The organism is Nonomuraea sp. NPDC059194 (assembly GCF_042754765.1).
Lineage (GTDB): Bacteria > Actinomycetota > Actinomycetes > Streptosporangiales > Streptosporangiaceae > Nonomuraea.
Genome location: NZ_JBHZBH010000002.1, coordinates 466,350 through 561,272 on the forward strand (window position 1 = coordinate 466,350; position 94,923 = coordinate 561,272).

Annotated in this window: 76 protein-coding genes; 43 read left to right on the forward strand and 33 right to left on the reverse strand. The window is 69.8% G+C overall.

Features of this window, described 5'->3' with window-relative positions; genetic code table 11:
• Positions 1 to 73: 73 nt before the first annotated feature.
• The gene (locus ACFXJ8_RS04950) at positions 74 to 385 is read right to left on the reverse strand and encodes a zinc ribbon domain-containing protein (RefSeq protein ID WP_379642471.1); all 312 of its coding nucleotides are present in this window, start codon (positions 383 to 385) and stop codon (positions 74 to 76) included.
• Between the two features lie 398 nt (positions 386 to 783).
• Here ACFXJ8_RS04950 and ACFXJ8_RS04955 point away from each other — a divergent pair, with 398 nt between their 5' ends.
• Complete coding sequence (locus tag ACFXJ8_RS04955; RefSeq protein WP_379642472.1) at positions 784 to 1,806, forward strand: LLM class flavin-dependent oxidoreductase; 1,023 nt, start codon at positions 784 to 786, stop codon at positions 1,804 to 1,806.
• A 115-nt stretch (positions 1,807 to 1,921) separates the two neighbouring features.
• On the opposite strand, the gene ACFXJ8_RS04960 is transcribed toward ACFXJ8_RS04955, so the two are convergent.
• The 5 genes from ACFXJ8_RS04960 to ACFXJ8_RS04980 are packed head-to-tail and all read right to left on the reverse strand — an operon-like array spanning position 1,922 to position 9,172.
• Entirely contained in the window at positions 1,922 to 4,705 is a 2,784-nt protein-coding gene (locus tag ACFXJ8_RS04960) for a sugar-binding protein (protein WP_379642473.1), read from the reverse strand.
• A 14-nt stretch (positions 4,706 to 4,719) separates the two neighbouring features.
• The gene (locus tag ACFXJ8_RS04965) at positions 4,720 to 5,547 is read right to left on the reverse strand and encodes a carbohydrate ABC transporter permease (protein WP_379642474.1); all 828 of its coding nucleotides are present in this window, start codon (positions 5,545 to 5,547) and stop codon (positions 4,720 to 4,722) included.
• The gene (locus ACFXJ8_RS04970) at positions 5,544 to 6,434 is read right to left on the reverse strand and encodes a carbohydrate ABC transporter permease (protein WP_379642475.1); all 891 of its coding nucleotides are present in this window, start codon (positions 6,432 to 6,434) and stop codon (positions 5,544 to 5,546) included. The genes ACFXJ8_RS04965 and ACFXJ8_RS04970 overlap by 4 nt, the downstream gene beginning before the upstream one ends.
• 52 nt (positions 6,435 to 6,486) lie before the next feature.
• Positions 6,487 to 7,869 carry an extracellular solute-binding protein gene (locus tag ACFXJ8_RS04975; RefSeq protein WP_379642476.1) on the reverse strand — a complete coding sequence of 461 codons (1,383 nt, stop codon included), beginning with the start codon at positions 7,867 to 7,869 and terminating at the stop codon, positions 6,487 to 6,489.
• A 4-nt stretch (positions 7,870 to 7,873) separates the two neighbouring features.
• On the reverse strand, positions 7,874 to 9,172 hold the full coding sequence (locus tag ACFXJ8_RS04980; RefSeq protein WP_379642477.1) for a PfkB family carbohydrate kinase: 1,299 nt from the start codon (positions 9,170 to 9,172) through the stop codon (positions 7,874 to 7,876).
• Between the two features lie 132 nt (positions 9,173 to 9,304).
• On the opposite strand from ACFXJ8_RS04980, the gene ACFXJ8_RS04985 reads away from it, so the two are divergent.
• From ACFXJ8_RS04985 to ACFXJ8_RS05000, 4 genes are all read left to right on the forward strand, one after another.
• Positions 9,305 to 10,063 (forward strand): DeoR/GlpR family DNA-binding transcription regulator, encoded by a 759-nt coding sequence (locus tag ACFXJ8_RS04985; RefSeq protein WP_379642478.1) that lies wholly within the window; start codon positions 9,305 to 9,307, stop codon positions 10,061 to 10,063.
• Between the two features lie 55 nt (positions 10,064 to 10,118).
• Positions 10,119 to 11,483 (forward strand): 6-phospho-beta-glucosidase, encoded by a 1,365-nt coding sequence (locus ACFXJ8_RS04990; RefSeq protein WP_379642479.1) that lies wholly within the window; start codon positions 10,119 to 10,121, stop codon positions 11,481 to 11,483.
• Positions 11,484 to 11,627: 144 nt separating this feature from the next.
• A complete protein-coding gene (locus ACFXJ8_RS04995) occupies positions 11,628 to 11,822 on the forward strand; it encodes a DUF5999 family protein (protein WP_379642480.1) in 195 nt (64 codons plus the stop codon).
• Positions 11,819 to 12,376: a hypothetical protein gene (locus ACFXJ8_RS05000; protein WP_379642481.1), complete on the forward strand. Its 558-nt coding sequence runs from the start codon at positions 11,819 to 11,821 to the stop codon at positions 12,374 to 12,376. Before ACFXJ8_RS04995 ends, ACFXJ8_RS05000 begins: the two co-directional genes overlap by 4 nt.
• On the opposite strand, the gene ACFXJ8_RS05005 is transcribed toward ACFXJ8_RS05000, so the two are convergent.
• Complete coding sequence (locus tag ACFXJ8_RS05005; protein ID WP_379642482.1) at positions 12,370 to 14,685, reverse strand: ATP-binding protein; 2,316 nt, start codon at positions 14,683 to 14,685, stop codon at positions 12,370 to 12,372. The two genes, ACFXJ8_RS05000 and ACFXJ8_RS05005, sit on opposite strands and share 7 nt — an antisense overlap.
• Positions 14,686 to 14,827: 142 nt before the next feature.
• Between ACFXJ8_RS05005 and ACFXJ8_RS05010 the strand changes: the two genes are divergently transcribed.
• The 3 genes from ACFXJ8_RS05010 to ACFXJ8_RS05020 all read left to right on the forward strand — a co-directional run bounded on the left by ACFXJ8_RS05010 (position 14,828) and on the right by ACFXJ8_RS05020 (position 20,376).
• Positions 14,828 to 17,137: an ATP-binding protein gene (locus ACFXJ8_RS05010; RefSeq protein WP_379642483.1), complete on the forward strand. Its 2,310-nt coding sequence runs from the start codon at positions 14,828 to 14,830 to the stop codon at positions 17,135 to 17,137.
• The gene (locus ACFXJ8_RS05015; protein ID WP_379642484.1) at positions 17,134 to 19,197 is read left to right on the forward strand and encodes an ATP-binding protein; all 2,064 of its coding nucleotides are present in this window, start codon (positions 17,134 to 17,136) and stop codon (positions 19,195 to 19,197) included. The genes ACFXJ8_RS05010 and ACFXJ8_RS05015 overlap by 4 nt, the downstream gene beginning before the upstream one ends.
• Before the next feature lie 159 nt (positions 19,198 to 19,356).
• Positions 19,357 to 20,376, forward strand: a complete 1,020-nt coding sequence (locus tag ACFXJ8_RS05020; protein WP_379642485.1) for an MASE1 domain-containing protein — start codon at positions 19,357 to 19,359, stop codon at positions 20,374 to 20,376.
• A gap of 25 nt (positions 20,377 to 20,401) precedes the next feature.
• Here ACFXJ8_RS05020 and ACFXJ8_RS05025 read toward each other — a convergent pair whose 3' ends face one another.
• The gene (locus ACFXJ8_RS05025) at positions 20,402 to 20,863 is read right to left on the reverse strand and encodes a hemerythrin domain-containing protein (protein ID WP_379642486.1); all 462 of its coding nucleotides are present in this window, start codon (positions 20,861 to 20,863) and stop codon (positions 20,402 to 20,404) included.
• A 397-nt stretch (positions 20,864 to 21,260) separates the two neighbouring features.
• Between ACFXJ8_RS05025 and ACFXJ8_RS05030 the strand changes: the two genes are divergently transcribed.
• From ACFXJ8_RS05030 to ACFXJ8_RS05045, 4 genes are all read left to right on the forward strand, one after another.
• Entirely contained in the window at positions 21,261 to 21,539 is a 279-nt protein-coding gene (locus ACFXJ8_RS05030; RefSeq protein ID WP_379642487.1) for an FmdB family zinc ribbon protein, read from the forward strand.
• 39 nt (positions 21,540 to 21,578) lie between these two features.
• On the forward strand, positions 21,579 to 22,244 hold the full coding sequence (locus tag ACFXJ8_RS05035; RefSeq protein ID WP_379642488.1) for an AmiS/UreI family transporter: 666 nt from the start codon (positions 21,579 to 21,581) through the stop codon (positions 22,242 to 22,244).
• A gap of 81 nt (positions 22,245 to 22,325) precedes the next feature.
• Positions 22,326 to 23,573: a formamidase gene (gene fmdA, locus ACFXJ8_RS05040; RefSeq protein WP_379642489.1), complete on the forward strand. Its 1,248-nt coding sequence runs from the start codon at positions 22,326 to 22,328 to the stop codon at positions 23,571 to 23,573.
• Positions 23,574 to 23,772: 199 nt separating this feature from the next.
• The gene (locus ACFXJ8_RS05045) at positions 23,773 to 24,201 is read left to right on the forward strand and encodes a hypothetical protein (protein ID WP_379642490.1); all 429 of its coding nucleotides are present in this window, start codon (positions 23,773 to 23,775) and stop codon (positions 24,199 to 24,201) included.
• Positions 24,202 to 24,220: 19 nt separating this feature from the next.
• Here the strand turns inward: ACFXJ8_RS05045 and ACFXJ8_RS05050 are convergent, their stop codons facing one another.
• Both ACFXJ8_RS05050 and ACFXJ8_RS05055 read right to left on the reverse strand, forming a co-directional pair.
• The gene (locus tag ACFXJ8_RS05050; RefSeq protein ID WP_379642491.1) at positions 24,221 to 24,661 is read right to left on the reverse strand and encodes a hypothetical protein; all 441 of its coding nucleotides are present in this window, start codon (positions 24,659 to 24,661) and stop codon (positions 24,221 to 24,223) included.
• Between the two features lie 52 nt (positions 24,662 to 24,713).
• Complete coding sequence (locus ACFXJ8_RS05055) at positions 24,714 to 25,316, reverse strand: TetR/AcrR family transcriptional regulator (protein WP_379642492.1); 603 nt, start codon at positions 25,314 to 25,316, stop codon at positions 24,714 to 24,716.
• A gap of 26 nt (positions 25,317 to 25,342) precedes the next feature.
• Here ACFXJ8_RS05055 and ACFXJ8_RS05060 point away from each other — a divergent pair, with 26 nt between their 5' ends.
• Entirely contained in the window at positions 25,343 to 26,356 is a 1,014-nt protein-coding gene (locus tag ACFXJ8_RS05060) for a hypothetical protein (RefSeq protein ID WP_379642493.1), read from the forward strand.
• Between the two features lie 29 nt (positions 26,357 to 26,385).
• Positions 26,386 to 27,588, forward strand: a complete 1,203-nt coding sequence (locus ACFXJ8_RS05065; RefSeq protein ID WP_379642494.1) for a methyltransferase family protein — start codon at positions 26,386 to 26,388, stop codon at positions 27,586 to 27,588.
• A gap of 53 nt (positions 27,589 to 27,641) precedes the next feature.
• Here the strand turns inward: ACFXJ8_RS05065 and ACFXJ8_RS05070 are convergent, their stop codons facing one another.
• From ACFXJ8_RS05070 to ACFXJ8_RS05080, 3 genes are all read right to left on the reverse strand, one after another.
• Complete coding sequence (locus ACFXJ8_RS05070) at positions 27,642 to 28,421, reverse strand: DUF899 domain-containing protein (protein WP_379642495.1); 780 nt, start codon at positions 28,419 to 28,421, stop codon at positions 27,642 to 27,644.
• A gap of 83 nt (positions 28,422 to 28,504) precedes the next feature.
• Positions 28,505 to 28,867 carry a metalloregulator ArsR/SmtB family transcription factor gene (locus tag ACFXJ8_RS05075; RefSeq protein WP_379642496.1) on the reverse strand — a complete coding sequence of 121 codons (363 nt, stop codon included), beginning with the start codon at positions 28,865 to 28,867 and terminating at the stop codon, positions 28,505 to 28,507.
• Positions 28,857 to 29,288 carry an SRPBCC domain-containing protein gene (locus ACFXJ8_RS05080; RefSeq protein ID WP_379642497.1) on the reverse strand — a complete coding sequence of 144 codons (432 nt, stop codon included), beginning with the start codon at positions 29,286 to 29,288 and terminating at the stop codon, positions 28,857 to 28,859. Before ACFXJ8_RS05080 ends, ACFXJ8_RS05075 begins: the two co-directional genes overlap by 11 nt.
• Positions 29,289 to 29,478: 190 nt before the next feature.
• On the opposite strand from ACFXJ8_RS05080, the gene ACFXJ8_RS05085 reads away from it, so the two are divergent.
• From ACFXJ8_RS05085 to ACFXJ8_RS05095, 3 genes are all read left to right on the forward strand, one after another.
• Entirely contained in the window at positions 29,479 to 31,794 is a 2,316-nt protein-coding gene (locus ACFXJ8_RS05085; protein WP_379642498.1) for a PQQ-binding-like beta-propeller repeat protein, read from the forward strand.
• Positions 31,795 to 31,839: 45 nt separating this feature from the next.
• On the forward strand, positions 31,840 to 32,421 hold the full coding sequence (locus tag ACFXJ8_RS05090) for a hypothetical protein (RefSeq protein WP_379642499.1): 582 nt from the start codon (positions 31,840 to 31,842) through the stop codon (positions 32,419 to 32,421).
• A 165-nt stretch (positions 32,422 to 32,586) separates the two neighbouring features.
• A complete protein-coding gene (locus ACFXJ8_RS05095; RefSeq protein WP_379642500.1) occupies positions 32,587 to 34,032 on the forward strand; it encodes a polysaccharide lyase 6 family protein in 1,446 nt (481 codons plus the stop codon).
• Positions 34,033 to 34,076: 44 nt separating this feature from the next.
• On the opposite strand, the gene ACFXJ8_RS05100 is transcribed toward ACFXJ8_RS05095, so the two are convergent.
• Genes ACFXJ8_RS05100 through ACFXJ8_RS05115 form a run of 4 tightly spaced genes read right to left on the reverse strand, consistent with a single transcriptional unit; the run spans position 34,077 to position 38,448 of the window.
• The gene (locus ACFXJ8_RS05100; RefSeq protein ID WP_379642501.1) at positions 34,077 to 35,312 is read right to left on the reverse strand and encodes an alpha-L-fucosidase; all 1,236 of its coding nucleotides are present in this window, start codon (positions 35,310 to 35,312) and stop codon (positions 34,077 to 34,079) included.
• 6 nt (positions 35,313 to 35,318) lie between these two features.
• A complete protein-coding gene (locus ACFXJ8_RS05105; RefSeq protein ID WP_379642502.1) occupies positions 35,319 to 36,176 on the reverse strand; it encodes a carbohydrate ABC transporter permease in 858 nt (285 codons plus the stop codon).
• Positions 36,173 to 37,117, reverse strand: a complete 945-nt coding sequence (locus ACFXJ8_RS05110; RefSeq protein WP_379642503.1) for a carbohydrate ABC transporter permease — start codon at positions 37,115 to 37,117, stop codon at positions 36,173 to 36,175. Before ACFXJ8_RS05110 ends, ACFXJ8_RS05105 begins: the two co-directional genes overlap by 4 nt.
• Positions 37,114 to 38,448, reverse strand: coding sequence for an ABC transporter substrate-binding protein (locus ACFXJ8_RS05115; protein ID WP_379642504.1), 1,335 nt, complete (start codon positions 38,446 to 38,448; stop codon positions 37,114 to 37,116). Before ACFXJ8_RS05115 ends, ACFXJ8_RS05110 begins: the two co-directional genes overlap by 4 nt.
• A gap of 171 nt (positions 38,449 to 38,619) precedes the next feature.
• Between ACFXJ8_RS05115 and ACFXJ8_RS05120 the strand changes: the two genes are divergently transcribed.
• From ACFXJ8_RS05120 to ACFXJ8_RS05130, 3 genes are all read left to right on the forward strand, one after another.
• Positions 38,620 to 39,630 (forward strand): hydroxyacid dehydrogenase, encoded by a 1,011-nt coding sequence (locus ACFXJ8_RS05120; RefSeq protein WP_379642505.1) that lies wholly within the window; start codon positions 38,620 to 38,622, stop codon positions 39,628 to 39,630.
• Positions 39,631 to 39,819: 189 nt separating this feature from the next.
• Positions 39,820 to 43,080: a LamG-like jellyroll fold domain-containing protein gene (locus tag ACFXJ8_RS05125; protein WP_379642506.1), complete on the forward strand. Its 3,261-nt coding sequence runs from the start codon at positions 39,820 to 39,822 to the stop codon at positions 43,078 to 43,080.
• A gap of 32 nt (positions 43,081 to 43,112) precedes the next feature.
• Positions 43,113 to 49,346: an RHS repeat-associated core domain-containing protein gene (locus ACFXJ8_RS05130; protein WP_379642507.1), complete on the forward strand. Its 6,234-nt coding sequence runs from the start codon at positions 43,113 to 43,115 to the stop codon at positions 49,344 to 49,346.
• Between the two features lie 69 nt (positions 49,347 to 49,415).
• Here the strand turns inward: ACFXJ8_RS05130 and ACFXJ8_RS05135 are convergent, their stop codons facing one another.
• Genes ACFXJ8_RS05135 through ACFXJ8_RS05145 form a run of 3 tightly spaced genes read right to left on the reverse strand, consistent with a single transcriptional unit; the run spans position 49,416 to position 52,449 of the window.
• Positions 49,416 to 50,249: a carbohydrate ABC transporter permease gene (locus ACFXJ8_RS05135; protein ID WP_379642508.1), complete on the reverse strand. Its 834-nt coding sequence runs from the start codon at positions 50,247 to 50,249 to the stop codon at positions 49,416 to 49,418.
• Complete coding sequence (locus ACFXJ8_RS05140; protein ID WP_379642509.1) at positions 50,246 to 51,133, reverse strand: carbohydrate ABC transporter permease; 888 nt, start codon at positions 51,131 to 51,133, stop codon at positions 50,246 to 50,248. The genes ACFXJ8_RS05135 and ACFXJ8_RS05140 overlap by 4 nt, the downstream gene beginning before the upstream one ends.
• 2 nt (positions 51,134 to 51,135) lie before the next feature.
• Positions 51,136 to 52,449, reverse strand: a complete 1,314-nt coding sequence (locus ACFXJ8_RS05145; protein ID WP_379642510.1) for an ABC transporter substrate-binding protein — start codon at positions 52,447 to 52,449, stop codon at positions 51,136 to 51,138.
• A 194-nt stretch (positions 52,450 to 52,643) separates the two neighbouring features.
• On the opposite strand from ACFXJ8_RS05145, the gene ACFXJ8_RS05150 reads away from it, so the two are divergent.
• The 3 genes from ACFXJ8_RS05150 to ACFXJ8_RS05160 are packed head-to-tail and all read left to right on the forward strand — an operon-like array spanning position 52,644 to position 55,649.
• A complete protein-coding gene (locus ACFXJ8_RS05150; protein ID WP_379642511.1) occupies positions 52,644 to 53,645 on the forward strand; it encodes an SIS domain-containing protein in 1,002 nt (333 codons plus the stop codon).
• Positions 53,646 to 53,651: 6 nt separating this feature from the next.
• On the forward strand, positions 53,652 to 54,539 hold the full coding sequence (locus ACFXJ8_RS05155; RefSeq protein ID WP_379642512.1) for a PfkB family carbohydrate kinase: 888 nt from the start codon (positions 53,652 to 53,654) through the stop codon (positions 54,537 to 54,539).
• A 12-nt stretch (positions 54,540 to 54,551) separates the two neighbouring features.
• On the forward strand, positions 54,552 to 55,649 hold the full coding sequence (locus ACFXJ8_RS05160) for a LacI family DNA-binding transcriptional regulator (RefSeq protein WP_379642513.1): 1,098 nt from the start codon (positions 54,552 to 54,554) through the stop codon (positions 55,647 to 55,649).
• Positions 55,650 to 55,667: 18 nt separating this feature from the next.
• On the opposite strand, the gene ACFXJ8_RS05165 is transcribed toward ACFXJ8_RS05160, so the two are convergent.
• Both ACFXJ8_RS05165 and ACFXJ8_RS05170 read right to left on the reverse strand, forming a co-directional pair.
• Positions 55,668 to 59,735 carry a glycoside hydrolase gene (locus tag ACFXJ8_RS05165; protein ID WP_379642514.1) on the reverse strand — a complete coding sequence of 1,356 codons (4,068 nt, stop codon included), beginning with the start codon at positions 59,733 to 59,735 and terminating at the stop codon, positions 55,668 to 55,670.
• Between the two features lie 54 nt (positions 59,736 to 59,789).
• Positions 59,790 to 61,193 carry an extracellular solute-binding protein gene (locus ACFXJ8_RS05170; RefSeq protein ID WP_379642515.1) on the reverse strand — a complete coding sequence of 468 codons (1,404 nt, stop codon included), beginning with the start codon at positions 61,191 to 61,193 and terminating at the stop codon, positions 59,790 to 59,792.
• Between the two features lie 79 nt (positions 61,194 to 61,272).
• Between ACFXJ8_RS05170 and ACFXJ8_RS05175 the strand changes: the two genes are divergently transcribed.
• The 9 genes from ACFXJ8_RS05175 (at position 61,273) to ACFXJ8_RS05215 (ending at position 70,498) form a co-directional block, all read left to right on the forward strand.
• The gene (locus ACFXJ8_RS05175) at positions 61,273 to 62,910 is read left to right on the forward strand and encodes an ABC transporter substrate-binding protein (RefSeq protein WP_379642516.1); all 1,638 of its coding nucleotides are present in this window, start codon (positions 61,273 to 61,275) and stop codon (positions 62,908 to 62,910) included.
• A gap of 4 nt (positions 62,911 to 62,914) precedes the next feature.
• Positions 62,915 to 63,904, forward strand: coding sequence for an ABC transporter permease (locus ACFXJ8_RS05180; protein WP_379642517.1), 990 nt, complete (start codon positions 62,915 to 62,917; stop codon positions 63,902 to 63,904).
• On the forward strand, positions 63,901 to 64,734 hold the full coding sequence (locus tag ACFXJ8_RS05185; protein ID WP_379642518.1) for an ABC transporter permease: 834 nt from the start codon (positions 63,901 to 63,903) through the stop codon (positions 64,732 to 64,734). Before ACFXJ8_RS05180 ends, ACFXJ8_RS05185 begins: the two co-directional genes overlap by 4 nt.
• Entirely contained in the window at positions 64,731 to 65,687 is a 957-nt protein-coding gene (locus ACFXJ8_RS05190) for an ABC transporter ATP-binding protein (protein ID WP_379642519.1), read from the forward strand. The genes ACFXJ8_RS05185 and ACFXJ8_RS05190 overlap by 4 nt, the downstream gene beginning before the upstream one ends.
• The gene (locus ACFXJ8_RS05195) at positions 65,684 to 66,628 is read left to right on the forward strand and encodes an ABC transporter ATP-binding protein (RefSeq protein WP_379642520.1); all 945 of its coding nucleotides are present in this window, start codon (positions 65,684 to 65,686) and stop codon (positions 66,626 to 66,628) included. Before ACFXJ8_RS05190 ends, ACFXJ8_RS05195 begins: the two co-directional genes overlap by 4 nt.
• A 63-nt stretch (positions 66,629 to 66,691) precedes the next feature.
• Entirely contained in the window at positions 66,692 to 67,867 is a 1,176-nt protein-coding gene (locus ACFXJ8_RS05200; RefSeq protein WP_379642521.1) for a cellulase family glycosylhydrolase, read from the forward strand.
• The gene (locus tag ACFXJ8_RS05205; protein WP_379642522.1) at positions 67,864 to 69,087 is read left to right on the forward strand and encodes an alpha-L-fucosidase; all 1,224 of its coding nucleotides are present in this window, start codon (positions 67,864 to 67,866) and stop codon (positions 69,085 to 69,087) included. The genes ACFXJ8_RS05200 and ACFXJ8_RS05205 overlap by 4 nt, the downstream gene beginning before the upstream one ends.
• 22 nt (positions 69,088 to 69,109) lie before the next feature.
• Positions 69,110 to 69,646, forward strand: coding sequence for a TlpA family protein disulfide reductase (locus ACFXJ8_RS05210; RefSeq protein WP_379642523.1), 537 nt, complete (start codon positions 69,110 to 69,112; stop codon positions 69,644 to 69,646).
• 3 nt (positions 69,647 to 69,649) lie between these two features.
• Complete coding sequence (locus ACFXJ8_RS05215; protein ID WP_379642524.1) at positions 69,650 to 70,498, forward strand: cytochrome c biogenesis CcdA family protein; 849 nt, start codon at positions 69,650 to 69,652, stop codon at positions 70,496 to 70,498.
• A 6-nt stretch (positions 70,499 to 70,504) separates the two neighbouring features.
• Here the strand turns inward: ACFXJ8_RS05215 and ACFXJ8_RS05220 are convergent, their stop codons facing one another.
• Both ACFXJ8_RS05220 and ACFXJ8_RS05225 read right to left on the reverse strand, forming a co-directional pair.
• Complete coding sequence (locus ACFXJ8_RS05220) at positions 70,505 to 71,341, reverse strand: class II glutamine amidotransferase (protein ID WP_379642525.1); 837 nt, start codon at positions 71,339 to 71,341, stop codon at positions 70,505 to 70,507.
• Positions 71,342 to 71,399: 58 nt separating this feature from the next.
• Positions 71,400 to 71,714, reverse strand: a complete 315-nt coding sequence (locus ACFXJ8_RS05225) for a hypothetical protein (protein WP_379642526.1) — start codon at positions 71,712 to 71,714, stop codon at positions 71,400 to 71,402.
• Between the two features lie 99 nt (positions 71,715 to 71,813).
• Between ACFXJ8_RS05225 and ACFXJ8_RS05230 the strand changes: the two genes are divergently transcribed.
• Both ACFXJ8_RS05230 and ACFXJ8_RS05235 read left to right on the forward strand, forming a co-directional pair.
• Positions 71,814 to 73,340: an FAD-dependent oxidoreductase gene (locus ACFXJ8_RS05230; RefSeq protein WP_379642527.1), complete on the forward strand. Its 1,527-nt coding sequence runs from the start codon at positions 71,814 to 71,816 to the stop codon at positions 73,338 to 73,340.
• 166 nt (positions 73,341 to 73,506) lie between these two features.
• Complete coding sequence (locus tag ACFXJ8_RS05235) at positions 73,507 to 74,490, forward strand: BtrH N-terminal domain-containing protein (protein ID WP_379642528.1); 984 nt, start codon at positions 73,507 to 73,509, stop codon at positions 74,488 to 74,490.
• 210 nt (positions 74,491 to 74,700) lie between these two features.
• Here the strand turns inward: ACFXJ8_RS05235 and ACFXJ8_RS05240 are convergent, their stop codons facing one another.
• Positions 74,701 to 75,594, reverse strand: coding sequence for a LysR family transcriptional regulator (locus ACFXJ8_RS05240; protein WP_379642529.1), 894 nt, complete (start codon positions 75,592 to 75,594; stop codon positions 74,701 to 74,703).
• A gap of 90 nt (positions 75,595 to 75,684) precedes the next feature.
• Between ACFXJ8_RS05240 and ACFXJ8_RS05245 the strand changes: the two genes are divergently transcribed.
• Positions 75,685 to 76,038, forward strand: a complete 354-nt coding sequence (locus ACFXJ8_RS05245) for a DoxX family protein (protein WP_379642530.1) — start codon at positions 75,685 to 75,687, stop codon at positions 76,036 to 76,038.
• A 186-nt stretch (positions 76,039 to 76,224) separates the two neighbouring features.
• Here the strand turns inward: ACFXJ8_RS05245 and ACFXJ8_RS05250 are convergent, their stop codons facing one another.
• The 3 genes from ACFXJ8_RS05250 to ACFXJ8_RS05260 form a co-directional block, all read right to left on the reverse strand.
• Positions 76,225 to 77,322 carry an NAD(P)/FAD-dependent oxidoreductase gene (locus tag ACFXJ8_RS05250; RefSeq protein WP_379642531.1) on the reverse strand — a complete coding sequence of 366 codons (1,098 nt, stop codon included), beginning with the start codon at positions 77,320 to 77,322 and terminating at the stop codon, positions 76,225 to 76,227.
• A gap of 2 nt (positions 77,323 to 77,324) precedes the next feature.
• Positions 77,325 to 78,716: a cytochrome bc complex cytochrome b subunit gene (locus ACFXJ8_RS05255; RefSeq protein ID WP_379642532.1), complete on the reverse strand. Its 1,392-nt coding sequence runs from the start codon at positions 78,714 to 78,716 to the stop codon at positions 77,325 to 77,327.
• 639 nt (positions 78,717 to 79,355) lie between these two features.
• Positions 79,356 to 79,991 carry a DUF1345 domain-containing protein gene (locus ACFXJ8_RS05260; RefSeq protein ID WP_379642533.1) on the reverse strand — a complete coding sequence of 212 codons (636 nt, stop codon included), beginning with the start codon at positions 79,989 to 79,991 and terminating at the stop codon, positions 79,356 to 79,358.
• A 657-nt stretch (positions 79,992 to 80,648) separates the two neighbouring features.
• Here ACFXJ8_RS05260 and ACFXJ8_RS05265 point away from each other — a divergent pair.
• Positions 80,649 to 80,996, forward strand: a complete 348-nt coding sequence (locus ACFXJ8_RS05265; RefSeq protein ID WP_379642534.1) for a DUF1622 domain-containing protein — start codon at positions 80,649 to 80,651, stop codon at positions 80,994 to 80,996.
• A gap of 693 nt (positions 80,997 to 81,689) precedes the next feature.
• Entirely contained in the window at positions 81,690 to 82,604 is a 915-nt protein-coding gene (locus ACFXJ8_RS05270; protein ID WP_379642535.1) for a DUF5996 family protein, read from the forward strand.
• Here ACFXJ8_RS05270 and ACFXJ8_RS05275 read toward each other — a convergent pair.
• The gene (locus ACFXJ8_RS05275; RefSeq protein WP_379642536.1) at positions 82,597 to 82,995 is read right to left on the reverse strand and encodes a DUF2231 domain-containing protein; all 399 of its coding nucleotides are present in this window, start codon (positions 82,993 to 82,995) and stop codon (positions 82,597 to 82,599) included. The two genes, ACFXJ8_RS05270 and ACFXJ8_RS05275, sit on opposite strands and share 8 nt — an antisense overlap.
• A gap of 313 nt (positions 82,996 to 83,308) precedes the next feature.
• On the opposite strand from ACFXJ8_RS05275, the gene ACFXJ8_RS05280 reads away from it, so the two are divergent.
• The 3 genes from ACFXJ8_RS05280 to ACFXJ8_RS05290 all read left to right on the forward strand — a co-directional run bounded on the left by ACFXJ8_RS05280 (position 83,309) and on the right by ACFXJ8_RS05290 (position 84,569).
• Complete coding sequence (locus tag ACFXJ8_RS05280) at positions 83,309 to 83,866, forward strand: hypothetical protein (protein WP_379642537.1); 558 nt, start codon at positions 83,309 to 83,311, stop codon at positions 83,864 to 83,866.
• A gap of 116 nt (positions 83,867 to 83,982) precedes the next feature.
• Positions 83,983 to 84,192: a DUF2945 domain-containing protein gene (locus ACFXJ8_RS05285; protein ID WP_379642538.1), complete on the forward strand. Its 210-nt coding sequence runs from the start codon at positions 83,983 to 83,985 to the stop codon at positions 84,190 to 84,192.
• Between the two features lie 113 nt (positions 84,193 to 84,305).
• Positions 84,306 to 84,569, forward strand: a complete 264-nt coding sequence (locus ACFXJ8_RS05290; RefSeq protein WP_379642539.1) for a hypothetical protein — start codon at positions 84,306 to 84,308, stop codon at positions 84,567 to 84,569.
• On the opposite strand, the gene ACFXJ8_RS05295 is transcribed toward ACFXJ8_RS05290, so the two are convergent.
• The 3 genes from ACFXJ8_RS05295 to ACFXJ8_RS05305 all read right to left on the reverse strand — a co-directional run bounded on the left by ACFXJ8_RS05295 (position 84,530) and on the right by ACFXJ8_RS05305 (position 89,095).
• Positions 84,530 to 86,212 (reverse strand): FUSC family protein, encoded by a 1,683-nt coding sequence (locus ACFXJ8_RS05295; RefSeq protein WP_379642540.1) that lies wholly within the window; start codon positions 86,210 to 86,212, stop codon positions 84,530 to 84,532. The genes ACFXJ8_RS05290 and ACFXJ8_RS05295 overlap by 40 nt on opposite strands.
• Before the next feature lie 471 nt (positions 86,213 to 86,683).
• Positions 86,684 to 87,688, reverse strand: a complete 1,005-nt coding sequence (gene cydB, locus ACFXJ8_RS05300) for a cytochrome d ubiquinol oxidase subunit II (protein WP_379642541.1) — start codon at positions 87,686 to 87,688, stop codon at positions 86,684 to 86,686.
• 27 nt (positions 87,689 to 87,715) lie between these two features.
• Positions 87,716 to 89,095 (reverse strand): cytochrome ubiquinol oxidase subunit I, encoded by a 1,380-nt coding sequence (locus ACFXJ8_RS05305; protein ID WP_379642568.1) that lies wholly within the window; start codon positions 89,093 to 89,095, stop codon positions 87,716 to 87,718.
• A gap of 266 nt (positions 89,096 to 89,361) precedes the next feature.
• Here ACFXJ8_RS05305 and ACFXJ8_RS05310 point away from each other — a divergent pair, with 266 nt between their 5' ends.
• Both ACFXJ8_RS05310 and ACFXJ8_RS05315 read left to right on the forward strand, forming a co-directional pair.
• Positions 89,362 to 91,659 (forward strand): FdhF/YdeP family oxidoreductase, encoded by a 2,298-nt coding sequence (locus tag ACFXJ8_RS05310; RefSeq protein WP_379642542.1) that lies wholly within the window; start codon positions 89,362 to 89,364, stop codon positions 91,657 to 91,659.
• Positions 91,660 to 91,693: 34 nt separating this feature from the next.
• A complete protein-coding gene (locus ACFXJ8_RS05315) occupies positions 91,694 to 92,080 on the forward strand; it encodes a TraR/DksA family transcriptional regulator (RefSeq protein WP_379642543.1) in 387 nt (128 codons plus the stop codon).
• Positions 92,081 to 92,124: 44 nt separating this feature from the next.
• On the opposite strand, the gene ACFXJ8_RS05320 is transcribed toward ACFXJ8_RS05315, so the two are convergent.
• Positions 92,125 to 93,321 (reverse strand): MFS transporter, encoded by a 1,197-nt coding sequence (locus tag ACFXJ8_RS05320; protein WP_379642544.1) that lies wholly within the window; start codon positions 93,319 to 93,321, stop codon positions 92,125 to 92,127.
• 112 nt (positions 93,322 to 93,433) lie between these two features.
• Here ACFXJ8_RS05320 and ACFXJ8_RS05325 point away from each other — a divergent pair, with 112 nt between their 5' ends.
• Positions 93,434 to 94,699 (forward strand): AlkA N-terminal domain-containing protein, encoded by a 1,266-nt coding sequence (locus tag ACFXJ8_RS05325; RefSeq protein ID WP_379642545.1) that lies wholly within the window; start codon positions 93,434 to 93,436, stop codon positions 94,697 to 94,699.
• Positions 94,700 to 94,923 lie beyond the last annotated feature (224 nt).

Consider the following 94,923-nt stretch of genomic DNA (forward strand, 5'->3'; position numbering starts at 1 on the left):
CAACCGGCCTTGACTACGCCCCGCCGCGAGCCGGGTATTCTCCCCGTCTCGCGGCGGGTGTTCACTGCTGCTTCTACGCCGCTTGCGCGGTGCAGGTTTCGGGCGGGGCCAGGGTCGGGATCGCCTCGCCTGGTCTTACCTGCCCTTCACCGTCGTTTCGGGTGTCCGCCAGCCCGGCGGCCACATCGTACGAGCACCGCAGGCGGATGCCTTCGGCGAGGATGTTGAGCGCGGCGGCGATGTCACGGTCGTGGTGCTCGCCGCAGGATTGACAGTCCCACTCGCGGACGTCCGGAGCGAGCTTCCCGATCTTCCAGCCGCAACAGGGGCACAGTTGGGAGGAGGATCCTCTTGTCGTGCGGGCTCCAGTTGGCCATGACCTCATCGACCAGAGCGGGCGGGATGAACGCGGTCGGCACCCCCAGCCCGACCCGATTCACGATCTTGTGGTGACTGGTGGCACGGCCACACGACATGATCGCATATGCGGCCAACGAAGCTCCTCGCCGGGTGAAACGATCTCGACAATCGCAGTCCTAGCAGGAACTTCATTGCTGTGTTCGGCCAAGATCCAGCTCGGTCCCCGATCGTGATCTCTCCTTGTGCTCCAAGCGGCCCAGGCCGGGGTCGAAGGGGCTGGAAAGCCCCTGGGAAGAACAGTCCCGAATCCGAACGCGCGCGCGTCACTGTGAGGGGCCATGCCCTTCACTCTTAAGTTTCTGACATTGCGTATGACCCGTGCCGTACGGAATAGATGCGGGGTGCGCCAGGGTTGCCGCGAAGATGACCGACCAGATCCGGGGCCCCGCCCGTGGCGGGGCCGACGTGCCGCTGTCCATCCTCGACCTGGCCACCGTGAGCGCCGGCGGCACCGCGAGCGACGCCCTGCGGACCAGCACCGAGCTCGTACGGCAGGCCGAGCGCTGGGGCTACCACCGCTACTGGGTCGCCGAGCACCATGGCATGCCGAGCGTCGCCAGTTCCTCCCCCGCGGTCCTGATCGCCCACCTCGCCGCGCACTCCGAGACCATCAGGCTCGGCTCGGGCGGCGTCATGCTGCCCAACCATCCCCCGATCGTCGTCGCCGAGCAGTTCGCCACCCTGCACGCGCTTCACCCCGGCCGCATCGACCTCGGTCTCGGCCGGGCACCGGGCACCGACCCCGCCACGGCCGCCGCGATGCGCAGGGGCGACGCCGACGCCTTCCCCGAGGAGGTCGCCGCGCTGGCCGCCTACCTCGACGGCGAGGCGCCCGGCGGGCTGCAGTCCTACCCGCTCAACGCCGACCGGCCACCCATCTGGCTGCTCGGCTCCAGCGGCTTCAGCGCTCAGCTCGCCGGGATGCTCGGCCTGCCCTTCGCCTTCGCCCACCACTTCAGCGCCGAGAACACCGAGCCCGCGCTCGAGCTCTACCGCACGCGTTTCCAGCCGTCGCAGTGGCTCGACAAGCCGTACGCCATGATCGGTGTCAGCGCCGTCGCCGCCGACATCTCCGGGCAGGCGCTGCGCCTGGCCCGCACGCTCGCGCTGGCGATGCTGCGCCTGCGCCGCGGACGGCCGAGCCCCATCCCCTCCCCCGAGGAGGCCGAGGCCCACCCTTATACCGATGTCGAGCAGAGCTTCGTCGACGGCTTCCTGCGCAACGTCGTCACCGGCACCGGCGCCGAGGTCCGCGCGGGCCTGACCGCCCTGCGCGACCGCACGGAGGCGGACGAGCTGATGATCACCACTGGCGTGTACGGCGGGGCGAACCGCCTGCGCTCCTACGAGCTCATCGCCCAGGCCTTCGAGCTGGCCCGCCCATAGCGGAGCCGCAGCGCCCGGCCACGCACGCGAGCCGTACGGCCAGCACCCGGCCGCGCACGCAGGCCATGCGCCGTAGCGCCCGGCCGCGCACGCGAGCCGTACGCCGCAGCGCCTGTCAGCGGACGCGGGTCGCGGAGGCCGCGGTGCCGCCGTCGGGCGCCTGCCATCCGGCCACCACCGTGGGATGGGCGCCCACGGGCCGGGTCAGCGGAACCCGCACGGTCGTGGTGCCCCTGCCCGAGACGGTGACGACGCGGCTGCCCGCCGTTCCCCGGTCGTCGCGGACGAACAGGTGCGCCCTTCCGGCCGAGCCCGCGCGCAGCGTCACCCGTACGGCGTCCGGCGCGCGCACGGCGGAGGTGATGCGGGCCCGCTCGGACGGCCGCGCCGCCGGACCGCCCGCGAGCGGGAGCCCGAGGCGGACCGCCTGCTCCAGCGACTGCGGCGAGTCGAGGCTGGACAGCCCGGTGTCGGGGATCACCGGGTCGGGCGGGGTGGTCGGCCGTCCCGGCGGAGGCTGGTACCCCGGCAGCGTGGCGACACCCCAGCGGTACGGGTCGCCCTGCACGCCGCCCCACGTCGACCAGCCGATCCGGGTCTGGCCGGTCTTGTCCTGGGTGTCGGAGTCGTACACCAGGATGTTCAGCCCGAGGCGGGCGGGGCCGACGGCGCCCGGCAGGAGCTCCATCGGGATGGCCATCTCCACCGCGTACTCTCCTGAGGCGACCTTGGCGGCCACCCGCATGCCGGGGACGTCGGGTCCCTGATGGTTGTCGGCGTCCCGCAGGAGGCACAGCGGCCCCTCGGCCGTCACCGGCAGCACCGCGGCCTTGAACGTCGTGGAGGTGTTCTCCGAGGTGCCGCGCGGGTCGAGGGTCACCTCGACGGCGTCGGTCCGCCAGTGCCGTTTGCAGTCGGAGGCGGGCAGGCGGGTGCCGATCGCCTCGTCCTTCACCTGGACCAGCGCGAACAGCGTGTCGTCACGCCAGGCGAGCCTGGCCGTGCCCGAGCAGTCGGCCGCCGACGAGCACGCGGCGCCCTCCCACAGGCGGGAGACGTCCAGGACGGGCCCGGTGTACTCGCCATCGCCCGCGACGCCGTCGACGACCGGCGCGGAGGCGGACTGCGGGATGGACGTCGCGGGGACCAGTTCGAGCGCGGGCCTGCTGACGCTGGAGCCGTCCCCGCTGGTGGTCATGATCGTGTAGGCGTAGTCGCCGCCCTCGTTCGAGGTCTTCAGCGAGGTGTCGGTGTTGGTGACGGTGAACGACACCCGCGCCGAGGCCCCGGCCGCCAGGTCACGGTAGCCCGCCTCGGCGCGGTCGGCGGTGAAGCCCGCGGGCGGCGCGAGCCGTACCGACCCTGACTGGGTGGTGTCGCTGACGTTGGTGACCACGACCTCCACCTGGCGGGAGCCGCCGGAGGGGATGGTGAGCACGGGCGTGACCAGGCCGCGAAGCTGCGGCACGTCGAGCTCGGCGGCCCACGTCTCGTACTGGCCGACCTGGGGCAGCAGCCGCTGCCCTCCTCGTACGGCGGGGCTGACCTCGACCTGCCTGTCGGTGTGCCCGCGGCCCCGTTCGGTGGTCAGCGTCGCCGCCAGGCGCGCCCGGTCGCCGGGGGCCGCGTCCTGCGGCGGCGTCACCGTGAAGCTCGCCGATCCGGTACGGCCGGCGGCGAGCCTGCCGAGCTCGCCCGACCCGCTGACCCGCCATCCGTCTGGAGCGTTCAGCGTCACGGCCGATCGGCCCAGCGGCTCGCGGGACGGCGCGGTCGCGGTGACCTTGACGGTGAACGCCACCCCCGGGCGGACGTCGAACGTGCTGGGGCGCAGGTCGAGCAGGGTGCCGAGCGGGACGGCGCCGGCGGTCCTGACCAGCGCGCCGTCGAGGACCGCCGTCGGCGCGGCGGCCGCCGGGGTGCCGGGCGCGGGGACCGGTGTCCGTGAGTCGACCAGGGTGAAGTAGTCGCAGCCGAGCTGGGCGGGGTCGGTCGGGACGTCGGGGAAGACGGCCCAGCCCTGGGAGGCGTACACGCGCTGGGCGTCGCGTTCGATGGCGGCCCAGGTCCGGCCCTGGCGCTGGGAGGTGTTGCCGCTCCACACGCCGTACACGTTCTGCGCCGGGTTGTCGGGGCGGAACGTCGAGGCGCAGTCGGGGCCGGTGCGGGAGACGCCGCGGGCCCGGCCGAGGAGCACGCGGGCGGGCGCGAAGGGCCGCAGCCCCTCGCGGGTGATCTGCTCGGGGAACGCCCTGGGGTCGGCCGCCGCGTGGTAGGCCTCGACGGCCAGCCGCGCCGCCTGCTGGTGGTTGCCGTGGTTGCCGGGAGAGGGGGCAGGGTCCATGGTCAGCAGGACCTCGGGCCGGGTCTGGCGGACGGTCCGCACGACCTTCTCCAGCGTGTCGCCGCCCCAGATCTGGTGGGTCAGCGGGGCGCTGACCGTGTAGTAGAAGTCGACGTCGTCGAGGTTGAACACCTCGCGGACCCCAGCCTTGGCGACCGCCGTACGCTCCTCGCCCTCCCGCAGCAGGCCGAGGGCCGGGCCCTCCTCAGGCCCGACGGCGTTGCCGCCGCCCTCGCCCCTGGTGACGGTGACGGCGCCGGCGCGGATGCCGTGGTCCTCGTTCCACTGCCCGAGCGTGGACAGGGTGAAGGCCTCGTCGTCGGGATGGGCGCCGACGAACAGCACGTCGAGATCGGCGTCGGAGCCGCCGCGGGAAGCGGCCGCCGGTTCAGGCGCGGGGGCTGTCGGCGCGGGGGTGGCGTCCGGTGCGGGGACGGCTGGTCCGGCGGGCGCTGGGGATTCGGTGGCCGACGCGGGGGCGGCGGGCACGAGGGTGAGGACGGCGGCGGCGGCGAGGGACGACAGACGGGACGACAGGCGGTGCGGTTGACGCATGGAACCTCCGGGAGCTACTCGCGGACCGCCCCCTGGAGCAGCCCGCGGATGAAGTGACGCTGGAGGAACAGGTAGAAGATCACGACCGGGGTCGCGACGATGACCGATCCGGCCGCCAGGAGCGTGAAGCCGGAGGTGTACTGACCCTGGAAGAAGGCCAGCCCCAGCGGCGCGGTTCGCAGCGACTCGCTGGTCACCATGATCAGCGGGATGAGGAACTCGTTCCACGTCCACATGAACACCAGGACGGTCAGGGTGACGACGGCGGGCCGGGCCGGGGGCACCAGCACCTGCCACAGGATGCGCCACGTCGAGGCGCCGTCGATGCGGGCGGCCTCGACGATCGCCCGGCTGCTGGCGCGGAAGTAGGCCCGCATCCAGAAGGTGCCGAACGCCACCGACAGCGCGACCTGCGGCAGCGCGACCGACCAGAAGGTGTCGATCAGGCCGAGGGAGCGCAGGTCGAAGTAGAGCGGTACGGCGATGGCCTCGCTCGGCATCATGATCCCGAGCAGGAACAGGTAGAACAGCACCGTCTGGCCGCGAAAGCGCATGGTGCCGAAGGCGTACCCACTCATGATCGACAACACGACGCTGACGACCACGACGAACGCCGACACGGCGAGGCTGGTGCGCAGGTAGGTGTCGAACCGTCCGATCTCCCAGGCCGCGGCGAAGTTGCCCACGTGCAGCCCGGCCACGCTGACACCCTGCTCGGACGGGCCCGCCGCGTCGTCGGGGCCGAGCGCGGCCGACAGGATCGTCAGGATGGGGAACAGCGCGAACGCGGCGAAGGCCGTCAGGATGACGTAGTTGGCCAGCCGTTCCCCGCGAGAGATCACGAGACACCCCTGTCGGCGAGGCGGTTGATCACGAACGAGATCGCGAAGATGACGACGGTGAGGGTGACGCCGATCGCCGCCGCCGAGCCGACCTGTCCGAGCTGGAAGGCCCGGTGGTAGACCTCGTACGACGGCACCGACGTCGAGTCGCCTGGACCGCCCCGCGTGGTGATGTAGACCAGGTCGAACGTCCGCAGTGCGGCGATCACGGTCAGCGTCAGCGCGACCGCGATCTCCCCGCGCACCGACGGCAGGGTGACGGCGAAGAACTCCTTGACCGCGCCCGCCCCGTCGAGCCGCGCCGCCTCGTACAGCTCCATGGGGATACGGCTCATCCCGGCCAGCAGCAGCACGGTCACCAGGCCCGTCTCGAACCAGGTGCCGACCACGCCGACGGCCGGCAGCGCGAAGGTGTAGTCGCCCAGCCAGCCTCGGGTGAGCCAGTCGAGCCCGAGCGCGTTCAGCAGGCCGTTGAGGGTGCCGTCGGGGGCGTACACGCGCCGCCACGCGACGGCCACCACGACCATGGCGACCACCTGCGGCAGGAACACCACCGTGCGGAAGAAGCCGAGCCCGCGCACCTTGGCGTGGTTGAGTATCGCGGCCAGCGTCAACCCGATGACCAGCGGCGCCAGCGCGTAGAAGCCGACGAGGACCAGCGCGTGGGCGAAGGCGGCCCGCAGCCCCTCATCGGCGACGATCGCGGCGTAGTTGGACAGCCCCACCCACCGGCCGAGGCTCAGCCCGTCCCACTCGAACAGCGAGAGGTGGACCGCGCGACCGATCGGGTAGAGCAGGAAGGCCGCGTAGACGGCGAAGGCGGGCAGCAGGTAGAGGTAGGCGACGCGGCGGGGCTCCCCGGGCGGACGGCCGCCGCCCGCCGTCACCCGTGTCTCCGTCCGCGGCCTTCGCGTGAGCGTCGCGGCCATGTGCCCGTGCTCACCCGTTGGTTTCGACGAAGGTCTTGTAGTCCTTCTCCAGCGTGGCCAGGAACTCCGGCGGGCTCGCCTTCCCTGCCAGCAGGTCCTGCAGCGCCGCGCCCAGCGTGTCGGCGAAGGTCGGGGTGGCGTAGTCGAGGTACGGCACCAGGCCGTCCTGCTTGGTGACGGTGGCGAACGCGGTGAACATGTCCTGCTGCGGGCCCGCCTTCACGCTCTGCTTGTCGGTGTCGGCGATCGGCAGCAGGCCGTGGGTGGTGAGCGCCTTCATGGCGTCGGCGTTGGTGATGAAGTCGAGGTAGGCCGCCGCCGCGTCGGGGTTGGGGCTCTTGGCGGTGATGGCGAACGGCAGGCCGGTGCCGCCCGTCGCGACGGGGGTGGCGCCGGGCGGCAGGACGAAGCCCAGGTTCTCGCCCATGACCTTCTCCAGGTCGGCGATCAGCCACGTGCCCCCGATCAGGAAGACGCCCTCGCCCTTGCCGAACGCCTGCCAGGCCGCGTCGTAGCCCTGGCCGTTGAAGCCCTTGCCGAAGTAGCCCTTGCCGGCCCAGTCGGCGAGCTGCTGGGCGGCCTTGGTGTTCTCGGGCGTGGTCCACGAGGCGCCCTTGCGGCCGAAGCCGAGCGTGGTGATCTGGTCGGCGGGCACGTGCCGGCCCTGCACCGTGCCGAACACGTGGACGCCCGGCCACTTGTCGAGGTTGCCCAGCTGGATCGGCACCTCGCCGGCCGCCTTGGCCTTGGCCAGCGCGGCGTCGAACTCCTCCCACGTCTTCGGCGGCGTCAGACCCAGCTCGGTCAGCTTGGCGGCGTTGTAGAGGATGCCGACGACCTCGCCGACCTGGGGCATGCCGTACAGGTTGCCCTCGCCGAAGGTCTTGCCGTCGGCGCTGTAGCTCACGTACTGCAGGACCGACTGCGGGTAGCGCTTCTTCCATCCGTACGCCTCGGCGTAGGCGTCCAGCGGGCGGAGCTGGCCGGCCTTCACGAAGGCGCCCATCTGGGGCCGGCCGTTGTTGGCCTGCACCACGTCGGGCGGCTCGTTTCCGGTCAGCGCCAGGCGCAGGGTGGTGTTGAGGTCGTCGAAGGAGCGGGAGACCCGCTTGAGCGTGATGTTGGGATACTTCGCCTCGAACGCGGCGTTGAGCTGCTTCATCTGGGCGGCCTGGCCGCCGCGCACCTCCTGGTCCCAGATGGTGAGGGTCACCTCGCCGAGGGCCGCGGCGTCGGTTTTCACCGCCGCGGCGCTCGGCTGCGCGGGGGAGGCCGCGGGTGGTGGCGACGATCCGGGCGCGCACGCGGCGGCGGCCAAGGCCACGAGGGCCGCGACGAGTACGGCGCGCGCTCCGGCGCCGCGCGGGTGGACCTGTCGCGTCGAGCCGATCATGGTGTTACTCCTTCTGCGCGGGCACGCGAGGCGGCTGCGGGTCCTCGGGTTCGCCGGACGCTCCCGGCGACGCGGCGACCCCCGGCACGGCACGTGGGTCGTGCGGTGCGGTGTCTCCGGGCTGCTTCTGCGGGCCGCCGGAGTCGGCGGGCCTGGCCGGGGCCGTACCGGAGGTCGGAGGTGCCACCTCCAGGTCGGCGTACCGGGCGATGGTGGCGGCGGCCCGCCGTACCGCGCCGATGGGAACCGCGGGCACCAACCGGTCGAGGAAGGCGTAGCGGCGCGCCAGCGAGGCGGCGTAGGCGCCGCGCTGACCGGCCGCCGCCCGCGCCTCGTGCCACCAGTCGGCGATGTCCCCCCACCCCGGCGCGGCGAGCGAGCCGCCGAACTGCTGGACGGCCAGGCCCGCGCACAGCCCGGCGAACGCGAGCCGGTCGGCCAGCGGCCAGCGGCACAGGGTGCCGAGCACGATGCCCGCGCCGAAGACGTCTCCCGCGCCGGTCGGGTCGAGGGCCGTGACCCGCGGCGCGGGGACGTAGGCCTCCTCGCCGGTCATGGAGTCGATGGCCATCGCGCCGTTGGCCCCGTCGGTGACCACGGCGAGCGGTACCCGGTCGGCCAGCGCGTACAGGGCGTCGCGAGGGGTGTCGGCGCCGGTGTAGGCCATCGCCTCGACCGCGTTGGGCATGAAGGCGTGGCAGGCCGAGAGCTGGTCGAGAAGGGCGGGCGACCAGGCGCCCGACGGGTCCCAGCCCACGTCGGCGAAGATGAGCGCGCCGTTGCGGTGCGCCAGCTCGGCCCACGAGCACGCGTCACCTGACTCGCCGAGCGGTTCCTCGGCCGACAGCGCCACGATCACCGCCCTGGACCGCGGCGGGGAGCCGATCATCTCCGACGCCGACATGGGCGCGGGATGGCCGTGGGTCACCATGCTGCGGTCGCGGTCGACGGCCATGGAGACCGTCACCGGTGAGTGCCAGTGCTCGAAGCGCCGTGACCTGGACAGGTCGACCGATTCCTGTTCCGCGAGCGTACGCCAGCAGAAGTCGCCGTAGTCGTCGTCGCCGAAGGCGGCGGCCAGCGAGGTGCGCAGGCCGAGCCTGCTGGTGGCGATGGCGAGGTTGGCGATGCCGCCGGGGCACGAGCCCATGCCCTCGGCCCACACTTCGGTGCCCGCCGCGGGCATCGCGGCCAGTCCCGTGAAGACGATGTCGAGGAAGACGGTGCCCGCTAAGAAGACGTCGAACTGCGGCCCCTCGGGGGTTCGCTGATCGGCGAGAGGGTCGTAAGCCTGGACAGACACGGGAATGAGTCCTCCTCGACAGCCGAGATGTGCGCAATCTTGCACGTTTACTCGCCCACATCAAGTACTTTACGCCAGGCAATTGGCGGAACCTGCTCGCTTCTGCGCGGAATTGACTGATAGGATCCCCCTGTGCTCCAGCACCTCAGGCATGCGGAGATCATGCGCCAGGTCCGCCTCTCGGGCGCGACCAGCGTCGGCGACCTGGCCAGGCAGCTGGGCGTGAGCCCCTCCACCATTCGCAGAGACCTGGAGGCGCTCGACCGCGACGGCACGCTGAAGCGCGTGCGCGGCGGCGCGCTGGCCGGTGTCGACGCCGACGACGACCTGCCCTTCGCCGCGGTCGCGGCGATCGACGAGCAGGACAAGGAGGCCGTGGCCGTCCGCGCCGCGCAGCTCGTGCGCGACGGCGAGGTGATCCTGCTCGACATCGGCACCACGACGATGCGCCTGGCCCGCCAGCTGCGCGGCCGCCGCGTCACCGTGGTCACCTCCAGCCTCGCCGTTCTCGACGTGCTGCGCGCCGACCCGGTGGTCGAGCTGCTGCTGCTCGGCGGCATGGTCCGGCGCACCTACCACTCGCTGGTCGGGGTGCTGACCGAGGAGGCGCTGCGCCAGGTGCGGGCCGACCGCGTGTTCCTGGGCGCCAGCGGCGTCCTTCCCGACGGCCGGCTGCTCGACTCCACGCTGGCCGAGGTGCCGGTGAAGCGCGCCATGATCGCGGCGGCGAGCCAGGTGGTGCTGCTGGCCGACCGGCACAAGTTCCCCGGCACCGGAGCCCTGCGGGTGTGCGGGCCCGAGGCCGTCGACGTGATCGTCACCAACGAGGGCGCCGACGAGACGACGCTGGGCAACTGCGTGGCGGCGGGCGTGAAGGTGCTGCTCGCGTGACCGCCGTGATCTCGGCGGGCCGACTGAGGGAGCTGTGGCAGGCGAGGGAGCCTCGATGAAACTGGCCGTTCTCGGAGGCGGAGGCTTCCGCGTCCCGCTCGTGTACGGCGCGCTGCTGCGTGACAGCGCCCAGCCGGGGTTGGAGCCCCGGGTGGAGGAGGTGGTGCTGTACGACGTGTCGGCCGAGCGGCTGGCGGCCATGCGGCACGTGCTGGACCAGCTCGCCGCCGGGCACGACCACCCTCCCCGGGTGCTGACCACCACCGACCTCGACACGGCGCTGCGCGATGCCGCGTTCGTCTTCTCCGCGATCCGCGTCGGCGGGCTGGCGGGCCGTACCGCCGACGAGCGGGTCGCGCTGCGGCTCGGCCTGCTCGGCCAGGAGACGACGGGGCCTGGGGGCATCGCCTTCGCCCTGCGTACCATCCCGGTGGCGGTGCGCATGGCCGAACGGGTGGCCGCCCTCGCGCCCCGGGCCTGGGTCATCAACTTCACCAACCCGGCCGGCATGATCACCGAGGCCATGAGGAGCGTGCTCGGCGACCGGGTGGTCGGCATCTGCGATTCGCCCGTCGGGCTGATCCGGCGGGCCGCCGCCGCCCTCGGCCTCGATCCGGCGCGCGTGTCGCCCGACTACGTGGGGCTCAACCACCTGGGCTGGCTGCGCGGGCTCACCCACGAGGGCCGTGACGTGCTGCCCGGCCTGCTCGCCGACGACGTGGCGCTGCGGCGGGTCGAGGAGGCCAGGGTCTTCGGCGCCGACTGGGTGCGGACCCTGGGCGCGCTGCCCAACGAGTACCTGTACTACTACTACTTCACCCGCGAATCGGTCGCCGCCCTCAGTGGTCCCGAGCCCACCCGTGGCGAATCCCTGGTCGGGCAGCAGAACCGGTTCTACGCGGCCGTGCGGGAGCGGCCCGAGCACGCCCTCACCGAGTGGGTCAGGACCCGCAGGGAACGCGACGCGTCGTACATGGCCGAGACCCGCGACGTCGCCGACGCCGGGGAGCGTGACGCCGCCGACCTGGAGGCGGGGGGCTACGAGGGCATCGCGCTCGCCCTCATGGCGGCGCTGGCCCGCGGCGAGTCGTCCACCATGATCCTCAACGTCCGCAACGGCAGCGCCGTACCGGGGCTGCCGGCGGAGGCGGTTGTCGAGATCCCCTGCGTGGTCGACGGCTCGGGCGTCCGGCCGCTGGCCACCGGCCCGCTGTCCGGCCACTTCCTGGGGCTCGTGCAACAGGTCAAGGCGGTCGAGCAGACGACCATCGAGGCGGCGCTGACGGGCTCGGCCCGCCTGGCCGTCGAGGCGTTCGCGCTGCACCCGCTCGTCGACTCGGTCGGCACGGCCCGCGAGCTGCTGGACGGCTACCGCGCCGCCATCCCCGAACTGGCCGCCGTCCTGCCGGGCTCGCCCTGACCTTCGGATGACCTACGTAGGTACCTACGCACACCTAATGGGTACCCATACGGGGGTTTATCCCGTCTACTCCGTGGCGTTCCCCGGGGCAGGCTGAGTGCTTGACATGGGCTCACCGAACGACGGTAAAGAAAGGTACGAGCCATGTGCCAGCACCAACCACAGTGCCCGCCGGCGGATGCCCCGCATCATGATTCGGCCCGCATGGTGGCCTTCCACCCAGAACAGGGGTGGGGGCTGCTCTGCAACGGTGTCGTCATCTTCGACGACTCCGGCGAACTGCTGCCCGATGGGCGGAGCATCTCCACCGGACCTCTGTGCTCCGGGAAGGCGGCGTGAAACGCATGACCCCGAACCGGCTCCTGGCCTTCGCCGACGGCCTGCTGACTCGCGCCGTCCCCGGCGTGGTCGACCGTACGGCCTCATGGGTGTTGTCGTGCGCGCCCTCCGCCGTCCCCAGCGCCCAGCGCATGACCCGCACCCGGCTGGAGTTGTGGGGGCTGCAGGACCAGGCCAAGGTGGCCGAACTGCTCGTCGCCGAGCTGGTGACCGACGCGCTGCGCCACGGCATGGACCGGATCCGGGTCACCCTCAGCGCCGAGGACGGCCTGCTGCGCTGCGAGGTCGAGCACCCCGAGCCTTCGCGGCACCGGCCACCGACCGGGGCGCGAGCACAGCCTGCTGTCCGACCTGGCCTGCTGCTGGGGCACCGCCCGTACCTGCGAGGGGAAGGTCGTGTGGTTCGAGCTTCCCGCGCCGGGACTGGTCTGATCCGGTACTTGTCTGAAAGGAATGTCAACGTGCGAAAGAGCCGGATCCGCAGAACGCGGAGACCGACCGACCCTCACACTCCCGACCTGCGGACGCCGTCGGGGCGGCCGCTGCCCTACTGATCCGGCTGCTCGCCGATCCAGACGGCGATCTGGGCGCGCGAGTGGTAGCCGAGCTTGCTCAGGATGTGTTCGATGTGCCCCTCGGCGGTCCGTTGAGAGATCACCAGGGAGGCGGCGATCTCCTTGTTGGTCAGCCCCTGGGCGACCAGGTGGGCGATCTCCGTCTCCCGTGGGGTCAGCGGACCCGACCTGCCCTTGACCGGCCGCTCGCCGACGCGCGTTTCCTCCCCGAGCGCGTAGGCGAGCGCGTCGTCGTAGGAGAGCCCGGCGCCGCGCTTGACCGCGGTGTCGAACGCCTGCTCGCCCAGCTCCTGGCGGGTGATCCGGACGCATCCGTGGTGATAGCCGGAGAGATGGCCGTAGCCCGACAGCGGCGCTCCGATCGCCTGCCAGACCGTGTCGAGGATGCCGAGGAGCAGGGCCGCCCGCTCGTACCGCTTCTCGGTGGCGGCGATCCAGGCCAGCACCTCCAGGTTGATTCCCACCCCGAGCGGGTCGTCGATCTCGCGGTTGAAGACGAGGCTGCTGGTCTCGAGCTCTGTCGCGCGCGTGAGGTCGCCCTGCCGCCACACCTCCACGCCGAGCGCCATCATCATGTAGGCCCGATGCCAGCCTTCCCCGTGGGCGTCGGCCAGGGCCAGGCACTCCTCGCCCAGTGCGATGGCCTGCCGCGAGTCGCCGCGGAAGGAGTACGCCAGCGACAGCCTGACGAGCGCCAGAGCCGTACCCACGGGGTCGCCGGTGGCGCGGTGGCGGGCCAGCGCCTCCTGGTAGAGCGCGACGGCGGACTCGTCGTCGCCCTCGCACATGGCGATCATCCCGGAGAAGAGGGCGACGTAGGCGAGGACGGGCTCCAGCCCCAGCCGCTCCCCGATGGAGCGGCTCTCCTCCAGCATCGCCGCGGCGGAGGCGGTGTCGGCCTGGATGATGGCCAGCCAGGCGTTGGCCCACAGCGCCCGCGCGCGGGTCTGGCTCGGTTCGGTGTGGACGGCCAGCCCCCGCTCCAGCCAGCGGCGGCCCTCCCCCAGGTAGTAGCCGGTGATCCAGTGGTAGAGCAGGTCGGCGGCCAGGTCGAGGCCGTCCGTGACCTGCTCGGGGTCGCCGAAGCAGTGCTCGAGAGCGGTGTGCAGGTTGGCGTGCTCCATCCGCAGCCGGGTGAACCAGTCCGCCTGCGCCGGCCCGAACCGCTGCTCCCACGCCTGTGCCGACAGCGCGCGGAAGTAGTCGCGGTGCCGCCGCTGCAGCGCGGCCTGCTCGCCCGTGGCGGCGAGCTTCTCCATGCCGTACTGGCGGATGATCTCCAGCAGCCGGTAGCGCGCCTGCGACCCGTGCTCCTCCCTGATCAGGATGGACTTGTCCACCAGGCCGCACACCAGGTCGAGAATCTCCTCGCGGGTCAGGCCGTCGCCGGCGCAGACGGCCTCGGCCGCCTCCAGGTCCAGCCCCCCGGAGAACACCGACACGCGCGCCCACAACGCCTGCTCCTTCTCCGAGCACAGCGCGTAGCTCCAGTCGATCAGTGACCGGAGCGTCTGGTGGCGCGGCAGTACGGCCCGCGACCCGGCGGTCAGCAGCCGGAACCGGTCGTCCAGGCGCTCGTACAACTGCTGGACGGACAGCGCGCGCAACCTGACGGCGGCCAGCTCGATCCCGAGCGGCAGGCCGTCCAGCCGCCGGCAGATCCCCACGACGACGTCCCTGTTGTCCTCGGTGACGGCGAACGACGGCAGGACGGCCCTGGCCCGCTCGGTGAACAGGCACACCGCGTCGCACGTGGCGAGCGACTCGAGGGGGACTCGCGGGCCGTCCTGGTCGGGCAGCGGGAGTGTGGGCACGGCGAGGGTCTGCTCGCCCGCGATTCCCAGGGCCTCCCGGCTGGTGGCCAGGATGCGCAGCCCGGGCGCGGACCGCAGCAGCGCCTCGGCCAGCACGGCGCATTCGCGCACCAGATGCTCGCAGTTGTCGAGGATCACCAGCGCCTGCTTGTCCCGCAGATACTCGGTGAGCACCTCCATGGGCGACTTGAGGCTGTGGTCGGGGATCTCCAGCGCTTCGAGCACGATCTGGGGGACCATGTCCGGGTTCTCCACCGCGGCCAGCTCCACGAACCACACGCCGCCGCGGAAGTCGCGCGCCAGGTCGAGCGCGACCCGCAGGGCCAGCCGGGTCTTGCCGACGCCGCCGACACCGACCAGGGTCACCGCATGCGAGGTGGGCAGACATCGTTTGACCTCGGCCATCTCGTGCCTGCGGCCTACGAAGCTGGTCACCTCGGCCGGCAGCCGGGTGTTGGTCGTCTGCGCTCTCATCGATACCCCGTCGCATCGCACGTGTGGAAGTGCAACCTCAGGATCCTCGTCGCGATTCCTTACAAAACGGTAAAACGTGACGGAAAGGACATAGGCGTAGGGTGGGGCGTATCGGCTCGGCCCCTACGGCATGGGTGCTTTCATGGGCGTGGCATCGAGGAGTTCGCAGGCCCGCGGGCTACCGGCCGAGCTGACCAGCTTCGTGGGCCGTCGGCACGAGATAGCCGAGGTCAAACGGCTGCTGGGCGGCTCCAGGCTGGTGACCCTCCTCGGCGTGGGCGGCGTCGGCAAGACCAGGCTGGCCCTGCGGGTCGCGGCCGACGTGCGGCGCGCGTTCCGCGACGGCGTGTGCCTGGTCGAGCTCGCGGCACTGGAGTCCCCCGAGCTGCTCGTCCAGACGGTGATCGAGACGCTGGAGATCGTGAACCTGTCGACGCGGCCCCCGATGCGCGTGCTCACCGACCACCTGCGCGACCGGCAGATGCTCATGGTCCTCGACAACTGCGAGCACCTGCTGCACGACTGCGCCGTCGTGGCGGAGACGCTGGTGCGCTCGGCACCCGACCTGCGGATTCTCACGACCAGCCGGCAGGTGCTCGGCGTCGCGGGCGAGCAGACGATGGTCGTGCCGTCGCTGCCGCTGCCCGATGGCGTCGTGTCACACCAGTCAGACGCGGTCCGGTTGTTCGCCGAGCGGGCCGGTGCCGTACTGCCCGGATTCGCGGTCACCGACGACAACAGGGACACCGTGGTCCAGATCTGCCGAAGCCTGGACGGCATCCCGCTGGCGATCGAGCTGGCGGCCGCCCGGCTGCGCGCCATCTCCGTGGAGCAGTTGCTGGAGCGGCTGGAGGACCGCTTCCGGCTGCTCACGACGGGATCGCGGGTGATGCTGCCCCGCCAGCGGACGTTGCGGGCGCTGATCGACTGGAGCTACGCCCTGTGCACCGAGCAGGAGCGGCTGCTGTGGGAGCGGCTGTCGGTGTTCTCCGGCAGCCTGGACCTCGACGCGGCCGAGCACGTGTGTTCGGGCGACGGCATCGCCGCCGAGGAGACCATCGACCTGGTGATCGGTCTGGTGGACAAGTCCATCCTCATCAGGGAGGAAAGCGGGGGGCAGGCGCGCTACCGGCTGCTGGAGACCATCCGTCAGTACGGCAGAGACCGCCTGCGCGAGTCCGGCCAGGAAGAACGGCTGCGCCGCCGCCATCGCGACTGGTACCGGGATCTGGTGCTGCGCGCGCACCACGACTGGTTCGGGCCCGGCCAGGTGGTCTGGTACCAGCGCCTGCGCACCGAGCACGACAACCTCCGCACCGCCCTCGAGTTCTGCCTCTCCACGCCGCAGGAGGCGCAGGACGGCCTGGCCATCGCCACGGCGCTGCGCTTCTACTGGATCGCGGCCGACTGCCCCCAGGAAGGGCGGAGCTGGCTCATCCGGTTGCTCGCCGCCGACGACCGGCCGACTCCCACCCGCGCCTGGGCCCTGTGCATCAAGGCGCGGCTCGCCGTCCTGCAGAGCGACTTCCCGACGGCCGCGACCCTGCTGCAGGAGTGCGGGAAGCTGGCCCGCCGGTTCGACGATCCGGCGCTCACGGGTGCCGCAGCGTACGTCACCGGCTTCGCGGCCCTGCTCCAGCGGGATCTGTCCCGGGCGCGGACCCTTCTCGAGCAGGCGCTGGAGTGCGGCCGCAGGACCGGCGACCAGATCACCGTCGTCAACTCGTTGCTCTACCTGGCCACCACGTACTCGTCGCTCGGCGACTCGGGCCGGGCCGTCGAGACGTTCGAGGAATGCCTGGCGCTCTGCGAGCCGCGCCACGAGAACTGGTTCAGGTCCTACGCGCTGTGGACGTACGGGATCGAGGTGTGGACGCAGGGCGACGCGCGGCGGGCGGTCGAGATGGAACGCGAGGCCATCAGGCTCAAGGAGCCGTTCGACGACCGCCTGGGCATCGCCCTGTGTATCGAGGTCCTGGCCTGGATCAGCGGCGGCGAGGGTGACGGCGAGCGCGCGGCCCTGCTCCTGGGCGCGCTGCGGGAGATCTGGCGCTCCTTCGGCGGCCCCCTGTTCGGCTATCTGGCCGACCATCACGACGCCTGCGAACAAGCGGCCAGGCAGAGCCTCGGCGAGAAGCGGTTCGAGGCCGCCTTCCGCAGGGGCATGGCGCTCACCCCCGACGAGGCGCTGCGGTACGCGATGCGGGAGGGCACGCCGGAGCACGAGCCGGCACGAACGTCCTCACCGCTGACCCGCAGGGAGATGGAGATCGCCCGGCTGGTCGCCCAGGGCATGAGCAACAAGGCGATCGCGGCCGCGCTGGTGATCGCCCAGCGCACCGCCGAGGGACACGTCGAGCACATTCTCGGCAAGCTCGGGTTCACCTCGCGCGTCCAGATCGCCGCCTGGGTCGGCCAGCTGGACCAGGCCGAGGACGGAGGTACGTCGTGAGCCCGCCCATGGAGACGTCCAGTTTCGTCGGGCGCAGGCACGAGGTGTCGCAGGCCAGAAGGATGCTGTCGCACACGCGGCTGCTGACGCTGACCGGCACGGGCGGAGTCGGCAAGACGCGGCTGGCAGGCAGGATCGCAGAGACGCTCGCGCACGCGTACAAGGACGGCGTGGAGGTCGTCGAGCTGGCCACGCTGGAGTCCGGGCACCTGCTGGCGCCGACCGTCGCCGCCGCGCTCGGCCTGCGGGACGCGGGGCCCGATCCGGTGACCGTACTGGTGAACTATCTGGCGGACAAGCGGATCCTGCTCGTGCTGGACAACTGCGAGCACCTGCTCGACGACTGCGCCCTGCTCGTGGACCGGCTGCTGCGGGGCGCTCCACGGTTGCGGATCCTGGCGACCAGCCGGCAGACCCTGGGGGTGAGCGGCGAGCACGTGCTGCCCGTCCCGTCGCTGTCCGTGCCGACACTGTCCGTGCCCGACCACGGTCACCCGGCCCGCGACCTCGCCCGGCACGACGCGGTACGGCTGTTCGTCGACCGCGCGGCCGGGGTGTGGCCCGGCTTCTGCCTCGACGTGGGCAACGCGGCGTACGTGGCGCGGCTGGCCCGGCGGCTTGAGGGGATCCCGCTGGCGATCGAGCTGGCTGCGGGACGGCTGGACACGGTGCCGCTGGAACAGCTCGTCGGCGACCTGGAGGAACGCTTCGACGAGCAACTGGAGGGGGGCCGGGCCACGCTGCCGCGCCACCGGACGTTGCGCGCGACCATGGACTGGAGCTTCGACCTCTGCTCCCCCGCCGAGCGACGCCTGTGGGCTCGGCTTTCGGTGTTCCCCTGCGGCGCCGACCTCGATACCGCGGAGGCCGTGTGCTCCGGCGACGGGATCGACCCCGCCGACGTCATCGACCTGCTGGACGGGCTGGTGGACAAGTCGGTCCTGGTGTGCGAGCGGCGGCAGGGCGGGGCCACGTACCGGATGCTGGAGAGCATCCGCGCGTACGGCTGCGCGCGGCTGGATTCCGCGGAGGCCAGGGCGCTGCGCGGGCGGTACGTCGACCACTACCGCGACGTGGCCGAACGGCGGCGGATCGACCGGATCGTCCCCGACCAGCTGGAAAGCTACCGGTTCCTGCGGCGGGAGCTGCCCAACGTGCGCGCCGCGCTCGAGATGTGCCTGAGCGAACCGGGCACGGCCGTCAAGGGGCTGGAGATCGCGGCGGTGATGTGGTGCTACTGGCTGCTGGCCGGGTCGCTCACCGAGGGCAGGTACTGGCTGGAACGCGGCCTGAACCTGGTGCCCGAGGCGTGCGCCGCGCGGGCGACGGCGCTCTGGGTGGACAGCCTGTTCGCCCTCCGCCAGGGCGACCTGGCCGCCGCGACGCCGAGACTCGAGGAGTGCCACACCGTGGCGCGGCAGGCGGGCAACGAGGATGTCCTGCCGTTCGCCATCCACACCTCCGGTGTCGCGGCGTTCTCCGCCGGCGACCCGCGGCGCGGCCTGGCGCTCCTGGAGGAGTCGCTCGCCCTTCACCGCGCCGCCGGCGACATCGACAGCGTGGCCTTCACCCTCTACTACGCGGCCGCCTACGGCTCGATGGAGGAGCCCGCGCGAGCCGCCGCGTTCGGTGAGGAGCTGCTGGAGCTGAGCGAGGCGCGCCATGCCCTGATCTCACGCGGTCACGGGCAGCTTTCGCTCGGCATCGCCGCATGGAACCTGGGCGACTTCGTCAGGGCGGAGGCGCTGGTGAGCGAGGCCGCCGAGTTCACCAGGGAGATCAACGACCGGTGGTGCCTCACGCAGTGCGTGGAGGTGCTGGCGTGGACCGCCGGCGCTCGGGGGGATCACGAAAGGGCCGCCAGGATGCTCGGCGCGGCGCACGCGTTGTGGCAGGCGGTGGAGGCTTCGCCGACCGGGCTGTGGTACCACGCGCGGTGGCACGAACACTGTGCGGCGCAGTCCCGCCGGCGGCTGGGCGAACGGTCGTTCACGGCGGCCTTCCGCGACGGTGCCAGGCAGGGCCTGGACCGCAGAGCCGTCTGCGAGGTCGGCGCATGACGGGCCCAGACCCGGGACGAAGGGGCGTCTCGGCGGTCGAGCGTGTGCCGGTGTCAGGAGTGATCGGCCAGGTCAGGGCATATGCCGTGGGCCGCGGTCGCGATAGGGTGAGCGGAGCCTCGATCCGATTGGGCCGGGAATCCGCGTGATGGAGGCATCATGGAGCACAACGGGGGGCTTCGCGGCTGGGCTATGTCGGGCCTGCGTGTTCTTGCCGTGGCAGGCGCCTACTTCGCGGCCGCGAAGCTGGGGCTTCAGCAGGAGCTGGTCCGTGGGCAGGTCACACCATTGTGGCCCCCGACGGGCATCGCCCTGGCCTGCCTGCTCCTCATGGGTGTGCGCATCTGGCCGGGGATCACCCTGGGGGCCTTCCTCGTCAACGTGACGATCGGGCCGACGATTCTCGCCGTCGCGGCGATCTCCGTGAGCAACACGCTCGCGCCCCTGTGCTCCTACCTCCTGCTCACCAGCGTCGGCTTCCGCCGTACGATGAACCGGCTGCGGGACGCGCTCGCTCTGGTGTTCCTCGGCGCCCTGACCGGCATGCTGGTCAGCGCCACGCTGGGCAGCGGTGTGCTGTTCCTGTCCGGCGTGCTGGAGCCGGGTGAGTTCTGGGGGACGTGGTCCGTGTGGTGGACGGGCGACGCGATGGGCGTGCTGGTGATCACGCCGCTCCTGCTGGTGGCCGCCCGCCCGATCGGCCTGCCGCAGGGCGTTCATCCGGCCAGGTACGTCGAGGCGGCGGCATTGCTGGTGAGCACGCTCGTGGTGACGCTGGTGGCGACGATGAGCCCGGTCAATCTGCTCTACCTCGTCTTCCCCTTCCTGATCTGGGCGGCCCTGCGTTTCCGGCTGCCCGGCGCCGCGGTGTGCGCGCTGATCGTCACGACCGTCGCGATCGTCTCCGCCGCGCACGGCAGCGGCCCGTTCGCCCGCCACGACCTGCTCCTCAACATGGTCTCCCTGCAGGTCTTCAACGGGTCGGCGGCGTTGACCGCGCTGCTGCTCGCGGCGATCATCGCCGAGCGGAACCAGGCGCACCGGAACATCGAACAGATCTGCGCACGGCTCATCGAGATGGCGGTCCGCCTCGAACGAGGCCAGGCCGCCGCGCCCCGGCCCTCCACCCGCCCCGGACGGCAACCGCCGGCCAACCGCGCCGACAGCGGCTCATACTGACGACCCGACCCCGCCCGAGTGGCGGTCACTCACCGCCGATGTCGATCTCGTACGCCTGGTAGAGCAGGTCGGCCCCGCGCCGCCGGTGCCGGCTCAACGCCGACAGCGTCGCGGTCAGCCGCGCTCTCACGCGCTCCATGGCGGCCTCGTCGGACGCCGACAGCTCCTGCTCGGCGGCGGCGAGCTCGGCGGTGATCTCGCCGTGCTCCCGATGCAGCCGCCGCAGCAGGCCATCCAGCCGTGGCGCCTCCACCCGGATCTCCTCGAACAGACCCTCAGGACCCTCGACGATCGACACGTGAGCGGCGAACGCCTCTCGCAACCGCGCCACGACCGGCGCCAGCTCACGAGCCCAGTCGTGGGCTCCTCCCGCCGGCGGCGCGGCCAGCGCCAGTTCGAGCGCCCCACAGGCACGATGAAGATGCGCGCGGCGCATCCGGAGCGTCAGGAGCTCATCCTCAGCAGGCGTGACGGGATCGTCGGACATGGCTTCTACCCGATCGCACGTTGCCACGGCCCGAGCCGTATGCAGACATCTTCCACCGTACGACCGCGACGCGCGGATTGACATCCCCGCAGGGCACCTCCGACCCTGCGCGGAAAGGCCCCATCCGTCAAACGTCCGAAAAACTTCAGAAAATCGCGCCCGCCCCCCGTTAAAGAATCGGCCACGTTTACTGCCTTCGCGGGTAGAGCCCTGTTATCATGCCCCGCTTTTCCACTCGGCGCCGCTATTTTTCGGTGACATCGGCGCCATTTCGCCACGTTGACATGAGGTTTGCGGCAGAGGTTACCTGAAGTATGCCTAGATCGCCGTGGACCGGCGACAGGTCTGCGGTGCGAAGGTCCGGAGGAGCGAGTCCGATCTCTGGCGGGGGACGCCTATGGCCACGTACGAGTACCGCTGCCCCGACTGCGGGCTGTTCGAGGTGCATCTGCCGATAGGGACCGCCACCGCGGTTCGCGACTGCGTGGCGTGTCACCGTCCGGCCCCTCGGATCTTCTCCTCGCCGTACCTCAGCCGGGTGCCCTCGGCGGTGGCCGCCGCGCGCACCCTCGAGGAGCAGAGCCGGGATGCACCCGAGGTCGTCACCAGCATGCCGCCGCCCAGGCGACGCCCGCAGCCGCAGCATCCGGCGCTGCCACGCCTGCCCCGACCTTGACCAACAGAAGCAGCGACAACATCAGGAGGTGCGTGGCTCATGGGAGCCGTCGGACTCATCTACGTCGGCGCCGTGCTCTTCATCAACGGGATGATGCTCCTGAAGAAGGTTGAACCTCGCGCGGCAGCCATCCTCAACCTCTTCGTCGGGGCCCTGCAGGTGATCACACCCACCGTGTTGATCATCATGAGCGGCGGGGACCCGAACACGATCCTCGGCGCGTCGGGGATCTATCTGTTCGGTTTCACCTATCTGTATGTCGGAATCGGCCTGCTGGGCGGTTTCGACTCCACGGGAGTCGGCTATTTCTCCCTGTTCGTGGCCGTCATGGCGCTCGGATACTCCTACGCGAACTTCCAGCTTCTGGGCGATCCGGCGTTCGGCGTCATCTGGCTCTACTGGGCGTTCCTGTGGTTCCTCTTCTTCGTGCTCCTGGGCTTGAAACACGAGCAGATCACCAGGTACACGGGCTGGGTCACAGCGATCCAGGGATGGGTCACGGGCGCGATTCCCGCCTTCATGATCCTCACCGGCTACTGGCAGAACACGGGTCTCATCGCCGTCGTTCTCGCCGTGTTCGGCCTGGTGGTCTTCATCGGGCTGTGGCCGCTGACCCGGGGGCGGGAGCCCACCGCGGCGGCGCCGGCCCCGGGCGACGAGGCGGTGGGCGCCCGCGACCGGACGCGCCGCCCCCGCTGGACCTGACGCGAGAACCGCGGAGCGGAAAGGAGGTGGTGTGTACGCGCTGATTCCCGATAGCAGCACAACCAAGAAAGGCATTTCATCATGCCCAACGTCGTATTCACCATCGACCAGTCGAAATCAATGCGCGACCAGAAGATACCCGGGCACAACCGATGGCACCCAGATATTCCGGTGGCCGACATGGTACGCCCAGGGGACGAGTTCCGGGTCGAATGCAGGGAATGGACCGACGCCCAGATCGGCAACAACGACTCCGCGAACGATGTGCGCGACGTCGACCTGAGCGTCACACACATGCTGAGCGGACCCATCGGGATCGATGGCGCCGAGCCCGGCGACCTCCTGGTCGTCGACATCCTTGACCTCGGGCCGGTACCGCAGCAGGTCGGGGACGCACCGGGACAGGGATGGGGCTACACCGGCGTGTTCGCCAAGGCGAACGGCGGCGGGTTCCTGACCGATTACTTCCCCGACGCCTACAAGGCGATCTGGGACTTCCACGGCCAGGTCGCCACCTCCCGCCACCTGCCAGGCGTGCGCTACACCGGCATCACCCACCCCGGCCTGTTCGGCACCGCACCGTCGGCCGACCTGCTCGCGGCCTGGAACCGCCGGGAGCAGGCTCTCATCGACACCGACCCGCAGCGGGTACCGCCGCTCGGCCTGCCGCCACTGGCCGACAACGCCCTCGGCGGTACGGCAAGCGGCGAGGCGGCGCAGCGGATCGCCAGCGAGGGCGCCCGCACCGTTCCCGCCCGGGAGAACGGCGGCAACCACGACATCAAGAACTTCACCCGCGGAGCCAGGGTCTTCTACCCGGTCCACGTGAAGGACGCGAAGCTCTCCGGAGGTGACCTGCACTTCAGCCAGGGTGACGGCGAGATCACCTTCTGCGGCGCGATCGAGATGGGCGGCTACATCGACTTCCACGTCGACCTCATCAAGGGCGGCATGGAGAAGTACGGCATCATGACCAACCCGGTCTTCATGCCAGGCAACGTCGAGCCCCGCTACTCCGAGTTCCTCTCGTTCATCGGGGTCTCGGTCGACCACGACACCGGCACCAACTACTACCTCGACGCGACGGTGGCCTACCGCAGGGCCTGCCTCAACGCCGTCGAGTACCTCAAGAGGTGGGGCTACACCGGCGAACAGGCCTACCTGCTGCTCGGCTCGGCTCCCATCGAGGGACGCGTCAGCGGGATCGTCGACATTCCCAACGCCTGCTGCTCGCTCTACCTGCCCACCGCGATCTTCGACTTCGACGTCCGGCCGAACCCGGAGGGGCCGGTCAGGAAGGAGCGCGGGCAGTGCGCCGTGACGAGCTGACCGCCACGGCACTTGAGAGAGGACCGGCCACCGCGCGATCGCGCGGTGGCCGGTCGTACCCCACCCCGCCACCAACCCAGGTAGAAAAATCAGCAAAAATCCGGTTATCCTCACATTAAGTCGCAAACCCCGACATATCTCCGAACTGGGGGTCACACCCGAGCCGGTGTGCGCGCCTGCCAATTCGAAGGGTTGATCTATGAACAACGACGCCGTGTGGGTCCGAAGCGTGACGGGCATCCAACTGCACCACACGACAGACCTCCAGGACGCCAGCCGATTCCTGGGCAATGCGGTGATGGCCCTGCGGGCGGCGCACGTGCGAACCGGTGACGACGAGTACACCGACCTCGCCGCCCAGCTCAAGGCCATGGTCGAGAAGACGCGGACGCTGGAGACGCAGGCCAGGGAGCGCATGCACGGACTGCACTCGACAGATCCTGAGCAGTTCGTCCGCTGCCGCGAGGGCGAGGAGCCGTGGCCCGACGAGATCCAGGCGGGTTTCGTTCCGCGCCACACCTGCAACGATCAGTGCCTCTACCACGACAACAACGTGCTCAACGCGATCATGCAGTGCATCTGCGGCCGTCCCCCGTGCCGCGCGTGCGCCATCGCGGGCACGCCGTGAGTGTGAGTACGGCGGGTCGTCACGCGGGCTGATCCCAGATGTCGGGGGTGTCCGGCGCGGTCACGGGCTGGTCGGCGGTCCATTCGAGGGCCGCGCGCGCGTTGTCGAGATCGTCGGTGGCGATCACGATCTTCACGCCGCCGAAGGTGGTGTAGGCGAGGTCGATGTTGACGCTCGCGTCGGCCAACTGCCTCGCCAGCTCGCCGAGCGTGCCCGGCCGGTCGGCGATGTCCACCACCAGCACCGGGCGGGCGTCCGCGACTCCCATTCCCGCGGCTTCCAGCGCCTCCTGGCATCTGTCGGCGGCCTCGTCCTCGACGAGCAGGTGGACGATACCCTTGCCCTCGCCCGTGAAGGCCGCCAGGCCCAGGATGTTCACGCCGGACTCGCCGGTGACCTCCCCGAGTCGGGCCAGCTCACCCGGCTGATCATTGAGAATGACAGCTATATCCGTCGACATCGCTTCTCAATCTTCTCACCAGGGAAGAAATGCGACAATCGGGTGGGCCCGGTCAGCCGCGGCGGCGCGGTAGCCGTACCGTGAGCAGCTTGGCGCGCGGCGCCACCCGGCCCGCCAGCTCGAAGAGCGCCTCGGTGCGGGTGCGGTCGGCGTCGAGGTGGGTGAAGAGGTTGACTCCCAGGTAGAACGTCATCGAGGCATAGGCGAGCTCGCGCGGCGGCAGGAGCTTGGCCAGCGGGGAGCCGCCGATCACCCGCTCCAGCGTGACCTCGATGAAGTCGATCCACGGGTCGGTGCGCTTGACGATCTCCGCGCGCAGCTCCGGCTTCGCGACGCTCGCGCCGACCAGCTCCGACACCATCGTGATGTGCCCGCCCTCCAGGTCGGCGCGGTAGATCTCGGTGGCCGCCGCCACCAGCTCCTCCAGCGTGCGGACCTGCGCCACCTTCTCCTGGTAGGCGGCCATGCGCGCGTCGGCCGCGCGGTCGAAGGCGGCCAGCAGCAGCTGGTCGACGCCGCCGAAGTGGTAGAAGACCAGCGCCGAGTTGACGCCCGCCGCCTTGGCGATCACGCGGGCGCTGGCACCCGCGTACCCCTCCTCGCGCAGCGTCCGCCCGGCGGCCTCGATGAGGCGATCCCTTGTCTCCTGCGTCATGATCCTTCATCATACGGTTTAACCGAGTGATTAAACCGATCGATCAAGGGGTGGCCGTGCAGGAGAAGCACGCCAAGAGGGTCCTGGCCGGTGTGCTCGTCGCGCTGTTCACCGGCCTGCTGGCCTACAAAGTGCTGCGCGCCGGCCACCTGGAGCAGACGGCGGTGTTCTACGTGGGCGTCCCGGCCGTCATCGCCATCACCGTCGTGCTCGCGGCGCGGCCCAGATCGGCGACGGGGATGATCATGGCGGTGCTCACCGTCGCCCTGGCGCTGGCCGGGCCGCTGCTCGGCGAAGGCATCGTCTGCCTGGTGTTCGCCGCGCCGCTGTTCTACCTCGTCGGCGCGCTGATCGGCCTGTTCGTCGACCACGTCGGCAGGCGGGCCAAGGGGCTGAACGCGCTGGCGGTGCCGTTACTGCTGCTCGTGGCCGTCGAGGGCGCGGGCGAGGCCACGTCGCTGCCCCGCCTGGAGCGGGTGAGCGCGACGCGGGCCTTCGCCGGGGACATAGAACGGTCGCTTGCCTCGACACTGCCTGCCTTCCGGCCGTACGAGTCGGCGCTGCTGCGGCTCGGCTTCCCCACGCCGCTCCTGGCCACGGGCGAAGGGCTCGAGCCGGGGGCCACCCGGGAGATCACCTTCAGTCCGCGCAGGTCGCTGGGCCTCGGCGCGCAGGCCGAGCCGCGCGCGATGACGCTGCGGGTCAAGCAGCGGGCGCCGGGCAGGGTGGTGTTCACCGTGGTCAGGGACACCACGCTGGCTCGCTGGCTGGAGCTGCGCGAAGCCGAGTTCGCCTGGTCGGCCGGGCGGCTGACGGTGTCGCTGAGCTACCGCAGGACCTTCGACCCGTCCTGGTACTTCGGCCCGCTCCAGCGCTACGCGCTCACCCAGGCCGCCGACTACCTCGCCATCACCTTCGCCACGCCCGCCACCCCGCCTGCCGCTCCCTCCGCCAGTTCCCTCGCCGCCGCCTTCGCCACGCCCGCCGCCCCCTCCGCGACCGCGAACGCCGTCGGGCCGCATGCCGGTGGCGGCTCGTGAGCCCCGCGCTCATCCGGGCCGTGGGTCTGATGGCACCGCTGCTCTGCGTCGTCTTCGCCGTCGTCCTGCAGCGCCGCCTCCACCAACGACTCGACGAGCGGCGGATCGCCGCCGCGCTGCTGGCCACCGGGTGGAACCTCCTGGTGCTGGCGGCGGTCAACCTGGCCGGCTGGTGGAGCTTCCACGCCGAGGGCGGGGTGGTCGCGGGGATTCCCGTGGACCTGCTGCTCGGCTGGGCGCTGCTGTGGGGAGCGCTGCCCGCGCTGGCCTTCCCGCTCGCGCCGGTACCGCTCACCGCGGCGGCGCTGGCCTGGCTCGATCTCGCGCTCATGCCGCAGGCCGAACCGGTGGTGGTGCTCGGACCGCAGTGGCTCACGGGCGAGGCGGTGGCGATCGCCCTCGCGCTGGTGCCGGGGCTGCTCATCGCGCGATGGACGGTCCAGGGCAGCCACCTGAGGGTGCGGGCCGGCTTCCAGGTGCTGCTGGCGGCCGGGCTCGGGGTGCTGCTGCCGGTCACCGTCCTCGATGCGTGGCGGCAGCCGGGGTGGGCGCTGGCGCTCATGGCGCAGGCGCTCGCCGTACCAGGAGTGCTGGGGCTGGCCGCGGTGCGCGAGTTCGCGGTGTCCGGCGGGGGCACGCCGCTGCCGTACGACCCGCCGCGCCGCCTGGTGAGCGGCGGCCCCTACGCCTACGTCCGCAACCCCATGCAGGTGGCGATGACCGGCGGCTACCTCCTGCTCGCCGTGCTCGACGTGCGCCTGCTCGGCGCGGCGGCGATCTCGTTCGCGTACGGCGCGGGCCTGGCCGCCTGGCACGAAGGCGACCAGCTCGACCGGCGGTACGGCCAGGCGTGGCACGACTACCGCGCCCTGGTACGCCCCTGGGTGCCCAGGCTCCGCCCGGCCATGCCGCCCGCGACGGTCTACGTCGCCTCGGACTGCGCCCGGTGCGGCCAGGTGGGCGCGTGGATCGAACGGCACCGGCCGGTGGGGCTCGCCGTGGTCCCTGCCGAGGGACATCCGGCCGGACTGCGGCGGATCACCTACGAACGGCCCGGCGGCCCGAACGCCCAGGGCGTGGCGGCGATCGCACACGTGCTGACCCACATCCACCTCGGCTGGGCGCTGGCGGGCTGGCTGCTCCTGCTGCCGGGAGTCCGGTGGTTCGCACAGCTGTGCGTGGACGCGCTGGGCGGCGAACCACGAGATCTGGTACACCACGGGTCCCCCTGATCAGGTCGTGCGTGCCGGGCCTTACCAGCCGGGCGCGACCAACCGGCGCCCGCTCATTCAGGACGGCAGCACCCAGTCGACCCGGGCGAGTCGTCCCCCTTCGAGGAGGTCGGCTCGTCGGCAGCGGAGGCTCCGGCGATCTTGTCCAGCCACTCCTGCGCCGGCTCGGCGTCGCCGTACTCGTCGTGCCAGTTCCACCACTCGTACGGCGGGGTCTGCGGATAGCCCTCGGGTGAGTCCTCCCACGCCTCCTGCCGTCCGAGCGCGGTCAGGTCGAGGTAGCTCCAGGTGCTCCCCATCGCCTCGTCGCCACGGTTGTTGACGAAGTAGGTGCGGAACACGCTGTCGCCGTCGCGGATGAACGCGTTCGTGCCGTGCCATTCGTCCACGCCGAAGTCGGCGTCGAACTCGTCGGTCATGGTGTACCAGGGCATCGTCCAGCCCATCCGCGCCTTCACCCGCTCGATGTCCGGCTGCGGCGCGCGCGAGGCGAAGACGAGGGTGGTGTCGCGGGCGTTCAGATGGGCGACGTGCGCGACCTGATCGGCTACCAGGGAACAGCCGCGGCAGGCGTGGTCGGGCCAGCCGTACACGCCGGGCTCGAAGAAGGCGCGGTAGACGACCAGCTGGCGGCGGCCCTCGAACAGGTCGAGCAGGCTCACCGTACCCTCAGGTCCGTCGAACGCGTATGCCTTCTCCACCGCCAGCCATGGCATCCGGCGACGCTCGGCGGCCAGCGCGTCGCGGGCGCGGGTCATCGCCTTCTCCTTCACCGGGAGCTGCTGACGCGCTGCCTCCCACTCCTGGGGCGTGACGATCGATGGGCTTTTCATCGTGCTGTCCACCTTCCAGTTCAGGTCGCTGCCGCTTCTTCAGCGGAAAGCCGTGGGCGCGGCCGCGACCGTTGGGTTGTCCTTCACCTGTGTTGATTCCCGGCGGGCCCGCTCTCGGACCGGTCGAGGTGGTCCTTCAACGCTTCGAGCGGGCCGTCCCAGTCGCGGGCAAGCGCGGCCAGGAACTGCTGCGCCACCTGCATCGGCGCCGAGCGCAGCCGGTAGCGCACGCGACGCCGTTCCCCTGGTTCGGCCGTCACCAGTCCGGCCTCGGTCAGCAGGGCCAGGTGCTTGGCGATCGCCTGCCGAGTGATCGGCAGGCGATGGGCCAGGTCCGTGGCCGTGGCCGGACCTCCCGCAGCAAGCGCGGCCAGAATCGCGCGCCTGCTCGGGTCGGCCAGGGCGATGAAGACCTGCTCAGCGATCGCCTCAGTGTCAGGCGGCATCAAGGTATTCGACCAGTTCGCCCAGCTCGCTCGCCCAGCCCTCGGTGTTGGCGTCGTACGCCTTGCGGTAGGCGTCCTCCGGCAGTTGCGCGAAGCCGGTTTCGACCACCCGCAGGCGCGTGCCAGCACCGACCGGTTCGAGCGTGAACTCGACATAGGTGCGGCGCGGATCGTCCTCGGGCAGGCCGTGGATGTTCCAGGTGAACCCGAACACCGTCGGCTCCTCCACCCGCTCCACCCGCATGTCGACCGTGAACCCGCCGGTCCACCTCAGCTGCGCCGACCCACCTGGACGCAGGTCGATCGTGGCCTCGTTGCCGAACCAGGAGCCCAGACCCTCGGCCGTGGTGAGCGCCGCCCACACCTTGCCCGGCGGGTGAGCGACCTCCACGGTCCGCTCGATGCGATCAGGAAAGCCCATGACAGCCTCCTCTAGCTTGTAGCAACCGAACGGTTGCCACACTATAGCAACCGAGTGGTTGCGTCAACGGTCGCGCTCGACCTGTCGCCTGCCCTCCCCTGAGGAAGGAACGCCTGCTCAGATGGGTCGACCGACATGACGGGGCGGCTCGCCTGACTGATCTTCATGCGAGATCGGTAATATCCGGCGAATGACCTTCCCCGGGAGCGACGAAGCAGCGGCCATCGGACCGTTCAAGGTGGTCCGGCTGTTGGGGGAAGGGGGAATGGGCCGGGTCTACCTCGCCACCTCCGCCAGCGGCAGGTCCGTGGCGGTCAAGGTGGTACGGCCCGAGCTCGCCGGCGACCCGACCTTCCGACGCCGGTTCAAGGCGGAGGCCGAGGCCGCCATGGCGGTCAGCGGCGCCTTCACCACACCCGTCGTGGACGCCGATCCCGACGGGCCGGTGCCATGGCTGGCCACCGTGTACGTGCCGGGCCCCTCGCTCCAGAGCGCGATCGAGACCGGCGGCCCGATGGCCGAGGCGCAGGTCCGGGTGCTCGGCGCCCGGCTCGCCGAGGCGCTGGCCGCGATCCATCGTGCCGGGATCATCCACCGGGATCTCAAGCCGTCGAACATCCTGCTCGCCGACGACGGCCCGCGGGTGATCGACTTCGGGATCAGCCGGGCCGCCGACGGCACCTCGCTCACCGCTACCGGCGGCGTCATCGGGTCGGCCGGGTACATGTCTCCCGAGCAGCTCGCCGGGCACGAGCTCTCCCCGGCGAGTGACGTGTTCGCGCTCGGCGCGGTGGTGGCCTTCGCGTCGACCAGCAGGCCCGCGTTCGGAACCGGCCCCTTCCAGGCGGTGATGTTCCGCGCCGCCTACGAGCCGCCCCAGCTCGACGGGGTCCCGCCGGGGCTCGTCGGACTGGTGGCCGCCTGCCTGGACAAGGATCCGCGGCGCCGGCCCGAGGTGGCCCGCTTGCCTGAGTTCTTCGCCACCCCTGGCCCGGCGGTGTCGCTGGAGGCAGCCGCGTCGCCGGGCACCCCCGGACCGCCCGGACCGCCCGGACCGCCCTGGACCCCCGGGACCCCTGGACCGCCCGGCACCCCCGGACCGCCCGGCATGCCCGGACCGCTCGGGACACCCTGGGCCCCTGGACCGCTCGGGACCCCCGGACCGCTGGAGACGGCCGTGTCGCCGGAGACGGTCGTGTCGCCGGAGACGATCACGTTGCCGCCTGAGCCGACGACGGCTCTACCGCCGCCGCCGAACCGGCGACAGCTGATCCTCGGTGGCGCCGCCATCGTGGCTGTCGCAGGTGGGACGGCCGCCGTCCTCGCCGCATCCGGAGGAGGCCGGCCCTCCAGGGGTGTCACGGCCACCAGCTCGCCGAGCCCCACCACAGGTGTGCAGCCCATCTGGACCCGCCAACTGTCCGGTGACCGCGCCGACCTCGCGACCCTGGACGGCATGCTCCTGTGCCTCGACAAGGCGGGGATCGACACTTTCGCGCTGAAGGACGGGAAGCCCGGATGGAAGGGCGAATCCAACTCTGCGGGGTTCTTTCCCAAGCTCGCGGGCGAGCGGATCTACATGCTCGGCCGCAACAACTCGATCAACGCCTTCGATCCACGCACGGGCGAGGAGCTGTGGATCTCCGAACTGAGCAGCGGCGAGCCTGAGCTGACCGCCCCCTACGGTTCCACGCTCGTGGTGCGGGATGAGAGCGATCGCCTGCACGGCCTCGACGCCGCGACCGGGAAACAGCGCTGGTCCTTCACCCCCGAGGACACCCTCTTGCTGGAGGGAGCCGCCAACCGGGGCGTCGTGATGGCGGTCACGCACGTCTACGATCCGCCCTCCTATGCCGCCTTCGCCGTCGGTAGCGGCAGGCCGCGCTGGTCCAGGCGGGGCACGTTGCACGCCCACTGCTCGGACGGCAAACGGTTCTACGTCCTCGACCCCGATCTGAACCTGGCGGCCCTGGACCCGCTCACCGGTCGTGAGATCTGGAGCATTCCCAGCCGCATGCCCCAGTACAGATCGTCGGCGCGCGAACCGTCCTACGAGCTGAACCTCGTGGGGAACACGCTCGTCTGCTCCTGCACCACGCCGTACAAAATCGCCGCCTTCGACGTGGCCACCGGCCGCCGCCGCTGGCCCGCCAAGTCCGCCACCTCACGGGCCTGGGCACAGTCCGGCCGGACGCTCCTGTACGTCAACAAAACGCTCAAGGGGAGCGACCTCCGCACCGGGGAGGACCTCTGGACCGGGGATGTCCCGGACGACGCGCCGTCGTTCATCGGCGGTGCGGAAACTCTCGTCTTCTTCGCGACGCCGGACGGCCTCCATGGCCGAGATGTCGAAAGCGGGCGACTGAGCTGGCATTTCCCCCATCCGACGACCGACGACACTTTCTTCTGGAGCGTGCTGCGCACGCCCGGCCGGCTTTTCGCGAGGTACAAGCGGGACCTGTTCGCCTTCGACTTCCCCGGCACGAAAGCCCCGGCCTACGCCTGAACGCTGGGCCATCCCTCGGTAAGGCCAGATCGGAAGGAGGCGTCCGTGGGAGACGAAGAGGTCGAGCAGTTCTCGGACGAGGCCAGGGACCGGTTACGGCAGGCTGCCGAGGCGCTCGCGGCGATGGTGGTGCGGCACGCCGAGACCCTGTGCGGGATGGAGGGACGGCAGCGGGAAGCCCCGAAGATCTTCGCGCTGAACGGCCCGCTCTCGGAGGCGGCTCATCGCTTCCGCGACGCCCAGTTCGACCTCACGGGGACCTTCCCTTTCTTCGACGACCCCGTGGAGGAGGACGAGGAGGAAGCGGAGTCTGAGGAGACAGAGCCCGCCGAGCGGATCGCCGTGCTCATGCGCCACGACTTCGTGATCACCGACCGGGAGGCGCTCATGGCCGCCGGCCGGGCCGCCTACCTGAGGGTGTGGCCGGACGACATCGAGGACGACTCCGAATTCGACGTGCAGACCGTGGACCGGGCCGTCTACCAGCTCATGCACGCCTCGGGCGAGGACGAGATCCTCTACGGCGTCCCTGGCCTCAAGCCGACCAGGTATTACAAGACCACGCTCGACGTGGCGGGCCACCTCGACTTCGACGACCCGTTCGCCATCTACTACGACGAGGACTGAATCAAGACCTGTCCACATATGTGAACACCTGCCAACCCCTTGGAAAACGCTTCCCAGGGCGTTACGGTTCTCGCAATGCTCCGATGAATAGGAGCGTTCATCCGCGCAGCTGTCATCTTTCACGGACACTCCTGCGCGCGACTTCCGTGATTGGCAGGAGGTTTCATGTCCAACACTTCCCGCTTGCTCGCCGCAGCCGTCCTGGCCGGCGCCCTCGCCTTAGGGCTCGGCCACGGCGGCGCCGTGGCCGAGCCCGCGCAAGAGGTCCTGGTGTCGAATCCGGCCGAGCTGACGCAGGCCCTGGCGGCGGCCCAGCCCGGCGACACGATCGTGCTGGCCGACGGCACCTGGGAGAACGCCTTCCTCGACATCAGCGCCGCCACCGCGCCCGGCAGGCCGGTGACGGTGCGGGCCCAGACGCCCGGCAAGGTCGTGCTCACCGGCCGGTCGGGGCTCTCGCTGAACAGTCCCGACCTGGTGGTCAGCGGGCTGACCTTCACCAACGGCACCGTCCCCGCCGGCAAGGGGTCGGTCATCACGTTCAACAGCGACCGGGGCCGGGTCACCGACACGGCCGTCGTCGACTTCAACCCGGCCGAGCCGCAGACCCCCTACTACTGGGTCTACTTCCGCGGTGGCGCCAACCGGTTCGACCACAGCCTGCTGGAGGGCAAGAACCACCAGGAGCCGGTGGTCGGCAACGACCGGGGCCTGGCGGCGAAATACAACAAGGTCGATCACACCCGGTTCGCCAACGTGCCCAACATCGGCCGCAACGGCATGGAAGCGCTGCGGATCTGGGGCTACGGACAGTGGGGCGACCTCGGCACGGAGGAGGGCGCGTACTTCACCATCGAGCACAACCTCTTCGAGCACGTCGACGGCGACGACGAGATCATCTCGCTGAAGTCCAACCACAACACCGTCCGCTTCAACACGATCAAGCAGTCGAGCGGCGGCCTCGTGCTGCGCTACGGCAACTACAACACGGTCGAGAACAACGTCATCCTGGGCGAGCGCTACCCGGCCAGCGAGGGCATCAGGGTCAGCGGGAACAGCCACACCGTGCGCGGCAACTACGTGGCAGGGGTGTCCGGCTACGGGCTCAAGGTCACCAGCGGCGAGCACCTGTTCGACGAGAACAACCAGCTCGACTACCTGACGCCGGGCTTCGTGCCGCAGCCGAACCCGCTCGCGCCGTACGGCTATCTCTTCCACTACGGCCAGGTGACCGACAGCGAGTTCAGCGGCAACGTGTTCGTCGACAACGCCAAGAGCGACATGCACCTCGGCTGGTTCTACAAGAACCACTGGCCCGGCTACCAGATGGTGCTGCTGCCCGAGCGCAACACCTTCACCGGCAACATCGCCTACCGCCCGGCCGGCGGCGTCTCGGTGCAGACCAGCGCGCAGGACACCGCGCCGCCGCTGGAGAAGTTCACCTTCGAGCCCAACATCTTCAAGCGCAATGTCGTGATCGGCGGCACGCTCAGCGTCAACCCGCCCAACACGAGCGACGGCATCGTCGTCGTCCCGCTCGCCAGGAGCGCCCGGCCGCAGGCCCCGCGGAGCGCGACGGCCGCCGACACCGGCCCGAGCTGGCGCGAGTGACCCGCTGGTGATCCGGTACGGCCGCGCGCAGCCGTACCGGATCATCACGTGTCCAGGAACAGCTCGATGACCGGCACGGCAGTGCGGGGGCGCTGGACGGGCAGTTCGAGGGTCAGGGTGCCCGGCGGCTGGCCGCCCATCCTGGTGTTCTGCGCCGCCTGGTCCGGGTCGGTCACCACCCGCCTGATCTCCGAGGCGTCGTCGAGCAGCTGGGCGTAGCGCACACGCCCGGCCAGTCCCGGCAGGTGGACGTGGCGCGGCGGCCAGCTGAACAGGTGCAGGTACAGCCGGTCCCCGTTCTGGGTGAAGCGGCAGTCGGGGGGCGGCTCGAACGCCGAAGGACCGCACCCGCGGATCGAGCGCTCGTGAAGGTCCATCCACGCCCCGATCTCGGCCAGGATGTCCCTGGCCCGCCGATCGATCTCGCCCCTGCCGTTGGGGCCGACGTTGAGCAGCAGGTTGCCGCCCTTGGCCACGCCGTCGACCAGCATGCGGATGAGCAGTTCCGCGCTCTTGTAGTCGAGGTTGTCGCGGTCGTAGCCCCAGCTGCCGTTGAGCGTCTGGCAGGCCTCCCACACCTCGGCCAGCGCGCCGGTGGGCTGGTACTGCTCGGGCGTGACGAAGTCGCCGGGCAGGCCGGTCCTGTCGTTGACCAGGATGCCGGGCTGCAGGTCGCGGACCATCGCCAGCAGCTCGGCCGCCCCCCAGTCGTCGGCGCCCTTGCCGCCCCACCACTCCTTCCTGCCTTCGTAGGAGAAGTCGAAGAACAGGTAGTCGATCGTCCCGTAGCGGGTGAGCAGCTCGCGGACCTGCCCGTGCAGGTAGCGCCGGTAGTCGGCGATGTCGCCGCCGCCCTTGAAGTTCACCTCGTCGCGCCGGGGATGGGTGCCGTCCACCGGGAAGGACGGGTGGTGCCAGTCGATCAGGGAATGGTAGAAGCCGACCTTGAGCCCCTCGGCCCTGCACGCCTCCACGAACGGCCCGATCAGGTCCTTGCCGTACGGCGTGCCGGCCACCGTGTAGTCGGTCAGGTCGCTGTCCCACAGGCAGAACCCGTCGTGGTGCTTGGTCGTCAGCACCACGTAGCGCATGCCGGCCGCCTTGGCCGTACGTGCCCAGCCGGCCGGGTCGTAGCGGTCAGGATCGAAGTGGTCGAAGTAGACCTGGTACTCCTCGTCCGTCATCCGCTCGCGCGTCTTGACCCACTCGTGCCGTGCCGCCAGCGCGTACAGCCCCCAGTGGACGAACATTCCGAACCGATCATGGGTGAACCACGTCATGAAAAATCATCCCTTGAGTGCGCCTGAGGACAGGCCGTGCACGAACGAACGCTGGAAGAACAGGAAGACGATCACCGAGGGCAGCAGCGCGAGCAGCGAGGCCGCCATGACCACACCAGGCGTCACGATCGGGTCGATCCGCAGGGTCCGCAGGGCCAGCGGCAGCGTGTAGGACGAGGCGTCCTGCGCCACCAGCAGCGGCAGCAGGTACTGGTCCCAGATCATGGTGAAGCCGAAGACCCCGATGACCCCCAGAGCGGGCTTGCACATCGGCAGGATGATCTGCGCGAAGATCCGCAGCTCGCCCGCGCCGTCGATCCGCGCCGCCTCCTCCAGCTCGCGCGGCACGTCCTTCATGAACTCGGTCATCACCAGGATGGAGAACGCCCAGGCGCCGAGCGGCACGATCATGCCGGCGAGCGTCCCGATGAGGTTCAGGTGCACCACCGGCACGTCGGCCAGGATGATCGACAGCGGGATGGCCAGGATCTCCTCGGGCAGCATGAGTGTGGCCAGGATGGCCACGAACACCAGCGACATGAAGCGGAAGCGCTTGCGCGCCAGCGCGTAGGAGGCCAGCACGGAGACGGTGACCTGGAGCAGCAGCCCGAAGCCCACGACGAGGAAGGAGTTGAGCAGATACTTCAGCACGCCCTGGTCGACGGCGATCGCGAAGTTGTCCAGCGTGGGGCTGGAGGGCACCAGGCTCAGCTGGGTCGGGTCGGAGACGTGGTTGAAGGCGCTGACCAGCAGAGCCAGCAGCGGCCCCGCGAACACCACCAGCACCAGCGTGTAGATCACCAGCTTCGTCGCGCGGCCCGCGGGGGTCGTGCTCTCCTTGAGACCGAGAGCCGTCTCGCTCATCGGTTCTCCTTCCTTCTGAGCAGGTAGACGCAGACGGTCAGCACGAGCGTCGCGACGAACAGCAGGACGGCTCCCGCCGCGCCGACGCCCAGCCGGTTCTGCTCCAGGCCGAGCTTGTAGATCAGGGTCATGACCACCTCGGTGGAGCCGTTGGGCCCGCCGTTGGTCAGCAGGAACACCTCGGTGAAGACCCGCAGCCCGCGGATGGCGGCCAGCACGAACAGGATGGTGAAGACCGAGCGCAGGCCGGGCAGGGTCACGTGGAGGATCCGGCGCCACCGGGTGGCGCCGTCGACAGTGGCGGCCTCGTACAGGTCCCTGTTCACCCCGGCCAGCCCCGCCATGAAGATCATCATGTCGTACGGCGCGCCGCGCCAGATCCCGGTCACGATGACCGAGAGCATCGAGGTGTCCGGGTCGTTGATGAACCCGGAAGGACCGAGCCCCACGAGCCCGATCAGCGAGTTGATCATGCCGTCGCCCGTCGGGTGGTACATGATCCGCCAGAGCTCGGCGACCACCGCCATCGGCACGACGACGGGCAGGAAGGCGGCCGAGCGGATGAAGCCGAGCTTGCGGCTCTGCCCCTCCATCAGCAGAGCCAGGGCGAACCCGAGCGCCATCGAGCCGGTCGTCTGCCCCACGGCCAGCACGACGGTGTGCCAGGCCGCCTGCTGGAAGCCGTCGGAGGCGAGCATGGTGGCGTAGTTGTCGGCGCCGACCCACCTGTTGCCGAGGAAGGGCTGGACGTCCTGGAAGGACATGACCAGCGCGCTGCCCATCGGGATGAACTTGAAGAGCGCGAACAGGACGATCGCCGGGGCCAGGAACAGCCACGGGATCCACCACTTTCCGCCGCGCCCCCCGCCCAACCGACGCCGGCCTGAGGCGGCGTCGGTTGGCGCTTCGGCCGCGGCGGGCCTCATCTGGTCGACGCTCATGAGGCGGCGATGCCCTGTTCGGTCAGGATGCCGGCGAGCTTGGTGTCGAGCTTGCCGAGCTCGGCCTTGAGGTCCAGACCGCAGTCGGCCACGAGCGCGTTGATCGTCTCGGCCGAGGCCTGGCGAACCGGGGTCCAGTTCGGGATCGACGGCGCATAGTGACCGGAGGTCTGGTAGATCTCGGCGTAGGTCTTCCAGCGGGGGTCGGCGCGCACCTGGGCGATGTCGACCGTGGTGTTGACGGGCAGCTGGACGATGTAGGCCGCATCGCCCTCCATGCCGACCTTCTGGCCCTCGGCCGAGGTGGCGAAGGCGGCGAAGGCGTCCTGCGCGGCCTGGTTCGGCGAGCCGGCCATCAGGTAGACCGCGCCGCCCTCCGCCAGCACCTCGGCGCTCTTGGCGCCCTTGGGCATCGGCACGACCTCGTACTTGTCCTTGCCCAGCGACTTGTCGAAGCGCGGCATCAGGTAGGGGCCGACGACGTACATGCCGGCCTTGCCCGCCTCGAACGTCTCGTTGGTCGGCGGGGTGTCCATGGTGACCGCGCCCGGCTGGATCACCTTGTCCTTGCAGCCCAGGTCGCGGAACCACTGCATCGCGGCGACGGATTCGGGGGTGGACATCGCGGGCTTGTACTTGCCGCCGCCCGCGTCGGCCACGAAGTCGCCGCCCGCGGCCCACAGGAAGTTGGAGAAGTACCACGACGCGTAGCCGCGCTTGGTCGACAGCGGCGCCGCGAGCCCGTAGGTGTCGTTCTCGCCGTTGCCGTCGGGGTCCTTCTCGGTGAAGGCCTTGGCCATCGCCGTCAGGTCGGCCCAGCTCTGCGGCGGCTGCAGGCCCAGCTTCTCCCGCCAGTCCTTGCGGATGAGCAGGGCGGTGGCCTGCGCCGAGTACGGCATGCCGTACTGCTTGCCGTCCACGCCCTTGCCGGAGGCGAGGGCCTGCTGGGTGAGCTCCTTGGCGCTGGGGATCTTGGCCAGGTCGATCTCGCGCAGCAGGCCCTGGCTCTGCATCGTTCCCAGCTGGGTGACGTCGTTCATGACGATGTCCGGCAGGTCCCGCTGGGCGGCGCGCTGTTGCATCTTCGTCTCGAAGTCGTCGAAGATGGCTGTGACCTTGACTTTGTGGCCCGTGGCCTTCTCGAAGGCGGCCGCCAGCCTGAGCGTCCCCTGCTCGCCAGGACCGCCCGGGGTCGTCCTGGTCCACAGCTCCAGAGGGGCGGAGGCGTCCTGCTCGACGTTGCCGCCCGCCGGGCCTGAGCCGCAGCCGGTCAGCAGCAGCGCGGCGCCGAGCAGGCCCGAGCCGAGCTTGAATTTAGCATCTGTTCGCATATGTGAACGGCTCCCACTCTCTTGGACATCGCTTTCCGAGAAGCTAGCGTTGTCCTGTCCGCACGGTCAATGGTCGGATGACTCATGTCCGAAACAGGTAAGTAACAAGCGGGCTGAGCGGGATCATGCCGGGCCAGACACCCGATGACTATCGATGACCTTGGAGCATTCATGTCCGAGTTGGATTCCCGGCCCACCGCCCTGCTCGTCATGGAGGAACGGCGCCGCGGCGACGTCTATCCCCCGACGGTGGTGCAGGGCTTGGCGGAGCTGGTCCGGTGGCGCGCTCCCGCGCTGACGCGTGAACGGCTGGCCCAGGACCCGGACGTCCTGAAGGAGGTGGAGATCCTGCTGACGGGGTGGGGGGCGCCCGTCCTCGATGCCGACCTCTTGAGCCACGCGCCCCGGCTGCGCGCGGTGCTGGTCGCCGCCGGATCCGTACGGGCCACGACCACCCCGGCCTTCTGGGCCCGCGGGATCCCGATCGTCTCCGCCGCGGCCGCCAACGCGATTCCGGTGGCGGAGTTCGCGCTGGCGCAGATCCTGCTGGCGCTGAAGCAGGCCCACCGGATCTCCCGCGAGATCCGGCAGACCCGGCGCTACCCGGACGATCCGCCCGTGGCCGGGGGCTTCCGCTCCCGCGTCGGCCTGTACGGCCTGGGCGCGATCGGCCGCCTGGTCGCCGCCCACCTGCGCCGCTTCGACCTGGAGGTGCTCGCGTGCGACCCGGTCGCCGACCCCGCCGTGGCGGACGAGCTCGGCGTGCGCCTGGTGACACTGCCCGACCTCTTCGACGGCTGCTCGGTCGTCAGCCTGCACGCGCCGCTGCTGCCAGAGACGGAGGGGCTGGTGAACGGCGAGCTGATCAGCCGGTTGGCGCAGGGCGGCAGCCTGATCAACACCGCGCGCGGTGCGCTGGTGGACGAGCACTCGGCCGTGGACGTGCTGCGTCGCAGGCCCGACCTCACCGCGGTTCTCGACGTCACCTGGCCCGAGCCGCCGCAGCCTGACTCGCCGCTGTTCACCCTGCCCAACGTCGTGCTCACCGGCCATGTGGCGGGCGCCATGGGCGGTGAGCGGGCGCGCATGGGCGAACTCGTCCTGGACGAGCTGCGGCGCCTGGTCAACGGGCAGCCCCTCCGGCACGCCGTACCGGCCGACCGGGCGCACGTCCTGGCGTGACGCGGCCGACTGCCTGGCGGATATCTTCATCCGGATCTGGTCCCTGAAGAAACCTTTGAGAAGAATGACCGAAGCCCTGGACAGACAGTTGGGGCCGGGTGAAAATCCGATCGACAATCGAAGATCGTGGAGACGCCGGGCGGGTGCTCCGTCCCGCGCGTAACCCCTGCTCACCCTGGGCGAGGATGTATGCGGGTACTGCGTGGGATGCTCACGGCGACGTTGGTTCTAGCGATCTGTCCGGCGGTTTCCGCCCAGGCGGACAAGGGGCCGGAACCACCGGAGGCCGTCCAGGAACAGCCGAAGGCCGAGGAGTCCGCGGTGGCGGCGGCCCGCCGTACCGGTCAGCCCGTCGAGATCGAGTCGATGCGGACGGAGACCCGCCAGGTCTTCGCCAAGCCGGACGGCACCCTCACGCTGGAGCAGCACGTTCGCCCGTTACGCGTGCGCCGGTCCGGCGGCTGGGTCCCCGTCGACACCACCCTGCGCCGCAACCCTGACGGCACGATCAGCCCGGCCGCTGCGGCGGTCGGGCTGACGTTCTCCGGAGGCGGCAGCGCCCCGCTGGCCACGCTGTCGCGCGGTGCCAAGTCCCTGGAACTCGGCTGGCAGGGCACGCTGCCCACGCCCACGCTGCAGGGCGACACCGCCACCTACGCCGAGGTCATGCCGGGCGTGGACCTCCAGGTCACCGCGGACGTGGACGGCTTCTCCCACGTCCTGGTGGTCAAGTCGCGAGCCGCCGCGACGAGGATGACGGAGCTGACGTTCCCGCTGTCCGCCTCCGGCCTGTCGGTGAAGTCGGACAAGGCAGGCAACCTCGAGGCCGTCGACACGAACGAGGGCACGATCTTCATCGCGCCCACGCCGAAGATGTGGGACTCCAGGGGGATCACGAGCCCGCGGGCGCTCAGGGAAGGCCGCTCGCCGGAGGCCCGCGAGGCCGGCATGGGCGTGGAGCTGGCGGGCGACGAGCTGCGGCTCACGCCCGACAGGAAGATGATGACGGACCCGAAGACCCGCTTCCCCGTCTATCTGGACCCCTACTTCTCGGCCGCGCGCAACGCCTGGACGGCGGTCTGGAGCAACTGGCCCAACTCCAACTACCTCAACTCCAGCGACGTCGCCAGGGTGGGCCACGTCGAGTCGCAGAAGAACCGCTCGTTCTTCCAGATGAACACCGGCTCGACCATCCACGGCAAGCAGATCGTCAAGGCGACGCTGCGCACGTACGAGACGTGGTCGTACTCGTGCAGTGCCCGCAAGGTCGAGGCCTGGGCGACCAACCCCATCAGCAAGAGCACCACCTGGAACAACCAGCCCACCTGGGCCAGGCTGCTCTCCACGGTGAACGTGGCCAAGGGCTGGGGCTCGGCCTGCATGCCCGGCGGCGTCGAGTTCGACGTGACCTCGCAGGTCGTGGACGCCGCCGCCAAGAAGTGGCCCAACGTCACCATCGGCCTGCGCGCCACCAGCGAGACCGACGTGTACGCCTGGAAGAAGTTCAAGAACAACCCGAGCCTGGTCATCGAGTACAACTCGCTGCCCAGTGCCCCGGTGGCGGCCGACGCCTGGTCGGACCCTGGCGGCCCCTGCGTCTCCGGCGCCGGGCGGCCGATCATCAGCGCCGCCGCGCCGAAGCTGTGGGCCAAGCTGAAGGACACCGACAACTCCGTCCAGGGCCGCTTCGAGTGGTACAACGCCGCCGGGGTGAAGACGGGCGAGCACCTCACCCCCATGGGATCGACGGGCACCGCCTTCTACGCCACGATCCCGTCGAGCCTGTACGCCGACGGCGCGCTGATCCGCTGGAGGGTCCGCGCCGAGGACGGCAAGGCCACCAGCGCGTGGAGCCCCTGGTGCGAGGCCACCGTGGACACCACGGCCCCCGGCAGGGAACCGGCGATCTCCTCGCCCCAGTACGCGGAGAACGGCTGGAGCGACGGTGTCGGCCTGTCCGGTACGTTCACCTTCGCCCCGAACGGCGTCCCCGACGTCGCCGCCTACGTGTGGGGTCTCGACTCCACGCCCACGACGGAGGTCGCGCCCGGCCAGGACGGCATCGGCTCGATCGCGCTGACGCCGCGCCACGACGGCCCGAACGTGCTGTCGGTGCGCAGCAAGGACCGCGCGGGCCAGCTCGGCCCGATCCGCACCTACGTCTTCAACGTCAACGCGGGCCGGGGCCCGAGCGGCCACTGGGCGCTGGACGAGGGTCAGGGCACCGTCGCGGCCGACACGGTGAACGCCCACCCCGCGACGCTGTACGGGGCGAGCTGGACCTCCGGCAGGACCGGCACGGCGCTCAAGCTGGCCGGCGCCTACGCCCAGACCTCCGGCCCCGTCGTCGACACCAGCCGCAACTTCGCCGTCAGCGCCTGGGTACGGCTGACCGGCACGGCCGCCTCCGCCACCGCCGTCACCCAGGAGGGCGCCAGGACGGGCGCGTTCTCGCTGCAGTACGCCAAGGCCGACGACCGCTGGGCGCTGACCATGGCGGGCTCCGACGCGGACGCCGCGCCCACGGCGCGCGCCCTGTCAGCCGCCGCGCCGAGACTGAACGAGTGGACCCACCTCACCGGGGTCTACGACTCCGCGGCGGGCCGGATGTCGCTCTACGTGAACGGCAGGCTGGAGGCCACGGTCGCCGTCACGCCGCCGTGGAATGCCACCGGAGCCCTGACGATCGGCCGCGGGAAGGTCAACGGGGCGGCTGCGGACCACTGGCCGGGAGACGTCGACGAGGTGCGGGTCTACGGCCGTGCCATGTTCGCCGACGAGGTGGCCGATCTGGTCAACAGCGCCGCCACGCTGGTGGGCCACTGGAAGCTGGACGAGGAGTCCGGCGCGTCGGCCGCCGACTCCTCTGGCCGGGCGACGGCCGCGACACTGTCCGGGGCCGCCTCCTGGACGTCGGGCTGGCTGGACGGCGCGCTCGCGCTCGACGGCGTCGACGCTCACGCCCAGACGAGCGCGCCCGTGGTCGGCACGAGGACGGGCTTCACCGTCGCCGCCTGGACCCAGCTCGACTACCTGCCCACCCGTGACACCGCCGCCGTGGCCCAGCCGGGCAGCAGAGCCGCCGGATTCCAGCTCGGCTTCGACAAGGAACAGCAGCGGTGGAGCCTCGGCATGGCCGCCGCCGACACCGACACCGCCGCCCTCGTCCGCACCCGCTCCGACGCCATCCCGGTACCGATGGAGTGGACCCACCTCGCCGGCGTGTACGACCCGCTGGCCGGTCAGCTCCGCGTCTACGTCAACGGCCGCCTGTCCACCACCACCGTCACCGACCACCTGAGCGCATGGAACGCCACCGGCCCGCTGCAACTGGGCCGGACCAAGACCGCGGGCGCCTTCACCGGCTTCTGGCCGGGGACGGTGGACGACGTCCGCGTTTATGACGGCGTGTTGAGCGCCGAGCACATCGCCCAGCTAGCCGCCCAGTAACCAGCACCGCACCCCCCAACTGGGAGAGGTTCATGGACCTGCCGGATGAGTTAGAGCTGCCCGAATCCCGCTGGAATCGTTTTCCGCCGCCTGTCGAACCCGACCTTCCCGACCCCTCCTGGAACCGGTTCCAGGAGCCCAAGCGCGAGTCGCCCTGGCCGCGCAGGCTCGCGACCATGCTCCCCGTCCTGCTGCTCGTGCAGCTGGTGTACGCCGTGCCCGCCTCGGCCGCTCCTCGCTCGGCCCCGCCCGTGCAGAAGGAGACGCCGGTCAAGGGCAAGGCGGTCCCTGTCCAGCCGCCGATGGCCGATCCCGTGCAGAAGCAGGCGTGGAAAGCGCCACCTCGCGTCACCTGGCCCACACCCCAGAAGGCCGAGCTGGGCGGTGGTGCCACCACCATGGCGGCCGGCTTCCCGGTGAAGCTGGACCCAGGGCGAAAGGCCGCCGAGCCGGTGAGCGTGGAACTGCTCGACACCGACCGGCTCGGCCTGGCGATGCGCGTCTCCCCCGGCCAGGGCGTCGCGGCGGACAGGGCTGCTAAGAAGACCCGCCTGCGGATCGACTACTCGGGCTTCCGTTACGCCTACGGCGGCGACTACGGCGCCCGGCTGCGGATGGTCAAGCTGGACGCATGCGCGCTCGACGCGGCCGCCGCGAACTGCGCGCCGCCCGAGCCGGTCACGAGCGAGAACGACGCCAAGACCGGCACCCTGACCGCCGAGGTCGAGACCGGCGGCCTGTACGCGCTCACGGCCGCCGCCTCCGGCCAGTCCGGCGACCACTCGGCCACCTCGCTGTCCCCCTCCGCCGACTGGAGCGTGGGCACCCAGACGGGCGACTTCACCTGGGGATACGACATGCGCACGCCGCCCGCGCTGGGTGGCGACGAGCCGGAGATCTCGCTGGCCTACTCCTCGCAGAGCCTGGACGGCCGCACCGCCTCCACCAACAACCAGGCGTCATGGGCCGGTGACGGCTTCGAGGTCAACCCCGGCGGCTACATCGAGCGCCGCTACAAGTCCTGCATGATCGACGGAAAGAAGACCGGCGACCTGTGCTGGGACCAGGACAACGCCACCCTGGCGCTCGGCGGCTCCGCCGTCGAGCTGGTCAAGGACGCCACGACCAAGCAGTGGCGGCCCAAGCGCGACGACGGCACCCGCATCGAGTACCTCACCGGGGCCGTCAACGGCGACAACAACGGTGAGTACTGGCGCGTCACCACCGCCGACGGCACGCAGTACACCTTCGGCCTCAACCACCTGCCCGGCTGGGCGAGCGGCAAGCCGGAGACCAGGTCGGTCCAGACGGTGCCGGTGTTCGGCAACAACAGCGGCGAGCCCTGCTACTCCAGCACCCCGGCCAACGCCTGGTGCCAGCAGGCCTACCGGTGGAACCTCGACTACGCCGTGGACACCCACGGGAACGCGACCACGTACTGGTACGAGCGCGAGACCAACCACTACGGCCGCAACTCCAAGCCCGAGCTGGGCACTCCGTACGTACGCGGCGCCTACCTGACCCGCATCGACTACGGCTACCTGCGCGACCAGTTGTTCACCACGGCCCCTGCGGCCCGCGTGCTGTTCGAGGTGGCCGAGCGCTGCCTGCCCAGCGGCACCGTCACCTGCGCCCCCGACCAGCTCAAGAAGGAGACCGCCAGCCACTGGCCAGACGTCCCGTTCGACCAGATCTGCGACTCCGGCGTGAAGTGCGTCGACCGCACGACGCCGACGTTCTTCACCCGCAAGCGGCTGACCAAGGTCACCACCCAGGTCCGCAACGGCTCCGGCCAGTACTCCGCGGTGGACTCGTGGGCGCTGACCCACCAGTTCCCCGCCACGGGTGACGGCCTCAGCCCGTCACTGTGGCTGGCCTCTGTGCAACAGACCGGCCACGTCGGCGGCACGATCACGCTGCCGAAGACCACGTTCATCGGCGTCCAGCTCCCCAACCGGGTGGACGCCACCGAGGGCCGCGCCCCGCTGGTCAAGTGGCGCGTCCAGTCGGTCGACAACGGCACCGGCGGCGAGCTGCGCGTCAACTACGCCCCCGCCGAGTGCCAGCCCGGCCAGCTGCCGGCGGCCGACAAGAACGCCAAGCGGTGCTTCCCGCAGCGCTGGACGCCGCAGAACGAGACCGAGGTCACCGACTGGTTCCACAAGTACGTGGTGTCGCAGACAGTGGAGGTGGACCGCGTCGCGGCCTCCCCCAACGTGGTCACCAGCTACGAGTACCTGGACGGCACCGCCTGGCACTACGCCGACAACATCCTCGTCAAGCCCGAGCACCGCACGTGGTCGGACTTCCGCGGGTTCGGCCGGGTACGGGTGCGCGAGGGCGACGGGCAGGACACCAGGCGCACGCTCACCGAGTTCCGGTACTTCCGCGGCATGCACGGCGACAAGCTGGCCGACGGGTCCAAGCGCAGCGTGCAGGTGGAGGACTCCGAGGGCGGCAAACTGGACGACCTCGACCAGTACTCGAGCCTCGAGCGCGAGGAGATCCTGTACGACGGCGACGGCGGGGCCATCCTGAGGGCGTCCGCCGAGCAACCGTGGTCGGTGAAGACCGCGGAGTCCACGCAGGGCGGCGTCACCAAGGCCGCGTACGTGGTCGAGGCCAAGTCCATGGTCACCCGTACCGCGCTGCCCGGAGGCAACTGGCGGCGGACCGGGGAGGAGCGCTCGTACGACAGCAAGGGTCTGCTCCTCCAGGTGGAGGAGAAGGGCGACCTGGCCTCGCCCGACGACGACCAGTGCACCCGCTACACCTACGCCCGCGACGACGCGAGCTGGATGCTCGACTACCCCAGCCGCGTCCAGAAGGTCGCCGCGGGCTGCGGCACCGCCGTGGCCTCGCTCGCCGCCGGTGAGGTGATCTCCGACGAGAAGGTCCACTACGACGGCAAGGCGTACGGCCAGGCGCCGAGCAAGGGCGATGTGACCTCGGTCCAGCAACTCGCCGCCGAGGACGGCGCGACGATCACCGACAGCGCCCACACCTACGACGTGTACGGCCGCGAGACCAGCGAGACCGACGCGGTCGGCACCAGGACCGTGACCGCCTACAGCCCGGCCACCGGTGTTTTGCCGTCGGAGGTCACCGAGACCAACCCGCTCGGCCACGTCAACCGGACGATCCTCGAACCGGCATGGGGCGAGCCCGTCGCCGAGGTCGACGCCAACAACCGCCGCGTCGACCTGGAGTACGACGCGCTCGGCCGCCTGACCAAGGTCTGGCAGGCCGACCGCAGCAAGGCGGCAGGACAGTCGCCCAGCACCGAGTACTCCTACGTCATGCGCGCCGACGGGCCCAGCGCCGTCACCACGAAGACGCTGCGCGCCGACGGCGGCCACACCGCCAGCCACGAGCTGTACGACGGCCTGACGCGCGAGCGCCAGACCCAGGAACCCGCGCCAAGGGACGACCAGACGCAGGACCCCGCGCTGCGTGACGGCCGCACGATCACCGACACCTTCTACAACTCCCTGGGCGAGCAGTCCAAGGCCAACACCGGCTACTTCGCCACCGGCACGCCGTCCACCGACCTACTGGCGGTGGCCGACACCGACGTGCCCACGCAGGTCGTGTCCGTCTTCGACGGCGTCGGCGACGTCAACGCCCAGATCCTCAAGGCGAAGGGCGTGGAGAAGTACCGGGTCTCCTCCAGGCAGGAGGGCGACAGGATCCACCTGACGCCGCCCCCAGGCGGCACCGCGACCACCCGCATCGGTGACGCCGAGGACCGCCTGATCGAGCTGCGCCAGTACAAGGGCGCGACCCCGACCGGCGCGTACGAGTCCACCAGGTACGCCTACGACCACGCCGGACGGCTGTCCACGGTGACCGACTCGGCTGGCAACGTGTGGCGCCACCACTACGACGTGCGCGGCCGGGAGATCAAGACCGAGGACCCGGACAAGGGCGTCACGACGATGACGTACAACGACGCCGACGAACTGGTCAGTACCACCGACGCGCGCGGCAGGACCCTGTGGTACGGCTACGACGAGCTGGGCCGCAAGAAGGAGCAGCGCGAGAACTCCGCGACCGGCCCGCTGCTGGCCGAGTGGAAGTACGACGCCCTGGCCAAGGGTCACCTGAACGCCGCCATCCGGTACGTGGGCGGGCAGGCGTACAAGGCGGAGATCAACGCCATCGACGCCGACTACCGCCCGCTGCGCGAGAGCGTCACCATCCCCGAGCGGGAGGGCAAGCTGGCGGGCTCGTACGTCCTCAACACCCGCTACACGCTCGACGACCAGGTCCAGTCCGTCAGCTTCCCGGCCGCCGGCGGCCTGGAGGCGGAGTCGGTCGTCTACACCTACGACGAGCTGGCACAGCCGACCAAGGTCACCGGCCTGTCGACGTACGTCACCGCGGCCCGCTACTCCAAGCTGGGCGAGACCCTGCAGTACGAGCTGGGCACCGGAGGCAAGAAGACCTGGCTCACCTACACCCACGACGAGTCCACCCGCAGGCTGACCGGCATGCGGCTGGACCGGCAGGGCGCCACGGCGACCGACCTCGACGTCGGCTACACCTACGACGCGGCCGGCAACATCACCAGGATCGCCGACAAGGGGGCGAGCGGCCAGGACACGCAGTGCTTCGCCTACGACCACCTGCGCCGCCTGACCTCGGCCTGGACGGGCACCGACGACTGCGCGAGCGGAACCCCCCAGTCGGACAAGATCGGCGGCGCGGCGCCGTACGCGGTCAGCTACGCCTACGACTCCACCGGCAACCGGACCAAGGAGACCAGGCACGCCTGGGGCGGCGCGGGCGAGATGGTCCGCTCCTTCACCTACCCGCCGGCGGGCGGCAAGCAGCCGCACGCGCTGCAGGCCGTCGGCGCGGACCTGTTCGAGTACGACGCCGCGGGCAACACCACCAGGCGCAAGGTCGGCGCCGCCGACCAGAGCCTGGTCTGGGACGCCGAGGGCAACCTGGAGTCGGTGACGGAGGCGGGCAAGACGACGTCCTTCGTGTACGACGCGGACGGCGGCCGGCTGATCCGGAAGACGCCGACCGACGCCACGCTCTACATCGACGACATGGAATTGCGCTTCGACTTCGCCAAGGACGCCGTCGAGCAGACCCGCTACTACACCATCGGCGACCAGCCCATCGCGATGCGCGCGCCGGACAACCAGGTCTACCTGCTGGCCAACGACCACCAGGGCACCGCGCAGGCCGCGGTGAACGCCGGGACCGGTGAGCTGGCCGTACGGAGGACGACTCCGTTCGGTGAGAACCGGGGCTCGCCACCGCCGTGGTGGCCGGGGCAGCGCGGGTTCGTCGGAGGCACGCAGGACGCGACGACGGGGCTGGTCCACCTCGGCGCCCGCGAGTACGACCCCGCCAACGGCCGCTTCCTGTCGGTGGACCCGATCATCGACGATGTGGATCCGCAGCAGCTCAATGCCTACGCCTACGCCAACAACAGCCCCGTCACCATGAGTGACCCCGACGGGCAGTTGTTCTGGTTCGCGGTCGGCATCGGCGTGCGGATCGGGGCCCGCTACCTCGCCAAGAAACTGGCCCAGCGCGCCCTCAGGCGTGAGGCGATCCGTCGCGCCAGGGAGGCGGCCAGGAAGCGCGCCTTGGAGGAGGCCAGGAAGCGCGCCTTGGAGGAGGCCAAGAAACGGGCCAGGGAGGAGGCCAAGAAGCGGGCCCTCGCCGAGGCGAAGAAGCGGCGGCTGGCGGCGGCCAGGAAGAAGGCGGCCGAGGCGGCCAGGAAGGCGCGGGAGGCCGTGGCGAGACGACGGGCGGCGATGGCTGCCAGGAAAGCGGCGAGGAAGGCGGGTCGCGAGGCGGCGGCCAAGCGGCGGATGGCGCAGGCCGCCCAGAGGCGCAACCGCCAGGCCGGCAGGCTCCCCAGGGGTATCCAGCACGCGCGCTCGCGCCCGGCGAGCAGGCCCACCAGCCACCGGGCGACGCAGCGGCAGTCGCCGCCCAAGGCCAACCGGCAGCCGGCGCAGCCACGGCCGAGCCAGGTCTACCGGAACGACGGCTCGGTCCAGCCGACCCAGTCCTACACCGTCTACGGCAACGGCCGGATGTATCCGCAGGGCAGGCCGCCGTCGAACCTGCCGCGGCGCGGCGGCTCAGGTCAGGGTGAGAAGCAGATCTTCAAACCGGAGAAGGTCGAACTCGGGCCGAACAGGAGGGGCGCGACCGCCGAACTCGGCGCCCGCGGCCAGAAGATCGCCGACAACTTCATCGACCTGTTCGACACCTGGTTCGGCGGACTGGGCTGAGCACTGACCCGCTGAGCACGGACCGGCGCGGGGCCTTCGTGGTCCCGCGCCGGTCCGCGCCGCTCGCCTTCATTTGCCGATGCCGTCCGCGAGGCCCTTGACGATGTAGCGCTGGCCGAAGAAGAACAGCAGCACCACGGGCAGCGCGGCGATCACCATCCCCGCGAACACGACCGGGTAGTCGGTGCCGTGCTTGCTCATCAGGCTGGTCAGCCCGACCGGCAGGGTCTGCACGCCGCTGCCGCTGGTGAACACCATCGCGAAGAGGTACTCGTTCCACGCGAACAGGACGTGCAGCATGACCGTCGAGGTGATGATCGGCTTGCTCATGGGCAGGATGACCCGCCAGAACGCGGTCCAGCGGCCCGCGCCGTCCATCTTCGCGGCCTCGTCCACCTCGCGCGGGAGATCGATCATGTAGGCGCGGATCAGGAAGGTGGTGAACGGTATACGGAAGGCGGTGTACAGGATGAGGAGCGCCCAGAAGCTGTTGTACAGCCCCATCGCCTGGAACATCTTCACCAGCGGCACGAGCGCGACGGTGGGCGCCAGCATGAGCCCGCCGAGGATCACCCCGGTGACCGCCTTGTTGAAGGGGATGTCGACGCGGGTCAGGCCGTAGGCGGCCCACGCGCTGACGAACACGGTGGCGACGGTCGAGGTGACGGTGACCAGCACACTGGTGGTCAGGTAGCCGTCGACCCCTCTGTTCCACGCCTGCTGGTAGTTCGAGAAGCTCCAGTCGACGGGCAGCGCGAACGGGTCGCCGAACAGCTCGGCGTTGGTCTTGAACCCGTTGAGCACCATCCACAGCAGGGGATAGATCACGACGACCGCGAGGGCGAGCAGGAAGGCCCACATGAACACCCGCGCGATCACACCGAGAAAGCTCAGCCGCCTCACCACTCCACCCTTCTCCTGCGCGTGAACCACAGCTGCGCCATGGCGATGCCGAGCGTGATCACGAAGATCAGCGTGGCGATGGCGGCGGCGTAACCGAAGTTGTTGCGCACGAAGCCGCTGCGGTAGAGCCAGGTGCCCATGACCTGGGTCGAGTTGTTCGGGCCGCCGCTGGTCATGACCATGACCTCGTTGAACACCTGGAACGCCCCCGAGATGGTCACCATCGTCATGAGCCCGGTCATCTCGCGGACCAGAGGCACCGTCACGTGCGTGAAGCGGCGGATCGGCCCCGTGCCGTCGATGGCGGCCGCGCCGTACAGCTCGGCCGGAATGCGCTGGATGGCGACGGCGAACAGCAGCGTGCAGTACCCGAAGCCCTGCCACTGGCTCATCGCGATGACGGCGAGCATCGCCGTGCTCTCCTGTCCGAGCCACGAGTGGTCGAACTGCCCCAGCCCCACCGCCTGCAGCGCGTGGTTGAGCGGGCCCAGGCTCGGCTCGTAGATGAAGTAGAACAGCAGGCCCGCCACGGTCAGCGAGATCGCCGAGGGGATGAAGTAGATCGCCCGCAGGCCGCGCCGCCACCTCTCGCTGCGGATGCTCTCGATGAGCGCGGCCAGCAGGAGCGCACCGAACACCTGGAACACGATCGAGATCACCGCGTACAGCAGGTTGTTGCCGAACGACGACCAGAAGACCGGGTCGTCGATCAGCTTGCGGTAGTTGTCGAGGCCGACGTACTCCTGGCTGCCGCTGTAGATGTCCCACTTGAGCGTGCTGAACCCGATGTTCTGCACGAGCGGCAGGTAGACGAACACCCCGACCAGCACGAGGGCCGGGGCGACCCACGCGAGCCCGACCGCCCGGCGAGTGATGGCGCGCACGGCTACTGGGCCGACCGGGAGGCCTGGCGCACGCTCTCGAGCACCTGCTCGGGAGACTGACCGCCGCTGATGAGGGCCTCGCCGCCGGCCAGCCAGGCGTCGGCGACCTCGGGAACGGTGACCATGTCGAGCCAGCTCGCCAGCTTCGGCGCGGCGTTGACCAGCTCGATGCCCTCGAACACGGCCTTGCTCGACGTCTCGGGCGTGACGGCGCCGACGACCGTGCTGGGCTGGCCGTACGGCGGAGCGGAGAGGGTCTTGGCGTTCTCGGGCGCGGTCACGAACTTCATGAAGTCGACGGCGAGCGCGGCGCGCGGCGACCTGGCGTTGACCAGGTACCCTTCGGGCGCTCCCTCGATGACCTCGGGGTTGCCCGCGGCGCCCGAGGGGACGGGGAGCGGGAAGATGCCGAAGTCCTTGGCGGCGAGCCCCCGGCCGGCGGTCGTGCTGTCGAACTCCAGGATCTCCTGGTAGTACATGGCGGCCTTGCCGTTGGCGAACGCCTCCTGCGCCGAGGTGTACAGCACGCCGTTGGTCCCGCTGCCGGTGTCGGTGCAGTCGGAGACGAGGGTCTTGAACTGCTTGAGCGCGGCGAGGTAGCCGGGGTGGTCGAGCTTGGCGGTGGCGGGCCGGACGTCGGCTTCACGGGCCTGGTCGGGCACGTCGTAGGCGAACAGTTGCTGCAGGTAGTGCAGCGCGGGCCAGCCGTCCTTGTTGCCGAACGCGATCGGCTCGAAGCCGGCCTTGCGCAGCGCCTGGCAGCTGCCGATGAGCTCCTCGAACGTGGTGGGCACCGTGACGCCCGCCTTGGCGAAGGCGGCCTTGTTGTAGCCCATGAACTTGCCGTTGTTGTAGAGCGGGATGCCGTAGTACTTGCCGTCGTAGGCGAACGCCGACAGCGAGGCCCGGCTGAAGGTGCGGCCCCACTCGGTGTCGGGCCCGATCACCTTCGTCAGGTCGGCGGCCCTGCCGCCGCGCACGAAGTTCTCCGCCCAGTTGCCGGTCCAGGTGAAGTAGATGTCGGGCAGCGCGTCGGAGGCGGTCAGGGTCTTGGTCTTGTCCTTGATGCTCTGGTCGGTCTCCTGGATGAGCTCTACCTTCACACCGGGGTGCTGCTTTTCGTAGGCGGCGGCGAGTTTCTCGAAGTACGGGCTCAGCGGATCGCCCGCGAACTTGGTGAGGACGCTGAGCGTGCCAGTGAACTCCGCTTTCGCGGCCACATCGGCTGCCGGTGCCTGCGCCGTACCGCCTGAGCAGCCGGTGAGGGCGAGCGACCCGGCCAGTACGGCCAGCGTCGTCAATGGGCGAGGACGCATGGGCTTCCTTTCTCTCGAAGTGCCTCGGATCCCCGTGGTGAGGGCCGACTGTACAGCGGATCTGATACCGGTACCAGAGGGGAGACGGAAAGATCTCCCTTGCATACATGGTTGACGAAGCCGGTTCTGCTATGCCAGCTTGATGGCCATGTGATACCGGTATCAGACCGGATCGCGCCAGAAAGGACTCCACCATGCTCGGCTTCGACGAGCCCCAGTTCCTCTCACAGCTGGCCAGCGCGGTCGCGCTGCGCCCCCAGATCGAGGAGGTCGCCGACCGCCTCGTGGAGGAGGGGTTCGACCACCTCCTCCTGGTCGGCGCCGGCGGCACCTACGCGCAGATGTGGCCCTACGAGCACCTGGCCAGGCGTTCCTCCCGCCTGGCCGTACGCTCGGTGATCGCGGCCGAACTGGTCGCCTCGGGCGACGCGAGCCTCGGCGAGCGCACCGCGGCGGTGTTCACCTCGGTGACGGGCACGACCGACGACAGCGTCCGCGCCATCGAGTACTGCAAGGCCAAGGGTGCCTACACGATCGGCTTCACCGGCTATCCCGACTCGCCCGTCGCCGCCAAGGTCGACGTCGCGCTGATCTCCGAGCCGAAGACCTGGCCCTTCGACCCCCAGATGCTGCTGTTCATGGGCCGCCTGCTGTCACGCAGGGGCGAGTTCGACGGTTACGAGAAGCTCGCCGACGAGCTCGCGGGCATCCCCGGCATCCTGCTCCAGGTGGCCAAGCAGGCCGAGCCCGCCGCCGCCGCCTTCGCCGAGGCGCACCAGGACACCGACTACCACTTCCTCGTCGGCGGCGGGAACCTCTGGGGCTTCACCTACCTCTACTCGATGTGCATCCTCGAGGAGATGCAGTGGCTGCGCACCACGCGCGTGCACAGCGCCGAGTTCTTCCACGGCTCGCTCGAACTGCTCGAACAGGACACCAGCGTGATCGTCTTCCAGGGCGAAGACGAGACGCGCGCCCTCACCGACCGCGTCGAGACCTTCGCCAGGCGCATCTCGAAGGACGTCACCGTCTTCGACACCCGCGACTACCCGCTCGACGGCATCAGCCCCGAGTTCCGCGGCCTGCTCGCGCCGCTCGTCCTCGACACCGTGATGGGCAGGGTCAGCAAGCACCTGGAGCGGGTCCGCGACCACTCGCTCGACCTGCGCCGCTACTACCGCGTCATGGACTACTGAGCCTTCATGAGAGTTCTCGGCTTCGGCGACAACATCGTCGACCGGTTCGTCGACCGCGGCACCGACTATCCGGGCGGCAACAGCGTGAACGTCGCCGTCTACGCCGACCGCCTCGGCGTCGAAGCCGCCTACCTGGGGGTCTTCGGCGACGACGACCTCGGCGGCTTCCTCCGCGAGTCGATCGCCGCGCAGGGCGTCGCCGTCGACCGCTGCGTCGTACGGGAGGGCGAGACGGGGGTGTCCACCCTGCGGGTCGACGACGGCGACCGGGTCTTCCTCGGCTGGAACGGCGGCGGCGTCACGGTGCGCGAGCCGCTCGCGCTCGACGGCGAACTGCTCGACTACGCCTCGTCCTTCGACCTGGTCCACTCCAGCGTCTACTCGCGCAGCGAGAGCGAGCTGCCCAAGCTCGACACGCTCGTGAGCTACGACCTGTCCAGCGAGGAGGACTACCGCAGCCCCTCCTACCTCGACCGCGTCTGCCCGCACGCCGACCTGGTGCTGCTCTCGTGCTCCCACCTCGACGAGGCCGCCACGCGCGCGCTGCTCGCCGATGCCGTACGGCGGGGCGCGGGCCTGGCGCTGGCCACCCGCGGCGTGGAGGGAGCGATCGCCCACGACGGCCGCGTGACCGTCGCGGCCCCCGCCCGCCCCGTCGCGCAGGACCGGGTCGTCGACACCATGGGCTGCGGCGACGCCTTCCTGGCCGGCTTCGCCGTCTCCCTGCTGCGCGGCGGGTGGGCGGCCGGCCGGCGGCCATCGGCAAGCCTCATCGAGCGGGCCCTCCACGACGGCGCCGACAGCGCCTACGAGCAGTGCTTCGTCGACGGCGCGTTCGGCCGCGGCCGGCCGGCCGTCGCTAGCATGTGGGCAGGCTCCGAACGCGAGAAATGAGGGACGCCATCCATGCCAGCTGACCGGGGCCGCGCGGCGGGACCGCCGACGATCTCCGAGGTGGCCGCCGAGGCCGGTGTCGGCCGCGCCACCGCCGCCAGGACACTCGGCGGGTACGGATACGTCAGCCCCGAGTTGCGGGAGCGGGTGCTGGCCGCCGCGGAGAAACTCGGCTACCGGGCCAACGCGCTGGCGCGCAGCATGTCGACCGGCGTCAGCCACACCCTCGGGGTGATCGTCGCCGACATCGGCAACCCGTTCTTCGCCGGCGTGGTGCGCGGGATCTCCGACACCTCCCGGGCGAGGGGCTTCGACACGATCGTGCTGAGCACGTACGAGAACCTCGACGAGGAGGTCGCGGCGACGAACGTGCTCATCGACAAGCGCGTCGACGGCTTCATCGTCGCCTCCGCCGCCGTCGGCAAGGGCGAGGTCGCCCACATCAGGGCGGCGGCCGAGCGCGGCATCCCCGTCGTCCTCGTGGACCGCGCGGTCGCCGCGCTCGACCTGGACGCCGTCGTCATCGACAACCGCGAGGCGGCCAGGGAGGCGGTCGAGACGCTGATCGCGGCGGGCCACCGCAGGATCGGGTTCGTGTGGGGCCCGCCCGCGCCCGAAGCCCCCGCGACCAGGCGCGCCCTGCTCGCGCAGGCGTCGCGCAACCTGTGGACCGACGGCGAACGGCTGCGCGGCTACCTCGACGCGCTCGACGACGCCCGCATCCCCTTCGATCCCGAGCTGGTGATGGTCGGACGCAAGACCGAGGAGCGGGTGACGGAGGAGGTCACCCGCATGCTCGCCCTTCCCGACCGCATCACCGCGGTCTTCTGCACCGAGACGGACGCGGTGACCGGGGCGCTGCGGGCGCTGCGAACGGCAGGGCTGGCCTGCCCGCGGGACGTGGCGTTGATCGGGTTCGACGACAGCTCGTGGGCGGCGGTCATGGAGCCGCCGCTGACGATGATCGAGCAGCCGGTGCACGAACTGGGGGCGAAGGCGGCGCAGGTGCTGTTGGACACGATCGGCGGCGCCGAGCCGCGCGGCGAGATGCACACGCTCAAGTCGCGGCTGATCGTCCGCTCCTCGGTCGCCGCGCCACCGGCGTCCTGAGCGGCGGCGACGAGCCGGTCAGCTGACGACGATCGGGACGGTGGCCGTGTAGGCGAGGTGGCCGAAGCAGGCGACCTTCACCAGTGCCCACCAGTGCGCGCCGGGACGGGCGGTGGCGGGGATCGTCACGGGGTAGCGCAGTGAGATCTCCCTTCCGGGTTCGGCCTCGAAGCCGGTCGTCCACGGTCCCGCGAGTTCCCAGGTGCCCCATGGGCTGATCAGTTGCGCTTCGCCGCGTACCTGACCATGGACCTGGTTGGTCACGGTCAGCACGAGGTCGGCCGACCCGCCGGGCGGCAGCCGGAGTTCCGCTGGTTCGAGGGTGGCGGTGATCGGGGGCGAGGCGGGAAGGGCTCCGACGACGACCTCGGCCGTGTCCTCGAGCGCCTGACCGAGTTCGTCGCGGATCCGGGCGGCGAGATGGCGGATCCCCTGCTCCCCCGAGACGGTGACCGTGAACTCGGCGTGCTCCCCCGCCGCCAGGTCGTAGTCGAGGGGCGGGGCCTCGACCTTGAGACCCGCCGGCACGTCCAGCTCCACCCTGCCGGAGGCGGGCTCGGTCGAGCAGGCCACGGTGATCCGCAGGTTCGCGCTCTCGCCTGGCGCCGGCCGTACGGAGAACGGGGAGACGCTCTCGCCTGGCGCCGGCCGTACGGAAGGCGGGGAGATGTGGACGGCCACGGGCAGGTAACCCACGGGCGCGGGCCCCTTGTCGTGCAGCCAGTAACGGGTGTGCACCGGCTGCGCCACCTCGGTGGAGGGTCCGAGGGGCGCGTCGCCGTCACGCCGCGAGGCCGGTGTGACGGCGAGGGTCACCACCTGCGCCGGGCGCAGGTCCACCCGCCCATCCGCGACGGGTACGGCGCGGCCCTCCTCCAGGACGCCGGTCAGAGCTGCCTGCTCGATCCCGCCGTGCAGGGTCACGCGGGCACTGCTCGCCCGGCCGTGCGGTTCGTAGAACCGGAAGACGGGACCCGGCTTGAGCGCGGTGAGCACGGCGTCGTCCACCGAGGCGAGGCTGAGCGCGGCGGGCAGCTCGCCGGGGTGGGCGAAGTCTTCGTGGGCCAGGAGCTCGTGGTTGTACTCCTGTCCGGCACGCACGAACCCGGCTTCCCGCCAGTCGCCCGGCCCCGCGACCAGGCTGTAGGCGAAGGTGTGGCTCCAGTGCTGCCAGCCGAAGTCCGAGCCGTCTGGCGCGGTCCTGCGCTCGCCGTTCAGCCAGACGCCGCTGGGCCACGCGCTGCAGGCCCGCATCAACGACAGGTACGCGGTGCCGTCGCGCTCGGCGACGAAGCCGGGCGTCCCCCGGTTGAGCAGCGCGACGGAGTGGCCCGTCAGCGGGTCGAGCGTGCCGGGAAGGTCCTGCCTGACCTCGATCACGCTGTCGGCGAGGTCCTGGACGAGCCCTTCGAGGTCCGTGACGACGAGCGTGGGCAGGTCGCGCGCGCCACGCACGTCGTCCTCCGGCGCCTGTCCCGCGGGCGGGACGAACACGCGGCCGGTGGCGGCCAGCGTTCTCGCGGAGGCGTCGTCCAGTACCGCGGAGGCCACGGCGTTGACGTCGGGGCCGCCGATCACGATGCGCACGTCGGGCAGGTTGGAGTCGAGGTCGAGCCAGCCGTAACGGTTGCCGTCGGGCAGCGTCGAGGTCGCGGTCACGCCCTGCGCGGCGAGAGCGGCCAGCAGGGGGCGCGGGTCGACGTCCGCGGGGGCGACCACCTCGGCCACGCCGATCGCGTGCTGCACCTCGCCCAGGTCGATGCGGACGGCGGAGCTGAGCCCCGCCCAGGTGAGCGCCGGGTTGTCGAGCGTCCACAGCTGTTCGGCCGCGTCGGCGGCGGGCCTGCCGAAGGAGCGGCCGACGGCGGCGTAGCCGGTCTCGTAGACGGGCCGCGCGCCGGGCAGATCGAGGTCGAACCTGATCCTGAGGAGCCTGTCCCTGCCGATGGAGCCGTCGGCGTGGAGCAGGAAGTCGACCCGGTCCATGCCGTCGTGGAGCAGGACCTCCTGGGTGAGCGTGAGGTCGTCGAGCTCGGTCTCGATGACGAGGCGGCTGCCGAGCGGGCTGGTCTCGGCGCGGACCCGTCCTCGCGTGGGAATCCGGCCCGGTCCCTTGGGGAGCAGATGCCAGGGCCCCTCGCCCCATACGGGGTGCTTGTCGTACTCCTCCTGCAGGTACGGCACGCCGCCCAGGCCGTCGGGGCGGAGCAGTTGCCGTCCCGTCCGCAGGTCCACGACGGAGGTGAGCGCGGGCCCCTCGGCGGTGACCTCGAAGGCCTGGTTGCGCACGGTGGCCCCGTCCACGGGAGTCCAGGTCGGCACGTCGTCGGCGGGCACCAGGTGGAAGGTCCGGTACCCGAGGGCGGGCACGTCCTCGGCGCGGAAGGTGAGCGTGGCCTCGGCCAGCGACCCGTCGGGGTGCCTGACGACGCCCTCGGCCACCGCAGCGGCGGATGCCACGGCGCAGCCCCGCCACTCGCCCCGCGGGAAGGTCACGCGGACGGTCGCCAGGCCTGAGCAGGGCCAGGACAGGGTGTTCGTCACGACGAGGGGCCGGCCCGGTCCCGTGGTGTCGGCCAGCGACGACAGGTGGCGGGCGGCCCTGGTGCGGACCTCGTCGCCCAGTTCGTAGGCCTCGCGCCAGCCGCCGAGCAGGTCGAGGTAGACCTGGTCGGACTCGGTGCCGGTCAGGGCGTCGTGATGGGCGTTGAACAGCAGCTGCCGCCAGGCCTTGTCCATGGCCTCGGCGGGGTAGCGGGCGCCCTTGAGCGAGGCGAGCGTGGCGAGGCGTTCGGCGTCGAGCACGGCGATCTCGGCGGCGCGGTGGGCCTGCTTGGTGTCGATGAAGGAGACGTCCTTGCCGGTGTAGACCGGGTTCATGTCGCGGGTCTGGGGGCTGGCCCGCCGTTCGCCCAGCTCGGAGCGGACGGCGTCGAAGAAGTCGCGGGGCAGGCCGACGGTGAACCGGGGCCAGACGTACGGCCACGAGCGGTGGATGTCGGTGCACCATCGCGAGGGCACCACGTGGTCGCCGCCGACGGGCAGCATCACGTTGCGGGTCGCGGCGACCGGCTTCAGCTCGGCGAACTGCTCGTAGGCCACCTCGAGCGCCTGCTCAAGCGTCGTCGCCTGGTGGTCCATGGCCCAGCCGGTGCTGTAGTGGTTGGCCATGTAGTGGGTGAGCAGGCCGCGCCCGTCGGGCGAGATCCACTCGAACTCGCTGGGGAACTGCATGAGGCTGTTGTCGCCGACGTGCTTGTTCGGCCCCCACATGTGGAACGGCCCGCGCGCCCACGCGCTGGAGTCGAGCCCCGCGTCGGCCATCAGACCGGGGTAGGCGGGGTCGTGGCCGAAGACGTCGAGCATCCAGGCGCTGCGCGGGTCGCCGCCGACGACGTCGCGCTGGTAGGCGATGCCGTACTGGGCGTTGCGGATCGTGGTCTCGGGGTGGGTGAGGTTGGTGTTCGGCTCGTTGTAGTTGCCGCCGACGATCTCCACGCGGCCCTCCGCGAGGAAGCGGCGCAGGTCGGCCCGGTCTTCGGGGCAGGCGTCCCAGTGCGGCTTGAGGTAGTCGACCTCGGCGAGCACGAACTTGTAGTCCTCGTCGCGCCTGGCCGCCTCCAGGTGGGCGCGGACCAGGTCGAAGGCGGTGAAGACGGTGGTCTTCGGTCGGCTCTCTTCGGCGGCGGGCACGTCGTACCAGGTCTGGGTGTAGCCGGCCTGGGTGTTCCACCACACCGGGTCGTAGTGGAAGTGGGAGACCATCCACATCGTCCACCCCGGCACGGCCGCGCGGATCTCCCCGTCGAGGCGTGCCCCGTGGAAGTCGGTGACGGTGGCGGTGACGCGGCGCAGAGCGCCCTCGGTGACCGGCGCGGCGAGTGCCACGCCGACCTCCGCCACGTGCCGCTCTCCGGCCGCGAGCGCGGGCACCACGACAGGCTCGGGCGTGGTCACGGCGGGGCCCTCCACGCGCACGGCGACGGGCTCGGCGCAGGGCCCGGACACCGTCACCCTGATCACCTGCAGTGGCCTGGCGGCCGTTCCCACGAAGAGGTCCGTCGAGGCGATCCGGTCGATCCGCATGCACACTCCCCGAGCTTTTTTGACATTGCGCGATGGCAAATGTCTCCTCGCCGCTCAGGCCGTGTCAAGAGGCAGGCCGGTGATCGCGCTGATCATGTCGGCCGCCCGCGCCACCGCCTGCTCCGGTTCGCGGCGCCTGGACAGCACGTCCTCGGTCATGGCCTGCAGCCGCGCGGACACCAGGGCGTAGACCGGGCTCGACGGCCTGAGCACGGCGTGTTCGAGCCGCTCGCCCGTCTCGGCGTGGAAGGGGGAGATGGCCGCTATCTCGCGCAGCGCCGACAGCCTGGGCGGGAGCTGGCCGGTCTCCATGCACCGCCGTACGAGCTCCTGGGGTGAGAGCGCGGCGCGCAGCAGTCGCATGGCGGCCTGCGGGTGGCGCGCCTGGCGCGGGATGGCGTAGGCCATGCCGCCGCACAGGACGGCCGCGCGGCCGTGCGGGCCGCGCGGCATGGGCGCGAAGCCGAACTCCTCGCCGATGTGGTCGATGGAGTCGCCCGCCCATCCGGCCAGGTCGCTGGCGCCCAGGCACAGGTCGGCCTGTCCTTCGGCGAGGAGCTGGACCGCGTGGTCGGAGTCGTAGCCGGTGACCTCGGGCAGGATGACGCCGTCGTCGAGCAGGCGGCGCAGGAAGCGCATGGTCTCCACGGTCGCGGGGCTGTCCAGCACCACGGAACCGGCCGACATGACGGCCGCGCCGTTGGATGCGAGGAGCGCGGCGAGCGCGTAGGTGGTGGTCTCGGCGGCGCGCAGCCCGCCCGGCATCGCCAGCACGTGGCGGCCGGGAGGGTTGGCCGCGGCCAGGCGGCGGCCCAGCTCGTGCAGCTCGGACCAGGTGCGCGGGGCTTCGACGCCCGCCCGTTCGAGCGCGTCGCGCCGATACCACAGCCCCGCCACGTCGGAGGGAGCCTGTACGGCCATGACCGCGTCGCCGAGGCGGTGCGCCTTGGCGAAGGAGGGCAGGAAGTCGGCGTCGTGCTCGTGCTCCACCCATGCGGGGTCGATCTCGTTCAGCGGCGTGAGGAAGCCGCTCCTGGCGAATTCGGCGACCCACACCGAGTCGAGGACCGCCAGGTCAGGCCCCCTGCCCTCGGCGATGCGGGCGAGGAAGGTGTCGTGGAGTTCATGCAGCGGCGGCCGATGGACGTCGAGCCTGAACGCCTCGCCCGCCGCCTCGCGCATGGCGTCCGCCCAGGGCTCGTCGGCGCCGAGGACGCGCAGGACCGGCGCCTGCTGCCGGAAGGCCGGGTTGACGAAGGTGCCGCGCCGGCGATGCCGGATGATCACGCCCTCCTCGGCCAGCTCCGCGAGCGCGCGGGTCACGGGCGTTCTGCTGAGCCCGTACCGCTCGCAGAGCTCGTGCTCGGTCGGCAGGCGTCCGTCGAGACCGTAGACCCCAGCGTCGATCTCCGCCCGCAGCCGAGTCTTCAGCTCGCGGTAGAGGGGGGTGGACTCCATCGGACTCCTTCGGTTTTGCCTCTTGATCTGGCACGCATTTTGTCATTATTGTCACGGCAACTCCAGAGAGGAGCCCCCCATGCACCACCGCCGAGCACTCACCGCACTGCTCGCCCTCTCCCTCGCCGGAAGTCTGGCCGCCTGTAGCAGTGGCGGGAAGACCGGCGCCACCGAGTCCCGCCCGGGCGCCACCTCCGCAGGGGCGCAGAAGCCCATGGTGATCGATGTCGGGTTCTCCGGCACCACCATCACGCGGAACTTCAACCCGTTCAACATCCAGGCCACGCAGGGCATGAACGGGTACATCTACGAGAACCTGTTCACGTTCAACATCCTCAAGGGCGGCGCGTTCGTGCCGTGGCTGGCCACGAAGTACGAGTGGTCCGACGACGGCAAGAAGATCACCATTCACCTCGACCCGCGGGCGACCTGGAGTGACGGCTCCAAGCTGACCAGCAAGGACGTGGTCTTCACGATGACGTACGCCAAGGAGCACAAGAACACCACGAACGCCGGCTTCCAGTGGGAGTCCGTCGACGCTCCCGACGACAAGACCGTCGAGATCACCTTCGCCCAGCCCTCCTTCACGCTCGTCGACCAGATCGGACGCATCCGCCCGGTCCAGGAGAAGACCTTCCAGGGCAAGGATCCCAACGAGTTCACCAACCCGGATCCGGTCGGCACGGGGCCGTACAAGCTCGCCCAGTTCTCCCCGCAGCAGCTCACGTTCGAGGCGCGCGAGGACTACTGGAAGCAGGAGGTGCCGGTCAAGACGCTGAAGATGCCGATCATCGGTGGCACGGGCGTGCTGTCCAGGCTGCTGTCCGGGGAGGTCGCCTGGAGCGGCGGCTCCGTCCCCAACGTGATGAAGAGCTACGTGGGCAAGGACCCCGAGCACAACCACGCCTGGTACCCCACCTACGGCTCGCTCTTCCTCTGGCTCAACACCGAGAAGAAGCCCTTCGACAACGTTCACGTGCGCAAGGCCATCTCGCTCGCGCTGGACCGCCAGCAGATCGCCGACGCCGGCAACCCTGGGCTCTTCCACCCGATCAATCTCACCGGCCTCGACCAGGAGACGATGGCCGACTGGATCGCCCCGCAGTACGCGAACGCGGTCCACAAGGGCGCCGACCTGGAAGCGGCGAAGGCGGAGCTGGCCAAGGCCGGCGTCAAGCCGGAGGACATCTCCTTCGACCTCATCGAGAACGCCGAGTGGACCGACGCGGTCCAGCGAGACAAGATCATCGCACAGCAGCTCGGCAAGCTCGGCATCAAGGTCAACGTCCGCCTGCTGCCGGGCGCCCAGACCACGACGATGCGGCAGCAGGGCGACTTCGAGGCGGCCACGGGTGGTGCCGTCTACAACGGTCAGACGCCCTACAGCTTCTACAACTCGATCCTGTCCAGCAAGAAGATCGGCACCGAGTACAACTGGGGCAGGATCTCCGACAAGAACGTGGACGGGCTGCTCGAGAAGATGGCCTCCACCGGTGACACCGAGGAGATCAAGGGCTACGTCCACGAGCTGGAGAAGTTCATGGTCGAGCAGTCGCCGTTGATCCCGCTGGCCAACATCGGCGCCTCCACGGAGTACAGCACCAAGGACTGGACTGGCTGGCCTGACGCGAGCAACCCGTACACGATCTCCGCGCCGTGGTCGGGCCCGCCGGACAACATCTACACGCTGCTGTCCCTCAAGCCCGCCGCCAACTAGACATATGTCGAGATTTCTGGTCCGCCGGGTCGCCTTCTACGCCGTCACCGCGTGGATAGCGATCACGCTCAACTTCCTGCTCCCCCGGCTGATGCCAGGCGACCCGGCGGAAGCCCTGATCTCGCAGATGTCCGCGCGCATGCCACTCACCCCCGAGCAGGCGGCCTCGATCCGGCAGATGTTCGGCGGGTCGCAGCTCCCACTATGGGAGCAGTACGGCGACTACCTTGCCGACCTGGCTCGGCTCGACTTCGGGGTCTCCACCTCCTTCTATCCCTCGCCCGTCTCGGAGATCGTGGGCGGCGCCATCTGGTGGACGGTGATCCTGGTCGGCCTCACCACGGTGCTGGCCTTCGTGATCGGCACCGCGCTCGGCATCGTGGCGGGAGCACGGCCAGGCTCGCGGCTCGACTCGCTGCTCACCCCGATCTCCACGTTTCTCGGCTCGCTGCCGTTCTTCTGGGTGGCGCTGCTGGCGGTGCTGGTCTTCGGGTCGGAACTGCAGTGGCTGCCGAACGGCGGCGGCTGGGATCCCGACATCCCGATCGGCTTCACGCCCGAGTTCGTCGCCAGCGCCGTCGAGTACGCCATCCTGCCCGCCGCCACCATCCTGATCGTGTCGTTCAGCGGCTGGCTGTTCGGCATGCGCAACATGATGATCACCACGGCGTCCGAGGACTACGTGCTGCTGGCGACCGCGAAAGGGCTCTCCCCACGGCGGGTGATGTTCTCCTACGCGGCGCGCAACGCCATCCTGCCGAGCGTCGCCGGGTTCGCCACCGCGATCGGCGCCGTGGTCGGCGGATCGCTGCTCGCCGAGATCGTCTTCGCCTACCCGGGAGTGGGCCACCTGATGTACAAGGCGGTGAGCATGCTCGACTACCCCCTGATGCAGGCCCTCTTCCTGGTGATCTCGCTGTCCGTGCTCGCCGCGAACTTCGTCGCCGACTCGGTCTACGGCCTGCTCGACCCCCGCGCGCGGGAGGTGCGATGACCAATCGCAAGGTACGCGTCGGCGTGGCCGTCCTCGTCTTCTTCGTCCTGCTGGCGGCCGTCGGGCCGATCGTCACCGACGCCCTCGGACTGTCGGCCACGGAGATCGACACGGCCAACCCCCTGCTGCCTCCGTCGGTCGAGCACCCGCTCGGCACCACGATGAGCGGGGAGGACGTGCTGGCGCAGCTTGTGGTCGGCGCGCGCAACTCGCTCATGGTGGGGGTGGTCGCCGGGACCATCGCCGTGGTGCTGTCGGTGCTGGTGGGCGTGACGGGCGCCTATCTCGGCGGCAAGGTGGACGCGATCCTGACCGCGATCACCAACGTCTTCCTCGTCCTGCCGGGCCTGCCGTTGCTCATCATCGTGGCCGGCTACATCCAGGGCCGGGGAGGCTGGCTGCTCGTCGCCCTGATCATCGGGCTGACGGCGTGGCCGTGGGGCGCCAGGCAGAAGCGGGCGCAGACCCTCTCGCTGCGCCACCGCGACTTCGTGATGGCCGCCGAGACGGCGGGCGAGAGCAAGTGGCGGATCATCGCCTTCGAGCTGATCCCGAACCTGCTGCCGCTGATCTCCGCCGGCTACCTGGGGGCGGTCATCGCGTCGATCTTCGCCGACGCCGGGCTCTCGTTCATCGGCCTGGGCAACATCGACGTCACGAGCTGGGGTTCGATGCTCTACTGGAGCCAGAAGGAGCAGGCGCTGCTGCAGGGGGCCTGGTGGTGGTTCGTGCCGCCCGGAGCGTGTATCGCCCTGCTGGGCACGGCGGCCGGGCTGATCAACTTCGGCATCGACGAGCTGACCAATCCGCGGCTGAGGGTGAAAGCATGACCAGGCTCCTCGAGGTCACCGGGCTTCATGTGCGGTACGGCGACGACGTCCATGCCGTCAACGACGTGTCGTTCACGCTCGACAGGGGCGAGATCCTCGGCGTCGCGGGCGAGAGCGGCTGCGGCAAGTCCACGCTCATCACCGCGCTGCTGCGGCTGACCAGGCCACCCGCCAGGGTGACGGCGGGCTCGATCCGCTTCGGCGAGGTCGACCTGCTGACGCTCGGCGACAAGCAGCTGAGAACGATGCGCTGGGAGCGCCTGGCCATCGTCTTCCAGAGCGCGATGAACGCGCTCAACCCCGTGCACCGGCTGGGCAGTCAGTTCGTCGACGTGATCCGCACCCACAGGGGCGGCGGCCGTGCCGAGGCGTGGGACAAGGCCGCCCGGCTGCTCGGGCTGGTCGGCATCCCCGCCGACCGGCTGCGCGCCTACCCGCACGAGTTGTCGGGCGGGATGCGGCAGCGCGCCACGATCGCGCTGGCCCTGGCCTGCGAGCCCGACCTGGTCGTCATGGACGAGCCGACCACCGCCGTCGACGTCGTCATGCAGCGCCAGATCATGCGCCAGATCATGCGCCTGCGCGAGGAGCTCGGCTTCGCGATCGTCTTCGTCACCCACGACCTGAGCCTGCTGATCGAGATCGCCGACAGGATCGCCATCATGTACGGCGGGCGCATCGTGGAGCTGGCCTCCGCCCGCGAGATCTACGACTCCCCCCAACACCCCTACACGCTGGGCCTGCGCGATTCCTTCCCGCCTCTGCACGGCCCCAGGCGGGAGCTGCACGGCATCCCCGGCTCGCCCCCTGACCTGCGGAACCTGCCGGACGGCTGCGCGTTCGCCGCGCGCTGCCCGTCCAGGATGGACGCCTGCGCGCGCAGCCTGCCCGCCCTGACCGATCTCGGTGGCCGCCAGGTCGCCTGCCTCCTCCACACCGGAGCACACCCATGACGGAACCGGTTCTCGAAGCGGTCGGCGTGAGCAAGCACTTCCCCGTCGGTCGCGGCAGGGCGGTGCGCGCCGTCGAGGACGCCACCGTACGCCTGTATCCGGGCAGGACGGTCGCCCTGGTCGGCGAGAGCGGCAGCGGCAAGACCACGCTCGCGCGGATCCTCGCGCGCTACTACCCGCCCACCCAGGGCGAGATCCGGCTGAGCGGCGGCGAAGGACACTCCTACCGCCGCCAGGTGCAGCTCGTCTACCAGGACCCCTTCGCCTCGCTCAACCCGGTCCACAGGGTCGGCTACATCCTCGGCAGGGTCCTGCGCATCCACGGTCACGCGCGGGGCCGGGCCGAGGTCAGGGAGCAGACCGCCGAGCTGCTGCGCAGGGTCAACCTGCCGGAGGAGTTCCTGGAGAAGTTCCCGCACGAGCTGTCGGGCGGGCAGCGCCAGCGCGTCGTGATCGCCCGCGCGCTGGCCGTACGGCCGCGCGTCCTGCTCGGCGACGAGCCGGTCTCCATGCTCGACGTCTCGATCCGGCTGGACATCCTGAACCTCCTGGCCAGGCTGCGCGACGAGCAGGGGCTGGCGATCCTCTACATCACGCACGACATCGCCGGAGCCCGCTACTTCTCCGACGAGATCCACGTCATGTACGCCGGCCAGATGGTGGAGGGCGGCCCTGCCGACTCGATCACCGAGGGCGCCAGGCACCCCTACACGCGGCTGCTCCTGGCCTCCGCCCCCGACCCTGACAGGGTCGCGAACGGCAGCGGCCCTGACGAGGAGCTTGGTGAGCCGCCCAGCCTCATCGACCCGCCCACGGGCTGCCGTTTCCACCCGCGCTGCCCCGCCGCCATGGACGTCTGCCGCGACAAGGTCCCGCCGCGCAGCGAGCACGGCGAGGGCCACTGGACCACCTGCTGGCTCTACGCGAAGGACGACGAGTGAACGACCTGGCGGCCTCTCGCGTCACCGCGCTCGCCGTACGGAAAGCAACGGGAGGTTAGGCACATGCGCTTCGGCGTGAACTACACGCCATCTCGGGGATGGTTCCACCACTGGCTCGATCTGGACCTGGAGGCGGTGAGAGCTGATTTCCACCAGATCGCCGCGCTGGGCCTCGACCACGTACGGATCTTTCCGTTGTGGCCGTTGCTGCAGCCGCATCGCGGGCTGATCAGGCGCTCGGCCGTCGAGGACGTCGGACGAGTGGTCGACGTGGCGGCATCGGCGGGTCTCGACGTGCAGGTGGACGTGCTCCAGGGGCATCTGTCCAGCTTCGACTTCTACCCGACCTGGCTGCAGACGTGGCACCGGCGCAACGTCTTCACCGATCCCGACGTGGTGGCCGCGCAGGCCGACCTGGTGCGCACGGTCGCGGCCGCCATGGCCGACCGGCCGAACCTGCTGGGGCTCACGCTCGGCAACGAGCTGAACAACCTCGTCGCGCACAACCCCGTGACGTCCGACGAGGTGGACGCCTGGCTCGACCGGATGCTCGCCGCCTGCTACGCGGCCGACCCCGCGCACCCGCACGTCCACTCGGTCTACGACGCGACCTGGTACTCCGACGACCACCCGTTCACGCCGCGCGCCTCCGTCACCAAGGGCGCGATGACCACCGTTCACCCGTGGGTGTTCTCCGGCGACTGCGCGGGACGGTACGGCCCGCTCGCGCCGCAGACCACGCACCTGGCCGAGTACGTGGTGGAACTGGCCAAGGCCTACGCCGACGACCCCGGCCGGCAGGTGTGGGTGCAGGAGGTCGGCGCGCCCGAACCGCACATTCCGGGCGAGCACGCGGCCGAGTTCGCCACGCGGACCCTGCGCAACGTGCTGACCTGCGAGGGCGTCTGGGGGGTCACGTGGTGGTGCTCCCACGACGTCGACCGGCGACTGCTGGACTTCCCTCCGCTGGAGTACACGCTCGGCCTGCTGGCCAACGACGGTTCGGACAAGCCGCTCGCGACCGCCTATGCGAAGATCGCGGCGGAGGAGCACGTCCCCTCCCGGCGTACGTCCGCGCTGGTCTTCGACGGCACCAGGTCGAACTCGGCGCCCGGCGGCGCCTTCTTCGAGGCATGGATGCGGCAGGCCGCCGCGGGCCGCCGCCCGGCGATCGTGCTCGCCGACCGCGCCGACGACGCCGGCCATCTGGCCGCACGCGGCATCGAGGAGGTCTCATGACGATGCAACCCTGGTTCCCCGACGCCAAGCTGGGCATCTTCGTCCACTGGGGCATCTACGCCGTCAACGGCATCGCCGAGTCGTGGTCGTTCTTCAACGGGCAGATCAGCCACGACGACTACCTGAAGCAGCTCGACGGCTTCACCGCCGCCCGCTACGACCCCGTCCAGTGGGCCGAGCTGTTCGCCGAGGCGGGCGCGCGGTACGCCGTGCTGACCGCCAAGCACCACGACGGGGTGGCGCTGTGGCCGACCGAGGGGCTGACGGTGGCGCGCGAGCGCGACCTGCTCGGGGAGTACGTGCGGGCCGTCCGCGCCAAGGGGCTGAAGGCCGGGGTGTACTTCTCGCACCTGGACTGGACGCATCCCGACTACGCCAGTATCGGCACCGGCGACAACCGCTTCGCCCACCCTCCCGAGGGACAGCAGGACCCCGCGCGCTGGGAGCGGTTCCTGGCCTTCCACCGCCGCCAGCTCGCCGAACTGCAGACCCGCTACGCCCCCGACCTGCTCTGGTTCGACGGCGACTGGGAACGCGACGCCGAGACCTGGCGGATGGCCGAGCTGCGCGCGGAGCTGCTGGCCCGCCAGCCTTCCGTGATCGTCAACGGCCGCATGCAGGGTCACGGAGACTACGCCACCCCCGAGCAGGGCGTGCCGATCGAGCTGCCGCCCGGCCCGTGGGAGCTGTGCCTGACGATCAACGACTCGTGGGGCTGGCAGCCTCAGGACGACAACCACAAGTCGGTGCGCCAGCTCGTCCGCGTGTTCGCCGAGACGATCGGCGGCGGCGGCAACCTCCTGCTCGACGTCGGCCCCCGTGAGGACGGCACGATCCCGCCGGAGCAGGCCGAGCGGCTACGCGGCCTCGGCGCCTGGATCCGCCCCCATGCCGAGGCGATCTACGCGACGACCCGCGGCCTGCCGCCGGGCCACTTCAACGGCGCCACCACCCTCTCGGCGGACCGCACCACGCTGTACCTGTTCGTGTTCGACCGGCCCAACGAGTTCGTGGTCCTGCGCGGTGTGCGCAACCGGGTCACCGGCGTGCGCACCCTCGGCGGTACGGCCCTGCGCCACGAGCGGTTCGGCGGGCTGGGCGAGGTCCCCGGATGGGAGTACATCCACCTGTCCGACGAGCACCTCGATCCGCTCTGCACCGTGCTGGAGGTGACGCTGGACGGCGAGCTGGAGCTCTACCGGGCCCACACCCGCGACTGAGCTGCGCTGTTACGCTGAAGTGGTGGTGAGGACCCGGACGGCGGCGGTCCTCATGACCGCCGCGTTGCTGACGGCCGCCTGCGGAGCGCAGGGGGACGGATCACCCGGCGCGCTCGGCGCCGGGCCAACGGCCTCCGCCGCCGCGGCGACCGTTCCCGACGCGCTGAGGTTCACCGCCAGGACGCTGGACGGCAAGGATTTCAACGGCGAGAGCCTGGCGGGAAAGCACGTGGTCTTCTGGTTCTGGGCGCCGTGGTGCGTGGATTGCTACGACGAGGCGCCGGCGGTCATGGCGGCCTCAGCGACGTTCGGTGACGTCGCCTTCGTCGGCGTCGCGGGCATGGACACCGAGGCGGCGATGAAGGAGTTCGTCCAGCGCACTCACACCGACACCATCGTGCAGCTCTCCGACGACAAGGGCGTGGTGTGGACCAAGCTGGACGTCAGCGAGCAGTCCACCTTCGTGTTCATGACGCCAGCCGGCCGGACCACACGCACGTTGGGGCCGCTCACCACCGAAGAGCTGACCGGTTATGTCAAGAAGCTGCTGGCCGGCTAGGTGGTGAGCGCCGACCTGCCGCTCGCGCTGGCTCTCACCGCGGGCGCCCTGGCCGCGGTCAACCCGTGCGGCTTCGCGCTGCTCCCGGCCTATATGGCCATGCTCCTCGCCGACGACGCGGACGCCCACCACGGCCCGGTGCCGCGGGCGCTCAAGCTCTCGGCCGCGATGACGGGCGGGTTCCTCACCGTCTTCGGCCTGTCCGGGCTGGTCCTCACCCCGCTGGCCATATCCGTCGGGAAGTACCTGCCCTGGCTGACGATCGTGATCGGCCTCGTCCTCGCCGCCCTCGGGCTGTGGCTGCTGAGCGGCAGGGAGCTGTCGCCGCGCACGCCGAAGCTCGCCACCGGCCGCCCGGCGATGTCGGTGGGATCGCTGTATGGCTACGGGCTGTCCTACGCGGTGGCCTCGCTGTCGTGCACGGTCGGCCCGTTCCTCGCTGTCGTCTCCGCCGCCCTGGTCAGCGGCGGGATGCTCGGCGGGCTGACGATCTTCGTGGCCTACGCGCTCGGCATGGGGCTGGTCGTCGCCCTTCTGTCGCTGGCCGTCGCGCTGGCCAGGAGCGCGGTCGTGGGTGGTCTGCGGCGCGTCCTGCCGTACGTGTCACGGATCGGCGGCGGCCTGCTCCTGCTCGCCGGGCTGTACGTCGCCTACTACGGCTGGTACGAGCTGCGCGTCTTCGCGGGCGCCTCGACCGGCGATCCGATCGTCGGCGCCGCCAGAGCCGTACAGCGAACGGTGGCGGGATGGGTCGCGGCTATGGGTGTCGGCTGGATCGCCGTCGGGCTGGCCGTGGTCGTGCTCGCCGCGTTCTTTCTCGGGCGCAGCCGTACCGGATCGCGCCGGAAATGACGGCGGCTAGGGCAGCTGCGCGGCATTGAACCCGCACAGCAGCTCGCCGTCGGGCGGGATGACGGCGTAGCTGCTCTCGGGCAACTCGTTCCAGACTCCCTGCAGGTCGCCGAGCGGCTCGGACACGACCAGGCGGGTATCGCCGGACAGCCCCCGCAGCCACGCGACATCGGGGTGCAACGCGCGCAGGGACTCCACGCTGGAGCTGTAGAACAGCGTGCGTGACTGGCGCCGGCTGGAGTAGCGGAAAACCCACACCCGCTCGCCGTTCGACGTCGCGACCGTCATCTGCAGCGGGAACTCGATCCCGTGGTCGTCGCCGAGCCGTTCGACCAGGCCGGCCATGCGGGCCACGGCCCCCGGCGGATCGTCGTCCAGCCCGAACGTCAGCGCCAGGTAGAACATCACCTCCGAGTCCGTCGTGCCCTCGATGCGGGAGAACAGCGAGGGGTCGACGGCCATGCACAGCTCCCGCCGGAGCCGGTCGAAGCCCGCGATCACGCCGTTGTGCATCCACATCCAGCGGCCGTGGCGGAACGGGTGGCAGTTGGTCTGCTGTACGGCCGTGCCGGTCGACGAGCGGATGTGGGCGAAGAACAACGGCGAGCGGACATGGTAGGCGATCTCCCGCAGGTTCCGGTTGTTCCACGCGGGGCCGGTGTCCCGGAAGATCGCCGGGGTGGCGATGTCACCGGTGTACCAGCCGATGCCGAAGCCGTCGCCGTTCGTCGTCTCCACGCCCATCCGGGAGCGCAGGCTCTGGTCGATCAGCGACGGCTCCGGCCGGTACAGCACGTCGCACAGCAGCACGGGCGTCCCCGAGTAAACGAGCCATCGGCACATGAGCCACGCCTTTCCTCAGCAGGTCGTACGACTTCAGCCGTACCCCCTCGGCCGGGACCTAGTTGGTGTTCGGGATACCACTGGTGTCCGCGGGATTGCCGTGGTCCTCGGGGTTCACCTTGTCCGGCGGCCCGTTCTCGTTCGGGACACCACTGCCATCCGCCGGATTCCCGTGATCCTCGGGATTGACCTTGACCGACCGGCTTCTCCTGTCGCGGGAGTCACCGTCGCCATGATGGACGCCCTGGCCGACGACAGCGCCCGTCACCGAGCTGGTTCCGGCGTTGGCGGGCTGAGCCGACAGCAGCAATGGGGCGGCGAAAGAGGACGCCACGATGATGGTGGCGCTGACAGCCTTCTTCAGTATCTCCATGCTGAGTTGTCTAGTGGAATGTAGTTATAAGTCCCTTTCATGCGGGTTGCAGGGCAAGCCACGGGTGTAGGCGAAATCGCGAGGGGCAGCACGGTGGCCATGGACATTGCGGGGGACACTCCGGGGCTGGCCGAGTCGTACTGGATGGATTCCACCGAGCCGACGTCCTATCCGACGTTGGCCGATGACCTCCAGGTCGACGTGGCGGTGGTGGGCGGCGGGATCGCGGGACTGTCGACGGCGTGGGAGCTGGTGCGGGCCGGACGGTCGGTGGCGGTGCTGGAGGCGGGCCGGATCGCCGCCGGGGTCACGGGGTACACGACGGCGAAGTTGTCCGCCCTGCACACGCTCGTCTATGCGGGCATCCGCTCGGCGCAGGGCGCCGAGGCCGCGCGGCTGTACGCCACCTCGCAACAGCAGGCGATCGAGCACGTCGCGCGGACAGCGGACGAGCTGGCGATCGACTGCGAGCTGGAACAGCTGCCCGCCTACACCTACGTCGAATCGGCTGAGCAGGTCCAGCGGATCCAGGACGAGGCCGAGGCGGCCGCGGCCGCGGGACTGCCCGCGTCGTTCGTCACCGGCACGGGCCTGCCCTTCCCTGTCGCAGGCGCGGTACGGCTGGAGCGGCAGGCGCAGTTCCACCCGCGCCGCTACCTGCTCGGCCTGGCCGAGGCCATCGTCGAGGGTGGGGGCGCCATCTACGAACGCACCAGGGTGCTGGACCTGGACGAGGGCCGCCCGTGCCGCCTGACCACCGAGCACGGCCTCGCCGTCACCGCGGCCGACGTCGTCGTGACCACCCACTTCCCGGTGTTCGACCGGGCGCTGCTGTTCGCCCGTCTCGTGCCGCACCGCGAGCTCGTGGTCGCCGCTCCCATCCCCGCCGACCAGGACCCGGGCGGCATGTACATCACCCAGGCCGACAACACCCGCTCGGTGCGCACCGCCCCGTACACCGACGGCCGGCGGCTGCTCATCGTCACCGGCGAGTCGTTCACTCCGGGCGCAGGCGGGGTCGGCGACCGGTACGGCCGGCTGACCGCCTGGGCGCGGGAGCGGTTCGGGGTGAAGGAGATCGCCTACCGGTGGGCCGCACAGGACAATCGCACCACCGACCAGATCCCCTATGTGGGGCGGCTGCACTCCGCCGCCGAGCACGCCTACGTGGCGACCGGCTTCGGCGGCTGGGGCATGAGCAACGGCGTCATGTCGGGGCTGCTGCTGGCCGCCCTCATCACCGGCGAACCGGCGCCGTGGGCCGGTCTGTACGATCCGCGGCGCCTGCATCCGCTGCGCGAGGCGGCCCCGATGCTCAAGGCCCAGGCCAAGGTCGCAGGGCATTTCGTCGGCGACAGGTTGCGCTCGCACGCCGACTCCGTCGACGACATCGCCGCCGGTGCCGGCGCGGTGGTGCGGGTGCGGGGCGAACGGTGCGCGGTCTACCGCGACCAGGCCGGAACACCGCATGCGGTATCGGCCACCTGCACGCATCTGGGCTGCATCGTGGCGTTCAACGACGCCGAAAGGACGTGGGAGTGCCCCTGCCACGGCTCCCGCTTCGCCGTCGACGGCTCGGTCATCCAGGGCCCGGCCCAACGACCCCTTCAGCCCCGCTCTCTCTGATTTCCCTCGTCGGTGGCACGAGCCGCGAGCGTCGAGCTCGTGCACTTGGGCCCAGGCGCCCCGTCGTGCGGCTGGACTCTCCCCCCGTGGGAGGCCTCATGCTACTCCCAGCGGTCCCGCGGGGACGGTGTGACCGTTCGCCGCGTCAGCATGAGGAGAGCGACGCATGACCATCGTGAAGGACATCGAGACTCGCGGCATGCACCACTGCGAGACGACGGCGCTGGGGGTGCTGTTGCGGCATGAGGGACTTGATCTGTCCGAGCCCATGCTGTTCGGGCTGGGCTCCGGCCTGTCCTTCGTCTACTGGGACAGCAAGGGCATGGCGCTCCCCTTTCTCGGAGGCCGCGTCAAGCCGTTCGACCTCACCAGGAACCTGGCCGCCAGGCTGGGGCTGACGTTGATGGCCGAGGAGACCACCTCACCGCGCAAGGCGTGGGAGAACGTGGCCGCCCCCATCGACGCCGGTCGGCCGGTCGGCCTCCAGCTCGACTGCTACCACCTGGACTATTTCTGCTCCAAGGTGCACTTCGGCGGTCATGTCGTCGCCATGTACGGCTACGACGAGCACGACGTCTACCTGGTGGACACCGACCAGCAGGGAGGCGCGGTACGCACCAGCCGGGCCAGCCTCGCCATGGCGCGGGCCGAACGCGGCCCGATGACCGCCAGGAACCGATCCTTCACCGTCACTCTGCCGGCTCACCCGCTTTCCTGGCAGGACCAGATCATCCCCGCCATCAAAGACTGCGCCGACGCCTTCCTCACCGCTCCCATCGCGAACCTGGGCCACCGCGGCATCGAGAAGGCCGGCAAGCAGGTGCCCAGATGGCTGCTACGCGCCGGCGAGCCGCAGCAGGACCTGCCGCAGGCCGCCCTCCTCATGGAGAAAGGCGGCACCGGCGGCGCCCTGTTCCGCGCCCTCTATCGCGACTTCCTCGACGAGTGCGCCCGGCTGATCGACGACGGCAACCTCCGCGCCGGTCACCGGCTGTACGCCGAGGCCGCCGCCCTGTGGACCGACGTTTCCACCTTGATCGCGAAGGCTGGAGAGAGCGGCGACGCGGGATACCTCGATCAGGCCGGCGTCATCCTCCACGATCTTTCACGCATCGAGAAGGACGCCATGCAGATGCTGCGTCAGTTGTAGCTCAAGGGATGCGCTCGCCGCATGACGGCACTCGACAGATGGACCCCGGGCACTCCCCCGAGGTCCATCGTCATGCACCCGGAATCCACCGCGACCGGCCCAGGATGCCCATCCCGAGCTGCGGGAACGTGCCGCGATCCATTCCACCTAATGTTCCGCTGCTCACCCTGGCCCGAGGCTCTCGCCACATCACCGCGCGCCGTATGGGCGTCACGGCTGCTTGAAATGCAGACAGCTCTGGACGAAGTCCTGGATGGCCGGGTTGTTGTCATCGGCTGGGTTCCAGGCGACGCCGACCTGGCTGGGACTGACGCCCACGACCGGCACGAAGACCACGCCGGGACGCTGGTAGAAGCGGGCGGTGGACCCGGGGGCCAGGGCGACGCCGTAACCGTTGGCGATCGCGTTGAGCCAGTCGTCCGGGTGGTTGGTGACGGCGCCGATGCGAGGCGGGTTGCCCTGCCGCTCGTCAGTGGCCAGCCAGTAGTCACGCCACCCGCCGGTCGCTTGTGGGGCGGCAACGAACGGCTCGTCCCACAACTCGCGGAAGGGGATCTCGTCTCGGTCGGCAAGCCGGTGCATGCTCGGCAGGACGACGCAGCGAGGCTCGGTGAGCAGCACCTCTACACGCCAGGATTCCTGCCCGGGGAAGGGCAGCCGCAGCAGGGCGACGTCCACGTTGCCGGCGGCCAGCCCCGCCGTGGGGTCCGACCAAGCGCTCTGCCGCATATCGACCCGCCAGCCCGGCCTGTGCTCGCCGAACGCTGCGATGATCTCCTGGGTGGCTTCGTTGGCGGCACTGGCGAGGAACCCGACGCGCAGTACGCGGTTCTCCCGCGCGGCCGCAGCCTTGGTTTCGGTTACCGCGCGGTTCCAGTCGGCGAGCAGGGCCGGAGCCCTGAGAGCCAGGCAACGTCCGGCTTCGGTGAGAGACATCCCGGCGCGTGAGCGGGTGAACAGGCGTACCCCCAGCAAGGTCTCCAGCTGCCTGATCTGCTTGGTGAGCGCCGGCTGCGACACGTACAGCCGTTCGGCTGCGCGGGTGAGATTCCCCTCCTCGGCTACAGCGGCGAAATAGCGCAGCAGCCGCGTATCCACATCCATGCCATCAGGTTATGGATGCAGGTATTGGCCGGGCAACGACGGGCACACCGACACTGGGTGAGCAAGGTCGTTTGCCTGAGGAAGGTGCCCATGTTCGCCCTCTACGTCACCTTGACCTCCATCACCGCGACCAGTGCCGCAGTCGGGGCTTGGATGAACTTCGTACGCCATCCCATCCCCGTCGCTGCGGCAAAGCAGGTCCAGGTGCCACAGACCTGGATGCTCCCGATGGGAACCTTGCTTGGCGCCGGAGCGCTCGGGCTGGTAGCCGGGCTTGCCGTACCCGCACTCGGCGTGTCAGCAGCCACAGGGCTGGTGCTGTACTTCATCGGGGCGATCATCGCGCACGTGCGGGTCGGCGACTTTCAGCTCGGCAAGGCTGCCGCCTTCCTCGCGCTGACTGCGGCAACGCTTGCTGTCACTGTGGCGTACAGGATCGGCTGAGACGAACAAGATCGCCTACACGCAGATGGGTTCCCGATACGCGGACACGCTACTGGCGCGCTTCGACTACCTGAAGGCAGGCACCGGCTCTCCCATGGTCCTGCTCATCGCGATCGAAAGATGTCACGTAACGTCGTGGTCCCTCGGCGACGGTTGATCAAGGTGACCGCTGGACGAGCAGGCGACTCATGCCGCACGCAGCGGCTGCTCCGACGTCCGGACCAGGTCCACGATGGAGTCGTGGATCCTGTGCTGGTACGGCTGGCGCGAGCCGTACCCGATGGAGGCCGCGACGTTGCTGCCCGCCAGCCTGCCTTGGCGCAGGGCATGCTGCCCGCTCATCGGGGTGATCTTGCCGGGCCTGGTGAGGTCGGGGACGGCGGCCACGTCACCGCAGGCGTAGATCTCGGGATGGCCGGGCACGGCGAGGTGCTCGTCCGCCCTGATCCTGCCCTGCTCGGCCGCCAGTCCGAGGTTGGTCACGAGCGGATCGGGGCGGACTCCGAAGCTCCACACGATCGTGCGGGTGGGGATGAACTCGCCGTCGCTGAGTCGCAGCCCCCGGGAGGTGACCTGGCCGAGCGAGGTCTGCGTTCGGACCTCCACGCCCCGCGACCGCAGCATCCGTGCCGTGGTCCTGGACAGGCTGTGCCGCATGTCAGGCAGCAGTCGCTCGGCGGGATCGGCCAGCATCCAGCGGATCGGCTGCTCGCGCAACCGCGGGTCGCGGCAGGCGATCGACTGGGACAGCGACTGCCCGGCCGAGGCCGCCGCCGTACCCGCGTATCCCGCGCCGAGCACGACGAACGTGCAGTGGGCCGCGCGTTCGAAGGGATCGCTGCTCGCGGCGGCCAGGGAAAGCTGCCGGTGGATGTGATCGCGCAGATGGAGGGCCTGGCCGACGTCGTGGAAGCCGACGCTGTGCGCCGAGACCGCGGAGACCCGGGCGACTTCGCTCACGCCTCCGGCCGCGATGATCAGCCGGTCGTAGTCCAGCACGCCACCGTCATAAAGCACGCGCTGGGCGTGGGCGTCGATATGGGTGACCGTGCCGAGCACCACCCGCACACCCGGCAGCGTCTCGGCCAGCGGCACGCTCACCCGATCCGGGCTGAGGACGCCCGTCATCACCTGCGGGAGCAACTCCGGATGCAGCGCGACGCCGGTCGGGTTGACCAGCACGATCTCCGCGCCGTCTCCCACCCTGCGCGAAAGGGTACGCGCCGCCTGGTATCCGGCGACCCCAGCTCCGACGATCACAACCTGTGGCCTGTTCGGTGTCACTGTCATCTCCCTGAGGTGACCGCCGGCTCCCGGCGCTCTTGCTGCGCCGGAGCCAGCCGCTCGTGGAATCCGCCGTCCGGGGACCGCGTGATGATCCCGGTCTCCACTCCGTGCTCGACCACGTGGTGATCCGTCTGCTGAAGTGCGAGGCAGATCCACCGGGTGCTGATGAAGGCGATGACGGGGCCGATGACCACGGCGAACCTGAAAAAGATCGTCACAGCCTCGACGGTGAGGTGGAACTGGTGGGCGATCTGGTCGTTGGCCGCGGCAGCCCACAGCAGGCCGTAGAACGTGATGCCGGCGACCGCGATGGCCGTCTTCACCGGCGTCTCGCGTGGCCGATCGAGCAGGTCATGCGCCAGCGTCTCGCGGGCCATACGGCTCGTGGCCTTCGGCCTGCCCAGCGCGTCGCGGCGGCTGCGCCGCGAGACGAGGAAACGCTCGGCCATCGGGTAGGCACCCAGGGCGGTGAAGAAAATCCCGGGTATCACCAGCGTGGGGACGAGGACCGCGAGGCTGAGCGTGTAGTCCCCAAGAGTGAGCTCCCACCCGGGCATGATCCGGAGGGCGCCGTCGAGGAACCCCATGTACCAGTCGGGAACCGAGCCCGCCGAGATCTGCGTCGGTTTGGCAGGGCCGTACAGCCATACAGGCGCGATCTGGAACCCGAACCCGAGAATGATCAGCATGCCGATCGTCGCGAACGCAATCATCGGGCGTCCGCTCCGCCGCGCCGACACCGAGGCGATGAACCGGGAGTGACCGTGCCGCCGCACCAGCAGTTCACGGGCGACAAGCAGCGCGGCCATGACGACCGCGACCAGCAGGTGCCCCCCGTACATGACCGGAATGACCCTGTCACCGGGAAAGTCCGGCCCGAACAGCAGCGACAGCGCCCAGGTTCCCACCACGGGGATGGACTGCAGAACTGACATGATCAGCCACAGGCTCCCACCCGACAGCATGTCGTCAGGCAGGGCGTTGCCGGTCTCACCCGCGGCCATGCCCAGCGCCAGCAGCGTCACCCAGATCAGCCACTGCCCGGTGCGCGGGCGGCGGAACGCGCCGGTGAGGAACATGCGCAGCAGCTGCAACACGACGGCCGCCACGAAGACGAGCGCCGCCCAGTGGTGGACCTGGCGGATGAGCAGGCCGCCGCGCACCTCCAGGCTCAGATGCATGGTCGAGTCGAAGGCCTTGCTGACGAAGAGTCCGCGCAGCGGGCCGTACGAGCCGTCATAGGTCACCTGGGACATGCTGGGGTCGTAGAACGCCATCAGCACCGCCCCGGTCACCACCAGAACGACGAACGACCAGACGGCGATTTCCGCGAACATGAACGACCAGTGGGAGAACTGAAACGAGCGGCTCTTGGCCGACATCGAACGCATTTGGGCCCCCTATCCTTGCCTACTCACAAGACGGAATCGGGCCGGAAAATGTGACAACGATGAGGCGTCGGTGACAGTGATTAACGTCACGCGTGCTCGCGACCTGCGCCTGCGCCGCCGTCAACCGGTGCGGTGTCTGGGGTGGCGTGGTCGCCGCCCGACGCCCACGCAGATTCGTGCCGCGTCCCAGCGTCCGGCCCGCATGTCGGGCCGGGAACCGGGGAACGGCGGCGCCACCACTCCTCCTGGTGGGCGCGATCGTCGGGTCGCGGCTGGCACGGATGTGGCCGTGGGTGGCCGCGCCGTAGGGCGGGGAGGTGAGCACTAACGCTGACCGGCAGGTCAGGTCCGGCGCACTCCGGCAGCTCCTGCGCCGCCACCAGGGCACGGCGGGAGATGTGCGGGTCGATGCACTCGCCGCGTACCGGATGCGGCAAGGCGATGATGTGTTGCAGATACACCGGACCCGCCCGCCGGGCCCGCCAGTTCGGCTACCTCGAGCTCGGGGTGCGTCCGAGTCACGCCCGCTCGGAGGGAGTCGGTTTAGCCGAGAGCGCTGAGCCGATGCCGCGGACAGCCCTTACCGCGTCCGGCGCGAAGAGCCCCGCCCACGATCCCACCGACGAACGCCGCACCCCTTCAGTTGGTGACCAGCCCGACAACGAGGTTGATCGCTGTCGCGAGGATGCTGGTGCCGAAGATGTAGGACAGGAGCGAGTGCCGCAAGACGACGGCGCGGATGGTGCGAGTGGAGACGTCGGTGTCGGAGACCTGGTAGGTCATCCCGAGGTTGTAGCTGAAGTAGAGGAAGTCGACGTACGCCGGCGGGTCGCTGGTGTTGAAGTCGATCCCGCCGGCGGGTGCCTGGTAGTACAGGTACGCGTACCGGGCGGCGTACATCAGGTGCAGCGCCGCCCAGGTCATGAACACCCCACCCAGCGCGGTGGCCGCGGCGGCATGGCCGGGATCGGCACTGCCGACGATCAGCAGCACCCCGATGGCCACCAGCCCGCACAGGGCGGCCGCAACGATGACGAACTCGTCGATAACCGGCCGGAAGTCCTCCCGCCGGGCGTTGTCATGGGTCGCGGTGGCATCCATTGGCCACAACACCAGCCAGCCGGCTACGACGAACACCGTTGCCGTCGTCGCTATGCTCGCCAGGATGCCCAGGGGCACCTGGGTGACGACACCGACGACCAGGCCGGTGGCGACACCGATCACAGCCGCGAGGATCAGCCGAACGACCGACGACAACGGCAACCAGGTCTGCATCAAGCCTCACAAATAGCAACAATCGCTATGTACACGGAAACGCAAGAAGTCAACCGCGCGATGCTTCCGCCGCAACGCAGGAACTGATTCTTGCCGCTAAGCTGGAAGAATTCGAGAAGCCTCGCCCGCACCTGTGACAATCACCTGTCTTGGCGAGCGTGCCCAGGAAATGGTGGCCGATCTTGTAGGCGCCTGTCCCGAGATGGTGACCGCGCCCGGCTCGTCCGAGCCTTGACCGGGACCGCAATGCCACCCGCGCGGCAACGCGAACGGGTTGCGTTCACGGGCGGCGTCACCACCGTGGCACCGGCGAGCTGGATCCTGTCCGATTCCCCCGAGACGCCCCGGGCGGGCTCATCGGCTGCGTTCCGTCGCTCGCGACGATCTCGGTGTACTCACCCGAGCGTTGCTCGAACGTCCGGCCGAACAGCTCGCCGTAGAACCGTGCGGCGCGTCAAACAATCTTGACCGTCAATTCCAGAGGCCTGATGAGTTGCGGGGTAGGGACATCGGAACGCGTTTGTTCCGGAGTGATCGTGACATGTGGGGACGCTGGGTGCGATGGCAGCGCGGAGATGTTGACGCAGTGGCCCGCGATAGAGGTCCCGTCCCGCACCGCGCCTCGTGGTCGGCGGCCGACGTCGGCAGGAGGATCGCGTGACGGTCAGGCAGTTCATTGAGACGGCCGGTACGCTGCTCGACCTGTTCGGCGTCCTGGTCATCGTCGCGGGGACGGTCTTCGCGACCGCTGCTTTCTGCCGTCACGTGGTACGGCATCAAGCGGTCTCCGCCTATCCCGCCTACCGTCAGGGGGTGGGCCGTACGATCCTGCTCGGCTTGGAACTGCTCGTCGCCGCCGACATCATCAAGACGGTAGCGATTTCACCTACCTTCCAGAGCGTGGGTGTCTTGGCCGCGGTAGTGCTCGTCCGTACCTTCCTCAGTGTCTCGCTGCAGGTGGAGCTGGATGGCCGCTGGCCATGGCGCAGGCCGAGCAAGGATTGAGCGGGTGCTGCGCTGCAACGGTGCTCTGTGGCCATTCGGGGGCGAGCACGGACCAGATCTGCACGTCGCGTCCGGAACCGTCGGCGCCGGGACAGTACTGGCGCATGCCCAGTCTCATGGCGACGTTGATGCTGCGCGTGTCGTCCGGCAGCGTGCACCACTCCACGCGGGCCACCGGAGTGATCCACCCGTGCCCTTCAGCGGCGGATGCTCCGGCTGAAAATGATCGCCTGCGGACGACACGACGGGTTGATCTCCGGGCAGCCGGGCGGACGCTGCATCTGCAGAAGCTGGTGGATACAGGCAACACGAACTGACCATGTCATCGATCTCGGTCCCGGAGCGGGGACTGACGGCGGTCGTATCGTAGCCACCGGAACCCCTGTTGAGGTGTCGGCGAACACTCGTAGCGTGACCGCTCCCTGTCTCGCTGAGGCTTTCACGAATCCGCCGGAACGCAAGGGATGATCGGCAGGCGCCGTGACGGTCGTGAGGATCCGCGCCGGGTTGCATCAGGATCGCGGACTCGCTGTGCGCCGTGCTGCCCGACCATGGCGCCGATGAGGACGTGTCCCCCCGCGATGAAGCGATCGCCAAGCACTTGGGGCCAAGGCTATGACCTGCTGAAACCCGGCCCGAATGGGTAAGTCGTGGAGGTAAGCGCAGGTAGGAGGGCAAGGGGGCGCAAAACCCATGGACTGGCCGTCGCTCGATTACGAGCAGTGGAGCGCGACGTGTGACACGCTCCACGCCCACACACAGGTGCTCGGCAAGCTCGCCGTGGCGCTCGCACCGCCCGAGCCGCAACTCCAGCACGCCGCCCTGCGGCTGACCGCGCGCGGCTGGGAGACCCTGCCGCTGCCCGCGCCTGACGGCTCAGGGGCGTTGGTCGTGACGCTCGATCTGCGCGTCCACGAGGTGCTGGTCGAACACAGCGACGGCCGCTTCCGGCGCGTCCTGCTGACGCCCGACCGCGCGGTGGGCGAGGTCACCCGGGAAGTCCTGGCGAAGGTCCGCGAGCTCGGCGGCAGCGTCGAGATCGACATGACGCCGCAGGAGGTGTGGTGGAGCGTGCCGCTGGACGAGGATTCGGAGCACAAGAGCTACGACGCGGACCAGGTGGCCACGTACTTCGCCATGGCGACCCAGGCCGCGCTCGTGCTGGCCGCCTACCGCGCCCCCTTTCGGGGTCGTTCGACCCCGATCAACGCCTGGTGGGGGTCATTCGACCTGGCGGTGAGCCTATTTTCGGGCGCGCCGGCAGCACCGCCGTCTCGTGACTTCATCATGCGTAACGCGATGGACGCGCAGGAGGTCGCGGTGGGCTGGTGGCCCGGGAGCCCGAAGTACGGCAAGCCGGCGTTCTACGCCTACGCCTACCCGCGGCCTGACGGGTTCGTCCCCCCGAAGATCTCACCTGGTGCCGCGCATTGGGAGAAGAGCCTGGGCGAGTATGTGCTCGACTGGAACGACGTCGTCGCGAGCAAGGATCCGCACGGGTTGGCGCTCACGTTCGCGGGCTCGGCCTTGCAGCACCTGTGCACGGTGTGCGGGTGGGATCCGGCGCTGGCGGAAAGCGCGCGGGGAAACCCGCCGCCGGTCAGCTGACCCCGATTCGTCCTGCATTCGAGAGCTTGGCATTCATGCGCCGGCGCGTCTCTCCTCTGAGGTCACGCCAGTCACCCATCCCGGTCAGCGCCGTCGGCACCGCGGCAACGGCTCCGACCGCGAGGGTGGCATTCGCGGCGCGGCCGGCCATCGGGGAAGCGGTGAATCCGGCGACGGCATCCAGCGCGAACGCGCTGACCCAGGACCCGACCGGCACATCGGTCAGCGCCGGATGCAGCGGCACGCCCAGCCAGGTCCCGTCCAACAGGTCATGCAGTCGCTGATGGCGCGCAAGCAGATCGCGAACGACCGGCTGGGCACGGTTGGCGAGCCGGTCGGGCCACGGCTGAGAATCGGCCAGCCGTCGTGCCAGCGCCAAGACATCGCGCACCCACTCTGCGTCATCCGTTACGAGCCGCCCCGCTGGGGCTTCCTAGATCCACCTCGCATACTCGAAACGTCTCTGCTGCTTGCGGTCTGCACGTCCAAAATGCCGCTGTCGCCGCGTACAAAATTACGCCTATCCTGGGCCGCCCCTGGTTTCGCCGTGTTGCCCCTGCGGTAGACCGGCACCTGTCAGGCGGCGCACGTGTTCGGAGTTACTTTACGGCGAGTGGTGCCGTCAGCCTGGGAAGCTGTGGACGCGTGCGCCCCACGGTCGCGGCTTTGAGTAAGCCGCGAACACGCTGACTGGGGGATCGATCATGAGCACGGACCTGTTTCGGGTGAGTTGTTTCGGTCCAGAGAACCGGCTGTCGCTCCGCCGACCGCCGTCATGGCGGACTTCAGGTAACCGGTCTTGCCAACGCACGCATACGCTCGTCAAAGGTCTGATCGCCGGCGCAGCGGGCACCAGCGCACTCAACGCCGCCGCATATCTGGACATGGCGATCCGGGCGCGCTCCGCGAGCAGCACGCCGCAGCAGGCCGTGGACAAGCTGGCCGACTTGGCGCAGGTGGATCTCGGCGACGGCCAGCGGACCGACAATCGCAAGGAGGCGCTGGGCGCGCTCCTCGGGTACGGCACGGGGGCGGGCGCGGCCGTGTGCTACGGCCTGCTCACGTCAGGTATGCGGCCGTCGTGGCGGGTCGGGGTGCCGGTGCTGACCGGGCTCGCGTTGATCGGCTCGGACGGCCCGCTGACGGCACTGGGGGTCACAGACCCGCGCCAGTGGTCCGCCTCGGCGTGGATCTCCGACGTCATCCCGCATCTGGCGTACGGAATCACCGCGTACGTGGCGTACGAGCTGTTGAGGTCTTGATAACGCGACAGGCCCGCGAACCAGCGTCATCGCGGAGCCCCGCGCGCGCGGAGCGCCGGCCAACTCGTGGACGCAATCAGAGACGACATCGCAGACAAGCGGAGCGAAGGAGTGAAATGACGACGCAATTCTCCGCTGGAGACCATGTCCGATGGAATTCAGAAGCCGGATACGCTGAAGGCGTAATCATCAAGAAGCACACACGGGACGTAGAATACAAAGGTTACGTACATCACTGCACCGAAAGCGACCCTCAGTACGAGATCAAGAGCGATAAAACCAATCACATCGCCATGCACAAGGGAACTGCTCTGACGAAGCTGTAGATAACGTTGGATCCCATAATTGGGCGGCAGGTCAAAGCCGTCCGTGATTACGCGGATTCCCAGAAGGCCTGAATGAGTTGCTCGAACTGGCTGAACACGAACGGCCGGCAATCATGTGCAGCGAGGCCGTGCCATGGCGTTTCCTGCCTGACAAGGCCATCGACCTGATGGACCAGGCCTCCGTCCGGGTACGGCTGCGCTCGCCCCCGAGGGGGACACCGTCAAGATCGACGCGCCGGACAAGACCCAAGCCAAGCTCGACATCACGGTCACCCACACCGGCCGGCCCGCCGACGTGCCAGGCCAGCGCCAAGGCCCGCAGCGCGGTAGCGCCGGTTCACAACCGATGGCGGTGCAGACGGTCGAGCAGGTGGTAGGCGCGTTGTTCGGCGGTGGCCAGTTCGGCGGGGTCGATCCCGGCCGGCCACAGCTCACCGGCTGCGGCATTGTCGGCTTCCCGTAGTTTCACCACCGCCTGCGCCAGATGTACCTGGACGATGGGGAGTGACGGTCCGTCGGGCTGGGCCAGTGACCGTTCGGCCAGTTCGGCGGCTTGCGTGCACGCGGCCAGCGCCCGTTCTGCCCGTACCGCGGCATGGTCGTGGACCACCAGCAGCGCGCAGAGCAGTCCCACGGCGATCCCCACGACGCTGCCCAGCATCCGGTCGACAACCAGCGCTCCGGCCGGGGCGGGAGCCGCCAGGTCGCTCAGCAGCAACGCCATCGGCGTGAGGAAGACGACGCCCAGGGCATAGTTGCGGGCCACGACGTACTCGAGGAAGAACTCCAGGATCACGATCACCATGGTGAGCGCCACGGGGTTCAGATCCGCAGCAAGTACGCCGAGGGCGAGCAGCAGCCCGACGGCCGTACCCAGGCTCCGCTGGGCGGCGCGCTGGGCCGTGGTGCGCAGGTTGACCGAATGCAGTACGGCGGCCGCCGTGACCGCCGCCCAGTAGCCGTGCTCCAGGTGCAGGAAGAGGGCGAGCCCTCCCGCCACGCCGGTACCCAGAGCCATCCGTACGGCGGGCACGGCCAAGGCGGGGAGGTGGTCGGGCCCGCCCGGGCGCCCGACCAGCAGTTCAGCCGCGCGCATGGCAGCGGGGTCATTGCGCGCCGTGGCCGTTCCCGCCGGGCGCCGGACCATGCCGTCCCGTACATCGAGCGTCGGTCCCGACGGCCGGGGCAGAATCGACAGCTCGCTGAGCACGGGGGGAATCCGGCGGCGCCGGTCGGTGAGGAGGCGAGCCTGGAGGCGCAAGCGGTGAGCCATGGCGGCCCGATCTCCGTACGGACGCCGTGCGGTGCCGATCAGCAGGGTCCAGCACAGGTCGGTCAGGTGCACGAAGACCGCATCGCGGCCGAGTTCGGCTCGCCGGGCCGCCACCGGGGGCGAAAGTCCGAGGCAGTGGTAGGCGTGCAGGACGGCGACGGTCGCTCCGTGCCGGGTCTGCCGGGGCACGTCACCGGCATCGGACGCCTCCAGCAGTGCGGTGAGTTTGCGCAGGGCGATGGCCACCGCGAGGCGTTGCGGCCGGTCCGGGTGCACCAGCCAGCCCGACACGCCGAGCAGGCAGGCGAAGGAGGCTCCCACCGCGGCAAGAGCGGTGTAGGGGAGCACATCGGCGGGCGTGGGCGAGTCGTTGGCCGCCACCGCGAACGAGAACAGCAGCAGCACCGCACCCAGCCCGCTCAGGTGCGTGGCGTCACAGACGAACTTCACCAGCCCCGCGACCAGGGCCGTTGCCGCGACCACCGCGGCGGCGCCGACTCCACCCGCCTGCGGGTGGGCCCACACCGCGAGGGCGGAACCGCAGCCCACGCTCGCCGTCATGGCCAGGGCGACCAGCGGGAGGACGCGGGCACGCCGAGCGTAGGGCAGATTGCGGCCGAACGTGGTGGTGAAGGAGCCGAGCATGGCGTAGACAGCGAGGTCCGGCCGTCCCGCCTGCGCGATGGGCACCGCCACCAGCCCCATGGCCAGGGCCGCCCGCACCGCGAACAGGAGTGCCCCATCCACCTCGTGCATGGTCAGTGCACCGCGTGGTGAGAGCATGCGACCCACGTAGATGGCCGTATGTCGCCAACTCCGCCCAGGCACAAAGAGGACGAAGCGCCGCAAACTCGGCATATTCGAATGTATACCCGGACCCTTAGCTGGGTTCGCGATCACCGGGTAGGCGACCACGGGCTGCCGCGGTGGCACACGAGCACCTGGTTGCCTTGTGTGCCACAGCCCCTCGCTGGACGGAGGGGGATCTCCCCCCGTTGAGTGGACACGGCCCGGAACAGGCACGCCGGGGGCACCAGACTGGGCCTGCCCCTCGCCCGCCAGACTGCCGAGGCACACGGTTCGTCCTGCGCCTGCCTCTCTGCGTGATCTGCTGCCGGCGCTCTGCAGCGTGTTCCCCCTGAGCGCCGGCCGGTCGTCTGCCTGGCAGGGACGTGGCGAGCATGGCCACACGAAGCCGTGTGCAGACCTGCATGATCATTAGTGGCTGCCGCTCGGGATGTCATCCACACTGATCCGGCGGCGGAACACCCAGTACGTCCAGCCCTGATAGATGAGCACCAGCGGCAGGAAGATCACCGCAACCCACGTCATGATGCCGAGCGTTTTCGGCGTGGCCGCCGCGTTGTCCACGGTCAACGTGCCAAGCGGGGTAAGAGTCGACGGCATCACGTTGGGATAGAGCACCGCGAACAACGTGATTATCGTCGCCGCGATCGCGGCCGCGGAGAACGAGAACGCCCAGCCTTCCCTGCGCCGGTAGATCGCGCCCAGGGCTGCGATCATGGCGGCCGCGGCGGCTACGGCGAGGATCACGGTCGCGGCCGATCCGCCCATGAACTGGGTCCACGCCAGGAAGGCCAGCGCTGCCGCGGTGGCGGCTATGCCCACACGTCCGGCGAGGAGGTTCGCCCGCACGCGGATGTCTCCCCTGGTCTTCAATCCCAGGAAGATCGCCCCGTGCATGACGAACACCGCAAGCATCGTCACGCCGCCGAACAACGCGTAAGGGTTGAGCAGATCCCAGAACGTGCCCACGTACTCGTGCCGCTCATCCAGCCGTACACCGCGGACAATGTTGCCGAAGGCCATTCCCCACAGGAACGCCGGCAGCAGCGAACCCACTGTGATCGCGGTATCCCAGTTCGCCCGCCACCGGTCCGAATCCCGCGTGCCTCGGTACTCGAACGCCACACCGCGAAGGATCAACGCCACCAGGATCAGCAACAGCGGTAGGTACATGGTGCTGAACAGCGTGGCATACCACTCAGGAAAGGCCGCGAACGTCGCGCCGGCCGCGGTGATCACCCACACCTCGTTGCCGTCCCAGACCGGCCCGATCGTATTGATCATCACCCGTCGCTCGGTTTCGTCCCTGGCCAGCACGGGAAGCAGCATGCCCACCCCGAAGTCGAACCCTTCGAGGACGAAGTAGCCCGTCCACAAAAGCGCAATGGCCATGAACCAACCATCAGCCAGTTCCACACAAACCCCCTCCCGGGTGATCACGCCCTAGTAGGCGAAGGCCAGCCCTTCGCCCTCGTCCGGGCCCACCTCCTCGATCACCGGCGGGTCCGCCCTGCCGAACTTGATCATCAATCCGACCTCGATCACCGCCAGCGCGCCGTACAGGAGAGTGAAGACGATCAGTGAGGTGAGAACGGTGGTGACAGGAACGGTCGGCGAGACGCCGTCTCTCGTGAACATCTGGGTGAACACGATCCACGGTTGCCGGCCCATCTCGGTGAAGATCCAGCCGAAACTGTGCGCGAGGAAGGGCAGTACGACGGCCCACACGCCGGCCCGCCAGAGCAATCGACTTCTGGGCAACCGGTCTCCGCGCGTGAGCCAGAGCAGCGCCAGCGCGACAAGTGCGGCGAGCATCCCAAGGCCGATCATCAGACGGAATCCCCAGTAGGTGATCGGGATGTAGGGACGGTAGTCGCCTGGTCCGAACCGCTTCTCGTATGCGGCCTGGATGTCGTTGATGCCCTCGACCTTGCCGTCGAAGCTGCCCGTGGCCAGGAACGACAGCAGGCCGGGCACCTCCACCCGGAAGATCGGTTCGCGGCCGTCCAGGGTGCCGATTGTGAAGAGGGAGAACGGCGCGGGCTGGGCCGTCTCGTAGAGCGCCTCCGCCGCGGCCATCTTCATCGGCTGCGTCTCGGTCATGACCTTGCCGAGCGTGTCGCCGGTGAGGAGCGTACCCGCCGCGCCGATCAGCGCCGCGACCGCGCCCAGCCGCAGCGACGGCCGGAATACCTCGACGTTGCGCCGGCGGCCCAGATGCCAGGCGGAGACCGCCACGAAGATCACGCCGCCGGACAGCCAGCACGCGGCGATAGTGTGCGGGAAGGCGGCCAGGACCACCTTGTTCGTCAGCACCGCACCGAAGTCGGTCAGCTCGGCCCGCCCGTTGACCTTGAACCCGACCGGCCATTGCATGAACGCGTTGGCCGCGAGGATGAAGTACGCCGACAGCATCGTGCCGATCGCCACGAGCCAGATGCACGCGAGGTGGATGCCGCGCGGCAGCCGTTCCCAGCCGAAGATCCACAGACCAAGGAACGTCGATTCCATGAAGAACGCGAGCAGCGCCTCGATGGCCAGCGGGGCACCGAAGATGTCGCCCACGAACCGGGAGTAGGCACTCCAGTTCATCCCGAACTGAAACTCCTGGACGATTCCGGTGACCACGCCCATGGCAAAGTTGATCAGGAAGAGCTTGCCCCAGAACTTCGTCGCGCGCAGGTAGGCCTGCTTCTTCGTCCGCAGCCAGAGGGTCTGCATGATCGCGACAAGGAGCGCCATGCCGATCGTGACGGGCACGAACAGGAAGTGATAGACCGTGGTGATCCCGAACTGCCACCTGGCAAGGTCCAAAGCATCCACCATGTCACCCTAAGTAGTCATATTTATACTTAGGGCAAAAGCCCGCCTGTTAGGTGTCCAAGCACATGCGTGTCGCCGAGCCACTGCTGACTGACGCCACCCTCTCACCGCGGCACCCACTGTGCGCCAGGGAACTGGAAGGACATGTCCGTGACCAGGTCAAACCCGTTTCCCGCCCCAAGTGGGTCCGACCGCAATGACCTAGTCTGGCCGTACTCGCCGCATGCGATCGCTGCGAGTCCGCCTGGAGTCCAGGAGGGATAGCCGTGGCTGAGCAACGATCCGCCGGTGACGCCGGGAAAGAGCAGGCTCCAGAGTTTCACCCGTACCACCACCCTGCGGCAGGCTGGGGAGCAGCCAAGAGCGTGTCACACGTCCTGCTGCGCGAACGTGAATTCGTCGAAGGCCCTCGAGCCGTCCGGAGGATGAATCACGAGGGAACGGGGTTCGACTGCCCGGGATGTGCTTGGCCGGACGATCTCAAGGGCCTCCGACTGGATATCTGCGAGAACGGGATCAAGCACGTCACCTGGGAGATGACCCACAAGCGAGTGGAACCCGCGTTCTTCGCGGCCCATACGGTCAGCGAGCTGTCCACGTGGAGTGACGCGGAACTGGAAGACCAGGGCCGCTTGACTCACCCGATGACATACGACGCGGCCTCCGACAAATATGTGCCGATTTCGTGGCAGGACGCGTTCGCCATGGTTGGACAGACCCTGCGCGAGCTCGACAATCCCAACGAGGCCGCTTACTACACCTCCGGGCGGCTCGGTAACGAGGCGACCTTTCTCTATCAGCTCCTGGCGCGCGAGCTCGGGACGAACAACCTGCCGGACTGTTCGAACATGTGTCACGAGGCCAGCGGTCGTGCGCTGCAGGCAGCGCTGGGCACGGGCAAGGGCACGGTGGATCTCAAGGATTGGGAAGTCACCGACGCGCTGTTCATCTTGGGGGTGAATGCGGCCTCCAACGCGCCCAGGATGCTGACCTCGCTGGTCGAGGCGCACAGACGGGGCGCGCGGATCGTGCACATCAACCCGATCGTCGAAGCCGCGGCAAGGCGAGCCATCATTCCGCACGACTTCGTGGACATGGCTGTGTTCCGGGCCACCCGCACGAGCTCGCTGAACCTGCAGCCGCGGATCGGCGGGGACATGGCGCTGCTCCGTGGGATGGCGAAAGCAATTTTCGCCGAGGCGGAAACCGACCCCAAGGCGCTCGACAGGGAGTTCATCGAACGCCACACGTCGGGGTTCGACGAATACCGAGCCCTGTGTAAGTCCACGCCCTGGGACGTGATCGAGCAGCAGAGTGGCGTGAGCCGCGCGAAGATCGAAAAGGCGGCACGAATCTACTGCGAAGCCGACCGGAGCATCTTCTGCTGGTGTCTGGGGATCACCCAACACGAGCATGGTGTCGACACGATCCGGGAGATCATCAATCTGCTCCTCCTGCGGGGCAACCTTGGCAGGGAGGGAGCGGGGCCGTCACCGGTGCGGGGCCACAGCAATGTGCAGGGCAACCGCTCGTGCGGAATCGATCACCGTCCGACGCCCGAATTCCTCGATCGTCTGGCCGCTGTCTGTGACATCGATCCACCCCGCGAGCACGGTTTGGACACCGTGAGAGCCATCGAGGCCATGCATCGCGGCGAGGTCAAGGTGTTCGTCGGCATGGGGGGAAACTTCGCCCTGGCCGCGCCTGACACGCCCTACACCTGTGCTGCGCTGCGTAAATGCGAGCTGACCGTGCAAGTCAGCACCAAACTCAATCGCAGCCACCTCGCCCATGGGCATAAGGCGCTCATCCTGCCGTGCCTGGGACGCACAGAAAGGGACATTCAAAAGACCGGCGAGCAGGCCACTTCCGTAGAGGACTCCATGAGCATGGTCCACCTCTCCATAGGAATGAAGCGACCCGCGTCACCGCATCTTCTCTCCGAACCCGCGATCATCGCCGGCATGGCTCGGGCGGCCCTTCCCGACAGTGCCACGCCATGGGAGTGGTACGTCGACGACTACGACCGCATCCGTGACACCATGGCCCAGGCTCTGGAGGGTTTCGAAGACTTCAACCGGCGCGTACGGCTTCCACTGGGATTCCGCATCCGCCAACCCGCCCGAGAGTTGGTCTTCCTCACCCCCTCAGGGCGCGCGGAGTTCTCCACCGCCGAACTCACCAACGTCGTCCCAGAAACCGGGATGCTCAAGCTGAGCACCATGCGCTCCCACGACCAGTGGAACACCACCATCTACACGAACAACGACCGCTATCGCGGGATCAAGCACCTCCGCACGCTGATCTTCATGAATCCAGCTGACATGCGCGAGCGCGGCCTGAAACTCTTCGACGAAGTCGACATCACCAGTACTGCCAGGGACGGCACCACGCGCAGCCTGTACCGCTACAAAGCCATTCCCTACAACATTCCGCGGGGGTGCGCGGCAGGTTACATGCCAGAGATGAACGTGCTGTGCGCCATCGGCGACTACAGCACGCAGAGCGATCAGCCACTGATGAAGAGCGTCAACATCACCGTCCGTCCGTCAAGGGGTGACTGAAACTAGAGGGAGAGGTCTTTAGCCTGGAATGGTGATGAACGAACACGCTCAAGGTGCCCCGCTCTCCCCCTCGGACCAGGCGACCATAAGGGAACTACTCGATGCCGACCGGAAGAAGACGCTGGCTAGGGTCGCCGCGCTGAGCAGTGATCGGGACGAGATCGTGAAGTCGGCGGCTTTGACGTCACCCGACGACGAGCACGATCCCGAGGGGACCTCCACCGCCTTCGAGCGGGCTCACATCCAGTCTCTCCTCGATCAGGGCCTGGCCCATCTCACCGATCTGGAGCTCGCGGCCGAGCGGCTGCGCGAAGGCGGTTATGGGATCTGCGCCAGCTGCGGGCAACGAATCCCGATCGAGCGGCTCATGATCCTGCCGGCCGTCAAGACCTGCGTTGGGTGCGCGTCTGGCCGCCGCTGATCCAGGCCGCGGCCCACCGCCGCGGCGAAAGCGCATCGCCTGCCTCAACCGGCACGCGCGCCGGCGGTCATGAGCGGTACAGCGGGCACGAGCGCGAGGCACGCCATGGCCAGAGCCGCGGGGACGAGTCCGCCCGCGTCGAGCAACGGCGTCACGATGGCGGCGCCCAGCGGCGGCGTGGCCTGCATGAGCGTGCGCAGCAGGGCGAAGCCACGCCCCCGCAGCTCGACCGGGATGCGGGCCATGCGCACCGTCTGCGCCCACACGGTCATCGGCGCGCTGAACAACCCCACCACGAGAAAACCAGCGGCGACCGCCCAGACGTACGGCGAAGCCAGCACGCCCAGGAAACCCAGGGACGCCGCGAACTGGGCCAGCCCGATCGCCCGCAACGCTCGGGAGCCCGGCCACCCGCCACCGGCCGCCGCGGCGCCCGCCAGCTCTCCCGCCGACATCGCGGCGAGCATGAACCCCAGCGCCTGCGGCCCGCCGGGCAACTGGGTCTTGGCCAGCCACGGCCCGACGACCATCAGCATGCCGGCCGCGATGTTGAAGATCATGAACGCCGCAGTGGTGATCACCAGCACGCGGTCGCGCAGGAGCACCGACACCCGCGCAGCCGGTGCCCCCGCCCGGCGCGCCGGGGTCCGCAGCGGCCGGCGTACCAGCAGTGCGCAGACGGCAAGCACAGCGTAGGACACCGCGTCGAAGGCAAGAACGGCTTCGGCCCCCACGACCGTGATCAGGAGTCCGCCGAGCGCAGGACCCACCATTCCCGCGACGCTGAAGCTCAGCGACTCCAGCGCGTTGGCCGCGTCCCGGTCCTCCTCTCCCACCAGGTCGGGGATCGCGGCGGGGAACGCGGCCAGCGGCACCATCTTGAACAGTCCGTAGATCGCGGCCACCACGAACGGCAGGACCGTGGGCACCTCTCCTGCGACCGCGGCGAGCGGGATCGCCGCCATCGCGACACCCCGCACGACGCTGTCGGCGGCCAGCACGTGGCGCTTGTCGAACCGGTCGAGCAGCGGTCCGGCCAGCAGGCCGCCGGCGAAGACCGGAAGCGTGTAGCAGACGGTCAGCAGCCCCAGCCGGGCGGTGCCGTCCGGCTGGGAGAGCACCAGCCAGGCCAGGGCGACGAACGTCATGCCGTCGCCCGCCAGCGACAGGGAGGAGCCGAGCCAGAGGAGGCGGAAGTCACGGCCGGCCAGCGCACGCCGGTACCGAGTGAAAATGGGCATGCGCTCAAGGCTGGCCACCTCTACCCCTGATGCGCTGGCGGGCATCGGCCTCCTGCCTTCGACGGCCGATCCCCGCCAGTGGAGGGGCAATCAGCTGTGACACCGTGGAAGGGTGATTGCCGAGGACAGCGTCTACGCGGCGATGGAGAGCAGGGACTCGCGCTTCGACGGGTGGGTGTTCGTCGCCGTCACGACCACGCGCATCTACTGCCGCCCCAGTTGCCCGGCTGTCATGCCCAAGCGCGAGCACCTGCAGCTGTATCCGACCGCGGCGGCCGCGCAGGTCAACGGCTTTCGTGCGTGCAAGCGGTGCCGGCCGGACGCCGCTCCCGGCTCCCCCGAGTGGAACCTGCGCGCCGACGTGGTGGGCAGGGCGATGCGCCTGATCGCCGACGGCGTCATCGACCGTGAAGGTGTCGCGGGGCTGGCTTACCGTCTCGGATACAGCCAGCGGCAGGTCTACCGCCAACTGGTCGCCGAGGTCGGCGCGGGACCCCAGGCCCTGGCCAGGGCACAGCGCGCCCAGACGGCTCGCGTCCTGCTGGAGTCGACCCTGCTGCCCGTGAGCGACATCGTCTTCGCTGCGGGATTCGGCAGTGTGCGCCAGTTCAACGACACCATCCGCCAGTTGTACGGGACCACGCCGTCCGAGCTGCGCGCCCGCGCCGGTCCCACCACATCTGGCGCCATCGCCCTGCGCCTGCCGTACCGGCCGCCGATGGACGTCGCCTTCATGCTTGCGGCGCTCGGCGCGGAGGCCGTTCCCGGCATCGCGGAATACGAGAACGGGATCTACCGGCGATCGCTCGTCCTGCCGTACGGCACCGGCGTCGTGACGCTGGCCGAGCGGCCCGGTTCCACCTACGTCGCCTGCGAGCTGCGCCTGGACGACCTGCGTGACCTGCCGGCCGCCGTGGGACGCTGCCGCCGTCTCCTCGACCTGGACGCCGACCAGGAGGCCATCGACCGGTGCCTCGGCCCGCTGGCCGAGGCCGCTCCGGGCCGCCGGGTGCCCGGCACGGTGGACCCGGCCGAGCTGCTGACCCGCGAGCTACTGGGACCGGAGCGTCTGGCGGAGGTGGTCGAACGGCACGGCAAGCCGCTGGCGACTCCGGTCGGCGGCGTGACCCGCGGCTTTCCCCGGCTCGACGCGCTCAAGGAGGCCGGACTCCGCGGTGTAGAACTCGGTACGGAAGCCGACCCCGACCAGTTCCGCGCGCTCCCCGGCCTCACCGAACGGGCGGCGGCGGTGATCCGGATGCGCGCACTCCGTGACCCCGACGTGGTCCTTCCCGATGTCTCACTTCCAGACGCCGACTGCTGGCGGCCCTGGCGCTCCTACGCGATGCAACACCTCACCGGCTCAGGACCTGGGTAGCTGGGTCTCGTGGAGGCGAGAATCCCCTGCGCGTACCGGTCGAGCTCACGGGCGAGGTCAGCAGCTTGGCCTCGTCATGCCCGTGATCGCGGATCCGTCGCCTCGGTGAGGACCCGGCGCAGCGCGGTGGCTAGTACTACATAGCTAGATCGGGATGAGTTGAAGGCGCAGGCGCTGCCTAAAGTGGTGCCTGCGCGCTGCGGCCTGGTGGCTCCTGCGATGGA

What these genes read in the sequence shown, in the direction of transcription:
- ACFXJ8_RS04955 (WP_379642472.1), top strand. Translation starts at nt 784, where the DNA reads ATGACCGACCAGATCCGGGGCCCCGCCCGTGGCGGGGCCGACGTGCCG.
- ACFXJ8_RS05070 (WP_379642495.1), bottom strand. Translation starts at nt 28,421, where the DNA reads ATGAAAAGCCCATCGATCGTCACGCCCCAGGAGTGGGAGGCAGCGCGT.
- ACFXJ8_RS05240 (WP_379642529.1), bottom strand. Translation starts at nt 75,594, where the DNA reads ATGGATGTGGATACGCGGCTGCTGCGCTATTTCGCCGCTGTAGCCGAG.
- ACFXJ8_RS05200 (WP_379642521.1), top strand. Translation starts at nt 66,692, where the DNA reads ATGCGCTTCGGCGTGAACTACACGCCATCTCGGGGATGGTTCCACCAC.
- ACFXJ8_RS05205 (WP_379642522.1), top strand. Translation starts at nt 67,864, where the DNA reads ATGACGATGCAACCCTGGTTCCCCGACGCCAAGCTGGGCATCTTCGTC.
- ACFXJ8_RS05005 (WP_379642482.1), bottom strand. Translation starts at nt 14,685, where the DNA reads ATGAGAGCGCAGACGACCAACACCCGGCTGCCGGCCGAGGTGACCAGC.
- ACFXJ8_RS05120 (WP_379642505.1), top strand. Translation starts at nt 38,620, where the DNA reads ATGTCCGAGTTGGATTCCCGGCCCACCGCCCTGCTCGTCATGGAGGAA.
- ACFXJ8_RS05225 (WP_379642526.1), bottom strand. Translation starts at nt 71,714, where the DNA reads ATGGAGATACTGAAGAAGGCTGTCAGCGCCACCATCATCGTGGCGTCC.
- ACFXJ8_RS05130 (WP_379642507.1), top strand. Translation starts at nt 43,113, where the DNA reads ATGGACCTGCCGGATGAGTTAGAGCTGCCCGAATCCCGCTGGAATCGT.
- ACFXJ8_RS04990 (WP_379642479.1), top strand. Translation starts at nt 10,119, where the DNA reads ATGAAACTGGCCGTTCTCGGAGGCGGAGGCTTCCGCGTCCCGCTCGTG.
- fmdA (WP_379642489.1), top strand. Translation starts at nt 22,326, where the DNA reads ATGCCCAACGTCGTATTCACCATCGACCAGTCGAAATCAATGCGCGAC.
- ACFXJ8_RS05160 (WP_379642513.1), top strand. Translation starts at nt 54,552, where the DNA reads ATGCCAGCTGACCGGGGCCGCGCGGCGGGACCGCCGACGATCTCCGAG.
- ACFXJ8_RS05100 (WP_379642501.1), bottom strand. Translation starts at nt 35,312, where the DNA reads ATGACGTGGTTCACCCATGATCGGTTCGGAATGTTCGTCCACTGGGGG.
- ACFXJ8_RS05190 (WP_379642519.1), top strand. Translation starts at nt 64,731, where the DNA reads ATGACCAGGCTCCTCGAGGTCACCGGGCTTCATGTGCGGTACGGCGAC.
- ACFXJ8_RS05065 (WP_379642494.1), top strand. Translation starts at nt 26,386, where the DNA reads ATGGCACCGCTGCTCTGCGTCGTCTTCGCCGTCGTCCTGCAGCGCCGC.
- ACFXJ8_RS05145 (WP_379642510.1), bottom strand. Translation starts at nt 52,449, where the DNA reads ATGCGTCCTCGCCCATTGACGACGCTGGCCGTACTGGCCGGGTCGCTC.
- ACFXJ8_RS05285 (WP_379642538.1), top strand. Translation starts at nt 83,983, where the DNA reads ATGACGACGCAATTCTCCGCTGGAGACCATGTCCGATGGAATTCAGAA.
- ACFXJ8_RS05155 (WP_379642512.1), top strand. Translation starts at nt 53,652, where the DNA reads ATGAGAGTTCTCGGCTTCGGCGACAACATCGTCGACCGGTTCGTCGAC.
- ACFXJ8_RS05220 (WP_379642525.1), bottom strand. Translation starts at nt 71,341, where the DNA reads ATGTGCCGATGGCTCGTTTACTCGGGGACGCCCGTGCTGCTGTGCGAC.
- ACFXJ8_RS05150 (WP_379642511.1), top strand. Translation starts at nt 52,644, where the DNA reads ATGCTCGGCTTCGACGAGCCCCAGTTCCTCTCACAGCTGGCCAGCGCG.
- ACFXJ8_RS05055 (WP_379642492.1), bottom strand. Translation starts at nt 25,316, where the DNA reads ATGACGCAGGAGACAAGGGATCGCCTCATCGAGGCCGCCGGGCGGACG.
- ACFXJ8_RS05125 (WP_379642506.1), top strand. Translation starts at nt 39,820, where the DNA reads ATGCGGGTACTGCGTGGGATGCTCACGGCGACGTTGGTTCTAGCGATC.
- ACFXJ8_RS05245 (WP_379642530.1), top strand. Translation starts at nt 75,685, where the DNA reads ATGTTCGCCCTCTACGTCACCTTGACCTCCATCACCGCGACCAGTGCC.
- ACFXJ8_RS04960 (WP_379642473.1), bottom strand. Translation starts at nt 4,705, where the DNA reads ATGCGTCAACCGCACCGCCTGTCGTCCCGTCTGTCGTCCCTCGCCGCC.
- ACFXJ8_RS05195 (WP_379642520.1), top strand. Translation starts at nt 65,684, where the DNA reads ATGACGGAACCGGTTCTCGAAGCGGTCGGCGTGAGCAAGCACTTCCCC.
- ACFXJ8_RS05255 (WP_379642532.1), bottom strand. Translation starts at nt 78,716, where the DNA reads ATGCGTTCGATGTCGGCCAAGAGCCGCTCGTTTCAGTTCTCCCACTGG.
- ACFXJ8_RS05020 (WP_379642485.1), top strand. Translation starts at nt 19,357, where the DNA reads ATGGAGCACAACGGGGGGCTTCGCGGCTGGGCTATGTCGGGCCTGCGT.
- ACFXJ8_RS05025 (WP_379642486.1), bottom strand. Translation starts at nt 20,863, where the DNA reads ATGTCCGACGATCCCGTCACGCCTGCTGAGGATGAGCTCCTGACGCTC.
- ACFXJ8_RS05185 (WP_379642518.1), top strand. Translation starts at nt 63,901, where the DNA reads ATGACCAATCGCAAGGTACGCGTCGGCGTGGCCGTCCTCGTCTTCTTC.
- ACFXJ8_RS05035 (WP_379642488.1), top strand. Translation starts at nt 21,579, where the DNA reads ATGGGAGCCGTCGGACTCATCTACGTCGGCGCCGTGCTCTTCATCAAC.
- ACFXJ8_RS05175 (WP_379642516.1), top strand. Translation starts at nt 61,273, where the DNA reads ATGCACCACCGCCGAGCACTCACCGCACTGCTCGCCCTCTCCCTCGCC.
- ACFXJ8_RS04950 (WP_379642471.1), bottom strand. Translation starts at nt 385, where the DNA reads ATGAGGTCATGGCCAACTGGAGCCCGCACGACAAGAGGATCCTCCTCC.
- ACFXJ8_RS05075 (WP_379642496.1), bottom strand. Translation starts at nt 28,867, where the DNA reads ATGCCGCCTGACACTGAGGCGATCGCTGAGCAGGTCTTCATCGCCCTG.
- ACFXJ8_RS05085 (WP_379642498.1), top strand. Translation starts at nt 29,479, where the DNA reads ATGACCTTCCCCGGGAGCGACGAAGCAGCGGCCATCGGACCGTTCAAG.
- ACFXJ8_RS05105 (WP_379642502.1), bottom strand. Translation starts at nt 36,176, where the DNA reads ATGAGCGAGACGGCTCTCGGTCTCAAGGAGAGCACGACCCCCGCGGGC.
- ACFXJ8_RS05320 (WP_379642544.1), bottom strand. Translation starts at nt 93,321, where the DNA reads ATGCCCATTTTCACTCGGTACCGGCGTGCGCTGGCCGGCCGTGACTTC.
- ACFXJ8_RS05115 (WP_379642504.1), bottom strand. Translation starts at nt 38,448, where the DNA reads ATGCGAACAGATGCTAAATTCAAGCTCGGCTCGGGCCTGCTCGGCGCC.
- ACFXJ8_RS05050 (WP_379642491.1), bottom strand. Translation starts at nt 24,661, where the DNA reads ATGTCGACGGATATAGCTGTCATTCTCAATGATCAGCCGGGTGAGCTG.
- ACFXJ8_RS05235 (WP_379642528.1), top strand. Translation starts at nt 73,507, where the DNA reads ATGACCATCGTGAAGGACATCGAGACTCGCGGCATGCACCACTGCGAG.
- ACFXJ8_RS05230 (WP_379642527.1), top strand. Translation starts at nt 71,814, where the DNA reads ATGGACATTGCGGGGGACACTCCGGGGCTGGCCGAGTCGTACTGGATG.
- ACFXJ8_RS05095 (WP_379642500.1), top strand. Translation starts at nt 32,587, where the DNA reads ATGTCCAACACTTCCCGCTTGCTCGCCGCAGCCGTCCTGGCCGGCGCC.
- ACFXJ8_RS05260 (WP_379642533.1), bottom strand. Translation starts at nt 79,991, where the DNA reads ATGCAGACCTGGTTGCCGTTGTCGTCGGTCGTTCGGCTGATCCTCGCG.
- ACFXJ8_RS05270 (WP_379642535.1), top strand. Translation starts at nt 81,690, where the DNA reads ATGGACTGGCCGTCGCTCGATTACGAGCAGTGGAGCGCGACGTGTGAC.
- ACFXJ8_RS05315 (WP_379642543.1), top strand. Translation starts at nt 91,694, where the DNA reads ATGAACGAACACGCTCAAGGTGCCCCGCTCTCCCCCTCGGACCAGGCG.
- ACFXJ8_RS05045 (WP_379642490.1), top strand. Translation starts at nt 23,773, where the DNA reads ATGAACAACGACGCCGTGTGGGTCCGAAGCGTGACGGGCATCCAACTG.
- ACFXJ8_RS05290 (WP_379642539.1), top strand. Translation starts at nt 84,306, where the DNA reads ATGTGCAGCGAGGCCGTGCCATGGCGTTTCCTGCCTGACAAGGCCATC.
- ACFXJ8_RS05280 (WP_379642537.1), top strand. Translation starts at nt 83,309, where the DNA reads ATGAGCACGGACCTGTTTCGGGTGAGTTGTTTCGGTCCAGAGAACCGG.
- ACFXJ8_RS05110 (WP_379642503.1), bottom strand. Translation starts at nt 37,117, where the DNA reads ATGAGCGTCGACCAGATGAGGCCCGCCGCGGCCGAAGCGCCAACCGAC.
- ACFXJ8_RS05180 (WP_379642517.1), top strand. Translation starts at nt 62,915, where the DNA reads ATGTCGAGATTTCTGGTCCGCCGGGTCGCCTTCTACGCCGTCACCGCG.
- ACFXJ8_RS05080 (WP_379642497.1), bottom strand. Translation starts at nt 29,288, where the DNA reads ATGGGCTTTCCTGATCGCATCGAGCGGACCGTGGAGGTCGCTCACCCG.
- ACFXJ8_RS04995 (WP_379642480.1), top strand. Translation starts at nt 11,628, where the DNA reads ATGTGCCAGCACCAACCACAGTGCCCGCCGGCGGATGCCCCGCATCAT.
- ACFXJ8_RS05165 (WP_379642514.1), bottom strand. Translation starts at nt 59,735, where the DNA reads ATGCGGATCGACCGGATCGCCTCGACGGACCTCTTCGTGGGAACGGCC.
- ACFXJ8_RS05170 (WP_379642515.1), bottom strand. Translation starts at nt 61,193, where the DNA reads ATGGAGTCCACCCCCCTCTACCGCGAGCTGAAGACTCGGCTGCGGGCG.
- ACFXJ8_RS05030 (WP_379642487.1), top strand. Translation starts at nt 21,261, where the DNA reads ATGGCCACGTACGAGTACCGCTGCCCCGACTGCGGGCTGTTCGAGGTG.
- ACFXJ8_RS05010 (WP_379642483.1), top strand. Translation starts at nt 14,828, where the DNA reads ATGGGCGTGGCATCGAGGAGTTCGCAGGCCCGCGGGCTACCGGCCGAG.
- ACFXJ8_RS04975 (WP_379642476.1), bottom strand. Translation starts at nt 7,869, where the DNA reads ATGATCGGCTCGACGCGACAGGTCCACCCGCGCGGCGCCGGAGCGCGC.